This window comes from Campylobacter sp. RKI_CA19_01121 (assembly GCF_025771295.1).
In the GTDB taxonomy this organism is placed as follows: Bacteria; Campylobacterota; Campylobacteria; order Campylobacterales; family Campylobacteraceae; genus Campylobacter_D.
The window spans coordinates 113937-203184 of record NZ_JAKMQA010000001.1 but is presented as its reverse complement, the minus strand read 5'-3'; the positions used below and the strand labels follow the sequence as shown (position 1 = coordinate 203184).

The window sequence follows — 89248 nt, the reverse complement described above, 5'->3', positions numbered from 1 at the left end:
ATAGTTGCAAGATAATATTAAAACTCCTTATTAAGTAAACTCTAAAGACATTAAGCTTAAAGCTTTAGTTTATTGCTTTAATGCTTTTAAGCTTAATGTGTGTTAAGCAAGCTCTGGGGAGGGAAATTAGTTGTTTGTAACAGGCTTTAAATAACTTTCTTTTATCATAAGATTTACTGTATCTTTAAACATAGGTAAAGCACTTTGTGCAGCATAATAGCTATAAGCTTTAGTAGGATTTCTCACCAAAACCCCTATGGTGTAATTGTTTTTCTCATCATTTGCAAAGCCAAAAAATGAAGCATTGTAGCGATTTGAAGTATAGCCTTTTCTCTCAGCAATCCTAGCTGTACCTGTTTTACCACCTATGATAATGCCTTGAGTTTGTGCTTTTTTACCTGTTCCTTTTTCTATAACATTGATTAAAATTTGTTGCATTTCTTTGGCAGCTTTACTTGAGAGAATTTTTTCTTTTTTAACTTCATCATCAAGTTTTATTAAACGCCCATCTTGATAAAATTTATTTGCAATTTGCGGTGTGATATAAATTCCATCATTGTTAAATACATTATAAGCAGCTAGAAGTTGCATAAAAGTTGTTTTTAAGCCATAACCATAGCTTAATACAGATTTTTCTACTTCTCTTAATCTTTTTGGATTTGGTATTTCTCCTTTTTGTTCATAAGGAAGATCAATACCACTTCTTTCTCCAAAACGAAAAATTCTAAGCCCTGAGATGATTTCAAGATTGCTTAATCTTTGGGCGATTTTAATCATACCGACATTTGAAGAGTAGGTGATAACTTCTTCCATGCTCATTTTATCTTTTCTATGATCATCACGTATAGTAAAACGACCAAGCTTGTATTGACCACCTTGGGTGTTGATGATTTCGTTGACTTTGATTTTATCAAGCATTAAAGCAGTGGTAAATATAAAAGGCTTTATAACAGAACCTGCTTCATAGCCATATTCTATCGCACTTGCATTAAGCACAGATAGATCTTTTCCACGATTTTGCGGATCATATCTTCTTGAGCTAGCAAGGGCTAAAATTTTTCCACTTTTACTTTCCATAATTGCAACTATAATTTCATTGGCTTTTAGATCTTCATTTCTTTTATCAATAGCCTTTTCTAAGCCTTTTTGAAGTTTTAGTGAAATATTTAAGTATAAATTACATCCATCTATTTTACGCTTTTCATAAGAGTGTAAATTTAAGATAATATTGCCACCTATATCTCTTAAACCTTGGATTTTTGCATTTTGTAAAGGGCTTAAGCATTCATTGTAGTATTTTTCTAAACCTTTTATGCCGACATTTTTAAAAATTTCGCTTTTTTCATCCATATAAGTTCTTGTGTAGCCTATGATAGGAGTAAGTGAGTCTTTTGGCATATACACGCGATCTTCTTTGTGTTCTATGATATCAAGTCCTCTTGTTTCAACTCTGCCGTTGTTATTTGTAAAAGACTTAAAAAAACCTTGAGTATAAAGCTTTTTAGCTAATTCTTTTAAATAGCTTGCGTCTTTTGAGTTAATATCTTGGAGTAAAATAAAATTATAACTTCTTCTTTTTTTTGCAAGCATTCTTTTTTTGATATCTTGCATTTGCTCATCGCTTGCACCGCTATAAATTTGAAAAAGCGTTAAGAATAATTCTTTTTTATCAGGATTTAAACTTCTTAGATCAATCTCTGCTCTATAAATTTGCCTACTTGAAGTTACTGTAAAATTATCACTTGTGATGATATTACCTCTAAGAGCGGAAAAATATTGTTCTTTTTGGGTATTTGGTATATGGCGTTTTGAGGTTAGAAAAAAAGTAGAAAGTAAAAACAAGGCCATAAAAAACAGAGCCATACAAAAAGCAAAAGCTACCTTTGAAACTCTATTTCTAATGGTGTTTGAAAGCATATATTAAATTTGAGTTCTTGAAATTTCTTTATATGCGTTTATAGCCTTATTTCTAACTTCAAGCATAAATTTCATACTTGATTCAGCTTTGCTAATAGCAATTGCTGCTTGGTGTAAGTCTTTTACTTCACCTGTTGCGATGTCTACCATAGCAGCTTCAGCTGTTTCTTGAGTTTTATTAAGGTTGTTAATAGAATTTTTTAATAAGCTTGAAAATTCATCACCTATGTTATTTGTGTTGTTATTATTTTTATTGTTAACATTGTTAAATTGATTTATACCATTAATAGTGTTCATTTATTAACCTCTTAGTAAATCTATCGCACTTTGTGCTATAGTTTTAGTGCTTGTAAAAGCGCTTACATTTGCTTGGTAAGCTCTTGTTGCTTCTATTAAATCGGCCATTTCAATGACAGGGTTTATATTTGGAAAAGCAACATAGCCTTGTTCATTTGCATCTGGATGAGATGGATCAAATTTCATACGAAAATCTTTATCATCTCTTACAACCTTATCAACTACTACGCTCATTATAGCAGGTTTTGCATCTTTTTGCGAAGCTGGGTCGTTTAAAGGATTTTCATATTCTAAAAAATTATTATCTTTAGCGATTTGTTTATTTAGCAATTCATTAAAATCAGTCGCTTTAAAAATCACTTCTCTTCTTCTATACGGTCCGCCTTCTGCTGTTCTGGTAGTGTTTGCATTAGCTATATTTGAGCTAATTACATTCATTCTAAAGCGTTGAGCACTAAGTCCGTATCCGCTAATATCAAAATCACTTAAATAAGCCATTGTTTTTCTCCTAGCCTAATTTAGAGCTTGTTTCTATGATGGTTGAAAAAATATTACTTTGTCTTCTTAAAACACCATCTAAAGCAGTAATCATCATAGTATTTTTACTCATTTCAGTAGTTTCTACATCAAGATCTACTGTATTTGCGTCATTTCTTGCTAAATGTCCATCTCTTAAATAAATGGTTGATTTATTAGGATTTGGAAATTTCCAAGGTTTTTGATGATTTGCATTTGTACTTGCTAATTCAAGCTCTTTAGTATCTTTCTTTTTAAAAATTTCATTTGCTCTATTAACTAAAGCAGTTTCAAATTCTATATCTCTTGCTTTATAAAAAGGAGTATCAACATTTGCAAGGTTAGAATTAATCATTTGACTTCTTAGGTTTCTTCCTGCTAAAGCATCAACAATAAGTTCTTTTGATTTAAAAGGGCTTATCATAATTTTTCCTTAAAATAAAGCTTTTATAGACTAAAAGCAAAAATCATTCCAAAATATTTATGCAATTTTGTTTATCTATAAGTATATCTTTTTATAGTAAATTTTTGAAATTTTTAAAGCCACTTTCAAGTGAAACTTTTTTTTCTAGTGTTTTTAAAAAATCTTTTTTTGTCATTTCTTTAGCGCCCATAAATTTTAAATGCTCATTAGGCACTTGACAATCTATTAAAAAATCATATGGTTTTAAAAGCTCACAAAGTCTTATTAGAGCTACTTTTGAAGCATCTTTTTTAAGGCTTATCATGCTTTCGCCAAAAAATATTTTGCCTATGATAAGTCCATATAAACCACCGATTAAAACATCATTTTCATAAACTTCAACACTATGAGCTAAATTTTGCTCAAAAAGCTTTGTATAAACTTGTATAAATTCTTGACTTATCCAAGTTTTTTTTCTTTTTGCGCAATGGCTTATAAGAGAGTTAAAATCAAAATCAAGTCTTATTTCATAAGTTTTTAAAGCTTTTTTTATGCTTTTTTGTATGCGTACTTCATCAGGTAAAAGCACCATTCTGGGAGAAGGACACCACCAAGTAACAGGATTACTAGTCCATGGAAAAAGCCCTAGACGATAAGCATGAGGTATAAAGTCTACTTCTAGCTTTTCGCTAATAAAAACAGGCGCATCATCAGGGCTTTTTAAAAGTTTAGAATACAAATTCGATTTTTTCATTTTTGGAAAGTTTGAGTTTTAATTTACCACTATTTTTTAATTTTCCAAATAAAATCTCATCGCTTAATCTCTCTCCTAATTCTTCAGCAATAATGCGTTTTAATAATCTTACCCCAAATTCTTTATTATTGGTTTTTTTAGCAAGAAATTCTTTTACTTTTTTATCAGCTTCTATGGTGATATTATTTAAATTTTTCGCCATTAAATCTAGCTCTTTTTGGACGATTTGTTCTAAAATTTCTTGATTTAAGTCATTAAAATGAATGATTTTATCTATACGGTTGATAAACTCAGGCGCAAAAAAATCTTTTATGGCTTTATTACTTTTTTCTTTATCGCTGCTTAAAAAACCAAGCTCATTACTTTCTTTTAAGCCTAAATTGGAGGTCATAATGATAATAGTATTTTTAAAATCAGCTTTTAATCCACTATTATCCGTCAAGCTTGCATTATCAAAAATTTGCAAAAAAGTATTAGTTAAATCAGGATGAGCCTTTTCTATCTCATCAAATAAAACTACGCTAAAAGGATTTTTTCTAATACTATTACTAAGCAAGCCACCATCTTCATAGCCCACATAACCTGCTGAAGTTCCTATGAGTTTGCTCACATCATGTTTTTGTGAGTATTCACTCATGTCAAATCTTTCAAGGTTAAGGTTTAAAATTTGTGCTAAATTTTTCGCAAGTTCGGTTTTACCAACCCCGCTTGAACCGGTAAATAAAAACACACCTTTTGGGGTGTTTTTACCTTTTAATCCTGCATAGCTTTGTTTTAAGGTAGAGCATAAAGCTTTAATAGCTTCATCTTGCCCAAAGATGTTTTGTTTTAAATCATGCTCTAAGTTCTTAAGAATTTTACCTTGATCGCTTTCATAAATTTTATGAGAATGCGTCATTCTTGCTAAAGTATTTTCTAAATCTTTTATTTTTACTATTTTTTTACTTTTTTTATCTTCTAAAGCAAAGCTTGCACCAAGCTCATCGATTAAATCAATTGCACTATCGGGTAAAAATTTATCATGTAAAAATTGTTTTGCTAATTTTATACTTGTTTGTAAAATTTCATCACTGATTTTGATTTTGTGAAAATTTTCATATTTGCTTTTTAAGCCTTGTAAGATTAAAAAACATTCTTCTTCGCTTGGTTCATCTATATCAATTTTTGCAAATCTTCTACTTAGGGCTTTGTTTTTATCAAAGGTGTTTTTATATTCTATAAAAGTAGTTGCACCTATGCATTTAATGTTACCATTACTTAGTGCAGGTTTTAATAAATTTGACATATCTGCATGACTTTCATTACTTGCGCCAGTTCCTACTATGGTGTGAATTTCATCTATAAATAAAATAGCATTAGGGATATTTTCTAATTCTTTAATGATATCTTTTAATCTTTTTTCAAAATCACCTCTGTATTTTGTCCCTGAAAGCAAGCTTGCCATATCAAGACTATAAATTTTTGAGTTTTTTAAATGTTTTGGCACTTTTTCTTCAGCTATAGCTAGCGCTAGTCCATCTATAATGGCGCTTTTACCAACACCTGGCTCGCCAACTAAAATAGGATTATTTTTCTTGCGACGGCTTAGAATTTGCATCATTCTTTCAAGTTCAAATTTCCTACCTATAACAGGATCTATTTTACCTTTTTTTGCAAGCTCAACTAGCTCTATGGTATGGGTTTTTAAATTTTCAAATTCAGCATTTTGCAACAATTCTTTTATTTTTTCTTCTTCTATTAGGTGTTTTTTTAAAATATTATAAGAATAAGCTTTTTCTTCTTTGCAAAGTGCGATGATAAAATCAATCACACTTGTTTGATTTTTTGCATTTAACTTGTGTAATATATTTTCCAAGATTACAGAAAAAATAGGTTCTATTTCTTTTTTTAGAATTTCGTTATTTTTAGCTAAGTAGTTTTTTAACTCATTTTCAAAGCCTTGTAAATCACCATCTCCGATTTCTTCAAGTAGATTTTTAAAATCATTACTAAGCTTAACTAAAGCAAAAAGCAAATGCTCGCAAGTGATAAATTCATGATGATTGATAAAGCTTAAATGTCTTGCATTTGGTATAAATGAGTCAATTAATTCTTTATATTTCATTGTTCTTCTATCCTTGTTTGGAGTGGAAAATCATTGTTTTTTGCTGCCAAGTCAACTTGCTGTTTTTTGCTAAGTGCAATTTCTTCTGTGTATATACCACAAACTCCACTTCCTTGATGATGAATTTCAAGCATAATTGCACTTGCCTTTTCAAAATCATGATGAAAAATATTCATTAAAATTTCAATTACAAAATCCATAGTGGTAACATCATCATTTAAAAGCAAAACCTTAAACATTTTAGGTTCTGCTAGTTTTTGTTGCTCTAAAATTTCACTTTTTAGACCCATTTAATATCCTATTAATATCTTCTTGCATAATCTCAGTAGAAACTTTCCCAAGATAATATTTCACATAATTTTTTGAGTCTTTATTCCAAAAGTCTGTTAAATCTTGATAAATACCATCTTTTAAAACCACTTTAAAAGGAAGTTGTTCCATACTTTGATAGTTGATATCTTTTAAAGCTTGTGCGACAATTCTATCATTTTCTTTAGAATTGCTTAAAAAATAATACGCTCCATATTTAATAGCAAAATCTTTTACAGTTTGATCGCTTACATTTTCAAAATGACTAAGCCCCATGATGATAAAATTATCTGTATTTTTTTGCCACAAGCTTGTTAGATGGGTAGCTTCTTCTTGGCAAGGTGTGCAAAAGGTTCCAAAAAAATCGAACATTAAAATTTTATTCTCTTCGCCCTTTACCACAAAACCATTTTGTGTTCTTACTAAGGTTTTTTCACCTCCATTGACACTTTTTAAAAGAATTTCATCGCCCATTTTATACTCAGCAAACGCAAATTCATTTTCAATTTTTTCTTCACTTGAGCAAGCATTTATTAAAAATGCAAAAGCAAATGTAAAAAATAAATAAGCAATTTTTTTCATCAAAATCCTTTTTTAATAATGATTTTTCATAGCAGCTCTCGCCTCAAGATCTGCTTGTTTTTTCTTTAAACTTTCTCTTTTATCGTGTAAGTTTTTTCCTTTAGCTAAGGCTATTAAGACTTTTGCTTTATTTTTTTCATTAAAATAAAGTTCTAATGGAACTATAGTAAAGCCTTGGGTGCTAATTTTACCAAAAAGCCTATCGATTTGCTTTTTATGCATTAAAAGTTTTCGCGCGCCTTTTTCATCATGCTTATAAAAAGAATGTGTAGTACTAAGATGAGAAATATGAGCATTAAGTAAGAAAATTTCACCTTTGATAATACGCACAAAAGAATCTTTTAAATTTGCTCTACTAGCTCTTAATGCTACTACCTCAGAGCCTTTTAAAACAATACCTGCTTCAAATTTTTCCAAAATTTCATAATCAAAAAAAGCTTTTTTGTTTTTTACTATAGTTTTTTTCATCATTTAGCCTTAAAAACTCCACTTCCACTTCCACTTAAAAAATAAGCTTCATTAAGAAAAGTTTGCATTTTAGGATAAATTTTTACACAAGGAGCAAATAAGTCATTTAAATCAGTATTTTTATACTCTAAAATTTCGCTTGTTTTGAGTGTTTTAAGTGTTTTGGACAAATTTAAATTTGCTGTTAAATCATATGAGCTTTCATCAAATGCTTTATATACTTTTGCACTTGAGCATTCAATAGCAGGAAAAGTAAAATCAAGTTGAGTAAAATCATCTTCAAAATATTCTACAATCTCGCCACACCCGCTAACATTTGCACTATCATATCCACTTAAAAAAAAGATTAAATCAGAGCCAAGTTTCTGGCAGATTTGTTTAAGTTGTTGTTGGTTAAGTTTTAAATTTAAAGCTTCGTTGATCATAAGCAAAAATGTAACCGCATCGGTGCTACTTCCACCAAGGCCTCCGCTTATGGGAATGTTTTTGATAAGCTTTAAGCTTTTGTCTTTAAAAAATTCATTTAATTCATTAGAAAATCCTAAATTTTCTAATTCTTTATAAGCTTTGTGTATGATGGTATCTTGGGTAAAATTTCCAGTGATTTCAAATCCTTCTTTTGTTTTTTCATCACTAAAGCTTAATTCATCAAAAATATCTTTTAGTAAAATAAAGCGTGATTGTAATAAATGATAAGTTCTTGAGTCAATTCCTATGATTTTTAAAAAAATATTAGCTTTTGCGTAAGCTTTCATTTTTTAAGCTTTTTACTCAGATCATCAAGTTTTATCGTTTCATCACTAATTGCATGTAAATTTTCACTTTTTACTTGCTCGATAAGCTCTTTGCGTAGTATCATTAAAGACTTTGGAGCTTCGATGCCTATTTTGGCATAGCCTTTGCCTGTTTGAACTACTTTGATTTCTATATCATCTCCGATTTTTATACTTTCATTTTCTTTTCTTGATAAAATTAACATTTTAATACCTTATTTAAATAATATTGCACTTGATTATCTTGGATAGAAATGATAGAAAAAAAATCTTTTTCTTCTAAAATATAGCTACCTTCTTCTTGAATTTCCAAATCGTCCAAAAATATTTTTTGTCCATTGTGTAATTTTTGGGGGTATTTTATCGTATTTTTTCTAAGATTTAAATAAGCTAAAGGATTTAACTCTTTTTCATTTTCATAAAAAAACCTTCCTTCAATTAAACGCTCTAATGAGCTTAGCGTGGCTTTAATACCAAGTTTTCTAGCAAATAATTCACAATAAGAGCGTATATAAGAACCCTCACTAACTGCTATTTCTATGGTTAAAAAGGGGTGGTTATAGTGTAAAATTTTAGTATAAAAAATTTCCATAACGCAAGGTTTTAAATTGACTTCAAAACCTCTTTTTGCAAGCTCATAAGAGCGCACTCCATCTATTTTTTTTGCACAAAATGCGGGTGGGGTGTAGGTGATTTTACCTAAAAGTTCATTTTTAATTTGTTCTAAAACTTTCTCTTCAAAAGCATTTATAAGATTGATTTCTTTGATATTTTGATTATCAAGGCTTAGTGAATGCACGCCTAGCCAAAGTGTTGCTTTATAAACTTTTGGATTTTTATCAAAAAAGCGAAAAAGTTTTGTGTATTGATCAAAGGCTATGAGTAAAACACCTTTTGCAAAAGGATCAAGTGTTCCTGAAAAACCTGCTTTTTTGTTTTTATATTTTTTCTTGAGTTTACCTAAAAAAGCATTAGAACTCATTCCACTTGGTTTGTAAGCTACAAAAAGTTTATTCATATCACTTTTTCCACAAAACTTGACATTATCATTCTTTCTATGCCTCCAAAATTAATCGTGAGTTTTTCTTCAGCTCCTATTTTATTTACCTCAGTGACTCTACCTATGCCAAAAATTTTATGTTTGATTAAATCGCCTTTTTTATAGCAATTTTTTTGATGATCTAGTGTTAATTCTTTTTTGATTACATTGCTCTCGCCAAAAAATCTACTTTTTTCTAATCTTGTGCGACTTCCTTTATAAAATCTAGAATTAGCATAGCTTAGATAAAGTTTTTTCTTGGCTCTAGTGATTGCTACATAAGCAAGTCTTCTTTCTTCTTCTATATTGCTGGATTCGCTAGTGAGTGGAAAAAATCCTTCTTCTAAGCCTATGATAAAAACATAATCAAACTCAAGTCCTTTGCTTGCATGAATACTCATAATACAAATACTTTCTTTATCAAGTCCATCTTGCTCATTAAGTAAAGAAATTTCATTTAAAATATCATCTAAGCCATTATAATTTCCATGAGTGATTTTATCTTTTAAGTTAGCATAAAGTTCATCTATGTTTAAAAGTTTATCTTCACCTTCTGGGTTATCTTTATAAAATTCTTTGATTTTAAATTCTTCTTCTAAGGCTAAAATCATTGCAAGTAAATCATCTTTTTCTTTGATTTTGTGTATGCTTAGTATGAATTTTTCTAATTCTTTGTCTGTTTTTTTGCTAAAAAATCCACTTCCTTGCAAAGCACATAGGCTTTCAAATAAAGACAAATGATTTTCTTTAGCATAATTTTCTAGCTTTTCTAAACTTGCATTACCAAAATTTCTTTTAGGACGGTTGATAATACGTTTAAAAGAATAATCATCATTTAAATTTGAAAGCAATCTTAAATAAGAAATAATATCTTTAATTTCAGCTCTTTCATAAAAACGAATTCCACTTAGCAATTTAAAAGGAATTTTTTCTTTACTAAAAGCTTCTTCAAGAGCGCGAGATAGGGCATTTACTCTATAAAGTATGGCTATTTCACTAGGATTAATCCCTGAGTTTAAAAGTTTTGAAACTTCTCTTGCAACCTTAAAGCTTTCAATTTTCTCATCATCATTTTGTAAAATTGTGATTTCTTCACCTTCATCTTTGGTGCAAATTAAAGTTTTTCCTAGTCTTTTTCTATTATGCTCTATAAGCTCATTTGCAGCTTGTAAAATAGCGCTAGTTGAGCGGTAGTTTTGCTCTAGTTTGACTAATTTTACATTATTAAATTGCTCTTTGAAATTTAAGATATTTTCTATTTTAGCCCCACGCCAACCATAAATACTTTGATCATCATCGCCCACCACGCAAATATTTTCATGAGACGTGCAAAGTTTTTTTAGAATTTGATATTGCAAGGCATTGGTATCTTGATACTCATCTACTGTTATATAAGTATATTTTTGACTTTGCTCTTTTGCAAATTGTTCATCTTCTAAAATTTTATTAGTTAGCATGAGTAAATCATCAAAATCCATAAAATTATTTTGGATTAAAAAATGCTCATATTGTTCATATAAATGAATGATTTCTTCGTAATTTTTGTTTTTTTCATCTTTTAAAAATTCTAATTCTTTGCGTATTTCTTGAGCGCTTTTACTTTGATTTTTAAAATTTGAAATATAAGCACCTATGCTTGCTAAAGAGCTTTGCAAATTTTCGCTAGCTAAATCTTTTAGTATTTTCTTTTTATCATCTGTATCAATAATGACAAAATTATTTGCTCTATTAATTCTTTCGCTATAAAGTCTTAAAAATAATAAGCCAAATTTATGAAAAGTACATAAAAGGGGATTGTGTAAATTTTGATCTTGTAAAAGTGCTAAGGCTCTTGTTTTCATTACATTAGCAGCTTTATTTGTAAAGGTTAGTGTGAGGGTATTTTGCGCAGGAATGCCTACATGATCAATCAAATAAGCAAGTCTAGTGGTAATGGTTTTAGTCTTTCCGCTACCTGCACCTGCTAGTATCAGCATAGCTCCATCAATATGCATGATAGCTTCTTTTTGGCTATCATTTAAACCTTCAAAAAAACTCATTTTTTAAATAAATCTTTATTGTTGGGATTATTTAAAAAAGCATTCATGGATTTTTCTTTTAATTTTTGATCATTTTGCTTTTTGAAATAGTTTGAAAAATTAACAAAAATGATATTATCTTCAACTTGAATTTGAGTAATTGCCCCTAAATCCACTTTCACAAAGGTTGCAAAATCATCAGGTCCAAAACCTGCATGAAATTCTATATGTTCATTTGTTAAAACTATGGATTTAAAAGTATAGCCACCAAGAGCAAAAAGACAATAAGGATTTTTACTCACTACATCTAATTCTGGTGGCAAAGGAGGTTCGAGTGTAACAAATTTAGTATTTACAATGATATTAAACTCAATATTCTCTTGAGTTAAAATTTGCAAACATTCATAAATGCTTTTTTGCATTAAACTTATAAAATTTTTATTATTTAAAATTTTATCAATCATTGCTTAGCCTTAAAAATTCATCTACTAGTATTCTAACTTGCTCTAAGCCTATATTCCAAAACTCATCACTTTCTATATCAAAGCCAAACATAGCTACAAGTTCTTTTGGACTTTTACTTCCCCCGCTACTTAAAAACTCAATATAAATTGAAGTAAAATCAGGACATTTACCACTTTTATATAGACCATAAAGTGCTAAAACTAAAAGTTGTGCATAAGCATAAGCATAGCAGTAAAATGGAGAGTGTATAAAATGCGGTATATAAGAATACCAAAGGCCATAATTTTTGGTTAAAACTACGCTATCTTGAAACATTTTTCTTGATTCTTCAAGCCAAATTTCACTTAGTTCTTGAGCGCTTAACTCTTCTTTTTTAGCATGAAATCTGCGTTCAAAAGTAGTAAAATTAATCTGTCTATAAAGAGTAGCAAAAATATCTTCTATTTTTGCTGCATATAAAGATAAAAGCTCTTCTTTGTCTAAATTTTCTTTAATATAATCAAAAATCAACATTTCTGCAAACACTGAAGCAGTTTCTGCTGTAGTTAGTGGTGTATCTTGATTTAAAAAACTTACTTTATAAGAAAGTTTTTGATGTATAGTGTGACCTAGCTCATGTGCTAGGGTGAAAAGATCACGTCTTTGGTTGGTATAGTTTAAAAGTATGAAAGGATGGCTTAGTGGTGTACTTGAGTGAGAAAAAGCACCGCTTTGTTTAAATTCTTTAGGATAGACATCAATCCAATTATTCTCAAAAGCTTCTTTTGCTATGGTGTAAAAATCTTTAGAAAATTTTTCAAAGGCTTTTAAAACTATATCCTTTCCCTGATCAAAATCAACTTGCATTTCCTTTCCAATAGGCGCATATCGATCATAATCTTTTAGCTTTTTATATCCTAGAATTTTTTTCTTTGCGTTGTAAAATTTAGAAACAACATCAAAACTATTCTCACTAGCACTAATAAGTGCATCAACACTTTTTTTAGAAATTTGATTTCTTATATGTCTTGGGGTTTCTGGACTTTCATAAGATCTTAACTCACAAATACTAGCAAGTTCGCTTTTAATCATATTGAAAATATATACTAAAAGTTTGTTTTGTTTTTTTAAGGTTTTACTAAAGCATTTTGAAGCTTTTTTTCTAATGCTTCTATCTTTATCATAAAGCTTGCTTAGAATTTCTTCTTCGCTTAATTTTTGCCCTTCAAAATTAAATTTTAAAGCACTAAAGGTTTCATCAAATAATCTTGCAAATGCATCTGAGCCTGTACTTGATAGAGCCAGGATAATTCTTTCTTCTTTTTTAGAAAGATTGTGTTTTTTGTGTTTGATAAGATTGTTTAAATAAAACTCATAATCTTTGCAAAATGTGATGAAAGTTTTGCTTTTTTCTTCTTTTAATTCGCAAAATTCAAGTTCAAAAAATAAAAGATTTTCTTCTATTTTTTTACTTAAATTTTCATATTTTGCATAAAAAGCACCTTTTGTGGTATTTTGAGCAAAATTTAAATACACATAGGTTAGTATGTGAGAAAGTTTTAAGATTAATTCTTCATAATTTTTTAAAGCCTGTAAGAATTGCTCATTGCTTAAACTATGAAGATTATTTTCATATTGTTTTTTAAATTCACAAGCTTCATCTTGGGTTTTTTGTAAAAAAAGATTTAATTCTTGCTCATCTTTAAATAATGTACTTAAGTTCCAATTTTGCATGATTTTAGCTTTCTAAAATGAGTTTTTTTAATACAGCCATTCTAATGGCAACACCATTTTTAACTTGAGTTAAAACCTTACATCTTTTATCAGCCATTACTTCATCGCTAATATCGATATTTCTATGTACAGGACCAGGATGTAGGATAATGAGATTTTTATCTTTTATTAAGTCTTTGCTAATGCAAAAATCATTTGCATAATCTTTAAGCGATGCATAGGTTGGAATATTGTGTCTTTCAGTTTGTGTTCTAAGACTCATGATAATATCTACATCATCAATGATTTCTTTTAATTTATTTGTTTTTTTAATAGGATAATTAGGCATAAAATGAGGTGGGGCTACTAGGGCGATATCAATACCAAAACGAGGCAATAATTCTAAATTTGAAGCAGCAACGCGTGAGTTTTTAATATCTCCTACTATGGCTATTTTTTTACCTTTTACATTATAATCAAAATGTTCCATTATAGTAAAAAGATCAAGTAAGGCTTGGGTAGGATGAGCATGTTTGCCATCGCCTCCATTAACTATAGGACAATGAGTATAATTTGCTAAAGTATGAGGCACACCTGAGTTTTTGTGTCTAACTACAATAGCACTTGGTGCCATTGCATCTAAATTCGCAGCAGTATCAAAAAGTGTTTCACCTTTACTTGAGCTACTTCTTGAAACATCTAATTTTAAAACTTTAGCACCCAGTCTTCTTGCAGCTGTTTCAAAGCTTGATTGAGTGCGTGTTGAATTTTCAAAGAAAATTGTTGTGACACTTTTTCCTTCTAAAAATGTACGCGGTTTTTCATCTAAAAATTCTTTTGCTTCTTTAAATAAAGCCAAGATTTCATCATTGCTAAAATCTTTTGTAGTAATTAAATGCCTCATAAGTCCTCCTTAAATTTTTAAATTAAGCTCATTATCTGAACAAATGGCACTAAATAAAACATCTGTTGAACTATTTAAAGCTGTTTCAACGCTATCTTGAATAACCCCTATGATAAAACCAACCGCAACTACTTGCATAGCTATGTCATAATCAATATTAAATAAAGAACAAGCAAGTGGTATAAGTAAGAGTGAACCTCCAGCAACCCCGCTAGCTCCACAAGCTGCAAATGCGGCTAAAACACTCAAAAGCATAGCTTGTAAAAAATTTATTTCAATGCCTACTGTGTGAGCTGCTGCAAGACTTAATATAGCAATGGTTACAGCTGCTCCTGCCATATTAATCGTAGCGCCTAGTGGAATAGAAATACTATATAAATTATTATTGATATTTAATTTAGAGCAAAGTGCCATATTTACAGGGATGTTTGCTGCAGAACTTCTTGTAAAAAATGCAAAAACAGCACTATGTTTTAAGCAAATAAAAATCAAAGGATAAGGATTTTTCTTCGTATAAGCAAAAACAATTAAAGCATTAATCACAAAGGCTACAAAAAACATGGTTAAAACTAAAATGATTAATAATTTAACATAACTTAAAAGTCCTGCTGCTCCTGTTTGAGCAACTGAATTTGCTACAAGTCCAAAAATTCCAAAAGGAGCAAGCTTGACTATAAATTTAACAATTTTTAATACACCTTCGTTGATATCAGTAAAAAGTTGTTTTGCGTCATTTGAACAATGCCTTAGAGCAAAACCCCCACCTATAGCCCAAGCTAATATACTTAAATAATTTCCTGAAGATAAAGCGTGGATAGGATTATCTACGATTTGAAAAAGTAAGGTTTTAAATACTTCGCCTATATGTGCAGGGCTTGTAGTAGAAGCTTTTTCAATATCGGTTAATACTAATTCTACGGGAAAGACAAAGCTTATACTAACCGCGCTTAAAGAAGCTAAAAAAGTTCCAAATATATATAAGAAAATGATATGTTTTATTTTTTCACTTCCATGATTAAATTCTTTTGTGCAAATGGTTGTTAAAATTAAAATAAAAACTAAAATCGGTGCTATAGCTTTTAAAGCTCCTGTAAATAAAGTACCAAAAATATTTGCAAAAATGGCTAAATCTTTAGAAAGTACACCTATTAAAATTCCTAAAACAATACCTATGCAAATTTGTAAAATAAGATTTCCATCTTTATAGCGTTTGATTGCACAAGAGAATAAACTCATTTTTTACCTTTTTTGTAGTGATAAATTTTTAATTTATTCTAACAAAGTAAAGCTTAAATAAGCTTTTTGATTTTTAAGCTAGCTTGTGTTAAAATAAGGCTAGAATTTTTTATGATAAGGAATATTAAAAATATGTATTTATTTACTTCTGAAGTTGTTAGTGCAGGACATCCTGATAAATGTGCTGATATTATAGCTGATTCTATAGTGGATGCTTTTTTAACTCACGATAAAGATTCAAGGGTTGCTAGTGAGGTTTTTGTAGCAGGAAATAAAGTAGTAATTGGTGGTGAAATTAAATCAAAACATAAACTAGAAAAACAAGATTATGAAAATATTGTAAAAAAAGCTCTAGCAGATATTGGTTATGATGGGCATCCACATTTTAGCAAAAAACAATGTTTACATCCTGATGATTTAGATGTAATGGTATTTTTAAATGAACAAAGTCCTGATATCAATCAAGGTGTTGATCAAGAAGATGGAGAAATTGGAGCGGGTGATCAAGGGATAATGTTTGGTTTTGCAAGTAATGAAGCAAAAGAATATATGCCAGCAGCTATTTCTTATGCTAGAATGCTTTGTGATAAAGTATATGAGTTTGCAAAAAACAATCCTGATAAACTTGGAGTGGATATTAAAACTCAAGTGACAATTGATTATGTAAATAAAGAAAATTTTGAAAATTGTAAACCTCAAAGCATCCATACTATTGTAGTTTCAGCTCCTTGTGTTGAAAGTATGAAAATAGAAGATCTAAGAGCTTTGGTGATGGATTTGATTTTAGATTCAAATTTACCAAAAGAGCTTTTTTGCCCAGAAAAAACAAGAATTTTAATCAACCCAACGGGAAAATATGTAAATCACAGCTCGTTGCATGATAGTGGTTTAACAGGAAGAAAACTTATAGTAGATAGCTTTGGTGGCTATGCTCCAATAGGCGGAGGAGCGCAATCTTCTAAAGATTATACTAAGGTTGATAGAAGTGGGCTTTATGCAGCAAGATGGCTTGCTAAAAATATCGTAGCCGCAGGTCTTGCTAAAAAATGCATAGTGCAGCTTTCTTATGCTATAGGTGTAGCTAAACCAACTTCTGTTAGTGTGGATTGTATGGGAACAAACACAAGATTAAATGATGATATTTTAAGTGATTTTGTGATGAAAACTTTCCCATTAACTCCAAATTGGATTAAAAATAAATTCAATCTTGATAAACCAAGTAAAGATACTTTCATGTATGCTGATGTAGCTGCTCGTGGTCAAGTAGGTCAGGCTGATTATCCTTGGGAAAAATTGGACGCTCTTGATGAATTTAAAGCAAAATGAAGCTTTTAAGCTTCATTTTGCTTTAAAAGTTTTTCTTTTATCTTTAAAATCAATATCTCTTTTGACTTAATTACAGCATTTTCTTTTCCATTAACTGCATGATATATGCTTACATTATAATTGTTTGCATAAAAACGCATTAGAAAATTTTGTAATTTATACTCACTTGAAAAATTAAACCAAGCATTGTTTGAAATAGCGATGATGATTTTTGAGTGTTTATAAAGTTTTTCTTTTGTAGCTTCAAAGCAGATAGCATTAGTGATGAGTTGATTATTTAGAGTGTATTGATTTAATTCCTTTCCTTTTGAAAATTCATCAATATTTAAAAGATATTTTTTAAAAAAGTTTTTAAATATAGGAATTTCTTCTCCAAAAGGTACAAGATAGTGTTTGTTAAAAACTTGTATGTTGCCATTGTCAAATACATAAGTGCTATTGTATAGATGATTAGGTGTGGTACTTATAGCACCTGTGATGATGATGATTTGTTTTGATAAATCTTTTAAAGCTTGTAAATAACTTGGAGCTTTATTTAAAGCAAAGGCAAAAGCTGTTTCAGGAAAAATAATTGCTTCTTTGCCTTCTTTTATGGCCTGATTGATTTGATAAAATATATCTTTAGAATGAGTTTGTAAATTTTCTTGTATGAATTTTTGATCTTGGGAGATATTAGTTTGAATTAATTTATAGTCTAAATTTAGTGTTTGTGGTTGTTTTTGATTATATTGAGCTCCGATTAGAATAAGGATTAAAATGATTGCTATTTTATAATATCTTGAAATGTATTTTTCATAATAAAAATAAGCAATCAAAAACATAGCTATAATGCCTTGATAACTTGCATCAAAGATTCCATATACACTTAAAACACCCCAATTTAGCCAATCAAATCCAAAAGGATGAACAAAACTAAGTAAAAAAATTCCACAAAGCCTTAAAAAATCATATTTAAGAAAAAAACATACTAAAAATAATAATCCATAAATTAATCCGATTAAGATAATTTCTAAAGGAATTAAATAAGCTAAATCAAAATAAATTGATGATAAAGCTATCCACCAAAACCATAAAATTCCTACAAAAAATCCGGTATAAAAATATCCTATTTTACTTTTATTTCTTAGCAATAAAATCAAACCATATATACTTAAAAATGGTGAAATAAATTCAAAAAGTAAATTTTCAAAAAAAGAAAAATAAATAAAATTTGACAATAAAAGTGCAGAAAAAAAGGCTTTTATTATTTTAAAAGTGGTAGAATTAGAATTTATGAACTTTAAAAAAAGGGGAAGAAATGGCAGAAAACGGAAATATTTGGACTTCATTGTTGCCTCTCATTGTGCTTTTTGCGATTTTTTATTTTTTGGTTATCAGACCACAGCAAAAACAAGCAAAAGACCACAAATTAATGGTTTTATCTTTAGAAAAAGGAGATAAAATCATCACAAATGGTGGGATAATTTGCGAGGTGGTAAAACCAGAAGAGGATTTTATCAAAGTTAAGCTTAATGATGAAAATGTAGTTGTAAAAATTTCTAGAGATTTCATAGCAAAGAAAATTGATGCGTAGTGGAAAAATTACTTATAGAAGTATCATTTTCTTTGTAGTTTTTCTTATAGGATTAATTTTTTCCATACCTTCTTTTATGCAAACCCAAAGTGGTGCTAAGATCAACCTAGGACTTGATTTGCAAGGTGGTTTGCATATGTTATTAGGTGTAGAAGTAGAAGAGGCGGTTAAATCAAAGGTTAAATCTATAGCCTCTTCTCTTAGTTATTCTATCAATAAAGAAGATATTATTGTTGATAAAATCAAAGTAAATGATACTAGTATTGAATTTAGTTTATTAGATGAAAATGATGTAGCTAAGGTTGATTTGTTATTAAAAGACATTAAAGGCTTGGCTATTACACATGAAAATTTACACTACACACTTTCTTTAACCCAAGAAGAAATTAAATTAACTCATGAACAAGCTATTTTACAAGCTGTAGAAACCATTAGAAACAGACTTGATCAATTTGGCCTTGCAGAACCAAATGTAGCAAGATCAGGTGAGGATAAAATTTTAGTCGAGCTTCCGGGTATTAAAACTGCTGCAGATGAGGCTAGAGCTAGAGAGCTTATCGCAAAAGCTGCGCATTTACAATTAATGGAAGTAGATGATGTTAGAATGGATCAGGTAAATAATCTTACCCCAGCTCAAGCTGCTGAATATGGAGACTTGATTTTTGAAGATGCAAAAAACCCTCAAATTAAATATCTAGTAAAATCTATACCTATTCTTGATGGTTCTATGCTAACAGATGCAAAAGTAGGTTTTGCGCAAAGTAATAATCTTCCTGTGATTAATTTTACTTTAAATTCAGAAGGTGCGAAAAAATTTGGAGACTACACAGGAAATAATGTAGGCAAACGCTTAGCTATAGTTTTGGATAATAAAGTATATTCAGCTCCAAGAATTAATGAAAGAATAGGCGGGGGTAGTGGCCAAATTAGTGGTAGCTTTACTGTAGAAGAAGCTCATGATGTGGCCATTGCTTTAAGAAGTGGGGCACTTTTAGCACCGGTTAAAATGCTTGAAAAAAGAAGCGTTGGACCATCTTTGGGTGCTGATAGTATTAAAATGAGTATGATAGCTCTAGCAGGTGCTTCTATATTAGTTATTGCATTTATGGTGATGTATTATGGTATAGCAGGAATTTTTGCTAATATTGCTTTGGTAGCAAATATTTTAGTGATTATTGCTGTAATGGCTATGTTTGGAGCAACCTTAACTTTGCCTGGTATGGCAGGACTTGTACTGACTGTGGGTATGGCAGTAGATTCTAATGTTATTATTAATGAAAGAATTAGAGAATTATTGCGAGAAGGTGCTGGCATAAGGCAAAGTGTTGAAAATGGTTATAAGCATGCAATGAGTGCGATTTTAGATTCTAATATTACTTCACTTATTACTTCAGTAGTGCTTTATGCTTATGGAACAGGTGCGGTAAAAGGTTTTGCGGTGACTTTGAGTATTGGGATTTTAGTTTCGATGATTACTTCTATTGTTGGAACTCATGGTATGTTTGAAATGTTTATGAACCGTATGGAAAAAAGCAATAACACAAGATTATGGTTTGGATATAGGAGACCTTAATGCAATTTTTTAGTCAAAAACATGTTTATGATTTTATGAGAATGAGATTTGCAGCCATCTCTTTGTCTTTTATTTTATTTTTTGGTTCTATTTTTATCCTTTTTACTAAGGGTTTGAATTTTGGTATTGATTTTACCGGTGGAACTTTAGTGCAACTTCAATACGAGCAAAAAGCTCCTTTGGCTGAAATTCGCAAAGCTTTAGCTATCAATGAAAATTTAAAAGGTGCTAGTGTTACTGAATTTGGTAGTGCTAATGAAGTGATTATTCGTTTTTCAGGAAGTAGCGATAGTTTAGGAAGTGATATTGGAGTAAGTATTGCAAATTTATTAAAAGATACAGGTAAATTTGAAGTGCGCCGCGTGGATGTAGTAGGTCCAAAAGTAGGAGATGAACTGCGCAATAAAGGTCTTATGGCGGTTGGAATTTCTTTGATTGCTATTTTGATTTATTTGGCAGTAAGATTTGAATGGCGTTTTGCTATGGCTTCTATTGTGTGCGAAATTCATGATATAGTCATTACTTTAGGTGCTATTGCGTTATTTGAAATAGATGTAAATTTAGATATTTTGGCGGCTGTTTTAACCGTGCTTGGATATTCTTTAAATGATACGATTATTATTTTTGATAGGATTAGAGAAGGTGTTAAAACAAGTAAAAATTCAAAACTTGATTTAATTATTAATGAATCAGTTTCAGCTACTTTATCAAGAACTACTTTAACAACGGGATTAACTTTAATTACTGTTGTAGTGCTTTATTTCTTTGGTGGATCTATGATAGAAGGTTTTGCTCTAACTATGATAGTGGGTATTGTAGCAGGTACTGCGAGTTCTATATTTGTAGCAAGTCCAGCACTTTTATGGTTTAAATTCAGCGTTGCACAGTATCGCCAAAAAGAATTAGAAAAAGTAAAGAAAAAACAAGAAAAAGAAAAATTAAGAGCAATGTATGAAAAAGGAACGGTGTAAAAATGAATTGGGGTAAGGTTATTTATATCTTTTTTGCTCTAATGAGCTTAACTACAACCGCAGGATTTTTATATGATCAAAATGAAGTTGCATTATTTATTGCAGCTTGTGTGAATTTAATTTCTACTTTATTGAAAATTGGAGTTAGAAATTTCTTAGCAGCTGAATTATTTGCTAGTTCTTTGGTGGCTGATTTGCATTTAATTCCAGCTTTTGCTTTAATACAAATTAATCCAGAAGCTAATGTTATGGTTTATACTTTAGCAATTGGTGCTTTGATAGCTAATATCTTTTCAATGATTTTAGTTATAGTTGATTCAGTAAAAAATCAAGAAGAAAATTAGGAGTGAAAATGGCATATGAAGCAGGTAAAATAGAAAAAAAATGGCAAAAAAATTGGCAAGAAAAAGAATATTTTGAACCAAAAGATGATTTTTCTTTACCAAAAAAATACATTTTATCTATGTTTCCATACCCAAGTGGTAGAATTCATATGGGACATGTGAGAAACTATAGCATAGGCGATGCTATGGCTAGGTATTATAGAAAAAAAGGTTTTAACGTCTTACATCCTATAGGTTTTGATAGTTTTGGTATGCCTGCTGAAAATGCTGCGATTAAACATGGTATCCACCCTAAAAAATGGACTTATGAAAATATTGATTATATGCAAAATGAACTTGCTTCTTTGGGTTTTTCTTTTTCTAAAAAAAGAATGCTTGCTACTTCTGATCCTTTATATACTAAATTTGAGCAAGAATTTTTCATCAAAATGTATGAGAAAGGGCTTGTTTATACTAAAGAAGCTGAAGTTAATTGGTGTGAGAATGATAAAACAGTTTTAGCAAATGAGCAAGTTGAAGATGGCAAATGTTGGCGTTGTGGGCATGAAGTCATTAGAAAAAAAATGCCAGGATATTATGTAAAAATTACTGCTTATGCAGATGAATTATTACAAGATCTTAAAAAATTAGAAGGAAAATGGCCAAGTCAAGTTTTAACTATGCAAGAAAATTGGATAGGCAAAAGCACAGGGCTTAGTTTTGATTTTGATATAGAAGAAAATGATAAAATCAGTGCAAAAAAAATCAATGTTTTTACCACAAGAGTTGAGACTATTTATGGAGTATCTTACATTGCTTTAGCACCTGATCATGAAATAGTAAATGAATTAATTGATAAAAAATTACTAGATCAAGATGTTATAGCTAAAATTCAAAATATACAAAATCAAACACCGCGCCAAAGACAAGCCGCACCAAAAGAAGGATATTTTTTAAATCTTTATACAATCCATCCACTAAGTAAAGAAAAAATTCCTTTATGGGTAGCTAATTTTGTTTTAAGTGATTATGGTAGTGGGGCTGTTATGAGCGTGCCTGCTCACGATGAAAGAGATTATGAGTTTGCAAAAACTTATAATTTGGCTATAAAAAAAGTAATTTATAAAGATGAAAATGACGCACAATGCTACACTTTAAAAGAAGGCATTTTAACTAATAGTGGCGAATTTGAACAACTAGAATGCAATGATGCTAGAGAAAAAATTAGTTTAAAAATTGAATCACTAGGTATTGGTAAAAGAGTTACTAATTTTAAAATTCGTGATTGGGGTGTTTCTAGACAAAGATATTGGGGAGCTCCTATACCAATGATTAAGTGTGATTCTTGTGGCATAGTTCCTCAAAAAATAGAAAATTTACCTATTACCTTGCCTGAAGATGTGGTGATAAATGGAGAAGGAAATCCACTTGATAAGCATGAAGCATGGAAAGAGTGTATTTGCCCAAAATGTGGCAAAAAAGCGCAAAAAGAAAGCGATACTTTAGATACTTTCTTTGAAAGTTCTTGGTATTTTGCGCGTTTTGCAAGCGATGATAAAACATGGCAAGAAAAAGCGATAGATGAAAAAAGTGTCAATTATTGGATGAATGTTGATGAATATATTGGTGGTATTGAACATGCGATATTACATTTACTCTATGCTAGATTTTTCCAAAAAGCACTTAGGGACTTGGGTTATTTAAAAGATGATGAGCCTTTTAATAGACTTTTAACCCAAGGAATGGTCACTAAAGATGGTGCCAAGATGAGTAAGTCTAAGGGCAATGTAGTTGATCCTGATTATATTATAGAAAAATATGGAGCAGATAGTGCAAGATTGTTTATATTGTTTGCTGCACCACCTGCTAAAGAACTTGAATGGAACGATAGTGCGCTAGAAGGTGCGTTTAAATTTATCAATAGGCTTTATGAAAAGGCTATGAGTTTAGAATGTGGAAAATTACAAGAAATTGATCATCAAAGTTTAAATAAAGAAGAAAAATATGCTAGATTAAAAGTATATGAAGCTTTGAAAAAATCTTTTGAAGTTTATGAAGAAAGTTTTGCCTTTAATACCTTAATAGCTGCATGTATGGAGGCTTTAAATGCCTTAAATGCTATCAATCATAAAGAAGTTACAAAAGAAGCTTTTTATATTATTTTAAATATCTTAGAGCCTATTATCCCTCATGTTTGTTTTGAACTTAGTGAGCATTTATTTAAATGTGATAATTTTAAAGTATTAAAAATAAAAGATGAGGTTTTTGTAAAGGATAGCTTTAATATAGCTATTAGTGTTAATGGTAAAAAAAGAGCACAGATTGAAATAAATTCAGAAGCTAAAGAAGATGAGATTTTAGCTTTAGCTAAAGAAAATGTCGCAAAATGGCTAGAAGGAAAAACTATAGTAAAAGAAATTTATATTGACAAGAAATTAGTAAATTTGGTGATTAAATGAAAAAATATCTAGTGTTGTTTTTTGCTTTTTTCATCATAGCTTGTGGATATATTCCCTCTTCGCAGATGGCAAGTAGGGTTTTGGGTGAAAATGTATTTTTAAAAATCAATATTAGCAAACAAGATCCTGAAAACAGTGTTTACATAACAGACATTCTAAGAGAAGCCATGCTTAATAAGCTTGGTAGAAAAATCACAGATGAGTATAATGCAGATAGTTCTATTATAGTTACGATGAAAAAATTAGAATTTCATCCTATGGTTTATGATAAAAATGGTTATGTGATTAATTATAAAGCAGAGCTTTATTTGGAGTTTGTGTTGCGTTATAAAAATGGCAAGGAAGAAATTGTAAATACTAAAGGAAGTTATAATTTTGATATTAATCCAAACTCTATCATCAGTGATCAAGCAAGATTTGAAGCGATTAAAAATGCATCAAGTGAAGCTTTTGATGAATTTGTTTCTATTATAGCTATTAGGGGTTATAAATAAAATGGCAAGTCATATCAATGAAATTGCAAAAGAAACATTGATAAAACTAAAAGAGCGTAAATTATATCCAACTCCTGAAAATTATAGCGAGGTGTTTGAAGAGTGTGCTAAAAAAGCAGGAGTGATGAGTTCAAATAAAGCCAGAATAGAAAAATACACCAATCTTTTAGATGATTCTTACAAGCAAGAATTAAAAGGAAAAAGTATTCGAACTATTGATGAGTTTTTGATGTTTTTAGTCTCTAGGCTTAATAGACAGGTAAGTAGAAAATATGAAGATGTTTATGCTTTGCTTGGCTTAATCATTCAACAACTTAGTATTAGTAAAGATAAAAAAATCAAAGAGCTTGCTCAAATTACTCAACACAGATTATCCCAAGCTATGGATTTAGAAACCATATATCTTTTAAGAGCTAAATGGAAAGAACTTAAAAAATCTTATGAAGATGGAGAACTCTTAAAAAAATTAGAAGAATTTAATATCCGAGCTTTTTTGGATTTTCATGCTTTAATAGAAAAACTTATCACTATGCTAAAAGAACGTTCTTATGAAAAACAAGCTGAACTTTTACTAGCTTCTTTGGAACCTTTATTTGGTGAGAGTAAAGAAGTAGAGCAATTTAAGCAAAAATTAAAAGAAAATCCTAGATTGATTGCTAGAAAAGAATTTGCACATGAATATTGTTTGATGCTACAAAAAAAAGAAGCAATAGATAAATACTATATACAAAAAAATCTTTCTTTTTTCAATCAGCATTTAGAAAGCCTAAATGAAATGGTTTCAAAGCTTTATGATAATAGCCAAGAAGATGTAAAATTTATCAATGCTTTAACTAAAGATGAAAATGGTAATGTGCAGATTAATTTTGATACATTAAAAGATAAGCTTTTGTATGCAAACGAGCAAATAGCTCAAATTAAAACTCAAATTCAAGCTACAAGCGATGATGAGCAAAGAGAACAATGGAGTCTTGCTCAAGAGCTTAAAAAACTTGATGAAAATTATAAGCTTTATGCGGTTAATTATGCTTTATCTTTCTTTAAAATCAATAATATAGAACATGTTATTAATGCTTATGGCATTGATAGTTTTAAAACTATTAGCGGGAAGTTTAAAAAAATCCTCAAAGATTTATGTAAAAATTTAGCTGAAATTTGGATTTTAGATGAAAGTTCTTATTTAATTGTTTTTCCGGGTAAAAGCTTAGAAGATGCTCAAATCTTTACGGAAAAAGCTTTGAAACTTATAGATGATTATAAATTTATTTATAAAGAAGAAGTAGTTAGACTTGTTTTATCATCTTCTTGTATAGAAAAAAAAGAATTTCCAGATGGCGATATTTTAAAAGAATTAATGCAAAAAGCTTAGTATGAAATTCCAGCAAACACTTTCACAAAAAACCATGCATGTGCAAAAAATCAGTAGATTTTTTATGTTTAGTATGTATGAAAAATATAAAAAATTTATCCCAAAAACCAAAAATATTCAAATTATTGGCACTAATGGCAAAGGAAGTACAGGTAGATTTTTAGCGCTTTTGCTTTTAGAGCAAGGATATAAAGTAGGGCATTATACTAGCCCTCATATTTTTGAATTTAATGAAAGATTTTGGTTAAATGGAAAAATTACAGGCAATGAGCTTTTAGAAAAAGCACACGAAGAATTAGAAAGTGTTTTTTTAGATGATGTGAAAAAACTTAGCTATTTTGAGTATGCTACATTTTTAGCATTTTTTGTTTTTAAAGATTGTGATTATGTGATTTTAGAAGCTGGAGTAGGTGGAGAGTACGATGCTACAAGTGTTTTTGAGATAGATTTTAGTATTTTTACTAAAATAGGTTTTGATCATCAAGATTTATTGGGTAAAAACTTAGATGAAATAGCAAGAACAAAATTAAAAGCCATGAGTGCTAAAGCTTTAATTAATCATAAGCAAGAAACAAAAGTATTAAATTTGGCTCAAAAAATAGCAAAATTAAAACAAGCTAGTTTAGATATTAGTGCGTTAGATGAAAACAAGGCTATTTATCCTTATGTGCAAAAATATATTCAAAAATATAATTTAGCAACTTTTTTAAAAGATAATCTTTTTTTAGCCTTAGAAGCTTTTTCTAAAATTTGTGCCAAAAATGAAAAAGAATTGATTTGCAGCATTAGTAATTTGCCAAAACTTGATTTAAAAGGAAGGTGTGAGCAAATAAGTCAAAATATTTTTGTTGATGTAGGCCATAATGAAATGGCAGCTTTAGCTTTAGCTGAAATTTTCAAGGAAAAAAAAGTTCATTTGGTTTATAATTGCTTTTTAGATAAAGATTCTTATAAAATTTTAAGAGCTTTAAAGCCTATAATAAAAATAGTTGAAATTTATGAATATGAAAGCAAAGACAGACCTTTAGCAGACTCTGTTTTGCTAGAAAATTTAGAAAAATTAGATATTGCTTATCAAAAATTTGAACAAATAAAAAAAGATGAGTTGTATTTAGTTTTTGGTTCTTTTGTATTGGTAGAAAATTTTTTAAGAGGCTATAATGAAAGATAAATTTACGTTAACTATCACAGATGTAAATGGTTCTAGACATTTTTTATTAAGTCAGATCATAAAAAAAGTAATTATTTATTTTACTACTTTTGTTTTTGTTGTTATAGTTTTGGGTGCTTTATATATTAATTATTTGGCAGATAAGCGTTCAGAGCTTTTAAAAGAGCAAGAAACATTGTCAGCAAAAAATACTAAATTATTTTCTCAAAATGAAAGTATGCAAAAAAGTTTAGAGGAAAAAACAGCCTTGTATGATGAACTCCAAACTCAACTTGCAGATATTGAAGAAAATTTAGGTTTAAAGCAAGATGAGGGTTTGGATATACCAGAAAGATTGGAAAAAGTTAAGCTTACTAACGATCAAGCCTATTTATTTTTAACACAAATTCCAAATGGCCATGTGATAGAAGATAATGGAGTCACAGGTAATTTCGGATGGCGCCATCATCCTATATTAAATAAAAAAGAGTTTCATCCAGGTATTGATTTAAGAGCAGCTTTAAATACTCCTATTTATGCACCGGCAAATGGAGTAGTTGAATATGCTGCATATAGTAATAATGGTTATGGTTATTCAGTGATTTTGATCCATAATTTTGGCTTTAAAACGGTATATGCACATATGATGCGCAAAGATGTTGTTAAGGCAGGGCAATTTGTAAAAAAAGGTGATTTACTTGGATATACAGGAAATACCGGTCTTTCTACGGGACCACATTTGCATTATGAGGTTAGATTTATTAATAAACTTTTAGACCCTAAAATTTTTATAGATTTAAACCGAAAAAATTATGAACAAATATTTGATAAAGAAAGGAGAGTTCCATGGCAATCTTTAATAAAGGCTCTATTGCTACAGTATCCGAAACTACAGTCATTTCAAACGGAGCAAAAATAGAAGGAAAATTTTATTTTGACTCTATGCTTCATTTAGATGGAGAGATTACAGGTGTGATTGATTCTTCTAATGTGATAGTGATAGGTAAAAGTGGTGTTTTAAAAGGACAAGTTAAGGCAAGTAAGATAGTGATTAATGGGATTTTTGAAGGAGAAATGCAAGTTGATTCTTTGGAAATTTTATCCGGTGGTGTGCTTAATGGTAATATCATAGTTAAACAATTAAGCATTGAAAATGGTGGAAAATTTAATGGAAGCAGTAAAATAATCGAAAAAGATGAAGAACTTACAACTATTGATGTGAGCATAGAAAATTCAGAAAATGCAAGCTAAATTATATGAATATTTATTAAGTAACAAAACTGAGTTAATAGTTTGTGAGAATGATAAAGAAGCAGATGAGTTAGCTCAAGTTTGTTTATTTTTAAATTTAAAAACTTTCGTTTTACCTGATTTTAGAGCAGAATTTGGTAGTGACTTGCGCTCTTTTTCTAAAGAGCTTTTTGAAATTTGTAAAGTTTTAAATACTTATCATAAAGAAGATGAAAATAAAATTTTAATTTCTCCTATAAAAACAATTTTGCAAAAACTCCCCGGGAAAAAGCATCTAAAAAACATTATTCTTAAAAGAAATTCACTTCTTGTTTTAGAGAAATTTAAAGAAGAAATTTTACATAGTGGGTATGAGTTTGTAGATATAGTTCAAGATAAGGGTGAGGTTTCAATACGCGGGGATATTATAGATATTTTCGCGATTAATGAAGAACAACCTTTTAGAATTTTGCTTTTTTCAGATGAGATAGAAAGTATAAGATATTTTGATATTCATACACAAAAATCAATCCCAAATGAACTTTCAAAAATTGAGATTTGTCCATTTTTAAGTGCTTTTAATCAAGAGCAATATGAAAATTTACAAGAAAAAATTCAAAATTTTCAAAGTCAAAGCATTATCAATGATGTTAATTCTTTGGGTTTTTGGTGTGTTGATGATTTTTGTGATTATTTGGATTTAAATTTTGTGAGTATAAAAAATTTTGATATAAATGATTTTGAAGAAGATATTAGTAAAATTAATCAAAATATTTTACCTGAACCAAGATTTTATAAAGATTTAATAAGCTCTTATAATCATGATTTTTTCACTTTTCACAAAGATAAAAAAATTACTATTTTGGCAAAAAATGAAGCTTTGTTTAAAGCTTTAAATTTACAAGAATTTTCAAATATTAAATTAAAAATATCTCAAGAAAGAATCAACCTAATCACTCAAGATGAGCTTATTATCTCTTTAAATAAAAAAGAAAAAAGTAAAAGAGTTAGAAAAGCAAGTTTGGTAATAGATGAGCTTAGGGTTGGGGATTTTGTTGTACATGAAGATTATGGTATAGCTAAATTTTTAGGTCTTGAGATTATTATAATTGCAGGAGCAAAAAAAGAATTTGTCGCTCTTGGGTATTTAAATAACGATAAGCTTTTATTGCCTGTTGAAAATTTATATATGATTGATAAATATATCGGTGCAAGTGGTGGCGTGCCTTTACTTGATAAGCTTGGAAAAGGAAGTTTTCTAAAAATCAAAGAAAGATTAAAAGAAAAATTATTTGCCATTGCTTCAAATATAGTTTCTTTAGCAGCGGCTAGAGCTTTGATAAAAGCAAAAGAATTAAAAATTTCTCAAGAATTACAAGATGAATTTATCAATAAAGCAGGATTTTTTTATACTAAAGATCAAAGTCAAGTTTGTCAAGAAATCACTCAAGATTTAAAAAGTATGCAGGTGATGGATAGGCTTTTAAGTGGTGATGTGGGCTTTGGTAAAACAGAAGTTGCTATGAATGCTATATTTACTTGTGTAAAAAGTGGCTATACGGCTTTGTTTTTTGTGCCAACTACTTTACTTTCAGCCCAGCATTTTAAAACCTTAAAACGAAGATTTGATTCTTTTAATATAGAGGTTTTTAAGCTAGATCGCTTTACTAGTGCTAAAGAAAAAAAACAAGTTTTAGCGTTTTTAAAAGAAAATAAACCTTGTGTAGTGGTTGGAACGCATTCTCTTTTAGGGGTTGAGTGTGAAAATTTGGGTTTAGTTGTGATAGATGAGGAGCATAAATTTGGTGTAAAACAAAAAGAAAAACTCAAAGAATTAAGTAAAAACTCCCATATTTTATCTATGTCAGCAACGCCTATACCAAGAAGCTTAAATCAAGCTCTTAGTTCTTTAAAATCATATAGTGTTTTACAAACTCCACCTGAGGATCGTTTGGATGTGCGTACCTTTGTTAGAGAAAGTAATGACGCTTTGATTAAAGAAGCTATTTCTAGAGAATTAAGAAGAGCAGGACAAATTTTTTATATACACAATCATATAGCAAGTATTGATGGGTGTAAAAAATATCTTTTAGATTTGTTTCCAAATTTAAAAATTTTAATCTTGCATTCTAAAATTGATGCAAAAACTACTGAAGAAGAAATGATTAAATTTGAAAATAAAGAATATGACTTATTGCTTTGTACTTCTATAGTTGAAAGTGGTATTGATTTAGCAAATGCAAACACTATCATAGTGGAAAATTCAGATCGCTTTGGTATGGCTGATTTGCACCAACTTAGAGGAAGAGTAGGGCGTAGTGCTAAGCAAGGGTATTGTTATTTTTTGATTGAAGATAAGGAAAAAATCACAAAAGATTCTTTAAAAAGACTTACGAGTTTGGAGAGTAATTCTTATTTAGGTTCAGGAAGCGTGCTTGCTTACCATGATTTAGAAATTCGTGGTGGTGGAAATTTATTAGGCGTGGATCAAAGTGGACATATAGAGCAAATTGGTTATAGTTTATATCTTAAAATGTTAGAAGATGAAATTAATAAGCTAAGCAAAAAAGAAGAAATTAAAGAGAAAAAAATAGATCTAAAGCTTAATATCAATGCCTTTTTAAATAGTGAGTATATTAGTGAAGATCGTTTGAGATTAGAGCTTTATAGAAGACTTAGTAAATGTATGAGTGTTAATGAAGTTTATGAGATAGAAAGTGAGATGAATGATCGTTTTGGTAAGCCTGATATTTTTACTAAGCAGTTTTTGGATTTAATCATTATAAAAATTTTGGCTAGCAAGCATTATAAACTAGTGAGTAATTATGAGCAAAATATTTGTTTTGTAAAAGATGATGAGAGTAAGGAAGTCATTAAGGCAAAAAGTAAAGACGATGATGATGTGATCGAGGCTATTTTGATGCATTTAAGAAAGAGTGAAAAAGCATGAGCGGATATGAAATTTTTAAAGCTTTAGTTAATACAAATATTGACTATAAAGATTTTGAATGGTTAGAAAATAATACTTTAAGCGAGTTTGAAATTTTAATTTCTGTGGTTTTAACTCAAAATACAAACTGGAAAAATGTGTTAAAAGCTTTGACAAATTTAAAACAAGCAAATATTACCAAGATAGAAGATTTATTAACTTTAAGCACTCAAGATTTAGCACTTTTAATAAAGCCAAGTGGATTTTATAATACCAAGGCAAAATATATTAAAAATTTCACTCAAAAATATTTTCAAAATTTTAATTCTTTTGAACTTTTTAAAGAAGAAGTAGATAGAGAATGGCTTTTAGGTATTAAAGGCTTGGGTCAAGAAAGTGTAGATGGAATTTTAAATTATATATGTAAAAAAGAAGTTTTAGTAGTTGATGCTTATAGTGCAAAAATAGCTAATTATTTAGGCTATGAGTGTCAAAGTTATGATGAGTTGGCAGATTTTTTAAAAAAAGACATAGCTAAAAATCAACAAGAATTGTGTGTTTTATTAAAAAAAGAATGTAAATTATATGAGCTTTATCAAATTTTTCATGCTTTAATTGTTTCTTTTTGTAAAATACACTTTCAAGGTAAAAAACTTTCAACAGATGGTGTGCTTATTTTAGATCCTTTAAAATTTTAAATTTATTTTTTATTTAAAAAGTTATTTTTTTACGATTAAAGTGCTATAATGTATTTAACTTCATAAAAAGGAGAAGTAATGAATACAAGTATAGTTGGAAAGCAATTTGAGCTAACTGAATCTATAAAAGAGTATGTGGAAAAAAGCTTTGATGCTTTAAGTAAATATGGCTTAGATGTGATTTCTGCACGTTGTGTTATAAGTGCTGATGAAAGGCATGGAAAGAAAGGATTTTGGGCTGAATTTAGCATTAACCTAGCTGGTATTAACACAGTGGTTGTAAAGCAAAAGGATAAAGACTTATATGCTGCTATAGATTTAGCTATTGATAGAATTTCTAAGGTTTTAAGAAGATTGCATGATAAAAATATCACCCATAAACATCAAGATGAGATAAAAGAAAATTTAGTATTGCCAAGTGTGATTGAGGAAGATGAGATAGTTCCAATGGAACTTGAATTATATAAACCTTTAGAAATTGAAGAAGCATTAGAAAAGCTAAAAGCAAGTAAAGATATATTTTTAGTTTTTAATGACATAGATGCAAAAATGAGGGTACTGTATAAGAAAAAAGATGGTAAATTTGGTTTATTTTAAAAAATCTAGCCTTTTTAAGGCTAGATGTATTAGAAGAGTTTGTTAAAGATTTTATCTATTGCCTGATCTACTTTTTTACCTGTGTTTTTAGCACCATCACTAGCATTTCCACCTATTGTATTAACAATAGAATTTACAACACTTTTTGTATCAAGACTTACTTTAGGGTCTTGTGTTGTTCCTTTTATAATGCCTTTGAAATTTGCTCTATCAATAACGATATTAAAAGGAATGTTTAATTTAGTGCTTTTTGTATCAACTTTGCCTTTGCTGATGTTTATATTACTTCTATCAGCCACTAGGTTTAAATTTAAATCTATAAGATTTTTATTGATATTTATTTTAGCTTCACCGTTGCGATATACATCTTGAGTGATATCTTTTTGTAAAAGTAGCATTAAAGCACTTGTGATGAGGTTTTTCTTAAGTTGTCCATCGGCTAAGTTCATTAGCACCACACCGCTTTCTTTTAAAAGATTGTAGTCAATACTTAAATTTGATTTTGCTTGGTAATAATCAGGCAAATCTAAACTTTGAGCTAAATTTGAAAGATCAGTATTTTGCATTTTAGCGTTAAAAATATTATTTTTTAAAGTTGCATTTAATGAGCCGTCAAATATATTTTTACTATTAACGCTTGCATCAATTAAAGCGTTTTTAAAATCAAATTTTCCTTCAAAATCAGCCTTGCCTTTTAAGTTTCTATCGACTAAAAATCCTAGTTTAGAAAAATCTTGCAATGAAATATTATAAGTACTTGCCAGAGCCATTTGATTAAGATCAAAATTTCCTTTTAATGAGTTAATATTTGCAAATGAACTTAGAGCTTTAGCGTTAAAATTAATGATTGATTTAGAAATTTTTCCATCAAGATTGATTTTTGCTGAAGTATTCTTTGGAAATTTTTTATCCAAAAGCTTGGATAATTCTACTTCATTAAAAGAAGAATTGATAGTGGCTTTAAAATCACCATTAATATTGTTAAAATCAAGTGTTTTTAAATCAATATCAGCATTTACATCGCCAAATGCTAAAACTTTTTGTCCAATTAAAGGGAAAAGTTGTTCTAATTTTATATTATCAATCTTTGCTTGTAAACTTTTTCCATTAGATTTTGCATTGATAAGTCCTTGCATGATTTTAATATTTGCATCAAGATTTTGAATTTGATTTGCCTTAAGATCAACTTTGGCATCTAAATTTAAAGGTCCATTGAGATCTTGTTTGGTTAAAGGTTTTAATTTGTTAAGATTATCTACAAAAGCACTAATTTGTGCTTTTAAATCTTTGTTTGTAAGATTATAAGAGCCTTTTAGCTGAGGTATTTTTGCTATGTTTGAATCAAGCAAAGCTTCATAATCAATCAAAGAATTTTTCGCATTTGCTTTAGCTTGTAGATTAAAAGTTGTTTTTGGAAAATCAATATTGCTTAGTTTTTTAAATTCTACAACATTTATATTTGCATTGTTTAACCTAGTATTTAGATTGAAATTTTTAAAATCAAGTCCTTGCGCTTTTAAATCTAAAATTAATTTAGAATTAATAAAAGCAGGCATAGAGATAGTCTTTAAAAGCTCTGCTACTTCAATATTAGTTGTATTGATATTAAGATTATTATTTTCTAAAATAGTTTTTAAGCTACCACCAAATCCCAGCAAGTTAGCATCTAATTTTTGTAATTGATTGTTTGCAAAAAGTAAATTACCTTGAATTTGACTTTTGCCTTGGAGTTTCATTTTAGCTAAAGATGAAAATTGATTAAAATCATCTATTTTGATGTCAAAATCACTAGCTAAGCTTTGTTTTGCTATATCATAAATACTTTTTTGTGTATAAAGTTTGAAGAAGTTGCTTAAAATTTCACTTTTAGATATAACTTCATTGTTTTGGATTAAAGATCTTATTTCACCTTTTATATAGCTTTGTTTTGGTAGGCTTAGATTGAAATCTTTTTCAATGAGAGTATTGTTGATAGAACTTGTGTAAAAATTAATCAAAGCATTGCCATTTGGTTTTAAATCTTTAGTTTGTATATCACTGATAATACTAATTTTTCCTTGAGCATATCTTGGTAGATTAGCAAAATCTAAAATTTGAGCCAAATCTATATTTTTTCCAATAAATTCAAGATTTATAGGAGAAAAATCAACAATTTTTGCATCTAAGCTAAGATTAGAATCAAATAAAAATCCATTACCTTTTACTGAAAAATCACTACTTTTACCTACAGCACTACCTTTAAATGTAAAATCTTTATCGCTTTTTAAGCCAAGTTCTTGAATATAATTTTGTTTAAGTCCTAAAAGATAGTTTAAATCAAACCCTAGTCTTAAAGGTGATATACCACCTTCTATATTAGCAAAAAATTTATCATCAATATTTGCTTTAATGTCAAGTTGTGAAAAACTAATTTTAAAATTTTCAAATTTAACATTCATACCGCTTTTTTGAGCAATAATTGTTTCGATTCTTGGCTTTAAAAAAGCATTGCCTGTGCTTGTAAATAATAATGTATATATAGCTAATAATGCCACACATACTACGCCTAAAAGGATGTAAAGAATTTTTTTCATGAGAAACCTTTATAATAATATATCATAAAAATTTAGTGTAATAGACTAAACTTATATGATATATTTTACTTAATTTATTGACAATTAACTTTCTTTAATGTATAATTCTATCACTCAAAAACAAAGAGTGCTAAAAATAGCACATTTTAGAAAGGATAAAAAATGAATTTTCAACCTCTAGGAAAGCGTATTTTAGTAAAACGCTTAGAAGAAATGAAAACTACTGCTTCTGGGATTATTATACCAGATAATGCTAAAGAAAAACCATTAAATGGTGAAGTTGTTGCAGTGAGTAAAGAAATAGAAGATATTAAAGTAAATGATAAAGTAATGTTTGCAAAATACGGCGGAACTGAAATAAAACTTGATAATGAAGAGTATTTAGTTCTTAATGTTGAAGATGTTTTAGGGATTATTAAATAAAAAAGGATAAAAAATGGCAAAAGAAATATTTTTTTCAGATGAAGCAAGAAATAAACTTTATGAAGGTGTTAAAAAACTTAATGATGCAGTAAAAGTTACCATGGGACCACGTGGTCGCAATGTATTAATCCAAAAAAGCTTTGGTGCTCCAACTATCACAAAAGATGGTGTGAGTGTGGCTAAAGAAGTAGAATTAAAAGATTCTTTAGAAAATATGGGTGCTTCTTTAGTTAGAGAAGTAGCTAGTAAAACAGCTGATCAAGCAGGCGATGGAACAACAACGGCAACAGTTTTAGCGCATGCTATTTTTAAAGAAGGTTTGAGAAATATCACAGCAGGTGCCAATCCTATCGAAGTTAAAAGAGGTATGGATAAAGCTTGTGAAGCTATAGTAGCTGAACTTAAAAAACTTTCTCGTGAAGTTAAAGACAAAAAAGAAATTGCTCAAGTTGCAACAATTTCTGCAAATTCAGATGAGAAAATCGGAAATTTAATCGCTGATGCTATGGAAAAAGTTGGAAAAGATGGTGTTATCACTGTTGAAGAAGCAAAATCAATCAATGATGAATTAAATGTGGTTGAAGGTATGCAATTTGATAGAGGTTATTTAAGCCCATATTTCATTACAAATACTGAAAAAATGACAGCTGAATTGCAAAATCCATTTATTTTGTTATTTGATAAAAAAATTGCTAATTTAAAAGATTTATTACCAATTTTAGAGCAAATTCAAAAAACAGGAAAACCACTTTTAATTATAGCTGAAGACATTGAAGGTGAAGCTTTAGCAACTTTAGTTGTAAATAAATTAAGAGGTGTTTTAAATATTTCAGCAGTTAAAGCTCCTGGATTTGGCGATAGAAGAAAAGCTATGCTTGAAGATATTGCTATTTTAACAGGCGGTGAAGTGATTTCTGAAGAGCTTGGAAGAACTTTAGAAAGTGCTAGTATCCAAGATTTAGGTCAAGCTTCAAGCGTGATTATTGACAAAGATAATACAACTATTGTAAATGGCGCAGGTGAAAAAGCAAATATTGATGCAAGAATTAATCAAATCAAAGCTCAAATTGCTGAAACAAGCTCAGATTATGATAGAGAAAAACTACAAGAAAGACTAGCTAAGTTAAGCGGTGGTGTAGCGGTGATTAAAGTTGGTGCTGCTACTGAAACTGAAATGAAAGAGAAAAAAGATAGAGTTGATGATGCATTAAGTGCTACAAAAGCTGCTGTTGAAGAAGGTATAGTAATAGGTGGCGGCGCTGCATTAATCAAAGCAAAATCAAAAATCAGCTTGAATTTGCAAGGTGATGAGGCTATTGGTGCTGCTATTGTAGAAAGAGCTTTAAGAGCACCTTTAAGACAAATTGCTGAAAATGCTGGATTTGATGCTGGTGTGGTTGTAAATACAGTAGAAAATAGTAAAGAAGAAAATACCGGTTTTGATGCTGCAAAAGGTGAATATGTAAATATGCTTGAAAGCGGTATTATTGATCCTGTTAAAGTAGAAAGAGTGGCTTTGCTTAATGCAGTTTCAGTAGCTAGTATGCTTTTAACAACTGAAGCTACAATTAGTGAAATCAAAGAGGATAAACCTGCTATGCCTGATATGAGTGGCATGGGCGGTATGGGAGGCATGGGTGGTATGATGTAATACCATCTTTTTGTTGCTTTTGAGTTGCTTTTTATATAAAGCAACTCACTCTTTTTTTTTATTTTTCTGCACTGATTTTTATTTTTGTTATAATAGATGTAAAATTATAAGGATTTTACATGAAAAACTTACAAGAAGAGCGATTTTCCAACTCAAAATACATTAAACCTAAAAGATATACTTATATAGGCAAAGATAATAAAAAATATACTTGGGATTTTATAGAAGCATTGGATAGTGTTTCTGTTTTTTTGTATCATACTCAAAAAGATTCTTTTGTCTTTGTAAAACAATTTAGAATTCCTTTATGGGATTATCAAAAACGTAATAACTTAAAATTAGATGAGATGGGATTTAGCATAGAGCTTTGTTCAGGACTTGTTGATAAAAATTTGAGTTTAGACGAAATAGCTAAAGAAGAATGTATTGAAGAGCTAGGTTATACTCCTAAGGTTGTAGAAAAAATAGGAGAGTTTTATACAGGTTTTGGTTCAGGTGTAAGTAGACAGTTTTTATTTTATGCTGAAATTACCGAAGATGATAAAACTGGTCATGGTGGTGGAATTGATGGAGAGGATATTCAAGCAGTATGGATAAAAAGAAAAGACTTTGAAAAATTTTCTAAAGAAAATCCTATCAAAACCCCTTTACTTGAATATGCGTATTTGTGGTTTAAAGGTAAGAATTAATCTTACCTTTATTTTTCTTCTTTATTTTCAATGTTTGGGTCTTTTTCTTCAAGCATTTCTTTAAAGAGTATAAATAAATCTTCAGAGGCTTTTTCAGCATTAGAACATTTATCTAGAATTTGATTTTGAACTAATTCATTGCCTGTATTTTCATTATGTGCCAAGGCAACGGCTTGGTTGATATTTTCATGCACCTTTTGGTGTGGTAAATTTAACTTACCAAAAGCTCTTCCGCTAGAAAATCTTTCTTTGCCCACACCTGCAATCCATTTTGCAAGTCTACAACTTAAATGATCAGAGAGTGCTTTACCTGAAGCATGAATGATTTCATTATAACCATTTAATTTAAAAGCAACATGATCTAATTTTGCTAAGGAAACAAAAATTTCAGAAGCAATACGTTTAGCGTGCGAGCTAGTTGAATTTGCATTAGAGATTAATTGAGCAAAATTACTAGAGAATTTTATAATATGTTCATTTGATTCTAATGATACTTTTTCTACTTGTTCACTTTGTCCATACATTTCATCTGCATTTTGCTTTAATAAATTAATATTTAATTCTACTTCAGAGGTTGCTTTTTGTGTTTTTTCGGCAAGTTTTCTAACTTCATCAGCAACAACAGCAAAGCCTCTGCCGTGTTCTCCTGCTCTAGCAGCTTCAATTGCGGCATTTAGTGCTAAAAGATTAGTTTGATCAGATACATCTTTGATTAAGTTAATAACATTAGTGATTTCATCAACACTGCGGTGTAAATTACCCGCTGTATCTCTTGAACGGTTAGCTGATTCAATAATGCTTTGAAGTGAAGATATAATTGAATGCGTAATTGCATTTAATTCTTGCATATCTTTTAATGATGAGTCAGAATACTGGGAAATCATTTCAGCTTTATTTACATTTTCTTGCATATCGCCTTGTACATTTGAAATGCCTTTTAACACTCCAGTTAATAACATCTCCAAAAGACGAGTTTCAAGTGCAGTTTTCCCACAATCTTCTTGAAGTTGCTTTTCGTATTTTTCGATTAATTCTTGTTTTTCTAAAAGAAGTTTTTTGTTTTCTTCTTCTAGTTCTTTGATTTTATTTTGTAAATCTTCAAAGTCTTGTTTTGATTGACTTTTTTTTCCAAACATAGTTTTTCCTTGAAAGTTAAAATTAGAAAGAAATTATTTTTTATAATTTGATAAATAAGTGTTTAGCTCATCTTTTAATCTTAGTTTTTCTTTTTTAAGATTTGCAATTTCCAAGCTATCTAGATAAATTCTACCTTCTTCTGCGTCTTTGATTTTGTGATCAAGTTCATTGTGCTCTTCAAACAATTTATCAAAGTGCATGTCTTTACCTTTTAGCTCAGTGATTAAATCTCTAAATTCATGTAGCATATAAGCCTCCTTTTTAAAATTAATATTTGATTATAGCTTAAAATAAGTTAAATATATTTTAACTCATCGGGTTTTTGCTTGTTTTTTATAATCTTTTTGGCTATTTTTATGCTATCTGCTGTACCTACGATTAATAATTTTGCTCCAGTACCTATTAAAGTATCACCTCTTGGCATAGGTGTGAATTTTTTATTTTCTAAAATTCCTACTATACTTACGTTTGCCATATCTCTTAAATGAATTTCTTTTAATCTTTTAAATCTCACCCACGATTCATCAGGAATTTTAACCTCTTCTAAATCAATAGGGCTATTTTTTTTATAAAGATAATTTTCTAATAAATTTTCCATATCTGGTCTTGCTGACATCGCACTAAGTCTTTGCGCGACTAATTTTGTAGCAGAAACAATAGAATTTGCTCCAAGTTTTTTAAGTTTTTCTGTTTCATCTTCGTTGCTTGAACTAGCTAGTATAAAATAAGGATTAATTCTTTGTAGTTCTTTTTCAAATAATCTTACTGAGGCAATGATAGCAATATTATCTGCTATGTTATTACTAAGGGTTATTACGCCTTTTGCGCTAGAAAGATTGGTTTTTAAAAAGGCTGTATTAGTATGAGGTGCGCTTTCTATATAATAAGGATAATTATATTTTTCAGCAATCTCGCTGAAATTTTCAACTTCATCAACCACAACAAAAGGAATATGATTTTCTCTAAATTGCTGTGCTAATTCTATGGTAAAATCATTATGGTAGCATATTACAAAATGATTTTTTAATCTTGCAACTTTATGCAGCATTCTTCTTTCCTTGATGATTTTAGACAAAACACCTTTTTTTACTATTTCTATTACTAAACCCATACAAAAAGTAAATATTGTAAAAGTTAATAGTACATATACAACAGTAAAAATTCTACCCGCTGTTGGTATGGGATTAACTTCAGTATAACCCAAAGTGGTAAAAGTCATACCGGCTTGATAAATAGCATCGTTAAGGTTGTAATTACTTGTGAGCATATAACCAAAAGCCCCAATTAATGTCATAACAACAACGGCAATAAGAGGAATTCTTAAAAATTTAAGTTGCTCATAAAGCTCATCATTGAGATTAATTGAAGGTTTTGGAGAGGGAGACCAATTGAGGAATTTTTGTAGCTTTTTTAAAAAAGACATAGTAATTCCTCATTTACATTAAGGATTATTTACTACTTTGCTTTTTAAGTGTTCTTAAAGTTGAAGCAGCAACTCTAACTTTTCTAGTAGTTCCATCTTCTAAAGTAATACGAACTGTTCTTAAATTTGGCAAAAAGCGTCTTTTTGTTTTATTGTTAGCATGGCTAACATTGTTACCTACCATAGGTCCTTTTCCTGTAATTTGGCAAATTCTTGACATAAATTTTCCTTATGAAATAAAAATAATTTTTAGCATTATATCTAAAACAAGCTTAAAAAAATCAAATATTATCAAAAATACATAAAGAAAATTTGATAATAAGTATGATAAAATTATTTTTTACTTTTATTGGAGATATAAAATGTATGTAGCGCCAAGTTTATTGTCTGCAAATTTTTTAAATTTGGAAAATGAGATTAAAGATGTGTGTGAAGCAGGGGCTGATTTGTTGCACATTGATGTGATGGATGGACATTTTGTACCAAATCTTACTTTTGGTCCTTGTGTGATTGAAAATATTTCAAAAATTACTTCAGTGCCTTTAGATGTGCATTTAATGGTGCATAATGTTAGTAGTTTTGTAGATTTATTTATCCCAATAAAGCCAAAATTTATCAGTTTTCATTTAGAAGCTGAAAATCATCCTATTAGAGTGTGTGAGTATATAAGAAAAAATGGCATCCATCCTGCTATTGTTTTAAATCCACATACCCCAATTTCAAGTATAGAGCATATTTTAGAATTTGTAGATATGGTGCTTTTAATGAGTGTTAATCCAGGCTTTGGTGGGCAAAGTTTTTTACCTTTAGTGTATGATAAAATTAGACAGTTAAGAGAAATGATAGATAGGAAAAATCTTAAAGTTTTTATAGAAGTAGATGGTGGGGTAAATGGTTTAAATGCACCTGATTTAGATGAAGCAGGAGCTGATATTTTAGTCGCAGGTAGTTATATCTTTTCCTCACAAGATAAAAAAACAGCAATTAATTCTTTAAAGCTTGAATTTTGAGTCAACAACAAATCGATGATTTAATCATCAAGCTAAGCAAAGAAAACAAACCTTTTCCTTGGGTTTTAAAAGAACTTGCAAAAATAGAAGAATTAAATCATTATGAGTTTGATTTATATATTTTTGAGCTTTTAGGACTAGGAGTGGAGCTTAATGCGCAAAATTGCTTGTGCTTAAAAAGTAAAAATACAAAAATAAAAGATGAGATTTTTTGTGTAGTAGATATCGAAAGCACTGGCGGGATAAAAAGTGGTCAAATTTTAGAAATAGGTGCGGTTAAAATTCAAAATTATAAAGAAATTGATAGATTTGAAAGTTTTGTAAAAGTAGAAAGCATACCTGAAAATATTACAGAATTAACCGGGATTAGTTTGGACATGGTAGAAAATGCACCTTCTTTAAAAACTGTGTTAAATGATTTTAAATTGTTTTTAAAAGATAGCATTTTTGTAGCACACAATGTGCGTTTTGATTATCATTTTATATCTAAAGCTATGTATGAAAATGATTTTGGGGTGCTTTTAAATAGAAGATTATGTACTATTGATTTAGCTAAAAAGTGTATTGAAAGTCCAAAATACGGTCTTGATGCGCTAAAAGAGTTTTTGTGTATTGAAAGTAAGCATCATAGAGCCTTAAGTGATGCTTTGGCTGCAAGTGAAATTTTAAAATACTGTCTTAAAAAAATTCCTTTTTATATAAAAACTACCGAAGAATTGTTACATTTTAGCAAGCAAGCTAAAAATCAAATAAAAAAATAAACTTTGTTTTGTATTTATTGCTATACTTGCTTTGCATAAATGACGGGAGCTTGTGATACAGGCTGAGAGTAAGCTAAAAGCTTAGACCGCACCAGAACTAGGTAATGCTAGCGTTGGGATAATTTATCAACTACTCACATACCCTTCATTTATCCAAATTTTATTTTAAGGATAAATTTAAATGAAAACTCAAATGTCTTATGCAAAAGAAGGAATTTTCACAAAACAAATGCAAATTGTTGCACAAAAAGAGCAAGTAAGTGAAGATTTTTTGCTTGAAAATATAGCATGTGGAAAAATTATCATTCCTGCAAATATCAACCATAAAGTACTAGACCCAAATGGTATTGGCTATGGACTTAAAACAAAGGTAAATGTAAATTTAGGTGTTTCAAATGATTGTGTAGATTATAGTGAAGAAATGAAAAAAGTAGAATTGGCTCATAAATTTAATATAGAAGCTATTATGGATCTTAGTAATTATGGTAAAACTAGTCGTTTTAGAGATGAGTTAATTGCTACTTCAAAAGCTATGATAGGCACTGTGCCTGTTTATGATGCGGTAGGTTTTTTGGAAAAAGATTTAAAAGATATTAAGGCAAAAGATTTTTTAGATGTAGTATATCATCACGCTAAAAGTGGAGTGGATTTTATGACAATTCATGCAGGGATAAATTCTCGTGCTGCTAGGGTTTTTAAAGAGTGTGATAGGATTACTAATATAGTTTCAAGAGGAGGTTCAGTTCTTTATGCTTGGATGCAAATGAATGATGCTGAAAATCCATTCTATGAATATTATGATGATTTACTCGCTATATGTAAGGAATTTGATGTGACACTTTCTTTGGGTGATGCGCTAAGACCTGGTTGTACTCATGATGCAAGTGATGGAGCTCAAATTGCTGAACTTATCGAACTTTCGTTATTAACCAAAAGAGCATGGGTTCAAGATGTACAAGTGATGATAGAAGGACCTGGCCATATGGCTATTAACGAAATAGAAGCTAATATGCAACTTGAAAAAAGAATTTGCAACGGCGCGCCTTTTTATGTCTTAGGACCATTGGTTACTGATATAGGTGCAGGATATGATCATATAAGCGGAGCGATCGGCGGAGCAGTTGCAGCAGCAGCTGGTGCTGATATACTTTGCTATGTAACCCCTGCTGAGCATTTAAGACTTCCAAATTTAGAAGATGTAAGAGATGGTATAGTAGCGACTAAAATAGCAGCTCATGCAGGAGATATAGCCAAACTTCCTAAAGAAAGAAAAATAGATGATGAAATGAGTAAAGCTAGACAAGATATTGATTGGGAAAAAATGTTTAAATTGGCAATTGATGGAGAAAAGGCTAAGAAAATGTTTAATGAAAGAAAGCCTGAAGAACTTAATTCTTGTTCAATGTGTGGAAAAATGTGTGCTATGAACACTATGAATAAAATTTTAAAAGGCGAGGATGTTAGTTTAATAAAAGAATAAACCCTCGATTATGAGGGTTTATTTTGATTAATCTATTACTTTATAATTATAAGGTTTTAGATTTTTATCATCTTCAAGAAGTTTTGCTGGTGGATTACCATTTACTTCTTGGTGTTTATAGTAGCGATCTCCTGCTTTGTTGCCATTTAGATCTACTTTATAGTGAATTTCACCTGGATTTAATTTTTGAATATCTTCAAAACCTAAATTTGAAGTTTTGAAATCTTTAATACCATTTTTGGCCGCAATTTCTACTAATTTAGTTTGTCCTTGTCTTGACATATCAACTGATTGTAAAAGCATTCTTGAAGCTTCTCTAGGATTGTGGAATCCTGTTGAGTTTTCAGCACCTACAAAGTCTGCTCTTACTTGAGATTTTCTATGAAGTTCTAATACTTCTTTTAATTCAGCTGAAATTTTAGCATCATCTGCTTTGCCATTAGTTTGGAATTTAGGCATTTTTCCAAGCTCTGCGCGAATAGTTTCTACATCTTTAATCAAGCTTACTAAAGAATATTCAGCTGTTCTTAAATCATGAGCTACTGAATTTTGAATATCTTTTACTTGTTTAGCTAGATAGCTTTCGCTTTGAGTATGGCAAGTTTTACAAGCTGAATTAATATCAACTAAAGGCGAGGTGATGTTATGGTTGGTAACTTTTTTTGCACCTTTTCTAATATAGGGCATGTGACAATCTGCGCAACTTACACCATTTGCAGCATGTACTCCACCACTATAAAGCTCGCTTTCTGGGTGTTGAATTTTCAACATAGGTGCTTTAGTGATTTTATGAACCCAATCACTTGGGAAATTTTCTCTATTTTTTTCATAATAATCATCAAACATTTCTATTCTAAATGGCTCACCTTTTTTCCACTCACTCCATGGATAGGTTAACTCTATACCATCAACCTCAATTTCAATTGGTTTATTTCCATCTCTCCAAGAGTCAAATTCATCATAAGTTTTTTGTGTACCATTCCACCATTTTTTAGAACTATCATTAGCAATACTTTCACCGATAGTTTTTACTTTAGTACCTGTTGGTTTGAAATAATACTCAACGTGACATTGAGAGCATACTAAAGTTCTCATCTCGCTTCTTGAAGCTTTAATGCCTTGTTTTTCATCTGCTTCATAGCCTCTTGAAATTAATGCGTTGATTAAAGCTGGTCTTGTAAGTCTTAAACTCATGTCTGTTGGGTTGTGACAATCTGCACATGTTACACCCATTCTTTTTCCACCATGAGGTCCACTGTGCTCAGGCGAGTTTTCTTTAGCTCCATTTACCGCAGGAACTGTTTTAATCATAGTCCAATATTTTGCAGAGTTAAATGCCACCCAATCACCTTTTGCAGTGTTGTTTAAAAGCCAAGGAGTCCATCCGCTATGGCAATTCATGCAAGCTGTTGGTTGACCACCAAATCCTGCAAAGCCATGTGCATTTAAGAAATCTTTGTTATTTCTAGCTGTATCCATTTGATCTACTTGAACCCAAAAGTGTCCTCTTTCTTCATTAGCATCAATGCTAAATGGATAACCCGCCCAAAGAACAGTTAGTTGTGGATAGCGGATTAGTTTTGAATAAGCTAAATTTCCACCAAATTCTGTTGCATTAGGTGCTTGTTTTTCCACTGCTGTATGCATATCTAAATAATCAGGAAAATTCTTTCCCCAATAATCAAAAGTAGGGTTTTCATCGCCAAGTTTTACAATTTCTTGAGAAATGATTCCACCTACTGAATCATTTGTTTTAGCTGTGATATCTTGATTTAACCACAATACGCCCGCAATAGCCACTATAGTAGCACTTATAGCACTATATAAAATGCCTTTATTATTCATTAATTACTCCTTTCATTTAAAATCCTCTCTTATGACCAACACCTTGGTGACAAGATACACAACTTAAGGAATTATCTTTATGTGGATCTAGAGTAGGGTTGATAGTGTTGCTCGCAATTTCTTTATGACATTCTATGCAGTTATTTTGGACTATTTCTTTACTTTTTGCATTTGCACTTAAATGTGTAGGTAAAGAATCAAGTTTAAAAGTAAATGCATAAGCATGTCCTAAACCACTTTGAGCTTTAGCAATCCATTTTTCAAAAAAGCTATGTGGTAAATGACAATCATTACAGGTTGCTCTTGGTTTACCATCAACTTCTTTAGAGTGTGAAGCTTTTAAATAATCATTATAAACTTCGTTCATAATATGACAATTATTACAGCTTTCACTAGCATCGCTAAAATAAGAAGTGCCTTTAGCATTATGGAAAGTATACATTCCAACTCCTGCTAAAATTACAAGCAAGAAGAGGAAAACAGCAAAAAGTTTTGAGTTTGCTTTTTTCAAAGTCTCTCCTTTGAATGAAGTTTAAGTTACAAGAACTTAAGTATAATTATATTATCTATAAAATCTTAAAAAGTAAATATAAATTTATTATTTATTTATAATTTTTTTAATAAGATAAAAAAAGTATTATTTTTTATATAAATTTATTTACTATTATAAAAATAAAATAAAATTTAATAAAAGAAATACTAAAATATTACATACTAGAAAATAAGGCAGGTGTATTATGCAAATTCAACCATCAATGTATATTAATAGAGAACTTTCTTGGCTTGCATTTAATTCCCGTGTTTTAGATCAATGTTCTAAAGATCTTCCTTTGCTTGAAAAACTTAAATTTATTGCTATATATTGTACAAATTTAGATGAGTTTTATATGATAAGGGTAGCTGGATTAAAACAGCTTTTTATAGCAGGAATAAGCACAGCAAGTAATGATGAAATGACCCCACTTGCACAGCTTAAAGCTATTAGAAATTATTTACATGAAGAAAAATATGTAGTAGAGCAGTATTTTACTAAAATAACTCAAGATTTAGAAAAAGAAAATTTATTTATTCGTTTATATGAAGAACTTGACGAGGATTTAAAACAACAATGTAATGAGCATTTTTTTTCTAATATTTTTCCTGTGATAGTGCCTATTGCGGTTGATGCAACTCATCCTTTTCCGCATTTAAATAATCTTTCGTTTTCTTTAGCGGTAAAGCTTTGTGATCCTATGCATCCTGAACTTTTAAAATTTGGTATGATACGTATACCTAGGGTTTTACCAAGATTTTATCAAGTAAGTTCGAATATTTATGTGCCTATAGAAAGTATAGTGCGTCATCATACGGAGCATATTTTTCCTGGCTATAAGCTTTTATCTTCTGCTGCTTTTAGGGTAACTAGAAACGCAGATATGGAGATAGAAGAAGAAGAAGCTGATGATTTTATGTTGATTTTGGAGCAGGGTTTAAAGCTTCGTAGAAAAGGTGCTTTTATACGCTTGCAAATAGAAAAAGGCGCAGATGAGCAGTTGATTGAATTTTTAAGTTCTCATATGAATATTTTTCATAAAGACATTTATGAATACAGCATACTTTTAAATCTGCCATCACTGTGGCAAATCATTTCTAATAAAGAATTTACACACTTACTAAACCCTGTGTATACACCAAAGATTTTACCACCTTTTGGAGATAATGTATCTATTTTTAGTGCAATTGATAAACAAGATATATTGGCTATACAGCCTTATGAGAGTTTTGAGCCTGTATATCAATTTATCAAAGAAGCAAGTAAAGATCCTAAGGTTGTTTCTATAAGAATGACTCTTTATAGGGTAGAAAAAAATTCAAACATAGTCCAAGCTTTAATTGATGCAGCAAGTGATGGTAAGCAAGTTACAGTAATGGTGGAATTAAAAGCACGCTTTGATGAAGAAAATAATTTGCACTGGGCAAAATCATTAGAAAATGCAGGAGCTCATGTGGTGTATGGAATCACTGGTTTTAAAGTGCATGCAAAAGTAGCTCAAGTGATTAGAAAAGAAGGGGATAAATTAAAAATTTATAATCATTTAAGTACAGGCAATTATAATGCAAGTTCAGCTAAAATTTATACTGATGTGAGTTATTTTACTTCTAAAGAAGAATACTCTCAAGATACCACAACCTTTTTTCATATACTTTCAGGATATAGCAAAAGCCGTCGATTAAAGACTTTATCAATGAGTCCAAAGCAAATCAAAGAACGAATTTTAGATATGATAGCTACAGAAGCAAGTCATGGAAAAGATGGGGTAATCATAGCCAAAATGAATGCTTTAGTAGATGGTGATGTGATTAAAGCTTTATATGAGGCTTCAAATAAGGGTGTTAAAATAGATCTTATTGTGCGTGGAATTTGTTGTTTAAGACCTGGAGTAAAAGGGTATAGTGAAAATATAAAAGTTAGAAGTATAGTTGGAAAATATTTAGAACATGCCAGAATTTTATATTTTAAACACACTGAGCCAAATTATTTTATTTCAAGTGCTGATTGGATGCCAAGAAATTTAGAAAGAAGACTGGAATTAATGACTCCTATTTTTGATGAGCATTCGCGTGCAAAATTAGCCCAAATTTTAAAACTACAATTAAGTGATAATGATTTAGCTTATGAGTTAAACAGTGAAGGAAGATATCGTAAGATTACTTTAAATGAAGCAGAAAAAATTAATAATTCTCAACAAATTTTAGAAGAATATATTAGTAGAATTTTTAATACCTTGAAAAAAGATACTGATCATAGTAGAGCAGCACATTTAGCAACGAAGCTTTTTAGGGATAGCTAATCCTTGCTTTTTAGCAAGGATTATTTCCAACCTTCTATATAATTTTTAAGTTTTCTACCAACTTTTGGGTGTTTGAGTTTTTTTATGGCCGAGCTTTCTATTTGTCTTACTCTTTCTCTTGTGACATTTAGTTCTTTGCCGATTTCTTCTAAGGTTCTATCACTTTCATCATCCATTAAACCAAAACGCATTCTAATAACAGCTTTTTCTCTGTCATTAAGCTGATCTAAAACTTCATCAATTTGTTCTTTTAAATCATCTTTTAAAATGTGATCCATAGGTGAAATTGAAGTTCTATCTTCTACAAAATCTCCAAATTTACCATCATCTTCATTGCTAATAGGCGCTTCTAGAGAAATTGGTTCTTTAGTGATTTTAATCACTTGTTTTACTTTATCTACGCTAAGTCCTACTTCTTTAGCAATAATGCTTACATCAGGCTCTTTACCTTCTTTTTGTAAATATTCACGAATGATTTTATTGATTTGATTAATAGTTTCTATCATATGAATAGGAATTCTAATCGTTCTTGCTTGATCAGCAATAGCTCTTGAAATGGCTTGTCTAATCCACCAAGTTGCATAGGTTGAAAATTTATAACCGCGTTTGTATTCAAATTTATCTACCGCTTTCATTAAGCCTATATTGCCTTCTTGGATCAAATCTAAAAACGGTAATCCACGGTTAGTATATCTTTTAGCAATGCTTACAACCAAGCGTAAATTTGATTTTGCCATTCTGGTTTTAGCTTCATCTGAGATTTTTTTACCGCGCTTTATTTGCTCTAGAATTTCTTTTAGTTGATCTTTTTCTAAATCAAAAGAATTTTGGCTAGCTTCTTTAGTTTGAATGAGTTTTTTAATCTCCATATAAGTGCTTACCATCGTAGTTTCTAGTGCGCGTTCAGCGATTTCTTCTTTGCTAAGTTTTGTAATATCTTTTAAGATATCTTGGTGTCTTTGTTTTAATTCTTCTGAAAACATTGGCAAGCGATATTCTAAGCGTTTTAATTCTTTGTCAAATTCCTCATCGCTTTTTAAAGCTGTTTCCATGGATTTTACTATTTCAGAGATAAGTTTTGAAGTTGGACCTAGATCCATTAGTTTTTCTTTTAATATATTTTTCTTAAAAGCAATTATGAGTTTATCCAATAATTCATCATCGTTTTTTTCTGCATTAATAGTAGATATGGTTTTTAACCATTCTTTTTTTGCTTTTTCTAAGGCCTTAAAACTTTCTATAACTTTTAAGGTTCTTTCGTCTTCTTTTTTACTTGCTTTTTTAGGTTTTTTTTCACTTGAGTTTTCATTTTCCTCGTTTTCATTTTCTTCTTCAGAGTCTATTTCATCATCACTTTTATCATCATCACTTTTATCATCATCTTCAAAGCTTTTAAAAAGCTCTTTTACTCTTCTTTCTCTATTGATTAAAGGTTCTTTATAATCAAGTATAAAATCTATCAAATAAGGCACAGAACAAAAAGCATCAATAATAATATCTTCACCTAGCTCAATTTTTTTAGAAATTTCAACTTCCTCGTCCTTGTTTAAAAGAGCAATTTGTCCCATTTCTCTTAAATACATTCTAACAGGAGAGTCTGATCTACTCCATTCAAGCAAATCGTTTTCATTGGCTAAATCAAATTCATTTTCTAAACTCGTATCTTGTAATTTTTGTTTTTCTTCTTGTAATTTTTTTGCTTCTTCTAAATTTCTTTTTTTAGCAATTTCAGCTGAAGAAATTAATTCTACTTTATGTTTATCCATTAAATCGCGGATTTTTTTTGCACTTGTTGCATTTGGAAGTTTTGCAAAATACTTGACAAGTTTTTCATATGTGATATAATCTTTAGAATTTTCTTTGAAAAGTTCTTCTAAAACATTGGTTTCATTAGCCATGGATACCCCTTGTATTTAAGTAATGAGTGTAAAACTAAATATTATGCCTAAAAATTAATTAAAAACAAATAAAAACATTTTGGAACAGCTTTTGCTTTATCGTGTAGAAAATTAAGATTTTAGTTAGGAAAAACAATGCAAAATGGGTATTATCAAGCCACTGGTGCTATGGTTACGCAGTTTAATCGCTTAGATGTTGTAACTAATAACCTAGCAAATGTAAATACAAGTGGCTATAAAAGAGATAATGTTGTTATTGCAGATTTTAAAAGGATTTTTAAAGAAACTCAAGATGAGTTACCTATACAAAATCATACAAGAGATGCTGCAAGATTTGTAAATACAACTATAGATAGGGTTCCACAGGTTAATCACGTCTATACAAATTTTAGCGTAGGTTCTATGAAAATGACGCACAATCCTTTGGATTTAGCTCTTACTCGTGAGGATACTTTTTATTTGATTAAAACAAATAATGGTGAGGTAAGATTGAGTCAAGATGGAAATTTCCAGCTTGATGATGAGGGATATTTGGTAAATCGTCAAGGGTATAGAGTTTTAAGCAGTGATTATTTTAACAATCCTGAAAATGATGGCATACGCATAGGAAATTCCACTTCTTTTATTAATGTGGATAAAAATGGAATCATCAGTGCATCTAATCAAGATATAGCAAGATTATTCGTAGCGCAAGTTGATGATTTAAGAAATTTGCAAAAAGATGGCGATAATATGTATAAAATCGATAATTTAAACAAAATTAGAGATTTGCCAAATTCAAATGCCATTAAGCAAGGTTTTACTCAAGGATCAAATGTTAATCCAGTTACAGAAATGGTAGGATTAATCGAAGCAAATAGAATGGTTGAGATGTATCAAAAAGTTATGACATCTCATATGGATGATTTAAATCAAGAAGCTATTAACAAATTAGCAAGTACTAAATAAAACTAAGGATAGATAAAATGTTAAGATCATTGTACACAGCAGCATCAGGGATGGTATCACAACAAACACAAATTGATGTAACTTCAAATAATATTTCAAATGTTAATACAGTAGGTTATAAAAAATCACGTGCGGAATTTGCAGATTTGATGTATCAAACGATGAAATACGCAGGTACTTCAACCTCAAGCACCACAAAACATCCAAGTGGTATAGAAGTGGGTCTTGGTTCAAGAGTGACAGCTGTGAGTAAAATTTTTAGTGAAGGTAGTTTAAAACAAACATCAACTTCAGGTCTTGATATGGCAATCGCTGGTAATAATGGCTTTTTCCAAATTCAAATGCCTGATGGAACTATAGCTTATACTAGAAATGGTCAATTTACCAAAGATGCTGAAGGAAATATTGTAAATTCAGATGGTTATAGACTTTTGCCGGAAATGACTATACCTGAGGATGCTACAGCTATTAACGTAGCAAGTGATGGAACGGTTTCTGTTATGCAGCCAGGAAATACAGCTGAAACTCAAATAGGTCAAATTGAGCTTGTAAATTTTATTAATCCAGCGGGCTTGCATGCTTTGGGAGATAATCTTTTAGTAGAAACTGATGCAAGTGGAGCGCCTATTGCAGGTATAGCGGGAGAGAATGGATTTTCTGTAATCAAACATGGCTTTGTAGAGCTTAGTAATGTTCAGCTTGTAGAAGAAATGACAGATCTTATCACAGGGCAAAGAGCTTATGAAGCTGGCTCAAAAGCTATTACTACAAGTGATGATATGCTTGGTATTGTAAATCAATTAAAACGCTAGAATTAACTAGCGTTTTATAATATGCAAAAAATATTAAAAAAATACTAAAAAACTCCTATTTATAAATACTTATAAAATATTCTCTATTATAATTTAAATTTAAACTAATCATAGTAATATTATATTTATGTATTCTTTATATACATAAATAAACAATAACGAGGGATATAATGAACAGAAGGGACTTCATTAAAAATACCGCTATTGCTAGTGCTTGTGGTGTTGCAGGCCTTAGTGTTCCAAGTAGTGTACTTGCAAATACTGAGAATAAATGGCGTTGGGATAAGGCTGTTTGTAGATTTTGTGGTACAGGCTGTGGAATTTTAGTTGCAAGTTTAGATGGTAAAATTGTCGCTGTAAAAGGAGACCCAGCAGCTCCGGTAAATCGTGGATTAAATTGTATTAAAGGTTATTTTAATGCAAAAATTATGTATGGAGAAGATCGCTTAGTAACACCTTTACTTCGTGTAAATGCAAAAGGTGAGTTTGATAAAAAAGGAAAATTTCAACAAGTTTCTTGGCAAAGAGCTTTTGATGAAATGGAAAAACAATTCAAAAAAGCCTACAAAGAAAAAGGTGCGGAGGGGATTGGAATTTTTGCAAGTGGTCAATATACTATACAAGAAGGATATGCTGCTGCAAAATTAGTAAAAGCTGGTTTTAGATCAAATAATATAGACCCAAATGCACGTCATTGTATGGCTAGTGCTGTTGTTGGTTTTATGCAAACTTTTGGGGTTGATGAGCCTTCTGGTTGTTATGATGATATAGAGCTTACTGATACTATTATTACTTGGGGTGCAAATATGGCAGAAATGCATCCGATTTTATGGTCAAGGGTAAGTGATAGAAAATTAAGTAATTTAGATAAAGTTAAAATCGTAAATTTATCTACTTTTTCTAATAGAACTTCTCATATAGCAGATACTGAAATCATTTTCAAACCAAATACTGATTTAGCTATTTGGAATTATATCGCTAGAGAGATTGTTTATAATCATCCTGAAGCTATGGATAAAGAATTTATTGAAAAACATTGTATTTTTACAACAGGTTATGCTGATATTGGTTATGGAATGAGAAATAATCCAAACCATCCTAAATTTAAAGCAAGTGAAAAAGATACCGTAGCAAAACAAAATGCTATTATTGTAGATGAAGAAGAAGTAGTATCTTTGGCTTATTTGGGTGTAAAAGCAGGCGATAAATTTGAAATGAAACACCAAAATGCTCCTGATGCGCATTGGGAAATTTCATTTGAAGATTTCAAAAAAGCTTTAGAGCCTTATACACTTGATTATGTTGCTAAAGTTGCTAAGGGTAATGAAGATGAAAGCATAGAAGAATTTAAGAAAAAACTTCAAGAATTAGCAAATTTATATATAGAAAAAAATAGAAAAGTGGTAAGCTTTTGGACTATGGGCTTTAATCAACACACAAGAGGTACTTGGGTAAATGAGCAAGCTTATATGGTGCATTTTTTACTTGGCAAACAAGCAAAACCAGGAAGTGGTGCGTTTTCATTAACAGGACAACCAAGTGCTTGTGGAACTGCAAGAGAAGTAGGGACTTTTTCACATCGTTTACCTGCTGATATGGTGGTTGCAAATCCTAAACACAGAGAAATTAGTGAAAAAATTTGGAAAGTTCCTGCAAAAACGATTAATCCAAAACCAGGTGCTCCATACTTAAAAATCATGAGAGATTTAGAAGATGGAAATATCAAATTTGCTTGGGTACAAGTAAATAATCCTTGGCAAAACACTGCTAATGCAAACCACTGGATAGCAGCAGCTAGAGAAATGGATAATTTTATCGTTGTGAGTGATTGTTACCCAGGAATTAGTGCTAAGGTGGCAGATTTAATTTTACCAAGTGCTATGATTTATGAAAAATGGGGTGCTTATGGTAATGCTGAAAGAAGAACTCAACACTGGAAACAACAAGTATTGCCTGTAGGTGAAGCTATGAGCGATACTTGGCAAATCATGGAATTTTCAAAACGCTTTAAATTAAAAGAAGTTTGGGGTGAAACCAAGGTAAATGATAAACTTACTCTGCCAAGTGTTTTAGAAGAAGCTAAAGCTATGGGTTATAGTGAAGATGATACTTTATATGATGTATTATTTGCTAATAAAGAAGCAAAATCTTTTAAAGCAAACGATTCTATTGCAAAAGGATTTGACAATAGTGATGTTAATGGCGATGAAAGAAAAATTATAGGTAGTGACGGTAAAGAATTTAATGGGTATGGATTTTTTGTACAAAAATATCTATGGGAAGAATACCGCAAATTTGGCTTAGGTCATGGACATGATTTAGCTGATTTTGATACTTATCATAAAGTAAGAGGTTTAAGATGGCCTGTGGTAAATGGTAAAGAAACCCAATGGAGATTTAATACTAAATTTGATTATTATGCTAAAAAAGCTGCTCCAAATTCAGACTTTGCGTTTTATGGTGATTTTGCTAAAGAATTACCAAAAGGAGATTTACTAGCTCCACAAACTAAAGAAAAATACAGTTTAAAAAACAAAGTAAAAATTTTCTTTAGACCATTTATGAAAGCACCTGAAAGACCAAACAAAGAATATCCATTCTGGTTATGTACTGGTAGGGTTTTAGAGCATTGGCATAGTGGAACTATGACCATGAGGGTTCCTGAGCTTTTCCGTGCAGTACCTGAAGCACTTTGTTATATGAATGAAGATGATGCTAAGGCTATGAAAATTAATCAAGGTGATATTGTATGGGTAGAATCACGTCGTGGTAAAGTAAAAGCTAGAGTAGATTTTCGTGGTAGAAATAAACCTTCTAAAGGCCTTGTGTATGTGCCTTGGTTTGATGAGAATGTATATATAAACAAAGTTACACTAGATGCAACTTGTCCGTTGTCTAATCAAACAGATTTCAAAAAATGTGCCGTAAAAATTACTAAAGCATAAAAATGAAAAATAGAAGAGAATTTTTAGCCTTTGCTTTTAAGCTTTTGTGCATAGGAAGCGGAAGTGCATTTTTGGCAAGTTTAGCATTTAGCTCAAATCAGGAGTATTTTTTAAGACCTCCTGGGGCAGATGATGAAAAAGAATTTTTATCAAAATGTATACGATGTGGACTTTGTGTAAAAGCCTGTCCTTATGATGTTTTAAAGTTAGCAAATTTAGAAAATAGTGCTAAAAATGGTACGCCTTTTTTTGTAGCAAGAGAAAATCCTTGCAGGTTATGTGAGGATATACCTTGTATAAGAGATTGTCCTACAAATGCGCTAGATCATAAATATCTAGAGCAAAATAATGGAATTTATAAAACAAAAATGGGTATAGCTATAATTGATAGTGCAAGTTGTGTTGCTTATTGGGGAATTCAATGTGATGCTTGTTATAGAGCTTGTCCTTTAATGGATAAAGCATTAAAACTTGAAACAAAACGCAACGAAAGAACAGCAAAGCATGCATTTTTACTACCTGTGGTAGATCATGAAGTGTGTGTTGGATGTGGGATTTGTGAAAAAGCTTGTATAACACAAAAAGCAGCCATTAAAGTTTTGCCTAGAGAATTTGTTTTAGGAAAAGCTGGAGATAATTACATCAAAGGTTGGGATGAAAAAGATGAAAAACGTTTACAAGATGTAAACACAGATAAAAAATTCAATAAAAATAAGGTTAAAGATTATCTTAACGATGGAGAATTGCTATGAAGTATCTTATTTTAAGAAGAATAGTGCAATTGTCTATTTTAACTTTTTTTTCTTTTGGTGTATTTAATTTTATATTAAAAGGAAATTTAAGCTCTTCGGTTTTATTTTCTTCGGTGCCACTAAGTGATCCTTTTGCATTTATTCAACTTGCTTTAGCAAGTTTGCAAGTAGATTTGATGGCTTTAAGTGGTGCTTTGATAGTATTTTTGTTTTATGCTATTTTTGCTGGAAGAGCGTTTTGTGCTTGGGTTTGTCCTGTCAATATCATTACTGATTTTGCTTATTTTATTAGAAATAAATTAGGTTTTAATCAAGCAAGAATTTTTAATGTAAATAAAAATTTGCGTTATTATGTTTTGGCTTTTGTTTTGATTTTTTCTTTTCTTTTTTCTTTTCCTGTTTTTGAGGAATTTTCTTATATAGGAATAATCCAAAGAGGGATTATTTTTGGCGGTATTTCTTGGCTTTTGATGGCTTTGATTGTTTTTTGTATAGATACATTTTTTAGTCCAAGATTTACTTGTTCGCATTTTTGTCCTTTAGGGGCTTTTTGGGCTTTAAGTTCGCATTTTTCATTGTTAAAAGTAAGATATAGCTTACAAAAATGCACTAAGTGTTATAAATGTCTTGGAGTGTGCCCTGAAAAACAAGTGCTTTGGATGATAGGTAAAGAAAATCAAGATGTAAAATCAGGTGAATGTATAAGATGTGGAAAATGTATTGATATTTGCGGTGATGATGCTTTAGGTTTTAGTATAATAAATTTAAGGAGAGAAAATGAAAAATAAAATCTTTTTATCCTTAGCAGCAGCTGTTTTAATAAGTGCTTGTGGGCTTGCTGTTAAAAGTGTTGATTCAAAAGATATAGGTTTAAGAAAAACAAGTTTAGAAAGTGAAAATGTAGAATTATTGGATGCAAAATATTCTCAAGCAGTGGCTGGTGAATCTGTTTTGATTGAAAGATCGTTTGAAAATGCTCCGCCATTAATCCCGCACACTTTAGAGGATATGCTTCCAATTACTAAGGATAATAATATTTGCTTAAGTTGTCATGATAAGACTATTGCTAAAGATGTTGGAGCTACACCACTTCCAAGTAGTCATTATTTTGATTTAAGAAAAAACAAATCTACTAAAGATATGATAAGCGATGCAAGATTTAATTGTACACAATGTCATGTGCCACAAAGTGATGCTAAACCTTTGGTAGGAAATAGCTTTGAAGCAAAATTTAAAAGCGAAGAATCAAAGAAAAAATCTAATCTTTTAGATGTTTTAAATGAAGGTGTAAAATAAAATTATGAAAAAAATGTTTTTAATCTTACTAATGAGTATTTATGCATTGAGTTATGAGCTTAAGCTTGATTCAAATTTAAACGCTTTAAAGCTTGCTGATAATAGTTTGCTTATAGGACTTGATAATGGAGAAATAAAACAATATTTCCTTAAAGATAAAAAAATGCAAAAAATCATTCAGCTAGATAAGATTAAAAATTTTTACGAAGAAAATCTTAGCCCCAGAATTTATAGTATTGATTACTTAAATGGGGCTATTTTGATTTTAAGTGAAGGTGATTTTGGAAGTAAAAAATTATATGTTTATAAAAATAAACAACTTTTAAGCTATGATTTAGCTAATGATGGAGCAAAAAAAGCTTTGTTTTTAGATGATAATACTATTTTATTGGCCTTGCTAGGTTCTAATATAGAGCTTTTTGATCTAAAAACAAAAAGCGTTGTAAAAAATTTTACTTTTTCTAGTTCAAGCTTAAGTGATGTGGTTTTAAATGAAACTAAAACTCAATTAGTGGCAGGTTTTGAAAGTGGTGAACTAATGCTTTTTGATGTGAAGAAATGGCAAAAAATAAAAAGTTATAAAAATGTTCACAAGGATAATATTTATCAACTTGATTTTAAAAACACAATTATTGCAAGCTGTAGTACTGATAGAAAATTGGGCATAGTGCAAAATGATCAAGAAAAAAATATAGAAAGAGATTTTTTGATTTATACTTGTGCTTTAAATGAAAATGGTTCTATAGCGGCTTTTGGAGATAATGAAAAAAATATTATAGAACTTGTAAATACTAAAAACCTAAAAACAATAAAAAGATTCCAAAATAAAGATTTTTTGCTAGAATATCTTATATTTTTAAATGAGCATGAGCTTATTAGTGCAGGTTATGAAGATAAAATTATATTTTGGAGTATAGATGAATCTTTCTAGTGTGTTGATTTTAACTAAAGAAGAAAAAGTAGAAAAACTCAAAGAGCAAATTCAAAAAACACCTTGTTGTAGTGTGGAATTAGCTCAGGATGAAAAAATTATAGTAGTAATAGAAAGTGAAAATTTAGATGATGAGTTAAAAGCATATAAACAATTAGAACAGCTTGATGGGGTAGTGAGTATTAATATGGTTTTTTCTTATCAGGACTTAGACGAAGAAAGAGAAAAAATTTTAAAAGCAAATTTTGAGGCAAATGCTTTTGATGAGAATTTAAAAAAAGATAATATAGAATACTATGGCAATGTCTTTAGAAAGTATTGATTATGGTTTTTTTGATTCCTTTGATTTTTATCATTTCTTCTGTTTTTATTATTGATCATTTTTATTTTTCTAAGGAAAATGAAGTAGTAAAACAACAAAAGCAAATAGAACAAAAAAATATTAAGCAAGATAAACAAAAATACCTTGAAAATATATTAAATCAAAAATAATCATGTATACACAAATTTCATATAAAAAATTCTTTTGGATTAATATTTTGGTTGTAATTACCCTTGCTTTAAATTTAAGAGCGCCTATAACCTCTATAGGTCCTATGATAGAATACATTCAAGAATATTATAAGATAAATTCAGCCCTAGCAGGAATGCTTACAACTTTACCTTTGATAGCTTTTGGGCTTATATCTTTTTTCGTGGCGTATTTTTCGCAAATTAAAGCTTTGTTTTTTGCTTTGTGTTTAATTGTTTTTGGAGAGTTTATTAGAAGTTATGGGGGTAATATAGGTTTATTTTCTGGGGTTTTTTTAATTGGAGCAGGCATTGCAATAGCTAATGTTTTATTGCCTTCTTTTGTAAAAGAAAAATTTGCAAAAAATGCTTATAAAATTATGGGCTTATATGGATCAATTATAGGTTTATCTTCAATTGCTGGAGTGGCCTTATCACTTCCTTTGCTTAAAATTTTTGAGGTGCCTCAAGCTATGTTTTTTTGGGTTGTTTTAGCTTTGATTGCTTTGATTTTTTATTTTCCGCATTTGAAAAACAAAAGATTATTGCGTCCTAAGAAGAAAAACATCAATAAAATAAATCTTTTTTTGAATTTAACAGCTTGGAAAGTTACTATTGTAATGGGACTGCAAAGTTTTTTATCTTATAGTCTTTTTGCTTGGCTTAGTGTGATGATAAGTGAAAAAGGTTTTGGAATTGATTTTGGTTCTAATGTTTTATTACTTTCTCAAATCATAGGTATGCCTGTGGCGTTTTTATTGCCTATTGTTTTAGGAAAACTAAGAGCTCATGCTAAGGGTTTTGTTATTATAACATTGGGTTTTTTATATGTTTTAAGTTTTATTTTGGTGTTTTTTTGTGATGTAAAATTAGTATTGTTGTTAGCAGCTATTTTCTTAGGTTTTGCATCTAGTGGGGTTTTTACAATTTCATTATTGTTTATTGCTATAAAAAGTTCAACTTCTTTTATAGCAGCTAAACTTTCTGCCATGTCACAAGGCATAGGGTATTTAATAGCAGCTCAAGCACCTTGGATTATAGGTATGCTCCATGATAGTTTTGGAAATTTTACTTTAGGCTTTATCATGCTTATTACGGTAGCTATAATACTTAATATTTTTGTATTTTTAGCATATAAAGCTCCTATGATTAAGTAAAAATTAAAATAAATTAAAGTCTTTTTTGTTAGAATTTTGACATTTTATTTTTTGTGAGTTGATAATGCGATATACAGTAACAGAAGCCTCTATTTATGAAGCACAAGGTTTAAAAGATGAAGCTTTGGAGATTTATAAAAATATATTAAAGCAAGATCCGCAAAATAAAAATGCTATTGATGCTATAAGGCGTTTAAGTGGTTTGCGTTCTAATCATGAAGATTTAAATTATGATATGCTTGATTTTTTTGTTAATATGAAAAGCGAAAAAGAAGTTAATGAATTTAAAAGGTGGTTAATAAAACTATGAATATAGAAGATTTAGCAAAAATGGCCATAAGTGAAGTTAATTCAGAGTTAGATAATAAAAAAAGTAAAAATGATGAATTTACTCCTATGGTAGAGGAAATTACTCAAGAAAAAAATACTAATATCCAAGAAGATAAAATAAAAAAAGAGATTAATCAAGTTGCGCAAGAATTGATCCAAGAATTAGATGATTTAGAAGTAAAAGTTAAAGAAGATAAACAAGCTATGACTATTAAGGTTGAAGCTTTAGAGGAAAAAGAAGAAAGTATTATAAATAATGAAGAATTTTTCTTAAAAAATATCAGAGAGCGTATTTTGGTTTTATTTGAAGGATTAAAAAATACTAAAGATGAGCATATAGAAAAAAGGCTAGATATTACAATTACTTTTTTAGAGTTTTTACTTGCAAAGATTGAAGATAGACTTAAAAAATGATCATGATTTTTTAAGAATTAAAAATATACTTAAACCTTACACACAAAGAGCTTATTTGGTAGGTGGTTGTGTAAGGAATTCTTTTTTAGATTTATCTAGTGATGATTATGATATAGAAATTTATGATATTGAGCCTAAGCTTTTTGATGAACTTATGCAAAAACTTGGTGCAAATGGAGTAGGAAAAAGTTTTTTTGTATATAAATACAAAAAATTTGATTTAGCTCTAGCGCGTTATGAAAATAAAATTTCTACAGGCCATAGAGGTTTTGAGGTTAAAGTTTGTAATGATGAACAAGAAGGAGCTAAAAGAAGGGATTTTACCATTAATGCATTGATGGTAAATATTTTTGATTTTAAGTTTTTAGATTTTTTTAATGGTTTGCAAGATTTACAAGCAAAGATTATAAGACATATTGATGATATAAGTTTTGTTGAAGATAGTTTAAGAGTGCTTCGTGGAATTTCTTTTGCATGCAGGTTTGATTTAACAATTGCAAAAGAAAGTTTAAAATTAATGCAAACTATGGATATAAGTGATTTATCTAAAGAGCGTATTAATAATGAACTTTATAAAATTTTTAAAACTTCAAGACTAAATAAAGCTTATGAGTATTTCAAAATTTTAAATTTAGAAGAAAAAATATTTTTTTATCAAAGCTGTAATGAAGAATTTGAAAAACTTTTAGAGCATAGTCAAAAATTAATTTACGATGAGGCTTTGTATTTATATTTGTATTTGAATTTTTTTCATATAAATAAAGAGGAATTTTTTAAAAAAACAAAATTAAAAAAAGAACTATTAAAAAAATGTGAACAAGAGTTTATTTTAGGTAAAATTGATGATTTTAATTTAGCTAAAATTGCTTTAAAAATTCCACTTTGTAAATGGCTTGGGCTTTGGAATAATGAGCGTATAGCACAAGCAAAGAAGTTAAATTTATATCATCATACTTTTGAAAGTAAAATTAGTGCCAATGATTTACTAAAGGAAGGATTTAGTGGGAAAGAGCTTGGGATTGAGCTTGAAAAAAGAAGATTGCAAGAATTAAAAAACTATATAAAGGAGCAAAAATGAATGAATATATTTTAAAAATTTCAAGTAGTGATGAAAAAGGATTGATTTATAGAATTTCAGATGTTATTTTTAAATATAGAATCAATATTATAAAAAATGATGAATTTGTTGGAGAAAATCGTTTCTTCTTTAGGGCACATTTAGAAGGTGAGCTTGATATAAAAGCTTTTAAAGGAACGCTTGAGGCTATGCTGCCTGATAATGCACAAATTGAAATTACACCAAAGAGAAAAAAAGATATTATTGTTTTAGCTACCAAAGAAACTCATTGTTTGGGTGAATTACTTATTCGCCAATTTAGTGGGGAATTTAACGCAAATATTAAAGCAGTTATTGCAAATTATGAGGTGTTAAAACCTTTAGTGGATAAATTTAACATACCTTTTCATACTATTTTAGCGCAGGATTTAAGTAGGCAAGAGCATGAAGAAAAATTACTAGAGTGTTTAAAACAATATGAGTTTGATTATATTGTTTTAGCAAAATATATGAGAATATTATCTCCATCTTTTGTGGAGCATTTTGAAGGAAAGATTATTAATATCCACCATTCTTTTTTACCTGCATTTATAGGAGCTAATCCTTATAAGCAAGCTTATGAAAGAGGAGTGAAGATTATAGGCGCAACAGCACATTTTGTAAATAATAACTTAGATGAAGGACCAATTATTACTCAAGATGTTATACCAGTTACTCATGAATATTCTTGGCAGGCTATGCAACAAGCAGGACGTAATGTGGAAAAAAATGTTTTTTCTAAGGCTTTGGATTTGGTCTTTGATGATAGGATTTTTATACACGAAAATAAAACGATAGTGTTTTAAATTTTTGATGCCAAAAAGGCATCAAAAATTAGCAAGAATAACAAGTTTTAAACTCATATGCAGTTGGTCTAGCTTCTACAGGCCATACTTGGGTTTCAAATTTCATATGTTGATAATCATCAATAAACACATCACTCATAACAGGTTTTAAGAAAGCATTTTTTCTAATGAGTGCTTCTAAAGATCCTCTTAAAGTGTGAGGTAATTGCTCTATACCTTTTTCTCTAATCTCATCTAGGGTTAGTGCAAATAAATTTTCATCCATAGGGCCAACCGGTATGGTTTTGTTTTTAATACCATCAAGTCCTGCCATAAGCAAGCTTGTAAAAGCTAGGTAAGGATTAGAAGTGCTATCAGGAAATCTTATTTCTACTCTTGCACTTTTTTCGTTAATACCATAAGGAACACGACAACTTGCAGAGCGATTTTGACAAGAATAAGTTAATATACAAGGTGCTTCAAAACCTGGAACTATTCTTTTATAGGAATTTGAGCTAGGATTGGTAAATGCGGCAACACTTCTTGCATTAGCTAAAATTCCACCAATGTAATTAATCGCACATTCGCTTAATTTTCCATAGCCTTCTTTATCATAGAATAAATTTACTCCATCTTTCCAAAGACTCATATGTACATGCATACCACTTCCATTATCTCCATAGAGTGGTTTTGGCATAAAAGTTGCTGTTTTTCCATTTAAATGTGCTACCATTTTTACTACATATTTGTAAATTTGTACATTATCAGCAGCTTCAACTAAATTTCCAAATTCTACACCAATCTCAGCTTGTCCTTGTGCTACTTCATGGTGATGTACGAAAGTTTTTAAACCCACTCTTTCTAAAACTTGTACCATTTCAGCTCTAATATCTACACTAGAATCAATAGGGCTTACAGGAAAATACCCACCTTTATTTCTTGGGCGATGTCCGCTATTGTAACTATCTGTGAAATCTTTATTATCATTCCATTCACCTTCTTCAGTATCTACTTCATATTTTGCACAATGAGAAGAATCAACTATTTTTACATTATCAAAAATAAAAAATTCATTTTCAGGACCAAAATAAGCTGTATCGGCGATATTGCTTGTACTTAAGTGTTGCATTGCTTTTTTGGCAATACTTCTTGGACATTTTTCATACATTTGATCTTTATAAATATCATATACATCACAAATTACTATGATAGTAGGATCTGCTGTAAATGGATCTAAGAATGCACTTTCTACATCAGGTTTTAAAATCATATCCGATTTTTCTATAGGTTGCCAACCGTGTAAAGAGCTTGCATCAAAAGGAATTCCATTTTCAAAAGTTTTATCATCAATTGCTTTTATATTGTAAGTAATATGGTGCCAAGTACCTATCATATCAGTAAATCTAAAATCAACAAATAAAACTTCATGTTCTTGACAATAACTAAAAAACTCACCAATGTTATTTACAAACTTACCCATTTTCTCTCCTTTTTAATAGGTATTAATTTATTTTTTAAGATTGTAGTATATTTTTATTAAATTAAGTTTAAATTAATATTTTTTTTATGGTCAAATACAAAAAAATATTAATTTATATAATTAATTAACAAAATTAATATTGGTTTATATTTTTTTATAATATAATTTCACATTAGTTTTTTATATTAAAAAGGTGTAAAAATGACTCAAGAAGAATTAGATGCTTTAATGAATAGCACTGAAGATTTAGATCTTGATTCTGTAGAAGAAACAGAAACAAAGCCTGAAACAGAGTATGAAGATGAGGAAAAAAATAAACAAATTGTTGATGCAATGATTAATGGTGATTATAAAGCAAGAGCAGATATGGCATGGCCACCACCACCACCTAGCAAAGAACATAAAGTTGTGCATCAGCTTGATGATGTTACAAGAGATAGTGAAATCAAAGCTACTGAAATGATGGAAAAGTTAGAAATTATTAATGATTTCTTTGCAAATTCAGAAAATGAGCTTTGTGTAATTAGCGATGCTTTGAATAAAAATATAGAAATTTTTGAAAAACTAAATGCAAAATTTCCTAATGTTGTAAGCTTTAAAGAAGCTATAGAAACTAACAATAATGCTAAAAATATTATAGATGAAATCACGGGTTGTTTACAAACTGGACAAGATGAGGTTATGATGGCAATGGATGCTATGCAATACCAAGATATTCACCGTCAAAAAATCGAACGTGTTATTAATGTTATGAGAGCTTTAAGTAGATACATGAGTAGTTTATTTGAAGGTAAAATTGATGATGAAAAACGCGTAGGATCGGCTGTGCATATTGAAGGTGATACAACTACAGATGTTGTAAGCAATGATGATATTGAGGCATTAATCGCAAGTTTAGGCAAAAAATGATTGTTCCTGAAATAGTAGCTCCTGCGGGAAATTTTACAAAATTAAAAATAGCGTTAGCTTATGGAGCTGATGCTGTTTATGCGGGAGTGAGTAATTTTTCATTAAGAGCAAGAACTGCTAGGGATTTCAATTATGAAACTTTTAAAGAAGCCATTGATTATACTCACACAAGAGGAAAAAAAATTTATGTAACCATTAATGGTTTTCATTTTAGCTCACAAATTGAGGGTTTAAAAAGGCATATTTTAAAATTAAAAGAAATGAAACCTGATGCTTTTATAGTAGCTTCTGTAGGTGCTATGCGTTTAGTCAAAGAACTTGCACCTGAAATCAATCTTCATGTATCCACTCAAGCTAATATTTTAAACTATTTAGACGCTCAAGTCTATAAAGACATGGGAGCTAAGCGTGTTGTTATAGCAAGAGAGCTTGGCTTAAAAGATGCAAAAGATTTAAAAAATAATTGTGATATCGAGCTTGAAAGTTTTGTGCATGGCTCTATGTGCTTTGCATATTCTGGTAGATGTTTAATAAGCTCAGTACAAAGTGGACGCATGAGCAATCGCGGTTCTTGCGCAAATGATTGTAGATTTAATTATGAGCTTTATGCGAAAAATCCAGAGACAAATACACTTTTTAGATTAGAAGAAGATGAAAATGGCACACATGTATTTAACTCTAAAGATTTAAATTTAAGCTCATATATTCAAAAGATCATGCAAGAAAATTGTATTCATGCTTTTAAAATAGAAGGAAGAACAAAAAGTGAGTATTATGTAGCTTTAACTACAAGAACATATAAAATGGCAGTGCAAGATGTATTGGAAGACACTTTTGATGCTGCTAAATATGAAAAAGAAATCCATACTTTAAAACACAGAGGTTTTACGGATGGATATTTAGTCTCAAGAGCCTATGAAAAAACCGATTCTATTAATCACAATACAAGCATAGAAGAAGGAACTCATCAAGTGCATGCTATTAGTGAAGATGGTGAGTTTTTTAAATGTAAAGGCAAGATAGAATTAAACAAAGAATATGAAATTTTAGCTCCGGTTAATTCTAATATAGAATTAGGAGAAAATAAACTAGGTTTAATCTATGAAAATGATGGTAAGAAATTTATAGTTTTTAAGCAATTATTGGCCAAAAATAATAAAGAATTTAGTGAAATTCATAGTGGTAATGAAAATGAAATTACTTTACCGTTTAAGCTTCCAGAATTTAGCTTTTTAAGAAGGAGTGTTGAATGAAATTTGTTTCTATATTGATGGGAAGTAAGAGTGATTATGATGTAGTGAAAGAAGCTTTGGGAATTTTGGAAAAATTTGATGTTAAATATGAAATTTTAATCACTTCAGCACACAGAAGTCCTCAAAGAACCCAAGAATACATCAAAAATGCCGAAGAAAAAGGTGCAAAAGTATTTATTGCAGCAGCAGGTATGGCGGCGCATTTAGCAGGAGCTGTTGCAGCACATACAACAAAACCTGTTTTAGGCATACCTATGCCAGGAAGTAATTTAGCAAGTATGGACTCTTTATTTTCTACTGTGCAAATGCCAAGTGGAATTCCTGTAGCAACTTTGGCCATAGGCAAAGCAGGGGCTATTAATGCAGCTTATTTAGCTGTACAAATTTTAGCTATAGAGGATGAATCTTTAGCGCAAAAATTATTAGAAGATAGAAAAAAACAACAAGAAAAATTAATTCAAGATTCTAGTACAATTGAAGTTTTTCTTTAAGGAGTATTTATGCAAACTTACTTGAAGTTAAAAGAATTTTGTCAATTAGTGCATTTATCTGAAGATGTTGTAAAAGGAATGATGGCAAATGGTGCTTTAAATTTCAAAGAAGAAGAGGGTGAAATTTATATTGAGGCTAATCAAGGAACATTTAGTGTGGTTCCAACAAGCTCAAAGCAACCTGCTATGGTAAATTCTATGACTTTAGCAGGAGAAAGTTTTGTAGAAAAAACCATAGGAACTATTTTAAACTTACACGAAAAAGTTCTTGATGCTAAAGATGAGACCTTAGAAGCTTTAAAGGGTGAGAATAAATTTTTAAAAGATGCTCTTTATTCTATGCAAGAACTTTATGATGAAGATAGAAAAACCATAGAAAATCTTAACGAGCAACTCAAATATGCGCGCAATGAAGTGGAATTTCTAAAAAGAAAATACAAAATGATGTGGAATAAAACAGTAGAGTTATATGCAAATTCACCTGAAAAGCCAGAAGAAATAAAGGAAGAAAAATGACTTTTTCTCAAATGATATTAAACTTACAAGAATTTTGGCAAAAACAAGGTTGTGCCATTATGCAACCTTATGATTTTCCAGCAGGTGCAGGGACTTTTCATCCTGCAACTTTTTTAAGAAGTTTGGGTAAAAAACCTTGGGCAGCTGCTTATGTAGCACCAAGTAGAAGACCAACTGATGGAAGATATGGTGAAAATCCTAATAGACTAGGTGCTTATTATCAATTTCAAGTTTTGATTAAACCAAGTCCTGATAACATCCAAGAATTATATTTAAAAAGTTTAGAAAATTTAGGTTTTGATTTAAAATCACATGATATTCGTTTTGTTGAGGATAATTGGGAGAGTCCAAGTTTAGGTGCTTGGGGTCTGGGTTGGGAAGTTTGGCTTGATGGCATGGAGGTAACACAATTTACTTATTTTCAGCAAGTTGGCGGTATAAGCGTAGATTTAGTAAGTGCTGAAATTACCTATGGCTTAGAAAGACTCGCAATGTATTTGCAAGATGTAGATAATGTATATGACATAGTTTGGAATGAATTTAACGGTGAAAAAATTACTTATAAAGATGTTCATAAGCAAGGTGAGTTTGAATTTAGTAAATATAATTTTGAAGTAAGTGATGTTAAAACTTTAAATGTGCAATTTGAAAATGCTTATAATGAGTGTAAAAATGCATTAGAAGCAAAGCTTGCTTTGCCTGCATATGATTATTGTATGTTAGCAGCGCACACTTTTAATTTGCTTGATGCAAGAGGAGCTATTTCAGTAACTCAAAGACAAGACTTTATGCTTAAAATTAGAGAATTATCTAAAAATTGTGCTTTGGTGTATAAAGAAAGTTTAGATGAAAATTAAAGAAATTTATGATTATTTGGATGCTATTAGCCCATTTAGTACGCAAAGTTCATGGGATAATAGCGGCCTATTACTTGGAACTTTAGATCAAGAAATAAATCAAATTTATCTTGCTCTTGATGTGGATATGCATTTAATTGAAAATGCACGTGAAAATTCACTTTTTATAGTTCATCATCCTTTGATTTTTAAAGGTTTAAAAAACTTAAGCGGGGTGTTTTATCCGCAAAATATTCTTACTAAAATGATACAAAAAAACATAGCTTTAATTGCTATGCATACGAATTTTGACTTAAGTCATTTAAATGCTTATTTTGCTCGTGAAATTTTAGGTCTTAAGATTAAAGAACAAAATGAGTTTTTAATTTATTGTGATGTTGATTTTAAATTTAGCGATTTAATTAATCATGTAAAAAAAAGTTTAAAGCTTGATTACATAAGAGTTGTAAATGCAGGTAATGAGAAAATTAAAACTTTAGCAATATGCACAGGTAGTGGAGGAGATTTAATTTCTAGTGTTAAGGCAGATTGCTTTTTAAGCGGAGATTTTAAATATCATCAAGCTTTGGAAAGTTATCATAATAAACTTAGTTTGATTGATATAGGACACTATGAAAGCGAATCTTGTTTTGGTAAAATTTTAGCAAAAGATTTGCAAAAATTTCATTTAGAAGTTATAATATCAGTTTCAAAAAATCCATTTCAATATTTTTAAGGAAAATTTCAATGAGTAAATATTTAGAACAACTTATAGCTTTATCGCAAATTGATAAAGAACTTGATGGTTTTGCAAATAAAGTAGAAGATGCTACAAAAGATTTAAAAGAAAAACGCAATTTACTTGATAAAACAGAAGAAGAAATTGCAGGTTTTGAGAAAGATATTAAAGATATAGAAAATCAAAAAATTCAAAACAACAATCATATTGCAGAATTTGGTGTAAAAATAAAAGAAATAGCCAAAAAAAGTGCAGCGGTAAAAACCGAAAAAGAAGCAAATGCTTTAAAAATTGAAGAGGATATAGCCAAAGAACAACTTGATGCAGCAAATGAAGAAATTGAAAGATTGGATAAAATTTTAGAAAATAAAGAAAAGTTTATACAAGAATTGCAAGCTAAAAGAAGCGAACTTGAAAATGAAGTGGATCAAATCGATGCTCAAACTAAAACTGTTTTAGTGGATATTGAAAAAGAAAGATTACAAATTTATGATAAAAAGGTAAAATTAGTAGGTGAAATAAATCAAAAAGTTTTAACTTTTTATGAAAAAATTAGAAAATGGGCGGGAAATACTGCAGTGGTTCCTGTAAAAAAACATGCTTGTTATGGCTGTTTTATGAGAATTTATGATAAAACTTATTTGGCTGTTTTAAAAGGTGATGAAATCATAACTTGCCCACATTGTGGAAGAATTTTATACAAAGAAAAAGAAGAAAATCAAAATTGATTTTTTTGTATTATATTTTTGCTGTGATTATATATATAATTGCAGCTCCTTTTTTATTGATTTTAAGTTTTTGTAAGGAAAAGTATAAAATATCATTAAAATCAAGATTCTTTCTTTACAAAAATTTAAGGCAAAAACAAGGTGACGTGTATTTTCATGCTTGTTCTTTTGGTGAAATTAAAAGCCTTATTCCTTTAATAAAACTTTTTCCAGCTTGTAAAATTTCAACCATAACTCAAACTGGTTTTAGTGAAGCTTTAAAATATTCTAAAAAAGTAAATTTTTTCCCTTTTGAGATTTTTGTACCTTTTTGGATGAGACCTTGTAAAGTTTTGGTTATTTTTGAAGCAGAGCTTTGGCTTATGCTTGTGTTTATGGCTAAATTTTATAATGCAAAAGTTGTTTTATTAAATGCTAGAATTAGTGATAGATCTTTAAAAAACTATAAGCGTTTTAGCTTTTTTTATCGTTTGATTTTTAAATATATTGATGTTGTATTTGCACAAAGTCAAAAAGACAAAGAAAGATTAGAATGCTTGGGCGCTAAAAATGTTATAGCATATAAAAATATCAAAGCTAATATAAAACAAGAACAAGTGAAAAACTATTCCAAGCCCAAAGCTAGGATTATTATATTTGCTAGTACACATGAAAATGAAGAACGATTATTACTTAATGAAATTAATTTAGAAGAAAACGATAAATTGATTATCGCCCCAAGACATCCAGAGCGTTTTGGCGAGGTTGAGGGAATTTTAAAAGATTTTTGTCAAAAAAACCACTATAATATGCAAAAATTTTCAGACTTTACTTTAAGCGAAAATAATTTTGCAAATTTTTTTAATGCCAAATGTTTATTGCTAGATACTTTAGGTGAGCTAGAAAGTTTTTATAAGATTAGTGATGTGGTTTTTTTATGCGGCTCTTTTGTAGATAATATAGGTGGGCATAATCCTATAGAGGCAGCTAGATGGAATAATGTTATTATCTCAGGGAAATATTATTTTAATCAAGAAAGTTTATATCAAGAAGTTGATGGTTTGTATATTTGTGAGAGTGCAAAAGATATAAATGTTTTTTTAAAGCAAAAATCACCACAAGCACAACTTAAAGAACAAAGTGATTTAAATGAAATTATATTAAGCATAAAAGAAGGTTTAGATGCAAGAAAAAGCTTATAAATTGCTTGCAATGCAAGAAAAAATTTCTAATAACGCAGCAAAGGATTTGATTGACAAAGGCTGTGTTTTTGCTATGGGTAAAAAGGTTGTTATAGCTAGGGCTTTAATGAGTTCTAAAACAAGATTTGTTGTGCAAAAAATAAAAAAAGCAAAAATACTTTTTGAAGATGATAAAATCATAGCTTTAAATAAGCCTTATGGTGAGATTAGCGAAAACTTAGAGAATGTTTTTGGCGCAAAACTTATTAATCGACTTGATAAGGAAACAAGTGGAGTTTTGCTTTTAAGTAAAGATGAGGAATTTAGACTAAAATGTATTCAAGAATACAAAAAACAAAATGTTTATAAAAGTTATTTAGCTATTGTTGATGGAGTGATTGCTGAAGAACTTGAAATTTGTGAAAAAATAACTACTATAAAAAATAAATCCGGAGCCTTTAGTAAAATCGATAAATTTGGTTTAGAAGCTCATAGTCAGGTTATACCTTTAATGGTAAATGCTAAAAAAACCTTAATAAAAGTAGTCATTAAAACAGGTAGAACACATCAAATTAGAGTGCATTTAAATCATATAAAACATGGTATTATAGGTGATGAAAAATATGCAAAAATTAGCTCTTCTAGAATGTATTTGCATTCATATGAAACGCATATTTTTGATTATCAATTTAAAGCCTTACTTGATGAGAGCTTCAATGCTTATGGTTTTGAAATAAAAAATTTAAATTTTTAAAGGCGTTTAAAGCTAAAAGGGTTTATAATTTAGCTTTTTAAAATTTTAATAAAGGGAAAACAAAGTGTTTGAAATAGTTAGTGAGTCATTTAAATCCGCAGTTAATAAACTTCGTTTTGTTGATGATGAAAAAGCTTTAAAAAATGCTCTTGACACTTTAAAAAAAGCCCTTTTAAAAGCAGATGTACATCATAAAGTTACTAAAGAATTACTTACTTTGGTAGAAAATGATGTAAAAATTAATGGTATAGGTCAAAAACAATTTTTAGACTCAATTAAGAAAAATTTAGAAGAAATTCTTAGTGTTAAAGGTAAAAACCAAGGTTTTGTATTTGCTAGTAAGCCGCCTACGGTTGTTTTGATGTGTGGTTTACAAGGTGGTGGTAAAACTACTACTACGGTAAAAATTGCTAATTATTTAAAGTTAAGAAATAAAAAAGTACTAATTGCTGCATGTGATTTGCAAAGATTAGCTGCAGTAGAACAGCTAAGACAACTCACTCAAGCTAATGAGCTTGATTTATTTTTCATAGAAAATGAAAGTAATCCTTTAAATGTAGCTAAACAAGCTTTGGAAAAAGCAAAAAATTCTATGTATGATGTTTTGCTTGTAGATACTGCCGGCCGTTTAGCAATCGATACAGCTTTGATGAGTGAGCTTAAAGATGTAAAAGCTATTTTAAATCCTGATGAAGTATTTTATGTAGCTGATGCTATGAGTGGTCAAGATGGAGTTAAAACAGCAAGTAGCTTTAATGAGGCTTTAGAAATTACAGGGGTTATTTTAAGTAAATTTGATGCAGATACTAAAGGTGGTGTTGCGCTAGGCATAGCAAAACAAATTGGTGTGCCTTTAAGATTTATTGGTGTTGGTGAGAAAGTAGCTGATTTAGAAGTATTTATCCCTGATAGAATTGTTAATCGTATCATGGGCGAGGGTGATTTAGCGACTTTGGCTGAAAAAACCGCAGCTATTATAGATGAAAAAGAAGCAAAAAAACTTAATAAGAAAATTAAAAAAGGTGAATTTAATTTTAATGACTTTTTAAATCAAATGGAAAGCGTTAAAAAACTTGGTAGTATGAAATCAATCATTGGCATGATACCTGGTTTATCATCTATGGCAGCAAATATTAAAGATATTGATTTGGACAATTCTAAAGAAATTATTCATATTAAGGCAATGATTTCATCAATGACACCAAAAGAAAGAGAAAATCCTGATTTGTTAAATAACGCAAGAAAGCGTCGTATTGCAGAGGGTGCTGGTTTATCTCAAATGGAAGTAAATCGCTTTTTAAAACAATTTAGTAATGCAGCTAAGTTGGCAAAGAAATTTTCAAACAAAAAAGGAATGGAAAACTTTATGAATATGTTGCAGCAAGCTAAAAGACCGCAATAATTAAAGCTTTTTTATGGATATATGAGTTAAAATATCTATAACAAAATTTTAATTTTTTTAGGAGTATTAAAATGACAGTAATCAGACTTACAAAAATGGGACGTAAAAAAAGACCATTTTATCGTATAGTTGTAACTGATAGTAGAAAAAGACGCGATGGTAGCTGGATAGAAAGCATTGGATATTACAATCCTATGGTTGAACCTGAAGTGGTAAAATTTGATGCTGAGCGTTTAGCTTATTGGAAAAGCGTAGGTGCTAAATTAAGCGATAGAGTAGCAGCTATTACAAGCAAATAAAAATGGTTGAAAATTTTTTAAGAGAATACGCAAAATTAATTGTTGATTTTCCTGAAAAAGTTGATATACAAAGACAAAATTTAGAAAATAATTTTGCTGAAATTATCATTTATGTCGATCCATCTGATACTGGTAAGTTGATCGGAAAAAATGGAAAATTAATCAACGCAATAAAAACAGTCATTATGGCTTATAAAGTTAAAGATGCAACTTCATATCGTATAACGGTAAAAGCCATTGAAGAATGATTTGATCCAAGTTGCTAAACTTGGAAAAAGTGTTGGTTTAAAAGGTTATGTAAAACTACATAATCTTAGTGATTTTTATGAGCAGTTTAAAATAGGTGCTAAATTTTTTGATATTAATCAAAAAATTTACACCATAAAGGCTTTTGATAAAACTAGATCTTTAGTTTTATTTGAAGGCTTTCAGAGTGTTGAGACTGCTAAAACCTTAACTAATATTACTCTTTTTCAAACTATTGAAGCCACAAAAGAAACTTGTAAATTAAAAAAAGATGAATATTTTTATTTTGATATAATTGGATGTGATATTATTGAAAATGAGCAAAAATTAGGTGCAGTTGAAGACATTTTAGAAAATGGAGCAGGATTTTTATTTTGTATAAAATGTGATGAAAAACTACAGACAAAGGTTAAAAACTTTTATATTCCTTATGTTGATAAATATATTCAAAAAGTTGATGTAGAAAATAAAAAAATATTCACGCAATCTGCTTTAGATATTTTAGAAAATTCATGAAATATACTTTTGTAAGTTTATTCCCAGAGCTTATTGAACCTTATTTTCAAACTTCTATTTTAGCAAGGGCAAAAGAAAAGGGAATATTAGAATTTGCTTTTGTTAATCCTAGAAGTTTTACCACAAACAAGCACTTTAAAGTAGATGATTATAAAATAGGAGGAGGTGCAGGGCTTTTATTACAAGCTCAGCCTTTGTATGATTGCTTAAGGCATATTAAAAAGCAAGATAAAAATGTTCATTTTGTTTTTCTTTTGCCTTGCGCTAAGACTTTTAAACAAGCTGATGCTAAAAGATTAAGTAAGAAAGATCATGTTTGCTTTGTAAGTAGTAGATATGAGGGTTTGGATGAGCGCATTGTGGAAGAATTTGCTAATGAGGTATTTTCTATAGGTGATTTTATACTTACAGGTGGAGAGTTAGCGTCTTTGGTGATGTGTGATGCTATTAGCAGAAATATTCAAGATGTTCTTGGAAATAGCGAAAGCTTAAGTGAAGAAAGTTTTGAAAATGACTTATTAGAAGCCCCATCGTTTTCTAAGCCTTTTATTTTTGAAAAGGAAAATAAAAAATTTTATGTGCCTTCAGAGTTTTTAAAGGGAAATCACGCTAAAATCACAGCTTTAAAAACTACTTTGGCGTCTTGCAAAACGAAATATTTTCGTCCTGATTTGTATCAAAAGCATGAACGCAAATTTTAAGGAATATCGTTATGAAAAATAAATACATTGAGCAATTTGAGCAAAAACAAATTGAAGGTAAAAATGTTCCAGAATTTCGTGCTGGAGATACTTTAAGACTTGCTATTCGCATTAAAGAAGGCGATAAAACAAGAATTCAAAATTTTGAAGGTATTTGTATAGCACGTAGAGGAAATGGTGTAGATGAAACTTTCATCGTACGTAAAATCGGTGCTAACAATGTAGGCGTTGAAAGAATTTTCCCTATTTATAGTGAAAGTTTAGAAAGTATTACAGTGTTAAGAAGAGGTCGTGTACGCCGTGCTAGATTATTCTACCTAAGAGATAGAAGAGGTAAGGCTGCTCGTATTAAAGAACTTAAAAAATAAAAGTGAAATTTAGAACTCAAATATATGAAGTAATTTCCTGGGAACAAGAAATTCAAAATGGCATAAATATATCTAAGAAAATAGAAAATGCTTATGCTAAAGAAATCTGCATAACTATGTCAAAAGATAGCTTTATGAAAGATCATAAAGCACCTTTTGATATTACCATACAAGTGTTAAAAGGCTCCATTGATTTTGGAGTTTTAAATCAACAAATTCTACTTAAAACGCTAGATAGTATAAGTTTAAAAGCTCATGAGATTCATAATCTTTTAGCGCTAGAAGATTCTATAGTACGCTTAACTTTGTATAAGCAAGATAGTCTTGAACGTGTTGAAAGTGTTTTAAAATCTTAATTTAAGCCTCATTTTGTATAATTTTAGCTTACTAAAATGAGGAAGTTAAGCTATGAAATGGACTAAAGATTCTTGGAAAAATTATAAAATTCAGCAACAACCACAATATCCTGATGAAAATGAATTACAAGAAGTTGTTAAAAAATTAGAAAAATTACCACCGCTTGTTTTTGCAGGCGAGGTGGATAAATTAAAAAAATCCCTTGCTAAGGTTGTAAATTCTCAAGCATTTTTACTCCAAGGAGGAGATTGTGCGGAGAGTTTTGTAAATTTTGGCGCTGATAATATAAGAGATATGTTCAAAGTTATGCTTCAAATGGCTATAGTGCTTACTTTTGCAGGATCTTGTCCCATCGTTAAAGTAGGGCGCGTTGCAGGACAATTTGCAAAGCCAAGAAGTAGTGATTTTGAAGAAATTGAAGGAGTAAAGCTTCCAAGTTATCGCGGGGATATTATTAATGGTTTTGAATTTAATGAAAAATCAAGAATAGCTGATCCTAAAAGAATGCTAGAAGCATATTATCAAAGTGCTACAACTTTAAATTTATTAAGAGCTTTTTCAAGAGGTGGTTTAGCGGATTTAAGAGTAGTGCATAAGTGGAATTTGGGTTTTTTAAAAAAGGCAGAACTTGGGAGAAAATATGATGAACTTAGCGAAAAAATCACTCAAGCTTTAGCTTTTATGCAAGCTTGTGGTATCACCGATACTCCAAATCTTTCTCAAACAGCCTTTTATACTTCTCATGAAGCCTTGCTTTTGCCTTATGAAGAAGCTTTAACTAGGGTAGATAGTTTAAGTGGGGAAATTTATGATTGTTCGGCGCATATGCTTTGGATAGGCGAGCGTACTAGAAAAGCAGATGAAGCACATGTGCATTTTTTAAGTGGGGTGAAAAATCCACTTGGTGTTAAACTTAGTGCTAATTATGATTTAGATGAAATTAAAAAGCTAGTAAGTATTTTAAATCCGCATAATGAAGCAGGAAGATTAAATTTCATCATTCGTATGGGATGTGATAAGATAGAAAATGCCTTGCCAAAATTATTTAAAGAGTTAAAACAAGAAGGATTTAATATACTTTATAGCATAGATCCTATGCATGCAAATACGGTTAAATCGGGTAATTTTAAAACAAGAGAATTTGATAAAATCATCCAAGAAGTGCGTGCGTTTTTTGAAATAGCTATGAGTGAGGGAGTATATCCTGGTGGGGTACATTTGGAAATGACAGGGCAAAATGTAACAGAATGTGTAGGAGGTTCTTTAAATATCACTCAAGAAGAACTTTCTAAACGTTATGAAACACAATGTGATCCAAGATTAAATGCCGATCAAGCTTTAGAATTAGCATTTATCATAGCAGACTTAGTTAAAAAGGCAAGAAAATGTTAAAATTTTATGGTATTAAAAATTGTAATAGTGTTAAAAAAGCTATGGATTATTTAAATTCTAAGCAAATTGAATTTGAATTTTTAGATATTAAAAAGCTAGATGAGGAAACTTTATATTTTTGGCTTAGCAAAAGGAGTGTTTTAGAGCTTGTAAATACAGCGGGTATGAGTGCTAGAAAATTAGGCTTAAATAAAGAAAAACTTCAAAATTTAAACCAAGATGAAATTAAAGCAATGATTTTAGAAAGTCCAACGCTCATAAAACGCCCATTGATTGTAAAAGATGATGAAGTTTTTATAGCTAAAGAGTATGAGAGTTTTTAAAATGCTAGAGTGAAAAACTCTAGCATTTAGGAGTTTCTCAAAAAATATTTTTTTAGAATTTGTATTTAAAACCTACTTGACCGCTTACATAAGTTTCGTTTTTACTATCTGTTTTACCAGCTAGTATTTGTTTAGCTCCAACACCTGCATTAAGGCTAAATTGTTCATTAATATCTACATTACCACCTATAATGATTTGTCCATAGGTTTTTTTCTTATCATCACTTTTTACACTAGGTAATGCTACACCATTTAAACTTGCTACAAAATCATCTCCATTATTCATTACATATTGTTCTATTTTTGGGGTGATAAATAAATATGATTCTTCACTCATATATTTTCTAAGTTCAGCGCCAAGTTCTAATGAGATAGAATTGTTGCTAGCGCTATTGACATCTTTTCCTGCTATGCCGTTTTCTTTATAGCTTGGAGTATGTGCATAGTAGTAGTTTGCTCCAGCAAAAGGTTTGATAAATAAAGTATTATCGCTAAAATCAAAAACATATCCCATGTTAGCACTCAAACCAAGGAATTTTCTATTAAAGTCAGCACTATTTGTAGTATTAAATCCTCTATTTATAATATCTTGATCTGTTGGAGAAATTTGAGCATAAGCCTTAACATTAACTTCAACTTTTGGATTTATATAGATATTAGAATAAGCACCAAATTGGAAATTATCTGATTTTTGGGTTAAAAGATTATCTTTTATTTCAGCGTTTGCATAAGTAAAATAAGCACCAATAATAACATCATCGTTAATTTTTCTATCCATACCTATAGTAGCTCCATATAAAGCACCACTATCTCCATCTATGATGTTTGCACCACCTATAACATTACCCCAAATGCTGTTATTATAATTATCAACATAATTTCCTCTATAATCATTAGCAGCAAATCTTATTTGAGATAATTTTGTAGCATAATTTCCATAAGGATTATTTAACATAGCTACACGAGAACTTATAGATACATCATTTGAGACATTAATAGTTGAGTTTATACCTGATGAGGCTTGATTTACATTTGAGATAGATTTAGCTGAATCTTTTATATCATTTGCTACTTGCTCTCCAGCTTTATCAAATTTAATACTACCTATTGCATTAAAATCTTTACCGAGTGCAAGTCCATCTAAAATTTTAGAAACAAAGTCTTTGTTAGAAGTTGAAACACTAGAATCGTTTTTAATATAATCATCATTAGAGATTATTCCACTTTCAGCATTGCTAATCATATCTTGAATTTGCTTTATTTGCTCATCAATTTTTACAATGGCTTCATCTATTTTTTCTATATTAACACCTTCTTCATCTTTGACATCTTCTAAATCAGTTTTAATTAATTCTAGATATTTTTTATCACTTTCTAAGACTTTCTTATTATTAAGTACATTTTCATTTGCGCCACCGCTAATTAAAAGCTTATTATCTTTTGTAGAAAGTTCATAATCAACAAAATCTTTTACATCTATAGCTCTTACAATTTCATAATCAAGTCCTAAATCTTTGCTACTCATACCTACAATGTTTTCAAAATTTTTACTTATGTTTGCACTAGCTTTGTTTGAGCTTGTTATATCTTCATTAAATCCTTCGCTTGCACTCATGAAAACATAATTATTTAAAGCCAAATCACCAAAGCTTGTTGTTCCTATGGAAAAGTTTGAATTTGTGATATTTGCTTTACCATTTACTTGTATGTGGTTTTGACTTTTATTACCACCCATGGTAAATAGAGTAGATTTATCTGCTGTAAAATTTCCATTTACTTCAAGAGAACCTTGTAGGCCATGCCCATCAGCGATTAAAATAGCTGAAGATTTTATATCATCTAAAACACCATCTGTAGGATTAGATGAACCTTTTATATTAAAATCTCCATTGACTATAGATTTTCCATCTAAGCTTTGAAATATCACATCTGTTGCCTCAGTTTTTTTAGCATTAATGGTATAGTTTGTTACATAACTAGCACCTTTGGAAGTATTTTTCAAAGTAAGATTATTAGAATTTAAGTTAATATTTACTCTTGAAAAATCTTTAAATTCATCGTTAGCTATAGCATTAGCTAGGTCTGTCATTGTGAGATTTATAGTTAAGTCTTGATTAGTATGTTCTTGTTTTAGATTGAAATTTTGACCATCACTAGTTTCAAAATAATTTTTCATAGTGTCATCTGTTATGGTAATTTCTTGAGCTAAAGCAGCACTGCTTAATAAAGCACTAATACCAACTCCCATTAAAACTTTACTTGTGTAATAAGAAAGTTTCATTTGATTACTCCTTAATAAATTTAAATTGAAAAAAGCATTATACCCCCCCCCATAAATTTAAGTTTAAAGTAAATGAGATTTTCAAAAAGTAGTTAAATTTTTTCTCTTTGGTAGATTTTTTTAATTTTCACATCTAAATTATGAGCAAATTTAAATAAAGCTGGCACTACTAAAAGTGTAAGTAAGGTTGAGCTAATAAGACCAAATATAATAGTAATGGCCATAGGAGAATTTCCTTCAAAACCAGAACCCCTTGAAAGTGCTAGTGGAAGCATGGAAAAAATCATCGCAAAAGTTGTCATTAAAATGGCTCTTAAACGACTTTTTCCTGCATAAATTAGTGCTTTTTCTACTTCCATACCTTCATCGCATTTTTTATTAGCTACATCTACTAATAATATAGCATTTTTTCCTACCATTCCAAAAAGCAAAATAATAGCCACAAGCACAAATAAAGAAAAGTGATTTCCTGTGATAAAAATTCCAAAACAAGCTCCACCAAAAGCCAAAGGCATGCTTATCATGATGATTAAAGGAAGTATTAAACTTGAATACAAAGAAGCAAGGATTAAATAAATCAAAATCATTCCCAAAGATATAGAAAACAAAAATCCACTAATGGTATCATCTAAAAAGTCCAAAAAACCAGAATAAGCAAAAGATAGGTTATTTTTTCCTAAAATATAAGCTAAATTGGACTCAAAAATTTTTCTCACTTCACCCAAAGAAATGTTTTCTATGCTTGAAGTGAGTTTTATACTAGTAGTTTTATTGTGTCTGTTAATTAAAGAAAGATCTTTTTTATAAGAAAAGCTAGCAATACTAGCAAGTTTTATACTTTCATTGTTATGATTTTTAAGTTCTATTAGCTCTAAACTAGTTGGATTTTGCTTAAAAGCTTCATCAAAGCTAAGGATAATTTCATCTTTAAAATTTTTATAATCCATATTTCCAACGCTTAAATTTCCAAAGGAATAAGCCAAGACATAAGCAAGTTCTTGAGGGTTAATACCAAGTTTAGCAGCTTTTTCTCTATTGATATTAATAGCAATTTCTTCTTTTAAATCCCCTTCATTATCATCTATAGCAACAAAGCCTTCGTGTTTTGAAAACACTTCTTTCATTCTATTAATAGCTTCTTTTATTAGCTTTAAATCATCACCTAAAATTTGAATTTGAACTGGATCTTCAATGCCTGCTCCTTCTATTTTAGGGAGTTCTAAAACTTTTATCTTTAAGCCTTCATAGGAGTTTAATTTTTCTTGAAAAAGGCTAATAAGCTTAGGTTGTCTGAATTTTCTTTCATTTAAAGGTTTTAATTTTACATAAATTTTTGCTTTTTTAATTTCTTTTGCGTCATTATATCCTATAAGTAAATATGCATAAGCAACACTTGGATCTTGCTTTATATTTTCATATACTTTTAAACTTTTTTCTTTCATAGCTTCTAAAGATAAGTCGTTTTTACTTTCTAATAAAATTTGTATTTCACTATCTTCTTCTATAGGTAGAAAATCCAAGCCTATTTTAGGAGCTAAAGAAAAACATAAAATAACTACAACAAGCGTTGATAGGATAAATTTAATTTTATTAGCTAAAACTTTATAAAGTAGCTTTTCATAAAATAAGTCAAGTTTTATAAATAAAAATTCACTTTTTTTATAAAATGTACTTTCGCTAGTATTTAAAAATCTAGCACTTAAGGTAGGTATTAAAAATACACTTACAAGATAGCTTATAATCACACCAGAAGCAACGCTAGTAGCTAATACATTAAAAAATAAACCAGGAACTGAATTCATATAAGCAATAGGTATAAACACGCATAATAAAACCGCACTAATGCTTAAAACGCTAAAGCCTATTTCTTTGATTCCTTCAAATGAAGCTTGTAAAGGAGGGAGTGTTTTTGCTTTTTTGGCTATACTTTCAATAATAACTATAGCATCATCTATAAAAATTCCTATACTTAAAGTAAGAGCTATAATGGTTAAGCGATTAATATCATAACCTAAAAGATTAATGAGAAAAAAACTAGAAATAATTGAAGTTGGTAAAACAATAAAAGCTAAAATAGTCGCACTGATATTTCTTAAAAATACATACACTATTAAAAGTGTCAAAATCACGCCAAAAACCATATCAAAAATAACCTGATTGATATGTTTTAAGATGTTTTGGCTCTTATCGTAAACTATTTTAATTTCTACCTCATTGCCTGCTATTGTTTGTAGTGTTTTTAAGGAATTTTTGATATTTTCTATAACTTTTAAGGAGTTATAACCAGAAATTTTATTAAGCTCAAGTAATACCCCATCTTTTGTATCAAGTATTGCAAACTGCTTTTGATCTTCTAAGCCATAGCTAATATTTGCTATGTCTTTTAAAAATATTCCACTAAAAATGCGTATATTTTCTAACTCTTTTAAATTTTGTGCTTCAAAATATCCTTTGATGGTGAAATTATCTTTTGAATTTTCAAACTCACCTAGATATTGTTTAAAATTATGACTTTGGATGATTTTAGCTACATCAAGTGCATTAATGTGGTATTTTTGCAAGGCATTAGGCAGGAGTTTGATTTGAACTTGTGGTTTTAAAAAGGCTATATCATTGATCGTTCCAACTCCTGAAATTTTTTGTAAAAATGGTTTTATATCATTGTCAATCTTACGCATAAGTTTTAAATGGTCTTTGGAGCTTAAAAATAATGATACAGCAGATCCTGCATCAGGGGATATTTTTTCTAAGGTTGGCTTTGCTGGAAGATTAATAGTATTAAGTTTATCTCTAATATCATTTGCAGCTACTTCTAAGTTTTTGCCTAATTCAAATTCAACAACAGAAATAGAAAAATTATTATAACTTGTAGAATTGATATTTTTTATCCCTTGTACATCTGAAATTGCATTTTCTATTTCTTTGGTTATTTTAGATTCTATGAATTTTAAATCTCCATTAGCGGTGGTGGTGATTTTAATCAAAGGAATATCTACTTTTGGATAAAGATTAATAGGCATACTAAAAATAGAAAAAGTACCAAAAATCACCAAAGCGATAAAAAACATCAAAACAGCAATAGGATTATTAATAGCAAAACGATACAAGATTAATCCTTGGTGATGATTTTTCCTTCTCCAAAAGAACCTGGAGTAAAGTTTAAGGCCTCAACTTCTGCATAAATTTTTCGTGTTTTTATGTCTATACTTGGATAAATAAGTGTGATTTTGCCTTGATATTCTTTTTCATTTGAGTCTATTTTATAAATAAAAATATCATCGATTTTTACCTTGTCTTTAAATTTTTCATCAAAACTTAAAAGCAATTTTACTTTTGGATAAGAAAAAAAATCAAATAAAACATGAGAAATTCCCCTAGCTCCATCGCCTATGTCGATATATTTGTTAGAAATAATCCCATCATAAGGTGCTTTTAGGGTTTTTTTATCAATTAAGTCTTTGTAATGTTGTATATTTAAAAAGGCTTTTTGTTGCAAGCTTTGTGCTTTTTGAAACTCAAATAAAACATTTTCATAACTTTGCTTATCTATAACTTCTTGTACCTTTTTAAATTTTTCTAAAGAACTTTTAACATGTTCTAGCGCAAGAGTGGCAAGTTTGTATTCATTTTGTGCTAATTTTAAGGCTATTTGTTCGCTAGAATCTTCAAGTTTAAGTAAAACTTGATCTTTTTTTACCTTATCATTAATATTCACATAAATTGCCTTAACTATACCAGCACTTTGCAAGGATAATTTTGATTGATTTTGTGCAAGCACATCAAAACTAGCATAAATTTCTTCAGCTTTTAAAGTGAGTAGAGAAAATAAAATTAAAAATACTAATTTCATTCTAAAACCTTTGTTTTTATATCAATTCCAGCTGTAAAATAATACCTTGCTTTTGTAATTTCATATTCATTTTTAGCTAGTTCAAGTTGACTTTGACTTTTGTATTTTAATTCTAATGCATTTAGGTATTCTACATATGAGCAAAGCCCTGCGGTGTATTTTTTCTCAATGGCCTCAAAAGCTAAATTAGCCGCCTTAAAACTTGCATTTAATGCTTTTATTTTAACTTTAGAAATTTCAATTTCTTGTAAAAGATTATCTAGTTCTATATCTACTTTTCTTTTAGTTTTTTCAAGCTCTAATTGAGTGATTTTACTTGTATATTTTTGAGCTTCTAGAGCTTTTTGATTAGCACCAAAATCAAAAATTTTCCACTCAAAAGCTAAAATAAAACGATTGCTTTGTCCATGTTCTTTTAAAAAGCTTTCGCTTGTTGATTTTAGCTCATGTGGTAATTTAGGATTGTAGTTCATGTCATAAAAACTAAAACTATTTTGTAAAAATATTTTTGGAAACAACTCAGCTCTAGCAGAGTCTATTTTTAAATTTTCTAAATTTAATTTTTCTTGCATAAGGGCTATTTCATAGCTTTTGTTTTTTTCTGCACTTGGTTCTTGTAAAATATTTTGAAAAGAAGGCGTAAAATGCGTTTTGCTAAGATTATAAATTTCATTTTTTAGTTCATATAGTTTTAATTCATTTTGAGCTAATTCATAAGAGCTTAACTCAAATTTTGCTCTTATGCTCTCAAGTTCACTTTGGCTAGCAAGTCCAGCTTGGTAAAAATTTTCTAAGCGTTTGAGTTGATTTTGCAGAGTGATTTCTTTTTGTTTATCACTTGCTATAATACTTTCTAAGCTAAGATAATTAAAATACAAAACACTAGCACTAAGTGCCATATAATTTGCCATGTTTTCTTTTTCAAGATGAGCAAGTTGTTTTAGACTTTGCATGCTAGCGATTTTTGCTTCTCTATTGCCCCCATCAAAAAGTAAAAATTTAAGCGAAAGAGTACTCATTAGACTTTCTTGGGGTTCTATGATAAAGCGATCTTTGTTTGAGCCAAGATAAGAAACACCTAAATGTAAACTTGGTAAATAAGCATTTTGCACACTTTCTTGTTCTAAAATACTTTTTGAAAATTGGAGTTGCTTTTGTAAGTAATTTTCATTGTTTAAACTTAAATCTATAAATTCTTTAAGATTATTAGCTAGCAAAAATAAGGGCAAGAAAAGTAAATATAAAATTTTCATTTTTAAACTTTTTGTTTTATTATAGAAAATATAACTTAAAGTAATTATAAAGCAAGAAAATTTTTAAGTAGCTTTTTACCATTTTGACTTAGTATGGCTTCAGGATGAAATTGGATTCCATAAATGTCGTATTTTTTATGTTTTAAAGCCATGGTGATATTATCTTCACTTTGGGCTAAAATTTCACATTTTTTACCTATATGGCTAACATAAAGAGAGTGATATAAACAAATTTTAAAATTTTGTTCAAGATTTTTAAAAAGTGGGTTTGGTTTAAATTTTATAGTTTTTACCTTACCATGAGTTGGATTTGGAAGTTTAGAAATTTTACCACCAAAAACATGTGCTATGCATTGGTGTCCTAGACAAATTCCAAGAATTTTTTTATCTTTTTTAAAATATTTTATAGCTTTTAAGCTTAGCTTTGATTCTTTTGGAGAATTTGGTCCAGGGGAGATTAAAAGATGAGTAAAATCATATTTTTTAAGCTTTTTTTGGTTTTTAAATTTATCGTTTTTGATGATTTTATAAGTAATATTTAATTCTTTTAAATAAAAGGCTATAGTGTAGGTAAAAGAATCATAATTATCTATAATCAAAACTTTCACAAAAATACCTTTTTTAAGCCTCTTAAAGAATTAATAGCATAAATTTCTTTAGCATTTAAAAGCGCATCTTTAGTGATATCTTTTTCTTTGATGAGCTTGTGTTTTAAGAGTGCTTGTCTATAAATGCCATTGAGGCAGTTTTTAGCATAAGGAGTAAAATATTCGTTGTTTAAATTTATGATAATATTAGTTCTTGAACCCTCACAAAGTATGCCTTTTTCATCAAAAAAAACTATGTCATAGCAAATATTTTCTTTCCATAGATATGAATTTGCTTCATATAAACTACGCAGAGAAGTTTTATGGTGTGTTAAAAGATTTACTTTTATGATATCTTTACTTATGAGTAGTTTTTTGCTTGAATTTTCTTGTATATTGCTAAAATCAAACTCATAAAGACCATTTTTGAAAAGTTTTAATTTAATAGCTTTTGAGCCTTTTTGAGTAAAATTACTTTTTGTAAAAAAATGATGATGATTGAAAACAAAATTATTAAAATTTTGTAAAGATTTAAAATGGAATTTTTTATCTTTACTCTCTAGTATATTTTTAAAATCATTTATTAATCTTTGAGTATCAAAGCCAAAAAATTTAGCTGAGTTTAAAATTCTTTGTAAATGTTCTTTGAAAAATAAAATAGAATGATTTTTATAATACATTGTTTCAAACAAGTAAAAGTTAGGTTCTAAAATTTTGCTTTTTAGTTTTAATTCTTCAAATTCATCTTGTTTTTGTGAGTCCCATACAAGCCCACTTCCCACACCATATCTTAAAAAATTATCATTATTTTTTTTCTCTAAAGTGCGTATGGCTACGCTAAATTTTGCTTTGTTTTTATAGATTAAACCTATAGCTCCACAATAAATTCCGCGTTTTCTTTGCTCTAAATTTTCTATGAGTTTGATGGTTTCTATTTTGGGTGCGCCTGTGATGGATCCACATGGAAAAAGGGCTTTGAAAATTTTAAAATAATCATTTCCTTGTTTTAATTTTCCGCTTATTTTTGAAATGAGTTGGTGTAAGGTAGGATAGGTTTTAACCTTAAAAAGTTTGCATTTTAAAGAATGTTTTTTAATAAGTTTTGAAACATCATTGCGTAATAAATCAACTATCATTACATTTTCGCTAATGGTTTTTTCATCGCATTTTAAAAAGTTTTTTAGAATTTCATCTTCTTTTGGATTATTTGAGCGTTTGATTGTGCCTTTCATGGGTTTTGTGATGATTTTTTTATTTTTGATTTTAAAAAAAAGCTCAGGTGAAAATGAAGCTAGTTCTAAAAATTCATTTTTCATATAAGCCTTATAAGGGGTATTTTGTTTAGGATAAAGGCTTAAAAAACTCTCATACACATTAAGATTTGATTGTAAATGTAATTCTTGAGTGAGATTAACTTGATAACTTTGACCTTTAGCTATAGCATCTTTAACTTTGTCAAAGTTTTCAAAATATTTTTCTTGATTTAAATTAGATGAAAAGTTTGGGTAAAAGTCTAAATTTTTTTCTTCACTTATAAAGATTTTTCTTGTTTTAAAAGCAAAAAAATATAAAAAAGGCTCTTTGCTTTTATAATTTTTATCATCTAGATATTTATAAAATTCATATTGAATATAACCTAAAAAATAATATTGACTTTTATATTTTTCTATAGCTTTAAAAGCTTTTTTGCTTTCTTTTTGAGTGTGAGCTTTAAGAGTGAAGACAAGATTATTATAAAGATATTTTCCAAAGATAGCAAATGCCATTTATATCCTTAGCTTAAAAAATATACCCAAATAGGTAAAGAAATAAAGGCAAAAACTATACCAAAAGCTACAGAACTAACCGCTAAATTTGTATCAAGTTTTGCTTTCATAATCATAGCTGCAACCATTGTCATAGTAGGCATAGCTGATTCAAGTAAAGCGATGATAGAGCTAGGATTTAATTTGAAATTTAAAAGTTTTAAAAGCACTAAAAAGATTAAAGGTGTGAGTATCATTTTACCAAAAATGACTATTATAGTCGCTTTATAAGAAGTTTTTATACTTAAAAAGCCTAAATTTAAACCTATGGCAAAAAGTGCTATAGGTGTGGCACTAGCTCCAAGCATACGCAAAGGTTCAAAGATAAAATCAGGAAGTGCAGTAAGTTTAAAACAAAGTCCTAAAATCAAAGCAACAAAAGGTGGAAAAGTGAAAACTTTTTTAAGATTTTGTAAAAAGCTTACCTTTTGCTCGCTAGCTAAAGATATAATAAAGGGGGCAAGTAAAGCTACGGGTAAAGAAGTAGCAAGCGCATCATAAAGGATAATCTCGCCCAAAAAATGAGGATCTTGATAAATTCCACTAATGATAGGTATACCTACAAATAAAGTATTTCCAAAGCTAGAAAGTAAAAAAATACTTACAAGAGTGCTTTTGCTAAATTTAAAGCAAAGAGCTAAAAATGCACAACATAATGCTGAAACAATAGCACAACCCAACCCAAGCAATATAATAACAATCAAAGAAAAATCAAAATTTAAATGATAAGCACGCTCAAAAATCAAGCAAGGCAAGGCAAAAATAATAGCAAAATCTAAAAAAGCGCGCGCTTGTTTTTGTTTTAAAATTTTGATTTTTTTAGCAAAATATCCACCAAAAAGCAAACAAAATATACTAAATAAGGAAGAAAAAATATACATTTTATTCTACTAAGTTAAAAAGCTTTTGACTAAATTTTGTATGAGTAAATTCCATCCATCTACAAGCACAAATATCAAAAGTTTAAAAGGCATAGAAATCATAACAGGAGGTAGCATCATCATACCCATAGCCATTAATACCGAGCTTACTACCATATCAATAACCAAAAATGGCAAGAAAAGTAAAAAGCCTATTTCAAAAGCAGTTTTAAGCTCGCTTATCATAAAAGCCGGTACTAAAACTGTTAAAGGCACATCATCTATGGTTTTTGGATTTTCTAAATTTCTAATCCTATAAAAAAGCGCTAAGTCTTTTTCCCTAGTGTTTTTTAGCATAAAATCTTTAAAAGGCTTAACGCCTTTAGCAAAAGCTTCTTCATAACCTATTTGCTCAGCGATATAGGGCTTTATACCTTCATTGTATGATTTTGTAGCCACAGGCTCCATAATGAAAAAAGTTAAAATCAAAGCTAAGGTAACTAAAATAGTATTTGGTGGCATAGTTTGAGTACCAAGGGCTGTTCTTAAAAAAGAAAATACTACAACAAGTCTTAAAAAAGAAGTCATTACAAAAACAATGGTAGGTGCAAGAGCTAGTATGGTTAAAACTATAACTATATTTAGGGTTGTTACGAGTTGTTGTGGGCTATTTGGAGCACTAAGGCTTAAATTTACAGTTGGTATAGTTGCTTCAGCGCCTAAAAGAGCCAAGCTTGATAAAAATAAAGCTAGTAAAACCCTCAAAATATTTCCTTGGTTAAAATTAAAAGCGTTATTTTAGCAATTTTACTCTTAAAAGAATAAAAATGATTTTATAAAAATAAGAATTTTTACTTTAGCTTGTTAAAATAAGCAATAATTTTTAAAACAAAGGTAAATTATGAAAATTTCTGTGCTTATTTTGGCTGCTGGACTTGGCACGCGTATGAAATCACAAAATCCAAAAGTGCTTCAAAAAATTTGCTCAAAAGCAATGATTTTACATATTTTAAAACAAGCATATAAAATTAGTGATGATGTATGTGTGGTGCTTTCTCATCAAAAAGAAAAGGTTGAGCAAGTTGTTTTAGAGCATTTTCCAAATACACGCTTTTTAGAGCAAGACTTGCAAAATTTTCCAGGTACTGCAGGGGCTTTAAGAGGTTATGAGAGTAAGCATGAAAAAGTTTTGATTTTATGTGGTGATATGCCTTTAGTTAAGGCAGATGATTTAGAAAAAATAGCTTTAAATGAAAGTGATTTTAATGTGGCAGTTTTTGAGGCAAAAGATCCAAAAAGTTATGGAAGAATAGTATTAAAAGAAAATAAAATTCAAAAAATAGTAGAAACAAAAGATGCAAGCAAAGAAGAACTTGCTATAAATATTTGCAATAGTGGTGTTTATGCTATAAAAGCACAAATTTTAAAAGAAGTATTGCCTTTGATAAAAAATGATAATAAAGCTAAAGAGTATTATTTAACTGATGCGGTTTATTTAGCAAAAGAAAAGGGCTATGAAATCGATGCGGTATTTGTAAATGAGCAAGATTTTATGGGGGTAAATGATAAAATTGAGCTTTGCCTAGCTCAAGATCTTATGCAAGAAGCGATTAAAAAGGAATGGATGAGGCAAGGAGTGATTTTTCACATGCCTGCGACGACTTTTATTTCAGATGAAGTTGAGTTTGTAGGCGAGTGTGAAGTGTATGAAAATGTGCGCATAGAAGGAAAATCAAAAATCATTAATTCTATCATTAAAAGTTCAAGTGTGATTGAAGATAGTATAGTGGAAAATAGCGATGTGGGTCCTTTAGCGCATTTGCGTCCAAAATGTCAGCTTAAAAATACCCATATAGGAAATTTCGTAGAATGTAAAAATGCTTTATTAAATGGAGTTAAGGCAGGACATTTGAGTTATTTAGGAGATTGTGAAATAGATGAGGGAACTAATATAGGTTGTGGTACTATCACTTGTAATTATGATGGGGTTAAAAAACATAAAACCAAAATAGGTAAAAATGTTTTTGTGGGTTCAGATACGCAATTTATCGCTCCGGTTGAGATAAAAGATGAGGTAATCATCGCAGCGGGAAGCACCGTGTGTAAGGATGTAGAAAAAGGTTCTTTACATATTAATAGGGCAAAAGTGCAAATCATAGAAGATTTTTACTATAAAAAACTAGGTAAAAAATGAAAACAATCTTACTAGCAGTAAGTGGAAGCATAGCCTTTTATAAAGCTTATGAGCTTATTTCTTTATTAAAAAAAGAAGGCTT

General features: G+C 29.6%; 90 protein-coding genes, 1 pseudogene and 1 riboswitch (1 of these 92 running past the window's edge). Of the genes and pseudogenes, 55 read left to right on the top strand and 36 right to left on the bottom strand.

Annotated elements, in window-relative coordinates:
• Positions 1-126: 126 nt before the first annotated feature.
• The 17 genes from L8T90_RS01010 to sstT all read right to left on the bottom strand — a co-directional run bounded on the left by L8T90_RS01010 (position 127) and on the right by sstT (position 15477).
• On the bottom strand, positions 127-1917 hold the full coding sequence (locus L8T90_RS01010; protein ID WP_263736461.1) for a peptidoglycan D,D-transpeptidase FtsI family protein: 1791 nt from the start codon (positions 1915-1917) through the stop codon (positions 127-129).
• 3 nt (positions 1918-1920) lie between these two features.
• Positions 1921-2214 carry a flagellar hook-basal body complex protein FliE gene (gene fliE, locus L8T90_RS01005; protein ID WP_012661772.1) on the bottom strand — a complete coding sequence of 98 codons (294 nt, stop codon included), beginning with the start codon at positions 2212-2214 and terminating at the stop codon, positions 1921-1923.
• 3 nt (positions 2215-2217) lie between these two features.
• Complete coding sequence (gene flgC, locus L8T90_RS01000; RefSeq protein WP_039618718.1) at positions 2218-2712, bottom strand: flagellar basal body rod protein FlgC; 495 nt, start codon at positions 2710-2712, stop codon at positions 2218-2220.
• A 10-nt stretch (positions 2713-2722) separates the two neighbouring features.
• Entirely contained in the window at positions 2723-3154 is a 432-nt protein-coding gene (gene flgB / locus L8T90_RS00995; RefSeq protein ID WP_263736460.1) for a flagellar basal body rod protein FlgB, read from the bottom strand.
• Positions 3155-3245: 91 nt separating this feature from the next.
• Positions 3246-3887: a leucyl/phenylalanyl-tRNA--protein transferase gene (gene aat, locus L8T90_RS00990; RefSeq protein ID WP_214097513.1), complete on the bottom strand. Its 642-nt coding sequence runs from the start codon at positions 3885-3887 to the stop codon at positions 3246-3248.
• On the bottom strand, positions 3862-5991 hold the full coding sequence (locus tag L8T90_RS00985) for an AAA family ATPase (RefSeq protein ID WP_263736459.1): 2130 nt from the start codon (positions 5989-5991) through the stop codon (positions 3862-3864). Before L8T90_RS00985 ends, aat begins: the two co-directional genes overlap by 26 nt.
• Positions 5988-6281: an ATP-dependent Clp protease adaptor ClpS gene (locus L8T90_RS00980; protein ID WP_263706385.1), complete on the bottom strand. Its 294-nt coding sequence runs from the start codon at positions 6279-6281 to the stop codon at positions 5988-5990. Before L8T90_RS00980 ends, L8T90_RS00985 begins: the two co-directional genes overlap by 4 nt.
• Positions 6265-6882, bottom strand: a complete 618-nt coding sequence (locus tag L8T90_RS00975) for a thioredoxin domain-containing protein (protein WP_263736458.1) — start codon at positions 6880-6882, stop codon at positions 6265-6267. The genes L8T90_RS00980 and L8T90_RS00975 overlap by 17 nt, the downstream gene beginning before the upstream one ends.
• A 12-nt stretch (positions 6883-6894) precedes the next feature.
• Positions 6895-7350, bottom strand: a complete 456-nt coding sequence (gene smpB / locus L8T90_RS00970) for an SsrA-binding protein SmpB (protein WP_039668585.1) — start codon at positions 7348-7350, stop codon at positions 6895-6897.
• Positions 7350-8105 (bottom strand): 4-(cytidine 5'-diphospho)-2-C-methyl-D-erythritol kinase, encoded by a 756-nt coding sequence (locus L8T90_RS00965; protein WP_263736457.1) that lies wholly within the window; start codon positions 8103-8105, stop codon positions 7350-7352. The genes smpB and L8T90_RS00965 overlap by 1 nt, the downstream gene beginning before the upstream one ends.
• Positions 8102-8329, bottom strand: coding sequence for a carbon storage regulator CsrA (gene csrA, locus L8T90_RS00960; RefSeq protein WP_012661763.1), 228 nt, complete (start codon positions 8327-8329; stop codon positions 8102-8104). The genes L8T90_RS00965 and csrA overlap by 4 nt, the downstream gene beginning before the upstream one ends.
• On the bottom strand, positions 8323-9141 hold the full coding sequence (gene truB, locus L8T90_RS00955; protein WP_263736456.1) for a tRNA pseudouridine(55) synthase TruB: 819 nt from the start codon (positions 9139-9141) through the stop codon (positions 8323-8325). Before truB ends, csrA begins: the two co-directional genes overlap by 7 nt.
• Positions 9138-11201, bottom strand: a complete 2064-nt coding sequence (locus L8T90_RS00950) for an ATP-dependent helicase (RefSeq protein ID WP_263736455.1) — start codon at positions 11199-11201, stop codon at positions 9138-9140. Before L8T90_RS00950 ends, truB begins: the two co-directional genes overlap by 4 nt.
• Positions 11198-11644 (bottom strand): hypothetical protein, encoded by a 447-nt coding sequence (locus L8T90_RS00945; protein WP_263724777.1) that lies wholly within the window; start codon positions 11642-11644, stop codon positions 11198-11200. Before L8T90_RS00945 ends, L8T90_RS00950 begins: the two co-directional genes overlap by 4 nt.
• On the bottom strand, positions 11637-13358 hold the full coding sequence (locus tag L8T90_RS00940; protein WP_263736454.1) for a M3 family oligoendopeptidase: 1722 nt from the start codon (positions 13356-13358) through the stop codon (positions 11637-11639). Before L8T90_RS00940 ends, L8T90_RS00945 begins: the two co-directional genes overlap by 8 nt.
• 4 nt (positions 13359-13362) lie before the next feature.
• Complete coding sequence (locus L8T90_RS00935) at positions 13363-14241, bottom strand: aspartate carbamoyltransferase catalytic subunit (RefSeq protein WP_263736453.1); 879 nt, start codon at positions 14239-14241, stop codon at positions 13363-13365.
• A gap of 9 nt (positions 14242-14250) precedes the next feature.
• Entirely contained in the window at positions 14251-15477 is a 1227-nt protein-coding gene (gene sstT / locus L8T90_RS00930) for a serine/threonine transporter SstT (RefSeq protein ID WP_263663098.1), read from the bottom strand.
• Between the two features lie 132 nt (positions 15478-15609).
• Here sstT and metK point away from each other — a divergent pair, with 132 nt between their 5' ends.
• Positions 15610-16803 carry a methionine adenosyltransferase gene (gene metK, locus L8T90_RS00925; protein ID WP_263736452.1) on the top strand — a complete coding sequence of 398 codons (1194 nt, stop codon included), beginning with the start codon at positions 15610-15612 and terminating at the stop codon, positions 16801-16803.
• Positions 16804-16808: 5 nt separating this feature from the next.
• On the opposite strand, the gene L8T90_RS00920 is transcribed toward metK, so the two are convergent.
• On the bottom strand, positions 16809-18131 hold the full coding sequence (locus L8T90_RS00920) for an apolipoprotein N-acyltransferase (protein ID WP_263736451.1): 1323 nt from the start codon (positions 18129-18131) through the stop codon (positions 16809-16811).
• On the opposite strand from L8T90_RS00920, the gene yajC reads away from it, so the two are divergent.
• From yajC to hpf, 13 genes are all read left to right on the top strand, one after another.
• The gene (yajC, locus tag L8T90_RS00915; RefSeq protein ID WP_012661754.1) at positions 18101-18376 is read left to right on the top strand and encodes a preprotein translocase subunit YajC; all 276 of its coding nucleotides are present in this window, start codon (positions 18101-18103) and stop codon (positions 18374-18376) included. The two genes, L8T90_RS00920 and yajC, sit on opposite strands and share 31 nt — an antisense overlap.
• Positions 18369-19949, top strand: a complete 1581-nt coding sequence (secD, locus tag L8T90_RS00910; protein WP_263736450.1) for a protein translocase subunit SecD — start codon at positions 18369-18371, stop codon at positions 19947-19949. The genes yajC and secD overlap by 8 nt, the downstream gene beginning before the upstream one ends.
• Positions 19949-20920 (top strand): protein translocase subunit SecF, encoded by a 972-nt coding sequence (gene secF / locus L8T90_RS00905; RefSeq protein WP_039618682.1) that lies wholly within the window; start codon positions 19949-19951, stop codon positions 20918-20920. Before secD ends, secF begins: the two co-directional genes overlap by 1 nt.
• A gap of 2 nt (positions 20921-20922) precedes the next feature.
• A complete protein-coding gene (locus tag L8T90_RS00900) occupies positions 20923-21264 on the top strand; it encodes a DUF6394 family protein (RefSeq protein ID WP_039618681.1) in 342 nt (113 codons plus the stop codon).
• Between the two features lie 8 nt (positions 21265-21272).
• Positions 21273-23702, top strand: a complete 2430-nt coding sequence (gene leuS, locus L8T90_RS00895) for a leucine--tRNA ligase (RefSeq protein ID WP_263736449.1) — start codon at positions 21273-21275, stop codon at positions 23700-23702.
• Positions 23699-24196: an LPS assembly lipoprotein LptE gene (lptE, locus tag L8T90_RS00890; protein ID WP_039668573.1), complete on the top strand. Its 498-nt coding sequence runs from the start codon at positions 23699-23701 to the stop codon at positions 24194-24196. Before leuS ends, lptE begins: the two co-directional genes overlap by 4 nt.
• A 1-nt stretch (position 24197) precedes the next feature.
• Positions 24198-25565 (top strand): hypothetical protein, encoded by a 1368-nt coding sequence (locus tag L8T90_RS00885; protein ID WP_263736448.1) that lies wholly within the window; start codon positions 24198-24200, stop codon positions 25563-25565.
• Between the two features lies 1 nt (position 25566).
• Positions 25567-26736, top strand: a complete 1170-nt coding sequence (locus L8T90_RS00880) for a Mur ligase family protein (RefSeq protein WP_263736447.1) — start codon at positions 25567-25569, stop codon at positions 26734-26736.
• Complete coding sequence (locus L8T90_RS00875) at positions 26723-27634, top strand: M23 family metallopeptidase (protein ID WP_263678820.1); 912 nt, start codon at positions 26723-26725, stop codon at positions 27632-27634. The genes L8T90_RS00880 and L8T90_RS00875 overlap by 14 nt, the downstream gene beginning before the upstream one ends.
• Complete coding sequence (locus tag L8T90_RS00870) at positions 27562-27966, top strand: bactofilin family protein (protein WP_257396780.1); 405 nt, start codon at positions 27562-27564, stop codon at positions 27964-27966. Before L8T90_RS00875 ends, L8T90_RS00870 begins: the two co-directional genes overlap by 73 nt.
• Entirely contained in the window at positions 27956-30895 is a 2940-nt protein-coding gene (locus L8T90_RS00865) for a DEAD/DEAH box helicase (protein WP_263736446.1), read from the top strand. Before L8T90_RS00870 ends, L8T90_RS00865 begins: the two co-directional genes overlap by 11 nt.
• Entirely contained in the window at positions 30892-31572 is a 681-nt protein-coding gene (locus L8T90_RS00860) for an endonuclease III domain-containing protein (protein WP_263736445.1), read from the top strand. Before L8T90_RS00865 ends, L8T90_RS00860 begins: the two co-directional genes overlap by 4 nt.
• Positions 31573-31650: 78 nt before the next feature.
• The gene (gene hpf, locus L8T90_RS00855) at positions 31651-32169 is read left to right on the top strand and encodes a ribosome hibernation-promoting factor, HPF/YfiA family (protein ID WP_039618662.1); all 519 of its coding nucleotides are present in this window, start codon (positions 31651-31653) and stop codon (positions 32167-32169) included.
• A gap of 29 nt (positions 32170-32198) precedes the next feature.
• Here hpf and L8T90_RS00850 read toward each other — a convergent pair whose 3' ends face one another.
• Positions 32199-34742 carry a hypothetical protein gene (locus tag L8T90_RS00850; protein WP_263736444.1) on the bottom strand — a complete coding sequence of 848 codons (2544 nt, stop codon included), beginning with the start codon at positions 34740-34742 and terminating at the stop codon, positions 32199-32201.
• Positions 34743-34904: 162 nt separating this feature from the next.
• Here L8T90_RS00850 and groES point away from each other — a divergent pair, with 162 nt between their 5' ends.
• The 3 genes from groES (at position 34905) to L8T90_RS00835 (ending at position 37505) form a co-directional block, all read left to right on the top strand.
• Positions 34905-35165: a co-chaperone GroES gene (gene groES, locus L8T90_RS00845; protein WP_039626536.1), complete on the top strand. Its 261-nt coding sequence runs from the start codon at positions 34905-34907 to the stop codon at positions 35163-35165.
• A 13-nt stretch (positions 35166-35178) separates the two neighbouring features.
• The gene (gene groL, locus L8T90_RS00840) at positions 35179-36816 is read left to right on the top strand and encodes a chaperonin GroEL (protein WP_070256698.1); all 1638 of its coding nucleotides are present in this window, start codon (positions 35179-35181) and stop codon (positions 36814-36816) included.
• 119 nt (positions 36817-36935) lie between these two features.
• Positions 36936-37505: an NUDIX domain-containing protein gene (locus L8T90_RS00835; protein ID WP_263678772.1), complete on the top strand. Its 570-nt coding sequence runs from the start codon at positions 36936-36938 to the stop codon at positions 37503-37505.
• An 8-nt stretch (positions 37506-37513) separates the two neighbouring features.
• Here the strand turns inward: L8T90_RS00835 and L8T90_RS07905 are convergent, their stop codons facing one another.
• From L8T90_RS07905 to rpmB, 5 genes and pseudogenes are all read right to left on the bottom strand, one after another.
• A complete protein-coding gene (locus L8T90_RS07905) occupies positions 37514-37891 on the bottom strand; it encodes a CZB domain-containing protein (RefSeq protein WP_412174990.1) in 378 nt (125 codons plus the stop codon).
• Positions 37892-37957: 66 nt separating this feature from the next.
• A pseudogene (locus L8T90_RS07900) lies at positions 37958-38245 on the bottom strand (methyl-accepting chemotaxis protein); the annotation flags it as partial.
• A 429-nt stretch (positions 38246-38674) separates the two neighbouring features.
• Positions 38675-38890, bottom strand: coding sequence for a YdcH family protein (locus L8T90_RS00825; RefSeq protein WP_263736442.1), 216 nt, complete (start codon positions 38888-38890; stop codon positions 38675-38677).
• A gap of 47 nt (positions 38891-38937) precedes the next feature.
• Positions 38938-40065 carry a potassium channel family protein gene (locus L8T90_RS00820; RefSeq protein ID WP_263678769.1) on the bottom strand — a complete coding sequence of 376 codons (1128 nt, stop codon included), beginning with the start codon at positions 40063-40065 and terminating at the stop codon, positions 38938-38940.
• Between the two features lie 25 nt (positions 40066-40090).
• Positions 40091-40285 (bottom strand): 50S ribosomal protein L28, encoded by a 195-nt coding sequence (rpmB, locus tag L8T90_RS00815; protein ID WP_012661734.1) that lies wholly within the window; start codon positions 40283-40285, stop codon positions 40091-40093.
• 142 nt (positions 40286-40427) lie between these two features.
• Between rpmB and rpe the strand changes: the two genes are divergently transcribed.
• From rpe to thiC, 3 genes are all read left to right on the top strand, one after another.
• Positions 40428-41075 carry a ribulose-phosphate 3-epimerase gene (gene rpe, locus L8T90_RS00810; RefSeq protein WP_263736441.1) on the top strand — a complete coding sequence of 216 codons (648 nt, stop codon included), beginning with the start codon at positions 40428-40430 and terminating at the stop codon, positions 41073-41075.
• Positions 41072-41836, top strand: coding sequence for a 3'-5' exonuclease (locus L8T90_RS00805; RefSeq protein WP_263706357.1), 765 nt, complete (start codon positions 41072-41074; stop codon positions 41834-41836). Before rpe ends, L8T90_RS00805 begins: the two co-directional genes overlap by 4 nt.
• Positions 41837-41868: 32 nt before the next feature.
• A riboswitch (TPP riboswitch) is annotated at positions 41869-41973 on the top strand.
• 44 nt (positions 41974-42017) lie between these two features.
• Positions 42018-43316 (top strand): phosphomethylpyrimidine synthase ThiC, encoded by a 1299-nt coding sequence (gene thiC, locus L8T90_RS00800; RefSeq protein WP_263736440.1) that lies wholly within the window; start codon positions 42018-42020, stop codon positions 43314-43316.
• Between the two features lie 27 nt (positions 43317-43343).
• On the opposite strand, the gene L8T90_RS00795 is transcribed toward thiC, so the two are convergent.
• Together L8T90_RS00795 and nrfH are read right to left on the bottom strand one after the other, a co-directional pair.
• Positions 43344-45161: an ammonia-forming cytochrome c nitrite reductase subunit c552 gene (locus L8T90_RS00795; protein WP_263663115.1), complete on the bottom strand. Its 1818-nt coding sequence runs from the start codon at positions 45159-45161 to the stop codon at positions 43344-43346.
• Positions 45162-45177: 16 nt separating this feature from the next.
• The gene (gene nrfH / locus L8T90_RS00790; protein WP_012661729.1) at positions 45178-45672 is read right to left on the bottom strand and encodes a cytochrome c nitrite reductase small subunit; all 495 of its coding nucleotides are present in this window, start codon (positions 45670-45672) and stop codon (positions 45178-45180) included.
• A 226-nt stretch (positions 45673-45898) separates the two neighbouring features.
• Between nrfH and L8T90_RS00785 the strand changes: the two genes are divergently transcribed.
• Positions 45899-47992, top strand: a complete 2094-nt coding sequence (locus L8T90_RS00785; protein WP_263682097.1) for an RNA degradosome polyphosphate kinase — start codon at positions 45899-45901, stop codon at positions 47990-47992.
• Between the two features lie 20 nt (positions 47993-48012).
• Here L8T90_RS00785 and rpoD read toward each other — a convergent pair whose 3' ends face one another.
• Complete coding sequence (rpoD, locus tag L8T90_RS00780) at positions 48013-49890, bottom strand: RNA polymerase sigma factor RpoD (protein ID WP_263678759.1); 1878 nt, start codon at positions 49888-49890, stop codon at positions 48013-48015.
• 135 nt (positions 49891-50025) lie between these two features.
• On the opposite strand from rpoD, the gene L8T90_RS00775 reads away from it, so the two are divergent.
• The 14 genes from L8T90_RS00775 (at position 50026) to purU (ending at position 61887) form a co-directional block, all read left to right on the top strand.
• Positions 50026-50838, top strand: a complete 813-nt coding sequence (locus L8T90_RS00775; protein ID WP_263682098.1) for a flagellar hook-basal body protein — start codon at positions 50026-50028, stop codon at positions 50836-50838.
• A 17-nt stretch (positions 50839-50855) separates the two neighbouring features.
• Positions 50856-51650, top strand: coding sequence for a flagellar basal-body rod protein FlgG (gene flgG / locus L8T90_RS00770; protein ID WP_039626513.1), 795 nt, complete (start codon positions 50856-50858; stop codon positions 51648-51650).
• Between the two features lie 170 nt (positions 51651-51820).
• On the top strand, positions 51821-54595 hold the full coding sequence (gene napA / locus L8T90_RS00765) for a periplasmic nitrate reductase subunit alpha (protein WP_263736439.1): 2775 nt from the start codon (positions 51821-51823) through the stop codon (positions 54593-54595).
• A gap of 2 nt (positions 54596-54597) precedes the next feature.
• Positions 54598-55347 carry a ferredoxin-type protein NapG gene (gene napG / locus L8T90_RS00760; protein ID WP_263736438.1) on the top strand — a complete coding sequence of 250 codons (750 nt, stop codon included), beginning with the start codon at positions 54598-54600 and terminating at the stop codon, positions 55345-55347.
• Positions 55344-56135: a quinol dehydrogenase ferredoxin subunit NapH gene (napH, locus tag L8T90_RS00755; protein WP_263736437.1), complete on the top strand. Its 792-nt coding sequence runs from the start codon at positions 55344-55346 to the stop codon at positions 56133-56135. Before napG ends, napH begins: the two co-directional genes overlap by 4 nt.
• On the top strand, positions 56125-56643 hold the full coding sequence (locus L8T90_RS00750) for a nitrate reductase cytochrome c-type subunit (protein WP_263663122.1): 519 nt from the start codon (positions 56125-56127) through the stop codon (positions 56641-56643). Before napH ends, L8T90_RS00750 begins: the two co-directional genes overlap by 11 nt.
• A gap of 4 nt (positions 56644-56647) precedes the next feature.
• Positions 56648-57574 (top strand): WD40 repeat domain-containing protein, encoded by a 927-nt coding sequence (locus L8T90_RS00745; RefSeq protein ID WP_263736436.1) that lies wholly within the window; start codon positions 56648-56650, stop codon positions 57572-57574.
• On the top strand, positions 57561-57896 hold the full coding sequence (locus L8T90_RS00740; protein ID WP_263702116.1) for a chaperone NapD: 336 nt from the start codon (positions 57561-57563) through the stop codon (positions 57894-57896). Before L8T90_RS00745 ends, L8T90_RS00740 begins: the two co-directional genes overlap by 14 nt.
• Before the next feature lie 2 nt (positions 57897-57898).
• Positions 57899-58066, top strand: a complete 168-nt coding sequence (locus tag L8T90_RS00735) for a hypothetical protein (RefSeq protein ID WP_257396760.1) — start codon at positions 57899-57901, stop codon at positions 58064-58066.
• 2 nt (positions 58067-58068) lie between these two features.
• Positions 58069-59241, top strand: coding sequence for an MFS transporter (locus L8T90_RS00730; RefSeq protein ID WP_263736435.1), 1173 nt, complete (start codon positions 58069-58071; stop codon positions 59239-59241).
• A 61-nt stretch (positions 59242-59302) separates the two neighbouring features.
• Positions 59303-59551, top strand: a complete 249-nt coding sequence (locus tag L8T90_RS00725) for a hypothetical protein (protein ID WP_263736463.1) — start codon at positions 59303-59305, stop codon at positions 59549-59551.
• A complete protein-coding gene (gene ciaD, locus L8T90_RS00720) occupies positions 59548-59985 on the top strand; it encodes an effector protein CiaD (protein WP_263678750.1) in 438 nt (145 codons plus the stop codon). Before L8T90_RS00725 ends, ciaD begins: the two co-directional genes overlap by 4 nt.
• Positions 59954-61063, top strand: coding sequence for a CCA tRNA nucleotidyltransferase (locus L8T90_RS00715; RefSeq protein ID WP_263736434.1), 1110 nt, complete (start codon positions 59954-59956; stop codon positions 61061-61063). Before ciaD ends, L8T90_RS00715 begins: the two co-directional genes overlap by 32 nt.
• Complete coding sequence (gene purU / locus L8T90_RS00710; RefSeq protein ID WP_039628491.1) at positions 61060-61887, top strand: formyltetrahydrofolate deformylase; 828 nt, start codon at positions 61060-61062, stop codon at positions 61885-61887. The genes L8T90_RS00715 and purU overlap by 4 nt, the downstream gene beginning before the upstream one ends.
• Before the next feature lie 28 nt (positions 61888-61915).
• Here the strand turns inward: purU and glnA are convergent, their stop codons facing one another.
• Entirely contained in the window at positions 61916-63346 is a 1431-nt protein-coding gene (gene glnA, locus L8T90_RS00705; protein WP_263663129.1) for a type I glutamate--ammonia ligase, read from the bottom strand.
• Between the two features lie 201 nt (positions 63347-63547).
• Between glnA and L8T90_RS00700 the strand changes: the two genes are divergently transcribed.
• The 18 genes from L8T90_RS00700 (at position 63548) to L8T90_RS00615 (ending at position 76336) form a co-directional block, all read left to right on the top strand.
• On the top strand, positions 63548-64255 hold the full coding sequence (locus L8T90_RS00700; protein ID WP_240379224.1) for a protein phosphatase CheZ: 708 nt from the start codon (positions 63548-63550) through the stop codon (positions 64253-64255).
• Positions 64252-65508 carry a peptidase U32 family protein gene (locus L8T90_RS00695; protein ID WP_263682107.1) on the top strand — a complete coding sequence of 419 codons (1257 nt, stop codon included), beginning with the start codon at positions 64252-64254 and terminating at the stop codon, positions 65506-65508. Before L8T90_RS00700 ends, L8T90_RS00695 begins: the two co-directional genes overlap by 4 nt.
• Complete coding sequence (gene purE, locus L8T90_RS00690; RefSeq protein WP_263663130.1) at positions 65505-65999, top strand: 5-(carboxyamino)imidazole ribonucleotide mutase; 495 nt, start codon at positions 65505-65507, stop codon at positions 65997-65999. Before L8T90_RS00695 ends, purE begins: the two co-directional genes overlap by 4 nt.
• A 9-nt stretch (positions 66000-66008) precedes the next feature.
• Positions 66009-66515 (top strand): DUF3972 domain-containing protein, encoded by a 507-nt coding sequence (locus L8T90_RS00685; RefSeq protein WP_039668539.1) that lies wholly within the window; start codon positions 66009-66011, stop codon positions 66513-66515.
• Positions 66512-67372, top strand: coding sequence for a glycine--tRNA ligase subunit alpha (gene glyQ / locus L8T90_RS00680; protein ID WP_039668538.1), 861 nt, complete (start codon positions 66512-66514; stop codon positions 67370-67372). The genes L8T90_RS00685 and glyQ overlap by 4 nt, the downstream gene beginning before the upstream one ends.
• Positions 67362-68087, top strand: coding sequence for a Nif3-like dinuclear metal center hexameric protein (locus L8T90_RS00675; protein ID WP_263736433.1), 726 nt, complete (start codon positions 67362-67364; stop codon positions 68085-68087). The genes glyQ and L8T90_RS00675 overlap by 11 nt, the downstream gene beginning before the upstream one ends.
• An 11-nt stretch (positions 68088-68098) precedes the next feature.
• Positions 68099-68818 (top strand): zinc ribbon domain-containing protein, encoded by a 720-nt coding sequence (locus L8T90_RS00670; protein ID WP_149062431.1) that lies wholly within the window; start codon positions 68099-68101, stop codon positions 68816-68818.
• Positions 68815-69999: a lipid IV(A) 3-deoxy-D-manno-octulosonic acid transferase gene (gene waaA, locus L8T90_RS00665; protein WP_263736432.1), complete on the top strand. Its 1185-nt coding sequence runs from the start codon at positions 68815-68817 to the stop codon at positions 69997-69999. The genes L8T90_RS00670 and waaA overlap by 4 nt, the downstream gene beginning before the upstream one ends.
• The gene (locus L8T90_RS00660; RefSeq protein ID WP_263736431.1) at positions 69980-70732 is read left to right on the top strand and encodes a pseudouridine synthase family protein; all 753 of its coding nucleotides are present in this window, start codon (positions 69980-69982) and stop codon (positions 70730-70732) included. Before waaA ends, L8T90_RS00660 begins: the two co-directional genes overlap by 20 nt.
• Positions 70733-70796: 64 nt before the next feature.
• Entirely contained in the window at positions 70797-72134 is a 1338-nt protein-coding gene (gene ffh, locus L8T90_RS00655) for a signal recognition particle protein (RefSeq protein ID WP_263736430.1), read from the top strand.
• Positions 72135-72205: 71 nt separating this feature from the next.
• Positions 72206-72433, top strand: coding sequence for a 30S ribosomal protein S16 (gene rpsP / locus L8T90_RS00650; RefSeq protein ID WP_012661702.1), 228 nt, complete (start codon positions 72206-72208; stop codon positions 72431-72433).
• Positions 72434-72435: 2 nt separating this feature from the next.
• Positions 72436-72681, top strand: coding sequence for a KH domain-containing protein (locus tag L8T90_RS00645; RefSeq protein ID WP_012661701.1), 246 nt, complete (start codon positions 72436-72438; stop codon positions 72679-72681).
• Complete coding sequence (gene rimM / locus L8T90_RS00640) at positions 72671-73195, top strand: ribosome maturation factor RimM (RefSeq protein ID WP_263736429.1); 525 nt, start codon at positions 72671-72673, stop codon at positions 73193-73195. The genes L8T90_RS00645 and rimM overlap by 11 nt, the downstream gene beginning before the upstream one ends.
• Complete coding sequence (gene trmD, locus L8T90_RS00635; protein ID WP_263678737.1) at positions 73192-73896, top strand: tRNA (guanosine(37)-N1)-methyltransferase TrmD; 705 nt, start codon at positions 73192-73194, stop codon at positions 73894-73896. Before rimM ends, trmD begins: the two co-directional genes overlap by 4 nt.
• Positions 73897-73907: 11 nt before the next feature.
• Positions 73908-74264 (top strand): 50S ribosomal protein L19, encoded by a 357-nt coding sequence (rplS, locus tag L8T90_RS00630; RefSeq protein WP_012661698.1) that lies wholly within the window; start codon positions 73908-73910, stop codon positions 74262-74264.
• 2 nt (positions 74265-74266) lie between these two features.
• A complete protein-coding gene (locus L8T90_RS00625; protein ID WP_233431003.1) occupies positions 74267-74620 on the top strand; it encodes a cupin domain-containing protein in 354 nt (117 codons plus the stop codon).
• A gap of 52 nt (positions 74621-74672) precedes the next feature.
• Positions 74673-76013, top strand: a complete 1341-nt coding sequence (locus L8T90_RS00620) for a class II 3-deoxy-7-phosphoheptulonate synthase (RefSeq protein WP_263736428.1) — start codon at positions 74673-74675, stop codon at positions 76011-76013.
• Positions 76007-76336: a Spx/MgsR family RNA polymerase-binding regulatory protein gene (locus L8T90_RS00615; protein WP_263736427.1), complete on the top strand. Its 330-nt coding sequence runs from the start codon at positions 76007-76009 to the stop codon at positions 76334-76336. The genes L8T90_RS00620 and L8T90_RS00615 overlap by 7 nt, the downstream gene beginning before the upstream one ends.
• Before the next feature lie 52 nt (positions 76337-76388).
• Here the strand turns inward: L8T90_RS00615 and L8T90_RS00610 are convergent, their stop codons facing one another.
• The 8 genes from L8T90_RS00610 to fliP form a co-directional block, all read right to left on the bottom strand.
• Positions 76389-78617, bottom strand: a complete 2229-nt coding sequence (locus L8T90_RS00610; RefSeq protein ID WP_263736426.1) for an autotransporter outer membrane beta-barrel domain-containing protein — start codon at positions 78615-78617, stop codon at positions 76389-76391.
• Positions 78618-78709: 92 nt separating this feature from the next.
• Entirely contained in the window at positions 78710-81724 is a 3015-nt protein-coding gene (locus L8T90_RS00605; RefSeq protein WP_263736425.1) for an efflux RND transporter permease subunit, read from the bottom strand.
• Positions 81725-81726: 2 nt separating this feature from the next.
• Entirely contained in the window at positions 81727-82467 is a 741-nt protein-coding gene (locus tag L8T90_RS00600) for an efflux RND transporter periplasmic adaptor subunit (RefSeq protein WP_263736424.1), read from the bottom strand.
• A complete protein-coding gene (locus L8T90_RS00595) occupies positions 82464-83720 on the bottom strand; it encodes a TolC family protein (protein WP_263736423.1) in 1257 nt (418 codons plus the stop codon). Before L8T90_RS00595 ends, L8T90_RS00600 begins: the two co-directional genes overlap by 4 nt.
• A 44-nt stretch (positions 83721-83764) precedes the next feature.
• Positions 83765-84328, bottom strand: coding sequence for an anthranilate synthase component II (locus L8T90_RS00590; protein WP_263736422.1), 564 nt, complete (start codon positions 84326-84328; stop codon positions 83765-83767).
• On the bottom strand, positions 84325-86073 hold the full coding sequence (locus L8T90_RS00585; RefSeq protein WP_263736421.1) for a bifunctional anthranilate synthase component I family protein/class IV aminotransferase: 1749 nt from the start codon (positions 86071-86073) through the stop codon (positions 84325-84327). Before L8T90_RS00585 ends, L8T90_RS00590 begins: the two co-directional genes overlap by 4 nt.
• A gap of 8 nt (positions 86074-86081) precedes the next feature.
• Positions 86082-86993 (bottom strand): AEC family transporter, encoded by a 912-nt coding sequence (locus tag L8T90_RS00580; protein ID WP_263736420.1) that lies wholly within the window; start codon positions 86991-86993, stop codon positions 86082-86084.
• A gap of 9 nt (positions 86994-87002) precedes the next feature.
• Positions 87003-87737 (bottom strand): flagellar type III secretion system pore protein FliP, encoded by a 735-nt coding sequence (gene fliP, locus L8T90_RS00575; RefSeq protein WP_012661688.1) that lies wholly within the window; start codon positions 87735-87737, stop codon positions 87003-87005.
• Positions 87738-87873: 136 nt separating this feature from the next.
• On the opposite strand from fliP, the gene glmU reads away from it, so the two are divergent.
• Both glmU and coaBC read left to right on the top strand, forming a co-directional pair.
• Positions 87874-89166 (top strand): bifunctional UDP-N-acetylglucosamine diphosphorylase/glucosamine-1-phosphate N-acetyltransferase GlmU, encoded by a 1293-nt coding sequence (glmU, locus tag L8T90_RS00570; RefSeq protein ID WP_263736419.1) that lies wholly within the window; start codon positions 87874-87876, stop codon positions 89164-89166.
• Positions 89163-89248, top strand: the start of a protein-coding gene (coaBC, locus tag L8T90_RS00565; RefSeq protein ID WP_263736418.1) for a bifunctional phosphopantothenoylcysteine decarboxylase/phosphopantothenate--cysteine ligase CoaBC. 1078 nt of this gene lie beyond the right edge of the window; 86 of the gene's 1164 nt are visible here — the first part of the coding sequence; it begins with the start codon at positions 89163-89165; its stop codon lies off the right edge, out of view. The genes glmU and coaBC overlap by 4 nt, the downstream gene beginning before the upstream one ends.

Excerpts from the sequence above, each read along its gene's own strand:
- L8T90_RS01010 (WP_263736461.1), bottom strand. The coding sequence starts at position 1,917 with ATGCTTTCAAACACCATTAGAAATAGAGTTTCAAAGGTAGCTTTTGCT.
- fliE (WP_012661772.1), bottom strand. The coding sequence starts at position 2,214 with ATGAACACTATTAATGGTATAAATCAATTTAACAATGTTAACAATAAA.
- flgC (WP_039618718.1), bottom strand. The coding sequence starts at position 2,712 with ATGGCTTATTTAAGTGATTTTGATATTAGCGGATACGGACTTAGTGCT.
- flgB (WP_263736460.1), bottom strand. The coding sequence starts at position 3,154 with ATGATAAGCCCTTTTAAATCAAAAGAACTTATTGTTGATGCTTTAGCA.
- aat (WP_214097513.1), bottom strand. The coding sequence starts at position 3,887 with ATGAAAAAATCGAATTTGTATTCTAAACTTTTAAAAAGCCCTGATGAT.
- L8T90_RS00985 (WP_263736459.1), bottom strand. The coding sequence starts at position 5,991 with ATGAAATATAAAGAATTAATTGACTCATTTATACCAAATGCAAGACAT.
- L8T90_RS00980 (WP_263706385.1), bottom strand. The coding sequence starts at position 6,281 with ATGGGTCTAAAAAGTGAAATTTTAGAGCAACAAAAACTAGCAGAACCT.
- L8T90_RS00975 (WP_263736458.1), bottom strand. The coding sequence starts at position 6,882 with ATGAAAAAAATTGCTTATTTATTTTTTACATTTGCTTTTGCATTTTTA.
- smpB (WP_039668585.1), bottom strand. The coding sequence starts at position 7,350 with ATGAAAAAAACTATAGTAAAAAACAAAAAAGCTTTTTTTGATTATGAA.
- L8T90_RS00965 (WP_263736457.1), bottom strand. The coding sequence starts at position 8,105 with ATGAAAGCTTACGCAAAAGCTAATATTTTTTTAAAAATCATAGGAATT.
- csrA (WP_012661763.1), bottom strand. The coding sequence starts at position 8,329 with ATGTTAATTTTATCAAGAAAAGAAAATGAAAGTATAAAAATCGGAGAT.
- truB (WP_263736456.1), bottom strand. The coding sequence starts at position 9,141 with ATGAATAAACTTTTTGTAGCTTACAAACCAAGTGGAATGAGTTCTAAT.
- L8T90_RS00950 (WP_263736455.1), bottom strand. The coding sequence starts at position 11,201 with ATGAGTTTTTTTGAAGGTTTAAATGATAGCCAAAAAGAAGCTATCATG.
- L8T90_RS00945 (WP_263724777.1), bottom strand. The coding sequence starts at position 11,644 with ATGATTGATAAAATTTTAAATAATAAAAATTTTATAAGTTTAATGCAA.
- L8T90_RS00940 (WP_263736454.1), bottom strand. The coding sequence starts at position 13,358 with ATGCAAAATTGGAACTTAAGTACATTATTTAAAGATGAGCAAGAATTA.
- L8T90_RS00935 (WP_263736453.1), bottom strand. The coding sequence starts at position 14,241 with ATGAGGCATTTAATTACTACAAAAGATTTTAGCAATGATGAAATCTTG.
- sstT (WP_263663098.1), bottom strand. The coding sequence starts at position 15,477 with ATGAGTTTATTCTCTTGTGCAATCAAACGCTATAAAGATGGAAATCTT.
- metK (WP_263736452.1), top strand. The coding sequence starts at position 15,610 with ATGTATTTATTTACTTCTGAAGTTGTTAGTGCAGGACATCCTGATAAA.
- yajC (WP_012661754.1), top strand. The coding sequence starts at position 18,101 with ATGGCAGAAAACGGAAATATTTGGACTTCATTGTTGCCTCTCATTGTG.
- L8T90_RS00920 (WP_263736451.1), bottom strand. The coding sequence starts at position 18,131 with ATGAAGTCCAAATATTTCCGTTTTCTGCCATTTCTTCCCCTTTTTTTA.
- secD (WP_263736450.1), top strand. The coding sequence starts at position 18,369 with ATGCGTAGTGGAAAAATTACTTATAGAAGTATCATTTTCTTTGTAGTT.
- secF (WP_039618682.1), top strand. The coding sequence starts at position 19,949 with ATGCAATTTTTTAGTCAAAAACATGTTTATGATTTTATGAGAATGAGA.
- L8T90_RS00900 (WP_039618681.1), top strand. The coding sequence starts at position 20,923 with ATGAATTGGGGTAAGGTTATTTATATCTTTTTTGCTCTAATGAGCTTA.
- leuS (WP_263736449.1), top strand. The coding sequence starts at position 21,273 with ATGGCATATGAAGCAGGTAAAATAGAAAAAAAATGGCAAAAAAATTGG.
- lptE (WP_039668573.1), top strand. The coding sequence starts at position 23,699 with ATGAAAAAATATCTAGTGTTGTTTTTTGCTTTTTTCATCATAGCTTGT.
- L8T90_RS00885 (WP_263736448.1), top strand. The coding sequence starts at position 24,198 with ATGGCAAGTCATATCAATGAAATTGCAAAAGAAACATTGATAAAACTA.
- L8T90_RS00880 (WP_263736447.1), top strand. The coding sequence starts at position 25,567 with ATGAAATTCCAGCAAACACTTTCACAAAAAACCATGCATGTGCAAAAA.
- L8T90_RS00870 (WP_257396780.1), top strand. The coding sequence starts at position 27,562 with ATGGCAATCTTTAATAAAGGCTCTATTGCTACAGTATCCGAAACTACA.
- L8T90_RS00865 (WP_263736446.1), top strand. The coding sequence starts at position 27,956 with ATGCAAGCTAAATTATATGAATATTTATTAAGTAACAAAACTGAGTTA.
- L8T90_RS00860 (WP_263736445.1), top strand. The coding sequence starts at position 30,892 with ATGAGCGGATATGAAATTTTTAAAGCTTTAGTTAATACAAATATTGAC.
- hpf (WP_039618662.1), top strand. The coding sequence starts at position 31,651 with ATGAATACAAGTATAGTTGGAAAGCAATTTGAGCTAACTGAATCTATA.
- L8T90_RS00850 (WP_263736444.1), bottom strand. The coding sequence starts at position 34,742 with ATGAAAAAAATTCTTTACATCCTTTTAGGCGTAGTATGTGTGGCATTA.
- groES (WP_039626536.1), top strand. The coding sequence starts at position 34,905 with ATGAATTTTCAACCTCTAGGAAAGCGTATTTTAGTAAAACGCTTAGAA.
- groL (WP_070256698.1), top strand. The coding sequence starts at position 35,179 with ATGGCAAAAGAAATATTTTTTTCAGATGAAGCAAGAAATAAACTTTAT.
- L8T90_RS00835 (WP_263678772.1), top strand. The coding sequence starts at position 36,936 with ATGAAAAACTTACAAGAAGAGCGATTTTCCAACTCAAAATACATTAAA.
- L8T90_RS00825 (WP_263736442.1), bottom strand. The coding sequence starts at position 38,890 with ATGCTACATGAATTTAGAGATTTAATCACTGAGCTAAAAGGTAAAGAC.
- L8T90_RS00820 (WP_263678769.1), bottom strand. The coding sequence starts at position 40,065 with ATGTCTTTTTTAAAAAAGCTACAAAAATTCCTCAATTGGTCTCCCTCT.
- rpmB (WP_012661734.1), bottom strand. The coding sequence starts at position 40,285 with ATGTCAAGAATTTGCCAAATTACAGGAAAAGGACCTATGGTAGGTAAC.
- rpe (WP_263736441.1), top strand. The coding sequence starts at position 40,428 with ATGTATGTAGCGCCAAGTTTATTGTCTGCAAATTTTTTAAATTTGGAA.
- thiC (WP_263736440.1), top strand. The coding sequence starts at position 42,018 with ATGAAAACTCAAATGTCTTATGCAAAAGAAGGAATTTTCACAAAACAA.
- L8T90_RS00795 (WP_263663115.1), bottom strand. The coding sequence starts at position 45,161 with ATGAATAATAAAGGCATTTTATATAGTGCTATAAGTGCTACTATAGTG.
- L8T90_RS00785 (WP_263682097.1), top strand. The coding sequence starts at position 45,899 with ATGCAAATTCAACCATCAATGTATATTAATAGAGAACTTTCTTGGCTT.
- rpoD (WP_263678759.1), bottom strand. The coding sequence starts at position 49,890 with ATGGCTAATGAAACCAATGTTTTAGAAGAACTTTTCAAAGAAAATTCT.
- L8T90_RS00775 (WP_263682098.1), top strand. The coding sequence starts at position 50,026 with ATGCAAAATGGGTATTATCAAGCCACTGGTGCTATGGTTACGCAGTTT.
- flgG (WP_039626513.1), top strand. The coding sequence starts at position 50,856 with ATGTTAAGATCATTGTACACAGCAGCATCAGGGATGGTATCACAACAA.
- napA (WP_263736439.1), top strand. The coding sequence starts at position 51,821 with ATGAACAGAAGGGACTTCATTAAAAATACCGCTATTGCTAGTGCTTGT.
- napG (WP_263736438.1), top strand. The coding sequence starts at position 54,598 with ATGAAAAATAGAAGAGAATTTTTAGCCTTTGCTTTTAAGCTTTTGTGC.
- napH (WP_263736437.1), top strand. The coding sequence starts at position 55,344 with ATGAAGTATCTTATTTTAAGAAGAATAGTGCAATTGTCTATTTTAACT.
- L8T90_RS00750 (WP_263663122.1), top strand. The coding sequence starts at position 56,125 with ATGAAAAATAAAATCTTTTTATCCTTAGCAGCAGCTGTTTTAATAAGT.
- L8T90_RS00745 (WP_263736436.1), top strand. The coding sequence starts at position 56,648 with ATGAAAAAAATGTTTTTAATCTTACTAATGAGTATTTATGCATTGAGT.
- L8T90_RS00740 (WP_263702116.1), top strand. The coding sequence starts at position 57,561 with ATGAATCTTTCTAGTGTGTTGATTTTAACTAAAGAAGAAAAAGTAGAA.
- L8T90_RS00735 (WP_257396760.1), top strand. The coding sequence starts at position 57,899 with ATGGTTTTTTTGATTCCTTTGATTTTTATCATTTCTTCTGTTTTTATT.
- L8T90_RS00730 (WP_263736435.1), top strand. The coding sequence starts at position 58,069 with ATGTATACACAAATTTCATATAAAAAATTCTTTTGGATTAATATTTTG.
- ciaD (WP_263678750.1), top strand. The coding sequence starts at position 59,548 with ATGAATATAGAAGATTTAGCAAAAATGGCCATAAGTGAAGTTAATTCA.
- purU (WP_039628491.1), top strand. The coding sequence starts at position 61,060 with ATGAATGAATATATTTTAAAAATTTCAAGTAGTGATGAAAAAGGATTG.
- glnA (WP_263663129.1), bottom strand. The coding sequence starts at position 63,346 with ATGGGTAAGTTTGTAAATAACATTGGTGAGTTTTTTAGTTATTGTCAA.
- L8T90_RS00700 (WP_240379224.1), top strand. The coding sequence starts at position 63,548 with ATGACTCAAGAAGAATTAGATGCTTTAATGAATAGCACTGAAGATTTA.
- L8T90_RS00695 (WP_263682107.1), top strand. The coding sequence starts at position 64,252 with ATGATTGTTCCTGAAATAGTAGCTCCTGCGGGAAATTTTACAAAATTA.
- purE (WP_263663130.1), top strand. The coding sequence starts at position 65,505 with ATGAAATTTGTTTCTATATTGATGGGAAGTAAGAGTGATTATGATGTA.
- L8T90_RS00685 (WP_039668539.1), top strand. The coding sequence starts at position 66,009 with ATGCAAACTTACTTGAAGTTAAAAGAATTTTGTCAATTAGTGCATTTA.
- glyQ (WP_039668538.1), top strand. The coding sequence starts at position 66,512 with ATGACTTTTTCTCAAATGATATTAAACTTACAAGAATTTTGGCAAAAA.
- L8T90_RS00675 (WP_263736433.1), top strand. The coding sequence starts at position 67,362 with ATGAAAATTAAAGAAATTTATGATTATTTGGATGCTATTAGCCCATTT.
- L8T90_RS00670 (WP_149062431.1), top strand. The coding sequence starts at position 68,099 with ATGAGTAAATATTTAGAACAACTTATAGCTTTATCGCAAATTGATAAA.
- L8T90_RS00660 (WP_263736431.1), top strand. The coding sequence starts at position 69,980 with ATGCAAGAAAAAGCTTATAAATTGCTTGCAATGCAAGAAAAAATTTCT.
- rpsP (WP_012661702.1), top strand. The coding sequence starts at position 72,206 with ATGACAGTAATCAGACTTACAAAAATGGGACGTAAAAAAAGACCATTT.
- L8T90_RS00645 (WP_012661701.1), top strand. The coding sequence starts at position 72,436 with ATGGTTGAAAATTTTTTAAGAGAATACGCAAAATTAATTGTTGATTTT.
- trmD (WP_263678737.1), top strand. The coding sequence starts at position 73,192 with ATGAAATATACTTTTGTAAGTTTATTCCCAGAGCTTATTGAACCTTAT.
- rplS (WP_012661698.1), top strand. The coding sequence starts at position 73,908 with ATGAAAAATAAATACATTGAGCAATTTGAGCAAAAACAAATTGAAGGT.
- L8T90_RS00620 (WP_263736428.1), top strand. The coding sequence starts at position 74,673 with ATGAAATGGACTAAAGATTCTTGGAAAAATTATAAAATTCAGCAACAA.
- L8T90_RS00615 (WP_263736427.1), top strand. The coding sequence starts at position 76,007 with ATGTTAAAATTTTATGGTATTAAAAATTGTAATAGTGTTAAAAAAGCT.
- L8T90_RS00610 (WP_263736426.1), bottom strand. The coding sequence starts at position 78,617 with ATGAAACTTTCTTATTACACAAGTAAAGTTTTAATGGGAGTTGGTATT.
- L8T90_RS00600 (WP_263736424.1), bottom strand. The coding sequence starts at position 82,467 with ATGAAATTAGTATTTTTAATTTTATTTTCTCTACTCACTTTAAAAGCT.
- L8T90_RS00595 (WP_263736423.1), bottom strand. The coding sequence starts at position 83,720 with ATGAAAATTTTATATTTACTTTTCTTGCCCTTATTTTTGCTAGCTAAT.
- L8T90_RS00585 (WP_263736421.1), bottom strand. The coding sequence starts at position 86,073 with ATGGCATTTGCTATCTTTGGAAAATATCTTTATAATAATCTTGTCTTC.
- L8T90_RS00580 (WP_263736420.1), bottom strand. The coding sequence starts at position 86,993 with ATGTATATTTTTTCTTCCTTATTTAGTATATTTTGTTTGCTTTTTGGT.
- glmU (WP_263736419.1), top strand. The coding sequence starts at position 87,874 with ATGAAAATTTCTGTGCTTATTTTGGCTGCTGGACTTGGCACGCGTATG.